This is a genomic window from Bradyrhizobium sp. NP1 (assembly GCF_030378205.1).
Taxonomy (GTDB): domain Bacteria; phylum Pseudomonadota; class Alphaproteobacteria; order Rhizobiales; family Xanthobacteraceae; genus Bradyrhizobium.
Genome location: NZ_CP127385.1, coordinates 1,503,115 through 1,613,149 on the forward strand (window position 1 = coordinate 1,503,115; position 110,035 = coordinate 1,613,149).

General features: G+C 65.4%; 113 protein-coding genes and 1 riboswitch (2 of these 114 running past the window's edge). Of the genes, 45 read left to right on the forward strand and 68 right to left on the reverse strand.

Annotated elements, in window-relative coordinates:
- Positions 1-1,198 carry the 5' portion of a chaperonin GroEL gene (groL, locus tag QOU61_RS07135; RefSeq protein WP_289657412.1) on the reverse strand. Its footprint begins 440 nt before the window's first position, so the window shows 1,198 of its 1,638 coding nt (coding positions 1-1,198); its start codon is at positions 1,196-1,198; the stop codon falls past the left edge of the window.
- Positions 1,199-1,382: 184 nt separating this feature from the next.
- The gene (locus QOU61_RS07140; RefSeq protein ID WP_289657413.1) at positions 1,383-1,679 is read right to left on the reverse strand and encodes a co-chaperone GroES; all 297 of its coding nucleotides are present in this window, start codon (positions 1,677-1,679) and stop codon (positions 1,383-1,385) included.
- A 306-nt stretch (positions 1,680-1,985) separates the two neighbouring features.
- Between QOU61_RS07140 and QOU61_RS07145 the strand changes: the two genes are divergently transcribed.
- On the forward strand, positions 1,986-2,504 hold the full coding sequence (locus QOU61_RS07145; protein ID WP_289657414.1) for a hypothetical protein: 519 nt from the start codon (positions 1,986-1,988) through the stop codon (positions 2,502-2,504).
- Between the two features lie 102 nt (positions 2,505-2,606).
- Here QOU61_RS07145 and QOU61_RS07150 read toward each other — a convergent pair whose 3' ends face one another.
- Positions 2,607-3,374: a protein phosphatase CheZ gene (locus QOU61_RS07150; protein WP_289657415.1), complete on the reverse strand. Its 768-nt coding sequence runs from the start codon at positions 3,372-3,374 to the stop codon at positions 2,607-2,609.
- A 312-nt stretch (positions 3,375-3,686) separates the two neighbouring features.
- Between QOU61_RS07150 and QOU61_RS07155 the strand changes: the two genes are divergently transcribed.
- Positions 3,687-4,469 carry a L,D-transpeptidase gene (locus tag QOU61_RS07155; RefSeq protein WP_289657416.1) on the forward strand — a complete coding sequence of 261 codons (783 nt, stop codon included), beginning with the start codon at positions 3,687-3,689 and terminating at the stop codon, positions 4,467-4,469.
- A 73-nt stretch (positions 4,470-4,542) separates the two neighbouring features.
- Here QOU61_RS07155 and QOU61_RS07160 read toward each other — a convergent pair whose 3' ends face one another.
- The 6 genes from QOU61_RS07160 to QOU61_RS07185 form a co-directional block, all read right to left on the reverse strand.
- Positions 4,543-5,409, reverse strand: a complete 867-nt coding sequence (locus QOU61_RS07160) for a DUF2076 domain-containing protein (RefSeq protein ID WP_289657417.1) — start codon at positions 5,407-5,409, stop codon at positions 4,543-4,545.
- A 134-nt stretch (positions 5,410-5,543) separates the two neighbouring features.
- Complete coding sequence (locus tag QOU61_RS07165) at positions 5,544-6,407, reverse strand: ChbG/HpnK family deacetylase (protein WP_289657418.1); 864 nt, start codon at positions 6,405-6,407, stop codon at positions 5,544-5,546.
- Positions 6,404-7,450: a glycosyltransferase family 2 protein gene (locus QOU61_RS07170; RefSeq protein ID WP_289657419.1), complete on the reverse strand. Its 1,047-nt coding sequence runs from the start codon at positions 7,448-7,450 to the stop codon at positions 6,404-6,406. Before QOU61_RS07170 ends, QOU61_RS07165 begins: the two co-directional genes overlap by 4 nt.
- A gap of 78 nt (positions 7,451-7,528) precedes the next feature.
- Positions 7,529-8,506 carry an ATP phosphoribosyltransferase gene (hisG, locus tag QOU61_RS07175; protein WP_289657420.1) on the reverse strand — a complete coding sequence of 326 codons (978 nt, stop codon included), beginning with the start codon at positions 8,504-8,506 and terminating at the stop codon, positions 7,529-7,531.
- Complete coding sequence (locus tag QOU61_RS07180) at positions 8,503-9,660, reverse strand: ATP phosphoribosyltransferase regulatory subunit (RefSeq protein WP_289657421.1); 1,158 nt, start codon at positions 9,658-9,660, stop codon at positions 8,503-8,505. The genes hisG and QOU61_RS07180 overlap by 4 nt, the downstream gene beginning before the upstream one ends.
- A gap of 212 nt (positions 9,661-9,872) precedes the next feature.
- On the reverse strand, positions 9,873-10,625 hold the full coding sequence (locus QOU61_RS07185; RefSeq protein WP_289657422.1) for a 16S rRNA (uracil(1498)-N(3))-methyltransferase: 753 nt from the start codon (positions 10,623-10,625) through the stop codon (positions 9,873-9,875).
- 212 nt (positions 10,626-10,837) lie between these two features.
- Between QOU61_RS07185 and QOU61_RS07190 the strand changes: the two genes are divergently transcribed.
- Both QOU61_RS07190 and ubiA read left to right on the forward strand, forming a co-directional pair.
- Positions 10,838-11,548: a hypothetical protein gene (locus QOU61_RS07190; RefSeq protein ID WP_289661336.1), complete on the forward strand. Its 711-nt coding sequence runs from the start codon at positions 10,838-10,840 to the stop codon at positions 11,546-11,548.
- Complete coding sequence (gene ubiA / locus QOU61_RS07195; RefSeq protein ID WP_289657423.1) at positions 11,545-12,477, forward strand: 4-hydroxybenzoate octaprenyltransferase; 933 nt, start codon at positions 11,545-11,547, stop codon at positions 12,475-12,477. Before QOU61_RS07190 ends, ubiA begins: the two co-directional genes overlap by 4 nt.
- A 17-nt stretch (positions 12,478-12,494) precedes the next feature.
- Here ubiA and QOU61_RS07200 read toward each other — a convergent pair whose 3' ends face one another.
- Positions 12,495-13,019, reverse strand: coding sequence for a DUF6101 family protein (locus tag QOU61_RS07200; protein ID WP_289657424.1), 525 nt, complete (start codon positions 13,017-13,019; stop codon positions 12,495-12,497).
- Between the two features lie 274 nt (positions 13,020-13,293).
- Here QOU61_RS07200 and QOU61_RS07205 point away from each other — a divergent pair, with 274 nt between their 5' ends.
- The 6 genes from QOU61_RS07205 to lpxK are packed head-to-tail and all read left to right on the forward strand — an operon-like array spanning position 13,294 to position 18,846.
- Positions 13,294-14,694: a TldD/PmbA family protein gene (locus tag QOU61_RS07205; protein WP_289657425.1), complete on the forward strand. Its 1,401-nt coding sequence runs from the start codon at positions 13,294-13,296 to the stop codon at positions 14,692-14,694.
- The gene (locus tag QOU61_RS07210; protein ID WP_289657426.1) at positions 14,681-15,490 is read left to right on the forward strand and encodes a 3'(2'),5'-bisphosphate nucleotidase CysQ; all 810 of its coding nucleotides are present in this window, start codon (positions 14,681-14,683) and stop codon (positions 15,488-15,490) included. The genes QOU61_RS07205 and QOU61_RS07210 overlap by 14 nt, the downstream gene beginning before the upstream one ends.
- A 55-nt stretch (positions 15,491-15,545) precedes the next feature.
- Positions 15,546-15,794, forward strand: a complete 249-nt coding sequence (locus tag QOU61_RS07215) for a DUF4170 domain-containing protein (RefSeq protein WP_289657427.1) — start codon at positions 15,546-15,548, stop codon at positions 15,792-15,794.
- Positions 15,791-16,528, forward strand: a complete 738-nt coding sequence (locus QOU61_RS07220; RefSeq protein ID WP_289657428.1) for a lysophospholipid acyltransferase family protein — start codon at positions 15,791-15,793, stop codon at positions 16,526-16,528. The genes QOU61_RS07215 and QOU61_RS07220 overlap by 4 nt, the downstream gene beginning before the upstream one ends.
- On the forward strand, positions 16,521-17,825 hold the full coding sequence (locus QOU61_RS07225) for a 3-deoxy-D-manno-octulosonic acid transferase (RefSeq protein ID WP_289657429.1): 1,305 nt from the start codon (positions 16,521-16,523) through the stop codon (positions 17,823-17,825). The genes QOU61_RS07220 and QOU61_RS07225 overlap by 8 nt, the downstream gene beginning before the upstream one ends.
- Positions 17,818-18,846, forward strand: coding sequence for a tetraacyldisaccharide 4'-kinase (lpxK, locus tag QOU61_RS07230; RefSeq protein ID WP_289657430.1), 1,029 nt, complete (start codon positions 17,818-17,820; stop codon positions 18,844-18,846). The genes QOU61_RS07225 and lpxK overlap by 8 nt, the downstream gene beginning before the upstream one ends.
- Before the next feature lie 17 nt (positions 18,847-18,863).
- Here lpxK and QOU61_RS07235 read toward each other — a convergent pair whose 3' ends face one another.
- Complete coding sequence (locus QOU61_RS07235; protein ID WP_289657431.1) at positions 18,864-19,091, reverse strand: DUF2093 domain-containing protein; 228 nt, start codon at positions 19,089-19,091, stop codon at positions 18,864-18,866.
- A gap of 206 nt (positions 19,092-19,297) precedes the next feature.
- Between QOU61_RS07235 and QOU61_RS07240 the strand changes: the two genes are divergently transcribed.
- The gene (locus QOU61_RS07240; protein ID WP_289657432.1) at positions 19,298-20,128 is read left to right on the forward strand and encodes a dienelactone hydrolase family protein; all 831 of its coding nucleotides are present in this window, start codon (positions 19,298-19,300) and stop codon (positions 20,126-20,128) included.
- A gap of 58 nt (positions 20,129-20,186) precedes the next feature.
- Here the strand turns inward: QOU61_RS07240 and xseA are convergent, their stop codons facing one another.
- Complete coding sequence (gene xseA, locus QOU61_RS07245) at positions 20,187-21,833, reverse strand: exodeoxyribonuclease VII large subunit (protein WP_289657433.1); 1,647 nt, start codon at positions 21,831-21,833, stop codon at positions 20,187-20,189.
- Positions 21,834-22,025: 192 nt separating this feature from the next.
- Between xseA and purD the strand changes: the two genes are divergently transcribed.
- A complete protein-coding gene (purD, locus tag QOU61_RS07250; RefSeq protein ID WP_289661338.1) occupies positions 22,026-23,306 on the forward strand; it encodes a phosphoribosylamine--glycine ligase in 1,281 nt (426 codons plus the stop codon).
- 127 nt (positions 23,307-23,433) lie between these two features.
- Here the strand turns inward: purD and QOU61_RS07255 are convergent, their stop codons facing one another.
- Positions 23,434-24,666, reverse strand: coding sequence for an acyl-CoA dehydrogenase family protein (locus QOU61_RS07255; RefSeq protein WP_289657434.1), 1,233 nt, complete (start codon positions 24,664-24,666; stop codon positions 23,434-23,436).
- Between the two features lie 96 nt (positions 24,667-24,762).
- Here QOU61_RS07255 and QOU61_RS07260 point away from each other — a divergent pair, with 96 nt between their 5' ends.
- Positions 24,763-25,668 (forward strand): alpha/beta fold hydrolase, encoded by a 906-nt coding sequence (locus tag QOU61_RS07260; RefSeq protein WP_289657435.1) that lies wholly within the window; start codon positions 24,763-24,765, stop codon positions 25,666-25,668.
- A 143-nt stretch (positions 25,669-25,811) separates the two neighbouring features.
- Here QOU61_RS07260 and QOU61_RS07265 read toward each other — a convergent pair whose 3' ends face one another.
- Positions 25,812-26,258 carry a nucleoside deaminase gene (locus tag QOU61_RS07265; protein ID WP_289657436.1) on the reverse strand — a complete coding sequence of 149 codons (447 nt, stop codon included), beginning with the start codon at positions 26,256-26,258 and terminating at the stop codon, positions 25,812-25,814.
- A 128-nt stretch (positions 26,259-26,386) separates the two neighbouring features.
- Between QOU61_RS07265 and QOU61_RS07270 the strand changes: the two genes are divergently transcribed.
- Positions 26,387-28,435 (forward strand): pseudouridine synthase, encoded by a 2,049-nt coding sequence (locus QOU61_RS07270; RefSeq protein WP_289657437.1) that lies wholly within the window; start codon positions 26,387-26,389, stop codon positions 28,433-28,435.
- Positions 28,436-28,441: 6 nt separating this feature from the next.
- The gene (gene rsmD / locus QOU61_RS07275) at positions 28,442-28,996 is read left to right on the forward strand and encodes a 16S rRNA (guanine(966)-N(2))-methyltransferase RsmD (protein ID WP_289657438.1); all 555 of its coding nucleotides are present in this window, start codon (positions 28,442-28,444) and stop codon (positions 28,994-28,996) included.
- A gap of 168 nt (positions 28,997-29,164) precedes the next feature.
- On the opposite strand, the gene mutL is transcribed toward rsmD, so the two are convergent.
- On the reverse strand, positions 29,165-30,976 hold the full coding sequence (mutL, locus tag QOU61_RS07280; protein WP_289657439.1) for a DNA mismatch repair endonuclease MutL: 1,812 nt from the start codon (positions 30,974-30,976) through the stop codon (positions 29,165-29,167).
- Between the two features lie 241 nt (positions 30,977-31,217).
- Between mutL and QOU61_RS07285 the strand changes: the two genes are divergently transcribed.
- Complete coding sequence (locus QOU61_RS07285; protein WP_289657440.1) at positions 31,218-31,529, forward strand: ribbon-helix-helix domain-containing protein; 312 nt, start codon at positions 31,218-31,220, stop codon at positions 31,527-31,529.
- 78 nt (positions 31,530-31,607) lie between these two features.
- On the opposite strand, the gene QOU61_RS07290 is transcribed toward QOU61_RS07285, so the two are convergent.
- The 11 genes from QOU61_RS07290 to QOU61_RS07340 form a co-directional block, all read right to left on the reverse strand.
- Positions 31,608-33,176, reverse strand: a complete 1,569-nt coding sequence (locus tag QOU61_RS07290) for a GMC family oxidoreductase (RefSeq protein ID WP_289657441.1) — start codon at positions 33,174-33,176, stop codon at positions 31,608-31,610.
- Between the two features lie 30 nt (positions 33,177-33,206).
- Positions 33,207-33,755 (reverse strand): gluconate 2-dehydrogenase subunit 3 family protein, encoded by a 549-nt coding sequence (locus QOU61_RS07295; protein WP_289657442.1) that lies wholly within the window; start codon positions 33,753-33,755, stop codon positions 33,207-33,209.
- Positions 33,756-33,953: 198 nt separating this feature from the next.
- Positions 33,954-34,349: a VOC family protein gene (locus tag QOU61_RS07300; protein ID WP_289657443.1), complete on the reverse strand. Its 396-nt coding sequence runs from the start codon at positions 34,347-34,349 to the stop codon at positions 33,954-33,956.
- Positions 34,350-34,670, reverse strand: a complete 321-nt coding sequence (locus QOU61_RS07305; protein WP_502876939.1) for a c-type cytochrome — start codon at positions 34,668-34,670, stop codon at positions 34,350-34,352.
- Positions 34,671-34,863: 193 nt separating this feature from the next.
- Positions 34,864-35,283 (reverse strand): alternative ribosome rescue aminoacyl-tRNA hydrolase ArfB, encoded by a 420-nt coding sequence (gene arfB / locus QOU61_RS07310; protein ID WP_289657445.1) that lies wholly within the window; start codon positions 35,281-35,283, stop codon positions 34,864-34,866.
- Positions 35,284-35,352: 69 nt separating this feature from the next.
- The gene (locus QOU61_RS07315; protein WP_502876895.1) at positions 35,353-36,714 is read right to left on the reverse strand and encodes a M16 family metallopeptidase; all 1,362 of its coding nucleotides are present in this window, start codon (positions 36,712-36,714) and stop codon (positions 35,353-35,355) included.
- On the reverse strand, positions 36,711-38,096 hold the full coding sequence (locus QOU61_RS07320; protein WP_289657447.1) for a M16 family metallopeptidase: 1,386 nt from the start codon (positions 38,094-38,096) through the stop codon (positions 36,711-36,713). The genes QOU61_RS07315 and QOU61_RS07320 overlap by 4 nt, the downstream gene beginning before the upstream one ends.
- A gap of 102 nt (positions 38,097-38,198) precedes the next feature.
- Positions 38,199-38,909, reverse strand: coding sequence for a hypothetical protein (locus QOU61_RS07325; protein WP_289657448.1), 711 nt, complete (start codon positions 38,907-38,909; stop codon positions 38,199-38,201).
- A 74-nt stretch (positions 38,910-38,983) separates the two neighbouring features.
- Positions 38,984-39,502, reverse strand: a complete 519-nt coding sequence (gene lspA / locus QOU61_RS07330; protein WP_289657449.1) for a signal peptidase II — start codon at positions 39,500-39,502, stop codon at positions 38,984-38,986.
- A complete protein-coding gene (gene ileS, locus QOU61_RS07335; protein WP_289657450.1) occupies positions 39,475-42,474 on the reverse strand; it encodes an isoleucine--tRNA ligase in 3,000 nt (999 codons plus the stop codon). Before ileS ends, lspA begins: the two co-directional genes overlap by 28 nt.
- Positions 42,475-42,678: 204 nt before the next feature.
- Positions 42,679-43,659 carry a bifunctional riboflavin kinase/FAD synthetase gene (locus QOU61_RS07340; RefSeq protein ID WP_289657451.1) on the reverse strand — a complete coding sequence of 327 codons (981 nt, stop codon included), beginning with the start codon at positions 43,657-43,659 and terminating at the stop codon, positions 42,679-42,681.
- A gap of 254 nt (positions 43,660-43,913) precedes the next feature.
- Here QOU61_RS07340 and QOU61_RS07345 point away from each other — a divergent pair, with 254 nt between their 5' ends.
- Entirely contained in the window at positions 43,914-44,309 is a 396-nt protein-coding gene (locus QOU61_RS07345; protein WP_289657452.1) for a response regulator, read from the forward strand.
- A 29-nt stretch (positions 44,310-44,338) separates the two neighbouring features.
- Here QOU61_RS07345 and QOU61_RS07350 read toward each other — a convergent pair whose 3' ends face one another.
- The 9 genes from QOU61_RS07350 to pgsA form a co-directional block, all read right to left on the reverse strand.
- Positions 44,339-45,193: a TIGR01459 family HAD-type hydrolase gene (locus tag QOU61_RS07350; protein ID WP_289657453.1), complete on the reverse strand. Its 855-nt coding sequence runs from the start codon at positions 45,191-45,193 to the stop codon at positions 44,339-44,341.
- Between the two features lie 15 nt (positions 45,194-45,208).
- Positions 45,209-46,633, reverse strand: a complete 1,425-nt coding sequence (locus tag QOU61_RS07355) for an EAL domain-containing protein (protein WP_289657454.1) — start codon at positions 46,631-46,633, stop codon at positions 45,209-45,211.
- A 125-nt stretch (positions 46,634-46,758) separates the two neighbouring features.
- Positions 46,759-47,814, reverse strand: a complete 1,056-nt coding sequence (locus tag QOU61_RS07360; protein ID WP_289657455.1) for a YihY/virulence factor BrkB family protein — start codon at positions 47,812-47,814, stop codon at positions 46,759-46,761.
- Entirely contained in the window at positions 47,814-48,380 is a 567-nt protein-coding gene (locus tag QOU61_RS07365) for a phage holin family protein (RefSeq protein ID WP_289657456.1), read from the reverse strand. The genes QOU61_RS07360 and QOU61_RS07365 overlap by 1 nt, the downstream gene beginning before the upstream one ends.
- 78 nt (positions 48,381-48,458) lie before the next feature.
- The gene (gene aptA / locus QOU61_RS07370) at positions 48,459-49,808 is read right to left on the reverse strand and encodes an omega-aminotransferase AptA (protein ID WP_289657457.1); all 1,350 of its coding nucleotides are present in this window, start codon (positions 49,806-49,808) and stop codon (positions 48,459-48,461) included.
- Positions 49,809-49,896: 88 nt separating this feature from the next.
- Positions 49,897-50,883: a 50S ribosomal protein L3 N(5)-glutamine methyltransferase gene (gene prmB, locus QOU61_RS07375; protein WP_289657458.1), complete on the reverse strand. Its 987-nt coding sequence runs from the start codon at positions 50,881-50,883 to the stop codon at positions 49,897-49,899.
- Positions 50,883-51,350: a molybdenum cofactor biosynthesis protein MoaE gene (locus tag QOU61_RS07380; protein ID WP_289657459.1), complete on the reverse strand. Its 468-nt coding sequence runs from the start codon at positions 51,348-51,350 to the stop codon at positions 50,883-50,885. The genes prmB and QOU61_RS07380 overlap by 1 nt, the downstream gene beginning before the upstream one ends.
- Before the next feature lie 15 nt (positions 51,351-51,365).
- On the reverse strand, positions 51,366-51,617 hold the full coding sequence (gene moaD, locus QOU61_RS07385) for a molybdopterin converting factor subunit 1 (RefSeq protein WP_289657460.1): 252 nt from the start codon (positions 51,615-51,617) through the stop codon (positions 51,366-51,368).
- Positions 51,614-52,231: a CDP-diacylglycerol--glycerol-3-phosphate 3-phosphatidyltransferase gene (gene pgsA, locus QOU61_RS07390; RefSeq protein WP_289657461.1), complete on the reverse strand. Its 618-nt coding sequence runs from the start codon at positions 52,229-52,231 to the stop codon at positions 51,614-51,616. Before pgsA ends, moaD begins: the two co-directional genes overlap by 4 nt.
- 269 nt (positions 52,232-52,500) lie before the next feature.
- Between pgsA and QOU61_RS07395 the strand changes: the two genes are divergently transcribed.
- Entirely contained in the window at positions 52,501-52,974 is a 474-nt protein-coding gene (locus tag QOU61_RS07395; RefSeq protein ID WP_289657462.1) for a VOC family protein, read from the forward strand.
- A gap of 78 nt (positions 52,975-53,052) precedes the next feature.
- On the opposite strand, the gene QOU61_RS07400 is transcribed toward QOU61_RS07395, so the two are convergent.
- Together QOU61_RS07400 and uvrC are read right to left on the reverse strand one after the other, a co-directional pair.
- Complete coding sequence (locus QOU61_RS07400; RefSeq protein ID WP_289661340.1) at positions 53,053-58,509, reverse strand: trifunctional serine/threonine-protein kinase/ATP-binding protein/sensor histidine kinase; 5,457 nt, start codon at positions 58,507-58,509, stop codon at positions 53,053-53,055.
- 207 nt (positions 58,510-58,716) lie between these two features.
- Entirely contained in the window at positions 58,717-60,786 is a 2,070-nt protein-coding gene (gene uvrC / locus QOU61_RS07405; protein WP_289657463.1) for an excinuclease ABC subunit UvrC, read from the reverse strand.
- Positions 60,787-61,051: 265 nt separating this feature from the next.
- Here uvrC and QOU61_RS07410 point away from each other — a divergent pair, with 265 nt between their 5' ends.
- Positions 61,052-61,693, forward strand: coding sequence for an outer membrane protein (locus QOU61_RS07410; protein ID WP_289657464.1), 642 nt, complete (start codon positions 61,052-61,054; stop codon positions 61,691-61,693).
- A 188-nt stretch (positions 61,694-61,881) separates the two neighbouring features.
- Here QOU61_RS07410 and QOU61_RS07415 read toward each other — a convergent pair whose 3' ends face one another.
- The 4 genes from QOU61_RS07415 to QOU61_RS07430 form a co-directional block, all read right to left on the reverse strand.
- Positions 61,882-62,097: a cold-shock protein gene (locus QOU61_RS07415; RefSeq protein ID WP_066502379.1), complete on the reverse strand. Its 216-nt coding sequence runs from the start codon at positions 62,095-62,097 to the stop codon at positions 61,882-61,884.
- A gap of 248 nt (positions 62,098-62,345) precedes the next feature.
- Positions 62,346-63,206 (reverse strand): 23S rRNA (adenine(2030)-N(6))-methyltransferase RlmJ, encoded by an 861-nt coding sequence (locus QOU61_RS07420; protein WP_289657465.1) that lies wholly within the window; start codon positions 63,204-63,206, stop codon positions 62,346-62,348.
- A 107-nt stretch (positions 63,207-63,313) separates the two neighbouring features.
- Positions 63,314-64,048: a ribonuclease T2 family protein gene (locus tag QOU61_RS07425; protein ID WP_502876896.1), complete on the reverse strand. Its 735-nt coding sequence runs from the start codon at positions 64,046-64,048 to the stop codon at positions 63,314-63,316.
- A 117-nt stretch (positions 64,049-64,165) separates the two neighbouring features.
- Positions 64,166-64,630, reverse strand: a complete 465-nt coding sequence (locus QOU61_RS07430; RefSeq protein WP_289657466.1) for a hypothetical protein — start codon at positions 64,628-64,630, stop codon at positions 64,166-64,168.
- Between the two features lie 163 nt (positions 64,631-64,793).
- Between QOU61_RS07430 and QOU61_RS07435 the strand changes: the two genes are divergently transcribed.
- Positions 64,794-65,093 (forward strand): hypothetical protein, encoded by a 300-nt coding sequence (locus QOU61_RS07435; protein ID WP_289657467.1) that lies wholly within the window; start codon positions 64,794-64,796, stop codon positions 65,091-65,093.
- Positions 65,094-65,140: 47 nt separating this feature from the next.
- On the forward strand, positions 65,141-65,680 hold the full coding sequence (locus QOU61_RS07440) for a DUF3617 domain-containing protein (protein ID WP_289657468.1): 540 nt from the start codon (positions 65,141-65,143) through the stop codon (positions 65,678-65,680).
- Positions 65,681-65,803: 123 nt separating this feature from the next.
- Here QOU61_RS07440 and QOU61_RS07445 read toward each other — a convergent pair whose 3' ends face one another.
- Positions 65,804-67,150: an aminotransferase-like domain-containing protein gene (locus tag QOU61_RS07445; protein ID WP_289657469.1), complete on the reverse strand. Its 1,347-nt coding sequence runs from the start codon at positions 67,148-67,150 to the stop codon at positions 65,804-65,806.
- A gap of 180 nt (positions 67,151-67,330) precedes the next feature.
- Here QOU61_RS07445 and QOU61_RS07450 point away from each other — a divergent pair, with 180 nt between their 5' ends.
- On the forward strand, positions 67,331-68,191 hold the full coding sequence (locus QOU61_RS07450; RefSeq protein ID WP_289657470.1) for a DMT family transporter: 861 nt from the start codon (positions 67,331-67,333) through the stop codon (positions 68,189-68,191).
- Positions 68,192-68,197: 6 nt separating this feature from the next.
- Here QOU61_RS07450 and QOU61_RS07455 read toward each other — a convergent pair whose 3' ends face one another.
- From QOU61_RS07455 to QOU61_RS07465, 3 genes are read right to left on the reverse strand one after another with little or no spacing between them, the layout of a single operon-like run.
- On the reverse strand, positions 68,198-69,586 hold the full coding sequence (locus QOU61_RS07455) for an ATP-binding protein (RefSeq protein WP_289657471.1): 1,389 nt from the start codon (positions 69,584-69,586) through the stop codon (positions 68,198-68,200).
- Between the two features lie 25 nt (positions 69,587-69,611).
- Positions 69,612-70,340: a response regulator transcription factor gene (locus QOU61_RS07460; protein ID WP_289657472.1), complete on the reverse strand. Its 729-nt coding sequence runs from the start codon at positions 70,338-70,340 to the stop codon at positions 69,612-69,614.
- A complete protein-coding gene (locus QOU61_RS07465; RefSeq protein ID WP_289657473.1) occupies positions 70,337-70,891 on the reverse strand; it encodes a MarR family winged helix-turn-helix transcriptional regulator in 555 nt (184 codons plus the stop codon). The genes QOU61_RS07460 and QOU61_RS07465 overlap by 4 nt, the downstream gene beginning before the upstream one ends.
- Positions 70,892-71,216: 325 nt before the next feature.
- Between QOU61_RS07465 and QOU61_RS07470 the strand changes: the two genes are divergently transcribed.
- The 4 genes from QOU61_RS07470 to QOU61_RS07485 all read left to right on the forward strand — a co-directional run bounded on the left by QOU61_RS07470 (position 71,217) and on the right by QOU61_RS07485 (position 75,023).
- Positions 71,217-72,296 (forward strand): branched-chain amino acid aminotransferase, encoded by a 1,080-nt coding sequence (locus QOU61_RS07470; protein ID WP_289661344.1) that lies wholly within the window; start codon positions 71,217-71,219, stop codon positions 72,294-72,296.
- A gap of 274 nt (positions 72,297-72,570) precedes the next feature.
- Complete coding sequence (gene hisS, locus QOU61_RS07475; protein ID WP_289657474.1) at positions 72,571-74,193, forward strand: histidine--tRNA ligase; 1,623 nt, start codon at positions 72,571-72,573, stop codon at positions 74,191-74,193.
- 175 nt (positions 74,194-74,368) lie between these two features.
- Positions 74,369-74,581, forward strand: coding sequence for a tautomerase family protein (locus QOU61_RS07480; RefSeq protein WP_289657475.1), 213 nt, complete (start codon positions 74,369-74,371; stop codon positions 74,579-74,581).
- 46 nt (positions 74,582-74,627) lie between these two features.
- Positions 74,628-75,023: a thioesterase family protein gene (locus tag QOU61_RS07485; protein WP_289657476.1), complete on the forward strand. Its 396-nt coding sequence runs from the start codon at positions 74,628-74,630 to the stop codon at positions 75,021-75,023.
- A gap of 31 nt (positions 75,024-75,054) precedes the next feature.
- On the opposite strand, the gene proC is transcribed toward QOU61_RS07485, so the two are convergent.
- The 3 genes from proC to QOU61_RS07500 form a co-directional block, all read right to left on the reverse strand.
- Positions 75,055-75,819: a pyrroline-5-carboxylate reductase gene (gene proC, locus QOU61_RS07490; protein WP_502876940.1), complete on the reverse strand. Its 765-nt coding sequence runs from the start codon at positions 75,817-75,819 to the stop codon at positions 75,055-75,057.
- Positions 75,820-76,091: 272 nt separating this feature from the next.
- Complete coding sequence (locus QOU61_RS07495) at positions 76,092-76,592, reverse strand: type III secretion system chaperone family protein (protein ID WP_289657477.1); 501 nt, start codon at positions 76,590-76,592, stop codon at positions 76,092-76,094.
- A gap of 204 nt (positions 76,593-76,796) precedes the next feature.
- Complete coding sequence (locus QOU61_RS07500) at positions 76,797-77,144, reverse strand: hypothetical protein (RefSeq protein ID WP_289657478.1); 348 nt, start codon at positions 77,142-77,144, stop codon at positions 76,797-76,799.
- A 9-nt stretch (positions 77,145-77,153) separates the two neighbouring features.
- Positions 77,154-77,312: riboswitch (FMN riboswitch) on the forward strand.
- A 78-nt stretch (positions 77,313-77,390) separates the two neighbouring features.
- On the opposite strand from QOU61_RS07500, the gene QOU61_RS07505 reads away from it, so the two are divergent.
- The 9 genes from QOU61_RS07505 to QOU61_RS07545 all read left to right on the forward strand — a co-directional run bounded on the left by QOU61_RS07505 (position 77,391) and on the right by QOU61_RS07545 (position 86,550).
- A complete protein-coding gene (locus QOU61_RS07505; RefSeq protein ID WP_502876897.1) occupies positions 77,391-77,954 on the forward strand; it encodes a 6,7-dimethyl-8-ribityllumazine synthase in 564 nt (187 codons plus the stop codon).
- Between the two features lie 126 nt (positions 77,955-78,080).
- On the forward strand, positions 78,081-79,274 hold the full coding sequence (locus QOU61_RS07510) for an MHYT domain-containing protein (protein ID WP_289657479.1): 1,194 nt from the start codon (positions 78,081-78,083) through the stop codon (positions 79,272-79,274).
- Between the two features lie 187 nt (positions 79,275-79,461).
- Entirely contained in the window at positions 79,462-80,325 is an 864-nt protein-coding gene (locus tag QOU61_RS07515) for an FAD binding domain-containing protein (RefSeq protein ID WP_289657480.1), read from the forward strand.
- Between the two features lie 12 nt (positions 80,326-80,337).
- Positions 80,338-80,838, forward strand: a complete 501-nt coding sequence (locus tag QOU61_RS07520; protein ID WP_289657481.1) for a (2Fe-2S)-binding protein — start codon at positions 80,338-80,340, stop codon at positions 80,836-80,838.
- Complete coding sequence (locus QOU61_RS07525; protein WP_289657482.1) at positions 80,835-83,261, forward strand: aerobic carbon-monoxide dehydrogenase large subunit; 2,427 nt, start codon at positions 80,835-80,837, stop codon at positions 83,259-83,261. Before QOU61_RS07520 ends, QOU61_RS07525 begins: the two co-directional genes overlap by 4 nt.
- Positions 83,258-84,130: an AAA family ATPase gene (locus QOU61_RS07530; protein ID WP_289657483.1), complete on the forward strand. Its 873-nt coding sequence runs from the start codon at positions 83,258-83,260 to the stop codon at positions 84,128-84,130. Before QOU61_RS07525 ends, QOU61_RS07530 begins: the two co-directional genes overlap by 4 nt.
- Positions 84,127-85,335 carry a vWA domain-containing protein gene (locus tag QOU61_RS07535; RefSeq protein ID WP_289657484.1) on the forward strand — a complete coding sequence of 403 codons (1,209 nt, stop codon included), beginning with the start codon at positions 84,127-84,129 and terminating at the stop codon, positions 85,333-85,335. The genes QOU61_RS07530 and QOU61_RS07535 overlap by 4 nt, the downstream gene beginning before the upstream one ends.
- Positions 85,336-85,339: 4 nt before the next feature.
- Positions 85,340-86,167, forward strand: coding sequence for an XdhC family protein (locus tag QOU61_RS07540; RefSeq protein ID WP_289657485.1), 828 nt, complete (start codon positions 85,340-85,342; stop codon positions 86,165-86,167).
- Between the two features lie 161 nt (positions 86,168-86,328).
- Positions 86,329-86,550, forward strand: coding sequence for a hypothetical protein (locus QOU61_RS07545; RefSeq protein ID WP_289657486.1), 222 nt, complete (start codon positions 86,329-86,331; stop codon positions 86,548-86,550).
- Between the two features lie 17 nt (positions 86,551-86,567).
- Here the strand turns inward: QOU61_RS07545 and QOU61_RS07550 are convergent, their stop codons facing one another.
- The 7 genes from QOU61_RS07550 to QOU61_RS07580 all read right to left on the reverse strand — a co-directional run bounded on the left by QOU61_RS07550 (position 86,568) and on the right by QOU61_RS07580 (position 92,924).
- A complete protein-coding gene (locus tag QOU61_RS07550) occupies positions 86,568-87,521 on the reverse strand; it encodes a ribose-phosphate pyrophosphokinase (RefSeq protein ID WP_289661349.1) in 954 nt (317 codons plus the stop codon).
- A gap of 167 nt (positions 87,522-87,688) precedes the next feature.
- A complete protein-coding gene (locus QOU61_RS07555; RefSeq protein WP_289657487.1) occupies positions 87,689-88,309 on the reverse strand; it encodes a hypothetical protein in 621 nt (206 codons plus the stop codon).
- A 117-nt stretch (positions 88,310-88,426) separates the two neighbouring features.
- Positions 88,427-89,359: a MerR family transcriptional regulator gene (locus QOU61_RS07560; protein WP_289657488.1), complete on the reverse strand. Its 933-nt coding sequence runs from the start codon at positions 89,357-89,359 to the stop codon at positions 88,427-88,429.
- A gap of 70 nt (positions 89,360-89,429) precedes the next feature.
- On the reverse strand, positions 89,430-90,197 hold the full coding sequence (gene pgeF / locus QOU61_RS07565; protein ID WP_289657489.1) for a peptidoglycan editing factor PgeF: 768 nt from the start codon (positions 90,195-90,197) through the stop codon (positions 89,430-89,432).
- Positions 90,194-91,327: a class I SAM-dependent methyltransferase gene (locus tag QOU61_RS07570; protein WP_289657490.1), complete on the reverse strand. Its 1,134-nt coding sequence runs from the start codon at positions 91,325-91,327 to the stop codon at positions 90,194-90,196. The genes pgeF and QOU61_RS07570 overlap by 4 nt, the downstream gene beginning before the upstream one ends.
- Positions 91,324-92,178: a prolipoprotein diacylglyceryl transferase gene (gene lgt, locus QOU61_RS07575; protein WP_289657491.1), complete on the reverse strand. Its 855-nt coding sequence runs from the start codon at positions 92,176-92,178 to the stop codon at positions 91,324-91,326. The genes QOU61_RS07570 and lgt overlap by 4 nt, the downstream gene beginning before the upstream one ends.
- Before the next feature lie 11 nt (positions 92,179-92,189).
- Positions 92,190-92,924, reverse strand: coding sequence for a dienelactone hydrolase family protein (locus QOU61_RS07580; RefSeq protein ID WP_289657492.1), 735 nt, complete (start codon positions 92,922-92,924; stop codon positions 92,190-92,192).
- 182 nt (positions 92,925-93,106) lie between these two features.
- Here QOU61_RS07580 and QOU61_RS07585 point away from each other — a divergent pair, with 182 nt between their 5' ends.
- The 5 genes from QOU61_RS07585 (at position 93,107) to ychF (ending at position 96,909) form a co-directional block, all read left to right on the forward strand.
- Entirely contained in the window at positions 93,107-93,385 is a 279-nt protein-coding gene (locus QOU61_RS07585) for an accessory factor UbiK family protein (protein WP_289657493.1), read from the forward strand.
- A gap of 6 nt (positions 93,386-93,391) precedes the next feature.
- Positions 93,392-94,084, forward strand: a complete 693-nt coding sequence (locus tag QOU61_RS07590) for a YdeI/OmpD-associated family protein (protein ID WP_289657494.1) — start codon at positions 93,392-93,394, stop codon at positions 94,082-94,084.
- A 184-nt stretch (positions 94,085-94,268) separates the two neighbouring features.
- A complete protein-coding gene (locus QOU61_RS07595; RefSeq protein WP_289657495.1) occupies positions 94,269-95,030 on the forward strand; it encodes a 50S ribosomal protein L25/general stress protein Ctc in 762 nt (253 codons plus the stop codon).
- Between the two features lie 42 nt (positions 95,031-95,072).
- Positions 95,073-95,678, forward strand: coding sequence for an aminoacyl-tRNA hydrolase (gene pth, locus QOU61_RS07600; RefSeq protein WP_289657496.1), 606 nt, complete (start codon positions 95,073-95,075; stop codon positions 95,676-95,678).
- A gap of 133 nt (positions 95,679-95,811) precedes the next feature.
- Entirely contained in the window at positions 95,812-96,909 is a 1,098-nt protein-coding gene (ychF, locus tag QOU61_RS07605; RefSeq protein ID WP_289657497.1) for a redox-regulated ATPase YchF, read from the forward strand.
- A gap of 56 nt (positions 96,910-96,965) precedes the next feature.
- Here ychF and QOU61_RS07610 read toward each other — a convergent pair whose 3' ends face one another.
- Positions 96,966-97,259 carry a DUF4282 domain-containing protein gene (locus QOU61_RS07610; RefSeq protein ID WP_289657498.1) on the reverse strand — a complete coding sequence of 98 codons (294 nt, stop codon included), beginning with the start codon at positions 97,257-97,259 and terminating at the stop codon, positions 96,966-96,968.
- Between the two features lie 118 nt (positions 97,260-97,377).
- On the opposite strand from QOU61_RS07610, the gene QOU61_RS07615 reads away from it, so the two are divergent.
- The 3 genes from QOU61_RS07615 to QOU61_RS07625 all read left to right on the forward strand — a co-directional run bounded on the left by QOU61_RS07615 (position 97,378) and on the right by QOU61_RS07625 (position 98,783).
- Positions 97,378-97,830, forward strand: a complete 453-nt coding sequence (locus tag QOU61_RS07615; protein ID WP_289661352.1) for a MaoC family dehydratase — start codon at positions 97,378-97,380, stop codon at positions 97,828-97,830.
- Positions 97,831-97,985: 155 nt separating this feature from the next.
- The gene (locus tag QOU61_RS07620; RefSeq protein WP_289657499.1) at positions 97,986-98,465 is read left to right on the forward strand and encodes a MaoC family dehydratase; all 480 of its coding nucleotides are present in this window, start codon (positions 97,986-97,988) and stop codon (positions 98,463-98,465) included.
- Between the two features lie 174 nt (positions 98,466-98,639).
- Positions 98,640-98,783, forward strand: coding sequence for a hypothetical protein (locus tag QOU61_RS07625; RefSeq protein ID WP_289657500.1), 144 nt, complete (start codon positions 98,640-98,642; stop codon positions 98,781-98,783).
- A gap of 53 nt (positions 98,784-98,836) precedes the next feature.
- On the opposite strand, the gene QOU61_RS07630 is transcribed toward QOU61_RS07625, so the two are convergent.
- From QOU61_RS07630 to QOU61_RS07655, 6 genes are all read right to left on the reverse strand, one after another.
- Positions 98,837-98,977, reverse strand: coding sequence for a hypothetical protein (locus tag QOU61_RS07630; RefSeq protein ID WP_289657501.1), 141 nt, complete (start codon positions 98,975-98,977; stop codon positions 98,837-98,839).
- A gap of 276 nt (positions 98,978-99,253) precedes the next feature.
- Positions 99,254-99,667, reverse strand: coding sequence for a hypothetical protein (locus QOU61_RS07635; protein ID WP_289657502.1), 414 nt, complete (start codon positions 99,665-99,667; stop codon positions 99,254-99,256).
- Positions 99,668-99,812: 145 nt separating this feature from the next.
- Positions 99,813-100,700, reverse strand: coding sequence for a hypothetical protein (locus QOU61_RS07640; RefSeq protein ID WP_502876898.1), 888 nt, complete (start codon positions 100,698-100,700; stop codon positions 99,813-99,815).
- 200 nt (positions 100,701-100,900) lie between these two features.
- On the reverse strand, positions 100,901-101,341 hold the full coding sequence (locus QOU61_RS07645) for a nuclear transport factor 2 family protein (RefSeq protein ID WP_289657503.1): 441 nt from the start codon (positions 101,339-101,341) through the stop codon (positions 100,901-100,903).
- A 176-nt stretch (positions 101,342-101,517) separates the two neighbouring features.
- Positions 101,518-101,784 (reverse strand): hypothetical protein, encoded by a 267-nt coding sequence (locus tag QOU61_RS07650; protein WP_289657504.1) that lies wholly within the window; start codon positions 101,782-101,784, stop codon positions 101,518-101,520.
- 128 nt (positions 101,785-101,912) lie between these two features.
- A complete protein-coding gene (locus tag QOU61_RS07655; RefSeq protein WP_289657505.1) occupies positions 101,913-102,359 on the reverse strand; it encodes a nuclear transport factor 2 family protein in 447 nt (148 codons plus the stop codon).
- A gap of 301 nt (positions 102,360-102,660) precedes the next feature.
- On the opposite strand from QOU61_RS07655, the gene QOU61_RS07660 reads away from it, so the two are divergent.
- Together QOU61_RS07660 and QOU61_RS07665 are read left to right on the forward strand one after the other, a co-directional pair.
- On the forward strand, positions 102,661-102,798 hold the full coding sequence (locus QOU61_RS07660; RefSeq protein WP_289657506.1) for a hypothetical protein: 138 nt from the start codon (positions 102,661-102,663) through the stop codon (positions 102,796-102,798).
- Between the two features lie 197 nt (positions 102,799-102,995).
- Entirely contained in the window at positions 102,996-103,238 is a 243-nt protein-coding gene (locus tag QOU61_RS07665) for a hypothetical protein (RefSeq protein ID WP_289657507.1), read from the forward strand.
- Between the two features lie 142 nt (positions 103,239-103,380).
- On the opposite strand, the gene QOU61_RS07670 is transcribed toward QOU61_RS07665, so the two are convergent.
- The 6 genes from QOU61_RS07670 to QOU61_RS07695 form a co-directional block, all read right to left on the reverse strand.
- Positions 103,381-103,797 (reverse strand): pyridoxamine 5'-phosphate oxidase family protein, encoded by a 417-nt coding sequence (locus QOU61_RS07670; RefSeq protein ID WP_289657508.1) that lies wholly within the window; start codon positions 103,795-103,797, stop codon positions 103,381-103,383.
- Between the two features lie 38 nt (positions 103,798-103,835).
- Positions 103,836-104,651 (reverse strand): hypothetical protein, encoded by an 816-nt coding sequence (locus tag QOU61_RS07675; RefSeq protein WP_289657509.1) that lies wholly within the window; start codon positions 104,649-104,651, stop codon positions 103,836-103,838.
- Positions 104,652-105,023: 372 nt separating this feature from the next.
- Positions 105,024-106,172, reverse strand: a complete 1,149-nt coding sequence (locus QOU61_RS07680) for a DGQHR domain-containing protein (protein WP_289657510.1) — start codon at positions 106,170-106,172, stop codon at positions 105,024-105,026.
- Positions 106,165-106,707 carry a hypothetical protein gene (locus tag QOU61_RS07685; protein WP_289657511.1) on the reverse strand — a complete coding sequence of 181 codons (543 nt, stop codon included), beginning with the start codon at positions 106,705-106,707 and terminating at the stop codon, positions 106,165-106,167. Before QOU61_RS07685 ends, QOU61_RS07680 begins: the two co-directional genes overlap by 8 nt.
- 69 nt (positions 106,708-106,776) lie before the next feature.
- The gene (locus QOU61_RS07690; RefSeq protein WP_289657512.1) at positions 106,777-109,077 is read right to left on the reverse strand and encodes a DGQHR domain-containing protein; all 2,301 of its coding nucleotides are present in this window, start codon (positions 109,075-109,077) and stop codon (positions 106,777-106,779) included.
- A gap of 167 nt (positions 109,078-109,244) precedes the next feature.
- Positions 109,245-110,035: the 3' portion of a DNA adenine methylase gene (locus QOU61_RS07695; protein ID WP_289657513.1), read on the reverse strand. 16 nt of this gene lie beyond the right edge of the window; 791 of the gene's 807 nt are visible here — the last part of the coding sequence; the start codon falls outside the window, past its right edge — the gene reads right to left on this strand; the stop codon is at positions 109,245-109,247.

Consider the following 110,035-nt stretch of genomic DNA (forward strand, 5'->3'; position numbering starts at 1 on the left):
GCGCGTCCTCGACGCGGTCCTTCTTCTCCTTGACCTCGACCTCGGTCGCGCCGCCGACGCGGATCACCGCGACGCCGCCGGCGAGCTTGGCCAGCCGCTCCTGCAGCTTCTCGCGATCGTAGTCGGAGGTGGTCTCCTCGATCTGCGCCTTGATCTGGGCGACGCGGGCCTCGATGTCCTTCTTCTTGCCGGCGCCGTTGACGATCGTGGTGTTCTCCTTGTCGATCACCACCTTGCGGGCGCGGCCGAGCATGTTCAGCGTGACGCCTTCGAGCTTCATGCCGAGCTCGTCGGAGATCAGCTGGCCGCCGGTCAGGATCGCGATGTCCTCGAGCATGGCCTTGCGGCGATCGCCGAAGCCCGGCGCCTTGACGGCGGCGACCTTCAGGCCGCCGCGCAGGCGGTTGACGACCAGCGTCGCCAGCGCCTCGCCCTCGACGTCCTCGGCGATGATGACGAGCGGACGGCCCGACTGCACCACCGCTTCCAGCACCGGCAGCATGGCCTGCAGGCCGGAGAGCTTCTTCTCGTGCAGGAGCACGTAGGCGTCCTCGAGCTCGGCGGTCATCTTCTCGGCATTGGTAACGAAGTAGGGCGACAGGTAGCCGCGGTCGAACTTCATGCCTTCGACGATGTCGACTTCCGTCTCCAGCGACTTGTTCTCCTCGACGGTGATGACGCCCTCGTTGCCGACCTTCTGCATCGCCTGCGCGATCATCTTGCCGATCGCAGTGTCGCCGTTGGCCGAGATGGTGCCGACCTGGGCGACTTCCGAGGAGGAGGCGACCGGCTTGGCGCGCTTCTCGATGTCCTTGACCACGGCGGCGACCGCGATGTTGATGCCGCGCTTGAGATCCATCGGGTTCATGCCGGCCGCGACCGACTTGCCGCCCTCGCGCACGATCGCCTGGGCCAGCACGGTCGCCGTGGTGGTGCCGTCACCGGCGGTGTCGTTGGTCTTGGAAGCGACCTCGCGCAGCATCTGCGCGCCCATGTTCTCGAATTTGTCCTCGAGCTCGATCTCCTTGGCGACGGTGACGCCGTCCTTGGTGATGCGCGGAGCGCCGAAGCTCTTCTCGATGACGACATTGCGGCCCTTGGGGCCGAGCGTGACCTTCACGGCGTTGGCGAGAATGTCGACGCCGCGCAGCATGCGGTCGCGCGCGTCGCCGGCAAATTTTACTTCCTTGGCAGCCATTAATTTTACTCCTCGAATAGCTGGTCGGTGAGGGGATTGGGTTTTTCGTCATTGCCGGGCGAAAGCGCGAAGCTCGTCCTCGCGCAGGCGGCCCGGCAATCCATCCTCGTTGAGGGAGTGATGGATGCCCGGATCAGGTCCGGGCATGACAATAGAGAGTGCGGAGAGATATCAGTGCTGCGGCTTAGGCCAGCACGCCCATGATGTCGGACTCCTTCATGATCAGGAGTTCCTCGCCGTCGATCTTGACCTCGGTGCCCGACCATTTGCCGAACAGCACGCGGTCGCCGACCTTGAGATCGATCGGGATCAGCTTGCCGGTCTCGTCGCGGCCGCCGGGGCCGACTGCGGTGATTTCGCCCTGCGACGGCTTTTCCTTGACCGTGTCGGGGATGATGATGCCGCCCTTGGTCTTCTCTTCGGCATCGAGGCGCTTGACCACGACGCGGTCATGCAGCGGACGAAATCTGGTTTTAGCCATGACGTTTCCCTTTTGGAGACTCAGTTGTCAGATCGGTTGGGCTCGCGGTCCGTACCGGCGCCGGCCCGGGCCGAAATGGTTCGCGTTTAGCAATCGCAGTCTGGGAGTGCTAATGTGCGCGCTCGAAATATGGCCTGGCGCCGATCCTGTCAAGGAAGGAAGGGGTTAAGGGCTTGGTGAGGGCGATATAGGATGCTCTGGGAAACCAAATCGGAGCGGCGGCGTAATTTACCCGACGTCATTGCTCCGACAACAGTTTTGCGCTTGGCTGCGGGACGGGTGCGGCCACTTTGCTCGGGGGATAGCATGGTCAGTTCATTTCGTGTGCGGGCGATCGCCAATTGGGGGGTCGTCGGAGCGCTCACGATATTCCTGGGAGCATGCTCCAGCTTCAGCGGCTTCAGCTTCTCGCCGTCTTCGCCCGCGCCTGCACCGGAGCCGGGCGTCGCGCCGGAGATGCCCGCCACCATCCGCTCCGACGAGATCGTCGGGCGCTGGGGGCTTGCCTCGTACCAGAACCCCGCCGACCGGGCTCGCACCGAGAAGGCCGCGCTTGCGCAGTGCAAGCAGCCTTACGTGATCGGGGCCGGCCAGTCCGGCGGCGTGATCATGCACCTGGCCGACCAGGCCACGCCGCAGGAACTGCGCCTGAAGGGCTCGCCGGGCGGCAAGAACTTTATCGGCCCGTCGGGGCCGGCCGGCGGCGAGCAGGACCGTGAGATCGTCTCCTTCGACGGCCGCGTGCTGGTCACCCGCTTCGTCGACAAGGATGCCGCGACGCGCTACGGCAACATGGTCTATGTGCGCTGCGGGCCGCGCGCATAGGTTCAAGAGAACCCTTGGTGCCACATCGCCCCGGAATGACGGACCAAAACAGAAACGCCGGCCCTAAAGGCCGGCGTTTTCGTTTTCGAAATTTGAGACGACTCAGTTGAACAGGGCGTCGATGTCGTCCTGCGAGGCGTGACCGACGTCGCCGTCGAGCTTCGGTCCGTTCAACAGCCGCGCGTCGCCTTCGCGGGTGTCGACGATCGGCGGCGCATGCGCCTTGATCGCGTCGACGCCGCCCCAGATCTCCATCATGGCGTTGATGTGCCGCTCGATGAACTTCATCGTGTTCATCACCTTGCTGATGCGCTGGCCGGTCAGGTCCTGGAAATTGCAGGCCTCGAAGATCGAAACCACGCGCTCCTGGATTTCCTCGCTGAGCAGCTTCTGCTGATCGAAGGAGATGCTCTTGGAGAGGGCGGTGGCGGCCTGGTCGATCGACTCGGTGGCTTCGAGGATCTGTTGCGTGGCCTGTTCGGTGCCGCCGACGACCGCGCCGAGCTCGCCGTTGACCTTGGCCATCTCCTGGCCGTCGAAGCTCTTGCCATGCAGCACCGCGATCTCGCGCTTGGTGCGGCTGATCGCGTCGTGAATCAGGTCGAGCTCGACCTTGAGCTTCTCGCACTGCTCGATCTGCGCGCGATAGGTGTCAAGCAGCGCCTGGGTCTCGGCTTCGCGCACGACCGGCGCAGCTGCTGGCGAGGGCGCGGCGGCGCTGCCGGGATGCGCCATCTGGGCGCGGATGGCGCGCAGCTCGGCCATGATCGCGTGGTGCATTGAACCGGCATCGCCATTGTCGATTTCGGGCGTCGGCACCTCGCCGACAAAGGCTTCTTCGATACGAAAACGTTTGCGATGCACTGGCATGAATTCTTCCTCCCACCCTCGCGACGCAAAGTCTTAGACCAGCGCGATTTAACATCCCGTTTCCGTGCGGAACTGCCGGCGGGCGGGCGCGGGCGGGGCGCATAGAAGCGGTTAACCATGCCGCTTTCGCCTTCACCGAAAATAAACGCTGTCCGCGAAATCCCGCGGGTGTTGACGACGTGGTGAATCGAAACGCCCGTTTCGTTTACCAAACCGATGCGGTTTTGATCTTTTATTCACCGCGTGCAGGGCACGCATGAGCCGCGCCCGGGCGCACGAACAGAGTAAGACGAAACAGTACAGAGTACGTCGATGTTCAAGAAAATGTCCCTGGCGCTCGCCGGCGCCTGCTTCCTCGGCGCGGGATTGGACCCGGCCGCAGCCTTCGACGCGGCGGTGCCGCGCGAGCCCACCGTGATCTACGCCCGTCAGCCCGCACAGCCCGCGCCGGTGCGCACGGCATCGAACATGGGCGGCGGCTTCATCGAATTCCTGTTCGGCGACGGGCCTGGGCAGGCGCCTGCCTATCAGCAGCAGCCGGTCTATCAGCAGCAGCCCGCCTATGGCGCGCCGCTGCTGCTGCCGGCGGACCCGCAGCAGCAGAGCATGATCGACCGGCAGCAAGCGATCGATCCGGCGCAGCGGCCGTTCGACCCGAGATACGAGAAGCAGCTCGTCGACTATTCCGGTCACGAGCGCGCCGGCACCATCGTGGTCGATACGCCGAACAAGTTCCTCTATCTGGTGCAGGGTGACGGCAAGGCCTTGCGCTACGGCATCGGCGTCGGACGGCCCGGCTTCACCTGGTCGGGTGTCAAGGCGATCTCCGCCAAGCGCGAATGGCCGGACTGGACGCCGCCGGCTGAAATGCTGGCGCGCCGGCCGGACCTGCCGCGCCACATGGAGGGCGGCCCGCAAAATCCGCTCGGCGCACGCGCGATGTATCTCGGCTCCTCGCTCTACCGCATCCACGGCTCCAACGAGCCCTGGACCATCGGCACCAACGTCTCGTCGGGCTGCATCCGGATGCGCAACGAGGATGTCATCGACCTTTACGGACGCGTCGGCGTCGGCACCAGGGTCATCGTCATCTGATCGCTGCTTTCGCCGCATCAAGCAAAACGGCCGCCTCAAAAGGCGGCCGTCATGCTTTCAGGAACGTGTGTTGTCAGGCGTAGTCGCTGCCGCCGTCGTCACTGTCGAATCCGTCGCCGTCATCGTCGTCGTAATCGTGGTCGGTGTCGGCGGTGTCGAACAGGCCGCTGCGCTGGTCGGCATCAGAGTTCGCGTCGCGCTGGCCCGAGCGGCCGACGTCGTCGATCCCGGCGTCATGCGCCAGCGTGCTGCCGGACTGATCGCTCCAGGGGGTCGATGAGCTCGCGCCGACCCGGCCGGCATCGGCCACGCCCAAATGCGAACCGCCCATCATCGAGCGGATGCCGTTGAGCAGCAGCGAGCCGCCGACCATGCCGGCCGCCGCCGCGGCCGCGGTCCCCAGGAACGAGCCGCCGCCGCCTAACGGCGGCTGCGGGCCGCCATAGCCTTGACCATAGGAGCCTTGACCGTAGGAGCCTTGGCCATAGGCGCCCTGGCCATACTGACCTTGGCCGGGACCCTGACCTTGGCCGTACTGGCCCTGGTCGTAGGGTCCGCCCGCCTGCGACTGCTGCAGCACCTGGCCTGAGTTCCACACCGGGCGGTTTTGCGCCGGCGGCGGAACGTTCGGCACGGAGCCCTTCGACTGGTTGGTCCCGAAGATCGTATCGCGCATCGAATCGAGGAAGCCGCCAGGCTGGCCTTGCTGCGGCGCCTGCGTCTGTTGCAGCGCCTGTTCCAGTTCCTCGATCCTCTGGTTGGCGCGCCTGAGCGCCTCGTCCTGCAACAGTGCGGTCTGCACCAGCGCATAGGCCGCATTCGGCGCTTTTCTCAGGCCTTGCGCGACCGCATTGGCCGCATCCGGATCGCGTGGCGCATCCTCCAGCCTTGCAAGCCGGTCGAAGAGATCGTCAACCAATTGGCGTTCCTGCGGTGTCATGGCGGTTCTCCTCCTGCTCCGTTGCCGAAGTTCGCGAAGCGCGGAAGGAATCTAAGGCGGTTTCGCCACACAGGTAGTGCGGACAGGATTAAATTTTCAGCATGCGGCAAAGAACCGCCGTTTCCTGAACGAATTCAGGCCAATGTAACATTGTTCGCGGCTAGCAGCCGAGCAAAGTCGTCGCTTGCGAGATAGGCGTGCTCGACCTCCCGCACACTCGTGAGTGGGTCGAGGCTGACGAGGATATCGTCGACGAAACCGGGATGGCACATCACGACGCCCCGCTCGGGCAGGCCGTCGAGGAAGGAGCGCATCAGCGCGCCATAGTCCACCTTGCGCGAGTAGTCATAGGCGCCGGCAAAGGCTGGGTTGCAGGCAACGCCGGCACGTGCGGCGCGGCGACGAAATTGCGTGCTGAGATAGTCGAGGAACAACGCCTTGGGCGAAGTGAGCCGCTTGCCGAGCGGCTGGTTGCGGCGGGCCTGCCGCACCCAGGCCTGCGGCGCCTTCTCCTTCACCGCCATCAGAAATCCGTCACGGACCTGCGGATAGAGCTGCGCATGCTGGTGGCCGTCGACGAAATCGGGTGCGCGTCCGAACAGGTCGCGGAAGGCGGCGATCTGCCTTGCGATCTCGGCCGCGATGATTTCGGGATCGAGCCGGTGCAGCTGCCCGGCACGCAATAGTTTTGGAAAGGGCGGGAACATGCCGCCCGCGAGCGGACGAAAATGCATGGTCAGCGGCTGGAACGGCGCCGTCAGCGTCGCATGCAATCCGATCGCGCAGCGCGGGCTTTTTGCCGAGGACGCCAGCAGCGCCGCAGCCTCGTCGCGGCCGATGGCCGGGCCCACCACCATCACCGAGGTGGCGTTGAGACGGCCGCGCTCGATCAGGTCGCGAATGGCGCGGTTGACGCCGGGGCTGATGCCGTAATCGTCGGCGCACAGCCAGATGCGTGCTGGCGGGGCCGGGGGCGCGGACGGCGCGGCGTGGTTCATTCCGCCGCGGTCCGTTCTTCCGCGCCTTCCGCCTGTTCGGTCACGGCGCGCTTCTCGCGATGCTCGGCCACGAAATAGATCGGGCGCGCCTTCAGCTCCGAGAGGATCTTGCCGATATATTCGCCGACGATGCCGATCATGATGAGCTGCACGCCGCCGATCGTCATCAGGCCGACGACCAGCGACGGATAGCCGGGAACCTGCTTTCCTGTCGTGAAGACTTCCCAGAGAATGGACAGGCCGAACAGGAAGGCGCCGCCGGCGAGCACGACGCCGAGCAGGCTCGCGAAGCGCAGCGGCGCCACCGAGAACGAGGTCAGACCCTCGATCGAAAGTCCGAGCAGCCGCGTCGCGTTGAAGGTGGTCGCGCCATGCGCGCGCGGCGCCGGTTCGTAGTCGACGCGGATCTGGCGGAAGCCGATCCAGCTCGCGAGCCCCTTGAAGAAGCGGTTGCGCTCGGGAAGCTGCCGCAGCGCCGCCGCGGCACGCGGCGACAGCAGGCGGAAATCGCCGGCATCTTCCGGAATCTTCTGGCGCGCGCCCCAGTTGATCAGCGCGTAGAAGCCGCGCACCGCGAGCCGCCGCAGGAACGGTTCATTGTCGCGATGCGCCTTGGCGGTGTAGACGACGTCGTAGCCGTCATCGATCCAGTGGCCGACGAGCTGCTCGACGAGCGCGGGCGGATGCTGGCCGTCGCCGTCCATGAACAGCACCGCGCCGCGGCGGGCGTGGTCGAGCCCCGCCATCAGCGCCGCCTCCTTGCCGAAATTGCGCGAGAGCGAGACCACCTGGATGTCGAGCCCGTCGGCCGCGAGGCCCTGGGCGATCGACAGCGTTGCGTCGGTAGAGCCGTCATCGACATAGACGACCTCGCAGGCGAGCCGGTAGCGCTGGCGCAGCGTCCTGGCGAGATCGCTGATCCGCTGATGCAGCGCCGCAAGCCCCGCCGCCTCGTTGTAGACGGGGACGACGACCGACAGCCCGGCGGACGCGGCATTGGCCGCGGTCGTCGTCAGAGCGGAAACGTCGCTTCCCAGCATCATCGATCAGGTTCCTAACCGGTCCCAGAACAGCATATGTTACTCGTCGCTAGCTGTCGCTAGGATGAACGGCGGCGCATTTCACTGCCCCAGGAATGCCTCGAGCCGCGCGAACAGCGGATTTTCCCGGTCCAGCACGTAGTCCAGCGAAGCCACCGAAACCGTGTCGGCGCCGTGGTCGCGCAGGAAGCTGCCGAGGGCGTAGAGCTGCGACGGCGGGCAGTGCAGCGTAAGCATGCCGGAGGAGGTCGGGCCGCCGAACGGCGCCACCACGCCGAAGCGGCTATGCGCTTCGGCCAGCAGTGCGTCGTTGCAGCCGGCGAAGCGAGTGCGGACTTCCTTGTACTTGCTGGCGCGGGCGCGCGCCGCGATGTGGTCGAGGATGACGCGCGCGGTCTCGCGCGCCGCGTCCGACCAGTCGGCCTCGCGCGAGGCCACGAGGTTGGCCTGGCTCTTCAGGATCACGCCGTCGTCGAGCACCTTCAGCCCGTTGGCGGCAAGCGTGGCGCCGGTCGTGGTGATGTCGACGATCAGCTCGGCCGTGCCGGTCGCAGGCGCGCCCTCGGTCGCGCCCGCGCTCTCGACGATGCGGTAGTCGATCACGCCGTGGGAGGCGAAGAAGCTGCGCGTCAGGTTGATGTATTTGGTCGCGACCCGCATGCGGCGGTTATGCTGCTCGCGGAAGCCGGCGGCGACATCGTCGAGGTCGGCCATCGTGCGCACGTCGATCCAGGCTTGCGGCACTGCCACGACGACATTGGCGCTGCCAAAGCCGAGGCTGTCGATCAGCAGCACGCGCCTGTCGGCATCCGCAATGCTCTCGCGCAACAGATCCTCGCCGGTGACGCCGAGATGGACGGCGCCGCGCGCGAGTTGTGAGGCGATCTCGCTCGCCGAGAGGTAGGCGATCTCGACATTGTCGAGCCCCGCGATGGTGCCGCGATATTCGCGTGCGCCGCGCGGCTTCGCCAGCGCAAGGCCGGCGCGGGTGAAGAACGCTTCTGCATTCTCCTGCAGGCGCCCCTTGGAGGGGACGGCCAGAACGAACGGCGTGCTCATGACGCGCTCCCTCGCTTGCGGCCGATCTCGGTCAGGGCCTCGACCCAGACCGAGAAGCCGACGGCGGGGATCGGCGTGGCCGAGCCGAGCTGGGTCATCAGCCCGTCATAGCGGCCGCCGGCGACCAGCGGCTCGGTGCCGTTGCCGCGGCCATGCAGCTCGAATTCGAAGCCGGTGTAGTAGTCGAGCCCGCGGCCGAAGGCGGTGGAGAAGCGCGTGTTGCGCACCTCGACGCCGCGCGCGGCCATGAAGCCGATCCGGCTTTCCAGCTCGTCGATAGCGGCGGTGATGTTGAGGTTTGCGTCGGTGGCGAGCGCGCGCAGTTGGGCGACCGCCTCGTCGGGGTCGCCGGCAATCGAAAGGAAGCGCTTGATGACGGCGCGCGCATCGCGCGGCAGCGCGCCGGCCTTCAGCGTCGACTGTTCGAGGAAGCGGTCGGCGATCTCGTCGACGGTGCGGCCGCCGACATTGGTCGCACCCGCAATCGACATCAGATCGGTAACCAGCGCCAGCGCCGCCTTGCGGTCGCTTCCGGCGAGCGCTGCGAGCACGCCCTCATATTCGTTGCCGCCGGGGGTGGTCGAGAGCGTCAGCCGCTCGATGTCGTCGATCAGGCTGACCTTGCGGTTGAAATCCTTGATCAGCCGGCGCCGCCACACCGGATAGAGCCCGAGCGCATCGATCAGGGTGTTGAACAGCGCGACGTCGCCGGTGCGGATCTCGACGTCGGTGACGCCGAAGGCGCTGGTCGCTTCGAGCGCCAGTGCCAGCATTTCCGCGTCCGCGGCGGCGCGGTCCTGGCGGCCGAAGGATTCGATGCCGGCCTGCAGGAATTCGCTCGGCCGTCCGCCGCGATAGCGGAACACCGGCCCAACGTAGCTGAAGCCCGCGGGCTCGCCGGCGCGCCCGGAGGCGAGATAATCCCGCGCCACGGGAATGGTGAGGTCGGGCCGCAGGCACAGTTCCTCGCCGGTCGCGTCGGTCGTCAGATACAGGCTCTTGCGGATATCCTCGCCCGACAGGTCCAGGAACGGCTCGGCGGGCTGGATGATCGCGGGTTCCGCGCGGGCGTAGCCAGCCTGCGCGAACGACAGCAGCAGGGTATCCGCCCAAGCGGCGGTTCCGGTCCCGTTAACGGCTGTCGTCGGCGTCATTTTGGGTCCAAATCCCCCGAAAACGGGGGGCAAGAGCGGATTTGGCGCTGCCCTTAGCACGGCTCAAGGCGCGTTTCGACAGGGATCGGGCAAGTCGCTTAATGATTGGCACGACTGAGTGCGTTAACGATTTGGTGGGCGTTCGGCCGGCTTGAGTTCCGTCATGGCCAGGACAAGGCCGGGCATGACGAGCTTCGCGCATCAGGCGCTGGCTAGCTCGGGTTGCGCCAGTCGCCCAGCGCCGCCTGCACCAGGGCCAGCGCTGCGACCGCTGCGGTATCGGCGCGCAGGATGCGCGGCCCGAGCGAAAGGATAAGAAGACGCGGCTGCCGCCTCAGGAGCGCGCGCTCCTCCTCGGCAAAGCCGCCTTCGGGCCCGATCAGGACGTCGATGCCCTGGCCGGCCGCAGCAATACCCCGAAGCGCCTCGAGCGGATCGGCGACGTCGGCGGCCTCGTCGCAGAACACCAGCAGGCGGTTGCCGTCGCGTTCGTTCATGAACCTTTCGAGCGGCATCGGCTCGGTCACCGCGGCCAGCGAGAGGATGCCGCATTGCTCGGCCGCCTCGACCGCGTTGGCGCGCATCCGCTCGCCGTTGACCCGCGACACCTGCGTGAAGCGGGTGATGACCGGCTGCAGGCGCGACGCGCCCATTTCCACGGCCTTCTGCACCATGTAATCGAGCCGGGCGTGCTTGAGCGGCGCGAACACATAGGCGAGATCGGGCAGGCGGTCCTGCCCGCGCTCGAACGCGTCGATCACCAGCGTCTCGGGCCGCTTGCGTCCCCTGATCGCGGCGCGCCATTCGCCGTCGCGGCCGTTGAAGACGCGGATCGCATCGCCCTCGGCAAGCCGCAGCACGTTGCCGAGATAATTGCTCTGTTCACGTTCGAGCAAGACCACTTCGCCCATGCGCAAGGGCGCATCGACGAACAGGCGGGGCGCGCGGAAATCAAGCTGGGGCATGGCGGATTCCGATACTTCCGCGCCTGTTTAGCCTAAAGGTTGAGAATCCGGCGCAATTATTGATCAATGGCTGCGGCGGCGCGCCGCGCTGTTGCCCAATTCGCCGGGTTGTTAACCCGCGGCGGGAATCGTAAAACATCCCCAATCGGAATCGCGCTTTCCCTGGGTGGAAGCCATGAGGTGCCGTTGGACCTCGCCGGAGAACTGACTTGATCATTCATCGCCTGATCGTGCCGCTGACCGCAGCCATCGTTGTCGCCTGTACCGGGGCGGCAAGCGCGCAAGGCGCGTTTCCCGCGCCATTGCCGGGGCAGGCCGCGCCGCAGGGCGGATTTCCCGCGCCACTGCCCAGCCAGGCGGGCCGCCCGCCGGCCAGCGACCCGGCCTTCCCGCCGGTCAATGGCGGGGCACCGCAGGCTTCGATCGGCGCGCCGGCGGCGGCCTCGCCGTTCCCGAGCGCTGGTGCCGCCCCGCTCGCCGCAGCGCCTTCCGGGCCGCCTGCGGGCGGAGGGCCGCCCGATGCCTGCATGAAGGGGTTCATGCCGCTGCGTGAAGAGGCCGAAAAGCGCGGCAAGATGATCAAGGCTGCGAGCGACCGACACGCGCCGCCGGCGGAAGCCTGCAAGCTGCTCGGAAACTTCTCCCAGTCCGAAGTCAAGATGATCAAATTTATCGAGGCCAATGCGAGCAAATGCGGTATCCCCGCGCAGGTCGCCGATCAGATGAAGGCCGGCCACAAGAACACCGAGGCGATGCAGAAGAAGGTGTGTGACATCGCGCAGCAGGCGGCCACGCGCGGACCTGCGGGCCCGAGCCTCAGCGAGGTGCTGGGCTCCTCGGCCTCGGTGCCGGAGGCCACGCCCAACGTGCGCAAGGGCGGCTCGACCTTCGATACGCTCAACGGCAACGTCCTGTCGCGATGAGTGGCGCGGCGACCCGCGTTGCCGATGCGACCGGCAACTGGGTCGATACCGTTGCGCCGCCATGGACGCGGCCCTATCTGCGGCTGTGCCGTCTCGACCGTCCGATCGGCTCCTGGCTGTTGCTGATGCCGTGCTGGTGGTCGGTCACGCTCGCCAGCGGGATAGCCGGCGACGTCAGCCACCTCGCGCTCGACATCGCGCTGTTCTTCGTTGGCGCGTTCGCGATGCGCGGGGCCGGGTGCACCTGGAACGACATCACCGACCGCAAGCTCGACGCCATGGTCGAGCGTACGCGCTCGCGGCCGATTCCCGCAGGGCAAGTCAGCGTGGCGCAGGCATTCACTTTCCTTGTCCTGCAGGCGCTGGTCGGGCTTGCCGTGCTGCTGCAGTTCAACCGTTTCGCCGTCTTCACCGGGATCGCGTCGCTCGCCATCGTCGCGATCTATCCGTTCATGAAGCGGATCACCTGGTGGCCGCAGATCGTGCTCGGGCTCGCCTTCTCCTGGGGCGCGCCGATGGGCTTTGCCGTGGTGTTCGGCAGCCTCGATTGGACCGCGGTCGTGCTCTATGCGGGCTCGATCTGCTGGGTGATCGCCTATGACACCATCTATGCCCATCAGGACATCGAGGATGACGCGCTGGTCGGCATCAAGTCGACGGCGCGGCTGTTCGCCGACCGCACGCGCGTGGCCCTGATGCTGTTCTATGCGCTTGCGGTTGTCTTGATCGGGACGTCGCTGTGGCTTGGCGGCACAGGGTTTGCCGCGTGGCTCGGCCTTGCTGCCTTCGCGGTGCATCTGGCCTGGCAGGTGCGCCGTTTCGAGCTCGGCAACGGCCGGCTCAGCCTGAAAATCTTCTGGTCCAACCGCGATGCCGGGCTGTTGTTGTTCGCGGGGCTGCTGGTCGATGCGGTGATACGCGCGGCTTAGCTCCGCACGATCCTGCGCTAATCCCGCGCGATGATCTCGCGCTCGCCGTGATGGACCGCGGTTTCCTTGTTCGCATCGCCGGCGCGCCGCCGGGTTAGGAATTTCGGCCGCCGTGCGCGGATCGCATTGCGGCGGCGCCGCCGCGGCGCAGGCTCGCGGGTCCCGCTGTCCCTGATCTGCGGCAGCGCGAAGATATCGCTCCACGTCTGCCAGGCGGTCGCGATCTCCGTTTCGTCCGCACTCACACAGAGGGGGATCGTCAGCGAGGGATCGCGATGGACCAGCACCAGCATCTGCGCGTCCTCGACGCCGCGCAGCGCGATGCCCTTGAAATCGCTGACGCGAACGTTGACGGCCATCTGCATGCCGCGCACGGCGCGGCGCAGCACGATGCGTTCGCGATGAAGCTCGATCTGGCGCACATTGCCGTCGGCACGGCTGTCATGCGCGTTGAAGCTGACGGGCAAAGAAAGAGGGTCGAGCCGCAATATGCGGCCCGACCCGGCGGGATTGACCCCGCTCGTTTGTGTTTGACGCCTCACGGCTTGTCTCCCCGCCGGGATTATGTTCCCCGGTCGATGCGTGGACCTTAGCCGAGCTCTCGCCGGTTTCCGCTTAAAAAGCCTGGTTAACCCGGCCTCACCGGCGCACATGATTGACAAGACCTTGGCGCGCATGATTGACGGGACCTTGCGGGGAAGCCGAAAATCCGGGCGATCAGGCGCCCGAAAACGCTTGAAGTCCGCGTGAATCGGGCACATCTGGAGGGCTCGCCGGCGCTCGTTCCGCTCGTCCTCAAGGCCAGGAAATTCATTCGTGATCTCTTCACCATCAAGCCGATCTCCGCTTTCGACGAAATCCGTCAACGCCGACCTGTTCGATCAATCCGCGCTGTCGGCGCTGGCCGAGCGCCTGGTCGAGGCGGCAAGGCGCGCAGGCGCCGATGCGGCCGACGCGGTCGCAGTCCGCGGCGTCTCGCACGGCGTCGAGGTGCGCGACGGCCGGGTCGAGGAATCCGAGCGCTCCGAGGGCGACGATGTCGGCTTGCGGGTTCTGGTGGGCAAGCGCCAGGCCGTGGTCTCGACCAATGACGTCAGCGGCGACGGCGTGGCGCGGCTTGCCGAGCGCGCGGTCGCGATGGCGCGCGTCGCGCCCGACGACAAATTTGTCGGTCTTGCCGACCCGGCGCTGCTGGCGCGCGACTTCCCCGACCTCGATCTGCTCGACCCCGACATCCCCTCGACCGCCGAGCTCGAGCGCCGCGCGGTCGAAGCCGAAGCGGCAGCGCTTGCGGTCAACGGCGTTGCCAAGTCGGGCGGCGCCTCGGCATCCGCCGGGATCGGCGGCATGGTTCTCGTCACCAGCGGCGGCTTTCACGGCGCGTACCTGCGTTCGAGCCAGGGCATCTCGACGACCGCGATCTCGGGCGAAGGCACCGCCATGGAGCGCGATTACGACTACACATCGGCGCTGCATGCCGCCGACCTCGATTCGCCCGCCAAGGTCGGCCGCACGGCCGGCGAGCGCGCGGTCGCCCGCGCCAATCCGCGCAAGGTCGAGACCTGCAAGGTGCCTGTTGTCTACGATCCGCGCGTGGCGGGATCGCTGGTCGGCCACCTCGTCGGCGCCATCAACGGCGCCTCGATCGCGCGCAAGACCAGCTTCCTGAAGGATCGCCTCGGCCAGCAGCTCTTTTCCAAGACCATCCGCATCATCGACGATCCCTTGCGCGTGCGCGGGCTGCGCTCGCAGTCGTTCGACGCCGAGGGCGTCAAGGTGAAACGGACTGCGCTCATCGATGGCGGCGTGCTCACGACCTGGCTGCTCGACAGCGCGACCGCGCGTGAGCTCGGCATGGCGACGACGGGTCATGCGCATCGCGGCGTGTCCTCCTCGCCGTCGCCCGGGCCCTACAATCTGCATCTCGAGCCGGGCGAGGCGAGCCCGGAGGAATTGATCGCCGACATCAAGCAGGGTTTCTACGTCACCGACCTGATCGGCTCCGGCGTCAACGGCGTCACCGGCGATTACAGCCGCGGCGCCTCCGGATTCTGGATCGAGAACGGCAGGATCACCTATCCGGTCAGCGAGGTGACCATCGCCGGTCATCTGCTCGACATGTTCAAGTCGCTGGTTCCGGCCAGCGATCTCGAGTTTCGCTACGGCGTCAACGCGCCGACGCTGCGCATCGAAGGACTGACCCTTGGCGGACGCTGAGGTCGACGCCGCATACCACGCGCGCGACGCCGCGCTGCTCAGCGACACGGTGCGCGAAGCCGGCAGCCTGGCGCTGTCGCTGTTCCGCACCGAGCTGAAGAACTGGATCAAGGGGGCTTCCTCGCCGGTATCGGAAGCCGACATCGCGGTGAACGACCTGCTCGAAAGCAGGCTGCGCGCGGCGACGCCGGATTACGGCTGGCTCTCGGAGGAAAGCGCCGACGACGAGACGCGGCTATCCAGGCAATGGGTCTGGATCGTCGATCCGATCGACGGCACGCGCGGCTATCTCGCCGGCCGCGAGGACTGGTGCGTGAGCGCGGCGCTGGTCAAGAACGGCGCGCCGGTGCTGGCGGCGGTATTCGCGCCGGCATCCGGCGAATTCTTCTTTGCCGCGCGCGGGCAGGGCGCCACCCTCAACGGCGCAGCCATTCGCGCAACCGGCGGAACAAATCTGGATTTCCCCCGCATCGCCGGCCCGAAGCCGCTGGTCGAGCGGCTCAAGGCCTCGCCCGGCGAGATCAGCCTGCATCCGCGAATCGCCTCGCTGGCGCTGCGGCTGTGCCGGGTCGCGCAGGGCACCCTCGATGCCGCCTTTGCCGGCGGACAAAGTCGCGACTGGGACCTTGCGGCGGCGAATTTGATCGTGCAGGAAGCGGATGGTAGAATGACCGCACTGTCCGGCGATGCGATCGTCTACAATCGTCGGGAAGTGGCGCACGGGGTGCTGGTGGCAGCGGGACGCGATCGTCATGCGAGCATTGTCTCGCAGTTTCGCGGCCGTCCAACGTCCTGACTGCGCCGTTCGACGTCGCGCTTGCCGGGCATCTCTCCTCTAGGAAAACACGACAATGCCAGACAGTGCCCCGCAGCAACTGCTTCATCTCGTCATTGGCGGCGAGCTGATCGACCTGAAGCACAATATCTTCAAGGACCTCGACAAGGTCGACATCGTGGGCGTGTATCCGAACTACGCAACCGCCTACGTGGCCTGGAAGGCCAGGGCGCAGCAGACCGTCGACAACGCGCAGATGCGCTATTTCATCGTCCACCTCCACCGCCTGCTGGATCCGGGCGAAGACGCCAAGCACGACCATTGAAGAAGCTGCTTCGCAATACGCTGCGCAGCCGGTGGTTTCAGCGCGCTGTGGGTTTCCTCGCGGCCGAGTTCCTGCGGCTCGTCTGGCTGACCAACCGCTTCACCTACGAGCCGGCGGACGTCTACGCGCAGGTCGAGCCGCGCATGCCCGCGATCTTCGCGTTCTGGCACGGCCAGCACCTGATGACGCCGTTCATCAAGACCAAGGCGAGCTACCGCGCCAAGGTCCTGATCTCGATGCACCGCGACGGCGAATTCAACGCGATCGCGGCCGAGCGGCTCGGCATCGAGACCATCCGCGGTTCCGGCGACCACGGCTCGGCATTTCACCGCAAGGGCGGCGTGGCGGCCTTCAAGGAGATGGTGCGCGCGCTTGCGGACAACTATAACGTTGCCCTGACCGCCGACGTGCCGAAGCGTTCGCAGGTCGCGGGACTCGGCATCATCATGCTGGCAAGAGAATCCGGACGGCCGATCATGCCTTTTGCGATGGCGACCAGCCGTTTCGTCCGGCTCAAGAACTGGGACCGCACCACCATCAACCTGCCGTTCGGTCGCGGCGCATTGGTGGGCATCGAGGAAATCGTCGTGCCGCCGGACGCAGACGCCGCCACCATGGAAACGCTGCGCCAGCGGCTGGAAGCGACGCTGAACGAGGCGACACGCCGCGCCTATGCGAAAGTGGGCCGCCCCGACGCCATCCCCGAGGGCAGCCATGAGGGCAGCCATGGCTAACCCGCTGCCGATGACGCTGCGCGTCTATCGCAAGCTGAGTTTTGCGATGGTGCCGCTCGCGCCCGCGCTGATCAAGCGGCGGCTGAGGCTCGGCAAGGAGGACCCCGCGCGCATCGACGAGCGGCGCGGCCTGAGCCGCGACGTGCGGCCGGCCGGACCGCTGGTCTGGATCCACGGCGCCAGCGTCGGTGAGGTGCTGGCGGCGGCCGCCCTGATCGAGAAGCTGCGCGAGCTCAATCTGCGCATCCTCGTCACCTCGGGCACCGTGACCTCGGCGGCGATCGTCGCAAAGCGCTTTCCGCCCGACGTCATCCACCAATACGTTCCTTACGACTCGCCGCGCTTCGTCGCGCGCTTTCTCGATCACTGGCGCCCGTCGCTGGCGCTGTTCATCGAGTCCGACCTGTGGCCGAACCTGATCCTCGCGGGCGCCGCGCGCCGGCTGCCGATGGTGCTGATCAACGGGCGGATGTCGCACCGCTCGTTCCCGCGCTGGCGCCGGGTCTCCGGCACGATCTCGGCCCTGCTCGACAAGTTCGACATTTGCCTGGCGCAATCGCGGGCCGACGCCGACCGCTTCTCGGCGCTCGGCGCCCACAATGTGGTGACGACAGGCAATCTGAAGCTCGACGTGCCGGCACCGCCCGCCGATGCCGCCAAGCTCGACTGGCTGATGTCGATGACGCGCGGCCGTCCGGTCATCGTCGCGGCCTCGACCCATCCCGGCGAGGAGGAAATGCTGGTCGAGGCGCATCGCGCCCTGTCCGGATTCTTCCCGTCGCTGTTGACCGTGATCGTGCCGCGCCATCCCGACCGCGGCGTTGCGATCGCGCGGATGATCGCGGCAAGCGGGCTGAGGCCTGCCTTGCGCTCGCGGGAGGAATTGCCCGTCGCGACGACCGACATCTATGTCGCTGATACGATGGGTGAGCTCGGCCTGTTCTATCGGCTGGCGCCCATCGTGTTCATGGGCGGATCGCTGGTCGCGCATGGCGGACAGAACCCGATCGAGGCGGTCAAGCTCGGCGCTGCGATCGTTCACGGTCCGCATGTCTTCAATTTCTCGGATGTCTATGAGGCGCTCGACGGCGCCAGGGGCGCGAGGCGCGCCGAGAGCCTGGAAGCGCTGGTCAAGCAGCTCGGCCAGCTCATGTCCGATCCCGCCGCGCGCGAGAACCAGGTGCGTGCCTCGACGCGCGTGGTCGAAGAGCTCGGCGGCGCGCTCGAGCGGACGCTTGCGGCGCTCGAGCCGTATCTTCTGCAGTTGCGGCTCGAAATGGGAGCCGCCAATGCGTGAGCCGGCCTTCTGGTACCGGCCACCATCGCTGACGTCGCATCTGCTGTCGCCGCTGGCTGCGCTCTATGGCGCAGTCGCCGCGCGCCGGCTCGCGGGCAGCGGGTTCGACGCCGGCGTTCCCGTATTCTGCGTCGGCAATTATCACCTCGGCGGTGCCGGCAAGACGCCGACCGTGCGCGCGCTCGCCGACCTCCTGCGCGATCTCGGCGAGACGCCGGTCGTGCTGAGCCGCGGCTATGGTGGGAGGTTGCGCGGACCGGTCATGGTCGACCGGATCAGGCACATCGCGGGCGACGTCGGCGACGAGCCGCTGATGCTGGCGCAGACGCTTGCCGTAGTGGTCGCGCATGACCGTATCGCGGGTGTTGCGCTGGCGCGTTCACAAGGCGCGAGCGTGATCCTGATGGATGACGGCTTCCAGAATCCGGCGCTCGCCAAGGACGCCGCGCTGATCGTGATCGACGGCCGGCGCGGGCTCGGCAATGCCGGCGTGTTTCCGGCCGGCCCGTTGCGCGCGCCGCTTGCCCCGCAGCTCGCGCGCACCGACGCGCTGGTCGTGATCGGCGACGGCGCGGCGGCGGAGCCGATAGCGATCGCAATCGGCGCGCAGGGCAAGCCGGTGCTGCGGGCGCATCTCGAACCCGATGCGGCGTCGGTGGCGCAACTCGCCGGCCAGCGCGTGCTCGCCTTTGCCGGCATCGGCGATCCCGGCCGTTTCTTCCGGACGCTGCGGGCGGCGGGTGTCGACGTGGCGAGACAGCGCGCCTTCGCCGATCACCATCCATTTTCCAAGGCGGAGATCGAGGCGCTGCTGGCGGAAGCCGCGCGGGATTCGCTGACGCTCGTGACGACGGAGAAGGATCTGGCGCGGCTGGCCGCGGCTTCGGCGCCGCCGGCCTGGGCGCGCGAGGTCGTGGCGTTCAAGGTCGCGCTGGCGTTCGACGATGCGGCGGCTTTGCGGAAATTCGTCACGGAGCGGCTTTTCAGCGCGCGGGAGAGGAAGTTTCAAGCCGGCCGTTAGCCAACCTGCGCGGCCGTTCAGCCCTGCGTCTTCAGCGCGCCGGGAAAATGCCGCTGCAGCACGGCGCTCGGCAGCGCATAGGCCTCTTGCAGATCGACGCTCCAGTATTTCAGCTCGTCGAGCGGAATCCGGACATCGGTCACGGCACAGCGCACATAGGTTCCCGGCGAGATCACGCGGAAATCGCCGTCGAGATACTGCACCTGCGCTTCGCCATTGCCTGAGGGGCCGAACTTGTTCAGCACGGTTTGAGAGCTCCGAGATGGGCCACCGGCAAGATGAACGCCGGCTGAATTTGAAAATGATTTGTATCATACATAGGTCGTGCTGTCCGCCGGCGAAACCCACCGATTTGTGATGTTTTCGTGCCCGACCTGCGTGTTAGCGTCATGGCTGATCAGCCGAAACATGATCGTCTAGATCGACCAGCCTCCCTTCGGCCGGACATCCAATGCGCCTGTCAGTCCTTGCCTTTCTGACGCTCATGGCCGCGGCATCGGCCGCAGATGCCGCCTCCCTGCCGGGCCCGCACCAGGTCGATATTCCGCAAGGCAACGTGACGCTGCATGCGCAGCTCTTCAAGCCCGACGGCGACGGCCCGTTTCCAACCGTGATCGCGCTGCATGGCTGCGGCGGGCTCGCCAACCATTCCGAGCCGGTGCTGCCGCGCTACCGCGACTGGGCCGAGCAGCTCCTGAAGGCCGGCAATGCCGTGCTCCTGCCGGACAGTTACGGCTCGCGCGAGCTCGGCCCGCAATGCCGTGTCCGCGAGCACAAGATCAGCGTCCGGCGCGACCGCGTGGCGGACATCCTGGCGTCGCGGCAATGGCTGATGCAGCAGCCCTGGGTGGCGCATGACCGCATCAGCCTGCTCGGCTGGGCCAATGGCGCCAGCGCGCTGCTCTGGGCGGTGCGGCCGCAGCTCATCCACAGCGAAGGCCCCGACTTCCGCGCTGCGATCGCCTTCTATCCGAATTGCCGTATCTCAGCAGGGCTCGGCTGGAGCGCGCGAATCCCGACCCTGCTCCTGATCGGCGCCAAGGACGACGTCTCCTCGCCGCCGGCCTGCCGGCAGATGATCGACGGCGCCCACGGCCGCAGCGCGCTGGCGCGCATCGTGGTCTACCCCGGCGCCTATCACGATTTCGATCGCCTCAACCTGCCGCTGCACGCTGTCAACGGCAATGCGGACGCGGAGGGCCCGGACCGCGGCCATCTCGGCAGCGATCCGGAGGCGCGCGCCGATTCGCAAAAGCTGGTCGCGGAATGGCTGAAGCGCTGAGCTTCTTATCCCCCCACAAGGGGAAGGGATAAGGCAATCGCGATGCGGTCAACGGCATCTAGAACAAGCTGCCCTGATCGACGGGCTTTGCCACCCGCTTGAGTGCGGGCTTGGCTTCGCGCGCGGCGGATTGCGTCTCGCGCGGCTTCGTCTCTGGTGGCTTGGTCTCTTGCGGCGATGCCGGCACGGCTGTCCGCTCGCCATCGGCGGTCGCCGCAACGCGCCCGTCGGAAAATTCGAGGTCGAGCCGCGCGCCGGGCGCGACACCGGAAGCCGCACGCACGGCATGGCCCTGCGCGTCGCGCACCAGCGCAAAGCCGCGCGCCAGCACGCCACGGTAGGACAGGGCGCCCAGCAACTGGCCGCTATGGGTGACGCGCGCCTCGAGCCGCTGCAGCGTGGTCAAAAGCGCCCGCCGCGCGCGCTCGGCCAGGCGGAGGGCGCGTTCGCGGTCGCGCGCGATGATCTGGCGCTGCGCCTGCGCGTTGGCCAGTTTCGAGGCCTTGAAGCGGACCGCAAGTCCATCGAAGCGCTCGCGACGGTGGCGCACGAGCGCACGCGCGCAGTGCGACAGCCGCTCGCCCGAAATCGTCAGATGATGCCGCGCCTGCGCGACCTGGCCGTGCAGCACGCGAAGCGTCAGCCGGCTGCCTGCCGCCGCGAAGCGGCGGAAATGCGCGTGGGTGTTGGCCCTGAGACTCCGCGGCAGCCCGGCAGCGGCTGCATCGAGCCGTTGCGTGGGGATCGCGAGCAGGTCGCTCGCCGCGGGCAGCGCGCGCACCGCGGCGCGCAGCTCGTTGCGCCGGCCCTCCTGGCCGCGCTGCCAGCACACCATGACCCGGCGGGCAAGCGTTGCGACTTCGGCGGTCAGCTCGCTGCGCACCGGCACGGCCATCTCGGCGGCCGCGGTCGGCGTCGGCGCCCGCTTGTCGGCAGCAAAGTCGATCAGCGTGATATCTGTCTCGTGACCGACGGCGGAGATCAGCGGGATCATGCTTTCGGCCGCCGCGCGCACCACGATCTCCTCGTTGAACGACCAGAGGTCCTCCAGCGAGCCGCCGCCGCGCGCCACGATCAACAAGTCGGGCCGCGGAATCCGTCCGCCCACGGAGAGCGCGTTGAAGCCGCGGATCGCGCCTGCCACCTGCTCGGCCGAGCCGTCGCCCTGCACCTTGACCGGCCAGACCAGCACCCGGCGCGGAAAACGGTCCTCCAGCCGATGCAGGATGTCGCGGATGACGGCGCCCGTCGGCGAGGTGACCACCCCGATCACCTCCGGCAGGAAGGGCAGCAACTGCTTGCGGCCGGCGTCGAACAGGCCCTCGGCGGCGAGCTTCTTCTTGCGCTCTTCCATCAGCGCCATCAGCGCGCCGACGCCTGCGGGCTCCAGCGTCTCGATCACGATCTGGTACTTGGACGAGTTCGGATAGGTCGTGAGCTTGCCGGTCGCGATGACCTCGAGCCCTTCCTGCGGCTTGAAGCGCATGCGGGCGTGGGCGAACTTCCAGATCACCGCCTCGATCTTGGCGTTCTCGTCCTTCAGCGCGAAATAGCAGTGGCCGGAGGAATGCGGCCCGCGGAAGCCGGAGATTTCGCCGCGCACGCGGACATGGCCGAAGCGATCCTCCACCGTCCGCTTGAGCGCGGAGGAGAGTTCCGAGACGGTGAATTCGGGCGCGTTGATCAGGTTTTCCGCAGGCGGCATCGCGATTCGGCCTCAGGGACGAACGCCCAAGCTAGGGATTTTTGACCGCTCCCGCCACCCCGCCGGGGCCCGTAAAGGGCGCAAATCGCTGGCCAATCGGGCTTAGTCAACATATCCACATGGGCATCTGGCGGTTGTGCCATCATGCCCGCGCCGTGCTACACCCGCGCGCAAGATGGTTCCGGCTCGATCATGAACATTCTCCTGCTTGGTTCCGGCGGTCGCGAGCACGCGCTGGCGTGGAAGATCGCCGCTTCGCCCCTGCTGACGAAGCTCTGGTGCGCGCCCGGCAATGCCGGCATTGCGCGCGAGGCCGAGTGCGTGGCGCTCGATGTCGGAAACCATGCGGCGGTGATCGACTTCTGCAAGGCCAACGCGGTCGATCTCGTGGTGGTCGGACCGGAGACGCCGCTCGCCGCCGGCATCGTCGACGATCTTGCGGCCGCCGGTATCAAGGCGTTCGGGCCGGCCAAAAAGGCCGCGCAGCTCGAGGGCTCCAAGGGCTTCACGAAGGACCTCTGCAGCGAGTTCAACATTCCGACCGGCGCCTATCGCCGTTTCGACAACGCAAAGGACGCGTTGGCCTACGTCCGCGCGCAAGGTGCGCCCATCGTGGTCAAGGCCGACGGGCTCGCCGCCGGCAAGGGCGTCGTCGTGGCCATGACGCTGAAGCAGGCTGAAGACGCGGTTGCCATGATGTTCGAGGGCGCATTCGGAGCCGCCGGCGCGGAGGTCGTGATCGAGGAATTCTTGTCGGGTCGCGAGATCAGCTTCTTCGCGCTTTGCGACGGCGAGACCGCGATTGCGCTGGCCTCCGCGCAGGACCACAAGCGCGTGTTCGACCATGACGAGGGCCCGAACACCGGCGGCATGGGCGCCTATTCGCCGACGCCGTTCGTGACGCCTGAAGTCCACGACCAGATCATGGCGCGGATCATCCTGCCGACGGTCGCCGGGATGAAGGCGCGCGGCACGCCGTTCCAGGGCGTGCTCTATGCCGGCGTGATGCTGACGGCCCAGGGGCCAAAGCTGTTCGAATACAATGTCCGTTTCGGCGATCCCGAGTGCCAGGTGCTGATGCTGCGGATGATGTCCGACATCGTGCCGGCGTTTCTCGCCGCCTGCGACGGGCAGTTGAAGAATTTCGACCTGCGCTGGTATCCCGACGCGGCGGTCACGGTGGTGATGGCGGCGAAGGGTTATCCCGGTGACTACAGGAAGGGCAGCCGCATCGAGGGGCTGGACGAGGCCGCCAAGGTCGATGGCGTCGAGATCTTCCACGCCGGCACGGCGGCGAAGGACGGCGCGATCCTGGCCAATGGCGGCCGCGTGCTCAATGTCTGCGCGCTCGGCAGGACCGTGACGGAAGCGCAGGCGCGCGCCTACCAGGCGGTCGACCGCATCGAATGGCCTGATGGTTTCTGCCGCCGCGACATCGCCTGGCAGGCGGTCGAGGCGGAGAAGGGCCGCTAGCTGGACCCGCCCCGTCATTCCGCACGACGCGCGATGCGCGTCGATCCGGAATCTCAAGATTGTTCATGCGGCTTCTCATCGAGATTCCGGGTTCGCGCTGCCGCGCGCCCCGGAATGACACGCGAGACTAAAGCAAATCGCCGCCCGCCGCGGACGCCGTGGTGCCGTGCTCGCGGAACGCCTTGATCACGTTGCGTCCGACCCTCCACAGATGCACCTCGTCCGGGCCGTCGACCAGCCGCTGCGAGCGCACCTGCGTGTACCATTGCGCGAGCGGCGTATCCTGGCTGAAGCCGAGCGCGCCGTGGAGCTGGATCGCGGTGTCGATCACCTTGTGCACCATGTGCGCGAGATAGACCTTGGCGATCGAGTTCTCCTGCCGCAGGTCCAAGCCCTTTTCCGCCTTGTAGGCAATGTGCAGCAGCATCAGCCGGCCGATATAGAGCTGGCTGGCGCATTCCGCGAGCATGAACTGCACGGCCTGGCGATCGGCGAGCAGCGTGCCGAAGGTCGAGCGTTTGGTGACGTGGGCGGCGGCCATGTCGAGCGCGCGCTGGGCTTTTGCGATGTTGTGCATGCCGTGGCGCAACCGGCCATAGGCGAGGCGGTGCTGGCCCATGTTGAAGCCGTTGCCCTCGCCGCCAAGCAAATTGTCGGCCGGCACCTTCAGATCCCTGATCTCGATCTCGGAATGGCCACCATGGATCTGGTCGTAATAGGGACCCTCGATCGCCATGTTCTTGATGTTGCGCTTGATGTTATAGCCGGGGTTCGGCAGCTCGACGATGAAGGTGGAATACTGCCTGTGGCGCGGCGCATTCGGATCGGTCTTGGCCATCACGAGCGCCATGTCCGCGACGCTCGCGGAAGAGGAAAACCACTTCTCGCCGTTGAGGATGTAGTTCTCGTTGCCGTCCTTCACCGCCGTGGTCTGCATGCCGGTGGCGTCCGCGCCCGAGGCCTTCTCCGTCATCGAGAAGCAGATGCGCTTCTCGCCGTTCAGCAGCGGCTTGAGGAATTTCTCCTTCTGGTGGTCGGTGCCATGCGCGAGGATCGTCATGATCGAGGCGTCGTCGGGCCCCTGCGTGTTCATCGACAGCGCGCCGAGCATGCTTTCGCCGAGTTCCATCTGCACCAGGGCGTTCGCCAAGGGCCCCAGGCCCATGCCGCCATATTCCTTCGGCACGAACGGGCACCACAACCCCTGCGCGCGCGCCTTGCTGCGGAGCTTGCCGAGCACCTCGTCGAACGGCTTTGTCTCGAGCTCCTTTTCGGCCGGGATGCATTCGTCATGCACCCATTTGCGGACCTTCTCGCGGATCGCCCTGGCTTCAGCCGGGATTTCGAAATCGATCGACATGGCGTTTCCTCACCTGGCGGTTCTTGATGGTCTTGGCGCGCCCGATGGCATATATCTTCGAGGGAAACGAGCGGCAACACAAACAAAGTTTGACGCATGCCCGATCTCGCCGATCTCTTTCCCGGCTATGCTGCCGAATGGATCAACACCTCCGCGGGCCGGATCTTCGCCCGCGTCGGCGGCAAGGGGCCGCCGCTGCTGCTGCTGCACGGCTTCTCCGAGACGCATGTGATGTGGCACCGCGTGGCACCTGAGCTTGCCGACCGCTTCACGCTCGTGATCGCCGATCTGCCCGGCTACGGCTGGTCCGACATGCCCGACAGCGACGAAAACCACACGCCCTACACCAAGCGCGCGATGGCGCGGACCATGGTGGAGGTGATGGAGCGGCTGGGCCATGTGCAATTCGCGCTCGCCGGCCACGACCGCGGCGGCCGCGTTTCCTATCGGCTCGCGCTCGACCATCCCGGCCGGCTCTCGAAGCTCGCGGTGCTCGATATCCTGCCGACCTATAATTACTGGGAGCGCATCAATCGTGTCTATGCGCTCAAGATCTATCATTGGACCTTCCTGGCGCAGCCGCATCCGCTGCCGGAGACGCTGATCACCGGCAGCCCCGATTTCTTCCTGCGCTTCAAGATGGCGAGCCAGACCAAGGCCAAAAATCTCGACGCGATCGATCCGCGCGCGCTCGAACACTATCTCGCGCCGTTCCGTGATCCCTCCCGCGTGCATGCGATGTGCGAGGACTACCGCGCCGGCGCCTATGCCGACTACGAGATCGACAAGGCGGACCTCGAGGCGGGCAGGAAGATCACGATCCCGATGCTGGCGCTGTGGGGCGATGCGGGGATAGCGCGCGCCGCGGCCACGCCGCTCGACACCTGGCAGCAATGGGCGACGAACGTCACGGGCTCGCCGGTCGATTCCGGCCACTTCCTGACCGAGGAAAATCCGCAAGTGACGGCGAGGCTGCTGAAGGAATTTTTTCTGGCGGGGTAGAGGCCGGCGATCGCAGCAAACTCAAACTGTCATACCCCGCGAAAGCGGGGTATCCAGTACGCCGAGATATCTCCGTCCAGTCACGACCGTCTCTGGAAGACTGGATCATCCGCTTTCGCGAATGATGACAGCGGATGGCCGGTCTACCGCCGCGCCTTGAAAAAGTCCTTCAGCAGGCCGGCCGCGCGCCCTTCGCCGACCGCGGAATAGACCTCCGGCACATGGTGGCAGGTCGGCTGCGCGAAGAAGCGCACGCCGGATTCGACTGCGCCGCCTTTCGGATCGGCCGCGCCGTAATAGAGCCGGCGGACGCGGGCGAAGGAAATCGCGCCCGCGCACATCGTGCAGGGCTCCAGCGTGACGTAGAGGTCGCAATCAATCAGCCGCTCGCTGCCGATCCGTTCGGCGGCCTGGCGGAGCGCCAGCATTTCGGCATGCGCGGTCGGGTCGCGGTCGGTGAGCGTCCGGTTCCCGGCGGTCGCGATCACGGCGTTGTCGCGCACGATGACGCATCCGATCGGCACTTCGCCGGAATTTCCAGCCTTTTCGGCCGCCTCCAGCGCCAAATCCATGAAAGAAGGGGCGTTCATGCCTCGTATTATCAGGATAAGTCTGCTACTGGAAAAGCCTTCAGCAAAAGTCGATACCGGTTTTGCGAAAGCGCGGCCCGATCCGGAGCGCGCATGGTTGCCCTAATTGACCCCCAGTGAGCCCTTTCATGCCCCGCGACGACGACAAGAACAACGATTCCCCGCGCGGCAGACGCGATCGGCCGTCCGGCGGCGGCAAGGGCCGCTCCGGCCGCCCCCGCGGCCCTGACAAGAAGTTCGCCAAGCGGGGCTTTGGCGGCAAGGACTTCGATCGCGAAGGCGGTGGCGCCAAGCGCAGCTTTGCCAAAACTGAGGGTCGTCCGCCGCGCCGTCGCGACGACGCCGATGTCCCGCGCCGCGACTATGGCGACGATCGCCGGCCCGCGCGCTTCAATCGAGACCGCGACGAGCGTCCGCGTAGCGGGCGGCCATCTGCCGATCGCCCACCGCGCGATGCCGGCGAGAAACGCCCGTTCAAGCCGCGCGGCGAGCGCCCGAACTATGATCGTGACGACCGTGGGTCGCGGGATGCGCGTCCAGCCGGCCGCTTCCAGGACCGCAAATTCGGCGAGAAGCGTCCCTTTGCGCCGCGCAGCGAGGGTTTTCGCGGCAACAGTGACCGCCCGCGGAAGGATTTCCGTGACCGAGACGGCGATCGGGGCAGGGATCGCAAGAGCGACTCCTGGGATCGCAAGAGCGACGCGGGCGACCGCAAGCGCGACGCAGGCGACCGCAAGGGCGGCGCTTGGGACCGCAGGGGCGGTGCTGGCGACCGCAAGAGCGGCGCTGGGGACCGCAAGAGCGGCGCTGGCGACCGCAAGCGCGGCGTTGGGGATCGTGGCGACTTCAAGCCCTGGCGCGACCGCGACGAGCGACCGCGCGACGACCGCCGCGGCAGGGACGAGCGGCCGCATCGGTCGCGGCCGGGCGAGGACCGTCCCAAATTCGATCGACCCCGGTGGAAGCGACAGGACGACGACAAGCGCCACGAGGGCCGCGGCGACTGGCACGAGCATCCGCGCAGCGAGGGGCGGAGCCGCGACCGGTTTGCCGATCGCCCGCGCCGCGACAATGAGGATGACAGCAAGGTTTTCGCCAAGCGCCCCGCCTTCGGCGGCCGCGGCGCCTACCGCGAGCGCAAGCCTGACTTCGACCGGCGCCGTCCGCGCGAGGACGAGGTCAAGCCGAAGAAATCGGGTGAGCGGATCGCCAAGGTGCTGGCGCGCGCCGGGCTGGCCTCGCGCCGTGATGCGGAAGAGATGGTCGTGCAGGGTCGCGTCACCGTCAACGGCCGCGTGATCAACTCGCCCGCGCTCGATATCACCGCCAACGACGTGGTTGCGGTCGACGGCAAGCCGTTGCCGGCGCGCGAGCGGACGCGACTGTTTCTCTATCACAAGCCGCGCGGGTTGATGACGACGCATGCTGACCCCGAGGGGCGGCCGACGGTGTTCGATAATTTGCCGGAAGGCTTGCCGCGGCTGATCAGCGTCGGCCGCCTCGACTTCAACACCGAGGGCCTGCTGCTGCTCACCAATGACGGAGGTCTCGCCCGCACGCTCGAACTGCCCGACACGGGCTGGCTGCGCCGCTATCGCGTGCGCGCCCATGGCGAGGTGACGCAGGCGCAGCTCGACCAGCTCAAGGACGGCATCGAGGTCGACGGTGTCAAATACGGTTCGATCGACGCCACGCTGGAACGCGACCAGGGCAGCAATGTCTGGCTGGTGTTCGCGATCCGCGAAGGCAAGAACCGCGAGGTGCGCAACGTGATGGCGCATCTCGGCCTCGAGGTGAACCGCCTGATCCGCATCTCCTACGGCCCGTTTCAGCTCGGCGAGATCGCCGAAGGCGAGGTCGAGGAGGTCAAGACGCGGGTGCTGCGTGAGCAGTTGGGTGACAAGATCGCAAAACTCGCGGGAGCGGATTTCGGCGCGCCCGCGCCGCATGACGGCGAGAGTGCGGACGCGGAAGTGTCCGGCGGCGGGAAGCCGTTCAAGCCGGCAGGCAAGAGCGCGCTGATTGCCGATCGGAAAGGCCGCCGCGTGCTGGTGCAGCGCACCGGCAGTGAGGAATCCCGCGAGCGCAACGAGCTCGAGGCGAGCGGCTACGGGCCGCCGCGCCGCCCGAAGCGCGGCTATCACGGCAAGCGCGATTTCAAGCCGCGGGACGAGTAGGGCTGGATGCGTGTCGTCGCCGGACGATTGAGGGGACGAAGCCTGGCTTCGCCGGCATCGCGCGATATCCGTCCGACCGCGGATCGCCTGCGCGAGTCCGTCTTCAACATCCTGATGCATGCCTATGAGAATCCGGTTCAGGACGCGCGCGTGCTCGACCTGTTCGCCGGCACCGGTGCGCTCGGCATCGAGGCGGTCTCGCGCGGCGCGGCGTTTGCGCTGTTCGTCGACAATGGGGCCGAGGCGCGCGCGCTGTTGCGCAACAATGTCGAGGCGCTGGGGCTTGGCGGCGTAACCAAGGTGTATCGCCGCGACGCGACCGACCTTGGACCTGCCCATCCGGTTCCGCCGTTCTCGCTGGTGTTTCTCGATCCGCCCTACGGCAAGGGGCTTGCGGAGAAGGCGCTGGCCTCGCTGCGAGACGGCGGCTGGTTGACGGAAGGCGCGCTCCTCGTGGTGGAAGAGGCAAAGGCCGCTTCGTTCAAGCCGCCGGATGGTTTCGAGGAACTGGACCGGCGCGCCTATGACGACACGGAGTTTGTGTTTTTGCGGAGCCTATGAAGGCTCTGTCTTTTCCCTCCCCCTTGTGGGGAGGGTGGCGCGTGGCGAGCATGGCGAACAACGCGTCAGGTGGGGGTAAGATCAGCGGCAACATGTCGATGGAGCCCCCACCCCGGTCCTCGCTTCGCTCGGACCGACCCTCCCCACGCTTTGCGGGGGAGGGATAACTCACCTTCGCCCGAACAGTCTCTCGATGTCCGACAGCTTCAGTTCGACATAGGTCGGCCGGCCGTGGTTGCACTGGCCGGAATTCGGCGTCGCCTCCATCTCGCGGAGCAGCGCGTTCATCTCTTCCGGCTTGAGGCGGCGACCGGCGCGCACCGAGCCGTGGCAGGCCATGGTCGCCGCGACATGCATCAATCGCCGTTCGAGCGGCAGCGCCTCGTCCCATTCCGCCATGTGCTCGGCAAGGTCGCGCAAGAGCGCACCGGCGTCGGTCTTGCCGAGCAGCGACGGTGTCTCGCGCACCGCGACAGCACCGGGGCCGAAGGATTCGATGGCGAGCCCGAACGAGGCGAGTTCCTCTGATCGTGCGAGCAGCCGCTCCACGGTCGCCTCGTCCATCTCGACGATCTCGGGGATCAGCAGGATCTGCCGCTGCACGCCGTTTTTGGCGAGCGAGGCCTTCAGCCGTTCATAGACGATGCGCTCATGGGCGGCATGCTGGTCGACCACGATCAGTCCGTCGCGGGTCTGCGACACGATATAGGTCTCGTGGATCTGTGTCCGTGCCGCGCCGAGCGGACGGTCGATCAGGTCGGCGGACGCTTGCGTTTCGAAGCGCACGTCGGCGGTGGGCGCGCCGACATCGAAGGCGGCCTGGTCCTGTTCGGCAAACGCCGGCGCCGCCGCGCCGCCGAATGCGGGCATCGGGTTCACGGGATAGGACGGCGAGCGCCGCCAGTCCCAGTTGCCGGGACCCGGTGTGATCGCGGGCCGGAAAGCGGCAATCGCGCCGCCGGCGTCGTTGGCCGCGGTGCGGCGGCCTTCGCGCGCAAGACCCTCCTTCAGCGCATGCACGATCAGCGCGCGCACCAGACCGGCATTGCGGAAGCGCACCTCGGTCTTCGCCGGATGCACGTTGGCGTCGACCTCGCGCGCATCGAGCGTGACGAACAGCGCCACGACCGGATGGCGGTCGCGCGGCAGATAGTCGGAATACGCCGCGCGCACTGCGCCGAGGATCAGCTTGTCGCGCACCGGGCGGCCATTGACGAACAGATATTGTCCGAGCGCGTTGGCGCGGGTCAGCGCCGGCGCGGCGGCGAAGCCTTCGACCACGATGCCGTCGCGCATCGCCCGCACCTCGATCGCATGGCTGCGAAAATCGCTTCCCAGGATATCACCGAGCCGCGTCAGCCGGCCGGCGGCGCCGGGCAGCGCCGCGGCCCAGGTCACCGGCGCGCGCTCTTCGCCGGCGAGGGTAAAGGCCACGTCGGGGCGCGCCATCGCGAGGCGCCGCACCACCTCGCGGATCGCTTCCGCCTCGGTGCGGTCGGTCTTCAGGAATTTCAGCCGCGCTGGCGTCGCGTAAAAGAGATCGCTGACCTCGACGCGGGTGCCCAGCGAGAGTGCGGCGGGCATCACGCCCGACTTCGTGCCGCCCTCGACCGCGAGCGACCAGGCGTGCGGCTCGCCGGCATGGCGCGTGGTGATGGAGAGCTTTGCGACCGCGCCGATCGAGGGCAGCGCCTCGCCGCGGAATCCGAGCGTCTTGATCTGCAGCAGATCCTCGTCATCGAGCTTGGAGGTCGCGTGGCGCTCGACCGCGAGCGCGAGATCGGTCGCGCTCATGCCGGAGCCGTCGTCGGTGATGGCGATGCGCCGCCGGCCGCCGCCGTCGGTGAAGATGTCGATCCGGCTTGCGCCGGCGTCGATTGCGTTCTCGACCAGTTCCTTGACTACGCTCGCCGGACGTTCGACCACCTCGCCGGCGGCGATGCGGTTGACGACCTGCTCTGGGAGTTGGCGGACGGGCATGGGTTTCGATAAGGATTCGCGTCGATCGTCACATTGTAGGCGGCATGGCGGCAAATGCATGCCCTGCGGGCGGGCGACGATTTCCCGTCGCGTGCGCGGGGAGCCTATCACATTGATGCGATTGGCATTCGATGTTCGCCCCGCAAGGGGGCACCTGGAAGGCCGCGTCGTCCACAGGATTGTGGGGCTGTCGGTGCGGGTATATGGTTTGGAAAAACTACAAAACGACCGGGAGGAAGCCATGTGCCAGCTCTTCGCGCACCAGCCGCAGCGCGACTATGAATCGCAGACGCGATCCCTGCGCATCGGCGGCCACTGCACCTCGATCCGCCTCGAAATGTCGTTCTGGGACACGCTGGAGGAGATCGCGGCCAAGGAGAAGATGAGTCTCGGCAAGTTCCTCACCTCGCTGCACAACGAGGTGCTCGATCATCATGGCGAGGTCAGGAATTTCGCGTCGCTTCTGCGCTGCTCCTGTCTGATCTACCGTTCGAGGGGTGCGGCGACGATCCCGGAGTTCCGCGAGCCGGCGATCCTCGACGCCGCCGAGTAAGGCGGCGGCCGCGGCGGCTTTTCGGCGCGACCGACGAAACGGCCCTTTCCCGGCGGGAGAGGGCCGCTGGTTTTCTCCTCAGATCTCCTTTTTCTGCATCGCGCCGGCGATGGTGTCGGCCTGCCGGATCGCGAGCGCGACGATGGTCAGCGTCGGGTTGCAGGCGGCGCCGCTGGTGAACTGGCTGCCGTCGGACACGAACAGGTTCTTGACGTCGTGGGTCTGGCCAAACTTGTTCACCACGCCGTCCCTGGCCTTCTCGCTCATCCGGTTGGTGCCGAGATTGTGGGTGCTCGGATAGGGCGGTGTCGGGTAGGTCACGGTCGCGCCAACGGCTTCATAGACCGCGGCGCCCTGCCTGTAGGCATGGGCGCGCATCGCGACGTCGTTCGGATGGTCGTCAAAATGCACGCTGGCGACCGACAGCCCGAACTTGTCCTTGACCTTCGGGTCGAGCGTGACGCGGTTGGTTTCCTGCGCCATGTCCTCGCCGACCAGCCACATCCCGGCCATGCGCGGATAGCCGTCGATGGCGCTGGTGAACGAGCGGCCCCAGGCGCCGGGGTTGAGGAACGCGGCCATGAAGGGCAGGCCGAGCGACAGCGTCTCCATCTCGTAGCCGCCGACGAAGCCGCGCTTCGGATCGTTCGCCGACTCGTCGCGAATGATCCCGGCCATGGTGGTGCCGCGATACATGTGCACGGATTTCTCGAACACCGCATAGACGCTGCCGGTCATGTGCCGCATGTAGTTGCGGCCGACCTGGCCGGACGAGTTGGCAAGCCCGTCGGGGAACATGTTCGAGGCGCTGTTGAGCAGCAGGCGCGGGCTCTCGATCGAATTGCCGGCAACCGCGACCACGCGCGCCTTCTGCCGCTGCGTCGCGCCGCTCCCGTCCGCATAGACGACGCCCGTGACCTTTCCGCTCGCATCGTGTTCGATCTTGAGCGCCATGCTGTCGGGACGAACCTCGAGATTGCCGGTCGCTTCGCCCTTGGGGATCTCGGTGTAGAGCGTCGACCATTTCGCGCCGGACTTGCAGCCCTGGAAGCAGAACCCGATCTGCAGGCAGGAGCCGCGGCCGTCGCGGGGCTCGCTGTTGATCGCCATGTTGCCGGTATGCACGGTCTTGTAGCCGAGCTTCTTCGCGCCGGCCTCGAGCACCCGGAAATTGTTGTTGCCGGGCAGGCCCGGAATGCCGTTGGTCCGGGTAACGCCCATCTTGTTCTCGGCCTTGGCGTACCAGGGCTCCATCTCGGCGAGCGTGACCGGCCAGTCCAGCAGGTTGGCGCCGGTGATGTTGCCGTAGATGCTTTTGGTCTTGAACTCGTGCTCGTTGAAGCGCAGCGAGGCGCCGGCCCAATGCGTCGTCGAGCCGCCGACCGCCTTCACGATCCAGGCCGGCAGGTTGGGAAAATCCCTGGCGACGCGCCAGCTCCCCGACGTGGTGCGCTCATCCTTCCAGGCGAGCTGGAGGAAGCTTTCCCATTCGTCATTGATGAAATCCTGGTTCTCGATGCGGGGGCCTGCTTCAAGGACGACAACCTTGATGCCCTTTTGCGCGAGCTCATTGCCGAGCGTTCCGCCGCCGGCGCCGGAGCCGACGATCACGACCACGCTACTGTCATTCAGATCGAATTTTGCCATGGTGATTCCTCCTGAGCGGGCCGTCGTGCTTCACGCTTTCGGCAGCCAGTCGATGTCGGCGAAGCCGCGGTTGATGTAGCCGCCATGTTCGGCCGAGGAGCCCTCGTAGCCGAACTTCGGCCAGACCTCTTTCTGGTTGTAGAGTGAGGCGATCAGGTCGCTGCGCAGCTTCTGGAAGAACTCGCCTTGCTCGATCGCCTGCAACAGCGCCACGCGGTCGGTCTCCCATGGCACCTCGGCATAGGCGACCTTGTGGCGGTCGCGCGCGTTCTGGTCGAGACGGCTGACGCCATCCGTGAGCAGCGCCTTGACGGCGGGATCCTTCGCGGCCTTCTCGTCCCACGGCTTGATCGCTGTGATGTAGTAGCTGTCGGCGAGAGAATCGTGCGGATAGATGTCGCGAGCGATCTTGACCAGCGTCTTCATCGTCGCGGGTGTCAGCGTCGTGGCGTCGTCGGCCCAGGCGTCCGTGATGCTGAGGCCCGTGCTGGTCGCTACCGCCGCGACCGGCACCGCGGTTGCCGCACCTTTGAGAAAGACGCGGCGATCATATCTGCTTCTGCGATCGACTTCTCTCATGGGAATTTCCTCCGTTTGAATTCTTGTTGATGCTGGCTAGTGTGGCGGCTCTGAGGTTCCTTTCAGTTTCGCCGCAACCTCTTCAAAGGAACGTCAGAGCCAAAGCCACACTAGAATCTTATATTTGCTAGTGTCCCTTTGGTTCTGACATTCGCAAACGTGGCTCCGAAAAATGAGGCGAATGTCAGAACCGGGACACTAGCCGAAGCGACCACCTTTCTGGATCACCTCGATCTTGTAGCCGTCGGGATCGGTCACGAAGAAGAAGCGCGCCAGCGTCGCGCCGTCGTGCTTGAAGTCGCGCAAGGGTCCAGGTGACAGCTTCTCCCGCTCGAAACGGGCGCGCTCGGCCTCGACATCGTCGACCACGACGGCGAGATGGCCATAGCCGTCGCCGAGCGCGTAGGGCTCCTTGCGATCGAAATTGACGGTCAGCTCGACCTCGAATGGCGAGGACGGATGGCGCAGATAGATCAGCGCGAAGTCCGCGAATTTCAGGCGGTCCGCCACCTCCAGCCCGAAGGCGCGCGCGTAGAAGTCGAGCGATCGCGCCTCATCGAGCACGCGGATCATGGAATGAACGGGCTTTGCCATTCAGTTCAGCTCCTTCAGATAGGCGATGATGGCGGTGCGGATTTCGGGCTTCGCCTGCCGGTACGCCATGACGGCACCGGGGATGACGTCCTGCGGGTTGGCGAGCCAGGCATCGAGCCTGGACTCGTCCCAAGCGAAATCCGCCGTCGCAAAGCCGCTCGAGTAGTGAAAGCCTTCGGCCTTGCCGGCGGGCCGGCCCACGATGCGAAACAGCGACGGCCCCTGCCGGGCGGCGTCGGACGTGTTCGTGGTGTGACAGGTCGCGCATTGCTGCTTGAACAGCGTGGCGCCGTCGACCGGGCGCGCGGCCGGCAGCGGCATCTGGGCGGCGGCCATCGTCGCAACCAGCACGGCGCCGCAAAATGTCGGCCCAAATGCCTGTGTCGCGCGCAGCTTGGTCATGTGCATCACCGTTGGCGAGCACAAAGCTTAGGTTGCGCCGGATGGGCGGTGGTAGTAGCGGGCTGTTTCGTCAGAACAAATGGCGCCCGCGGTCGTGTCGGCAGGTGTGGCGCTAGTCGTCGAAGCGGCGCGACTGGCGGCCCGCCTTGACGTCGCTGCGCCGCTTCTTGCCCTCCAGGCGCCGCTGTTTCGAGCCAAAGGTCGGCCGTGTCGGCCGCCGCGGGGTGGGGCGCACCATCGCCTCGCGCAGCAGGCCCGTCAGGCGATCGATGGCGTCGGCGCGGTTGCGTTCCTGGGTCCGGAAGCGCTGGGCGTGGATCACGATCACGCCATCCTTGGTCATGCGCTGGCCGGCGAGCGTGGCCAGCCGCGCTGCGGCATCCTCCGGCAGCGCGATCCTCTTCGTGTCGAAACGAAGCTGCGCTGCGGTAGCGAGCTTGTTGACGTTCTGCCCGCCGGGGCCGGAGGCGCGGATGAAGACGATCTCGATGTCGTTTTCGTCGATGGCAAGGTCGCGGGCAATCCGCAGCATGGCGTCACCGGAGAAGGGAATCGGTGACGCACGATAGCGGTTTTGCGGCGATCCTGCTGTGGCGCCGCGTCAGTTCGCCGTGGCCGGGGCCGCGGCCGGCTGGGCGGCTGCCTGCGGGGCACGGCCCACGATGACGGTCAAAAGGCCCTGGCCCCACAGCCGCTTGGCGGCCTTTTTGGCATCATCCAGCGTCACGGCGTCGACGATCGCGTTGCGCTTCTCGATATAATCGATTGGCAGCCGGTCGAGCTGGTACTGCAGCAGGCCCGAGGCGAGCTTGGAGGAGGTGTCGAGCGCCAGCATCTGCGAGCCCTTCAGGTAGGACTTGGCTTCGTCCAGTTCCTGCTGGGTCGGGCCGTCCTCGGCGATGCGGCGCACTTCCTTTTCGACCGCATCCATGGTGTCGCCGGCGCGGTCAGCCCGCGTGCCGGTGTTGCCGATGAACAGCGCCGAATGGTCCATCCACAGCAGCGCCTCATAGACCGAATAGGCGAGGCCGCGCTTCTCGCGCACTTCGCGGTAGAGCCGCGACGACAGGCCGCCGCCGCCGAGGATGTGGTTGACCACATAGGCGGCCATGAAATTCGGATCGTGGCGCAGGAAGCCGGGGCCGCCGAAGGTGATCACGGTCTGCGGCACGTCGAGCGGCACGAAGGCGCGCTGCGGCGGCTTGGTCGCGACGACGTCGGGGACCGGCGTCAGGCTGGCTTTCGCCGGCAGGCCGCCAAAGGTCTGATCGAGCAGCTTGCCGAGGGTCGCCGGATCGACGTCGCCGACGACCGCGACCTTCAGCGTATCCTTGGCCAGCACGCGGCGGACGTAGTCGCGCATGTCGTCGACGGTGATGGTCGGAACGCTCTCCAGCGTGCCGTTGGCCGGCCGCCCGTAGGGATGGTCGCCGAACGCCACTTCGAGGAATTTGCGGCCCGCCAGCGCATTCGGATTGGTGGTGTCGCGGCGCAAGCCAGCGAGCACCTGGGCGCGGATGCGCTCGACATCGGTCGCCTCGAAATGCGGCGAGGTCAGCGACATGCGGAGCAGGTCGAACGCCTCGTCCTTGTTGTCACGCAGCATCCGCAGCGAGCCGCGGAAATAGTCGCGCGTGACGTTGAAGCTGAGCTCGATGGCACGGCGGTCGAGCCGCTCGTGAAACGTCTTGGAGTCGAGATCGCCCGAGCCTTCGTCGAGCAGGTCGGCGACGAGATTGCCGACGCCGGGCTTGGCCGCAGGGTCCTGCGTGGCGCCGCCCGCGAAGGCGTATTCCATCGCGATCAGCGGCACGGTCGCATCCTGCACGAACCACGCCTCGATGCCGCCGGGCGAGATCAGGTGCTGGATCTTGGTCGCGGCGTGCGAGGGCGCCGCCGACAATAGCGCCACGAGGCCGGTGGCAAGTGTCAGCGTGCGGGCGAAAGCCGGAAGTTGGATCACGAACGCTTCTCCTCGCGCTTGGCCGCATTGTCCTTGATGAGATAGCCGGTCACCGAACGCTTTTTGTCGAGCCATTTCGCGGCCGCGGCGCGCACCTGCTCCGCGGTCACGGCGCGGATTCGCTCCGGCCAGCTCCTGATATCCTCGATGCTGAGCCCGGTGGTCATTGCTCCGCCGTACCAGCGCGCCAGCGTCGCCTGGTTGTCCTGGGCATAGATCGCCTCCGCGATGAGCTGGGTCTTGACCCGCTCCAGGTCTTCGGCGCGAACCGTGTTTTGCGCGAGCTCGGCGATCACGCTGTCGATCACCTGCTCGACCTGCGGGAAATCGACGCCGGGCTTCGGCGCGACCGAGATCGTGAATTGCGTTGGATCGAGCGAGGTGCCCTGATAGGAGGCGCCGGCATTGACCGCGAGCGGCCGGTCGACCACGAGCGCGCGGTAAAGATAGGCGTTGCTGCCGCTTCCCATCAGTTGCGCGAGCACGTCGAGCGCCGCACTTTCACCGGCGGCCGCGGTTGCCGCGGACGGCACCAGATAGATGCGCTTCACCGCGGGCTGCTCGACCTGGGGATCGGCCAGCGTCACCGTGCGCGGCGCCACCGGCGCGGGCTCCTGCGGACGAAGGCGGCGGGGCGGAATCGCGGGCTGCGCCGCCACAGGGCCGAACGTCTTCTCCACCATCGGGCGGATATCGGCGGCCTCGACGTCGCCGGCGATCACCAGGATCGCGTTGTTGGGCGCGTAGAAGCGGCGGTAGAAGGCGAGCGCGTCCTCGCGATCGAGCTTCTCGATCTCGTGGTGCCAGCCGATCACCGGCCGGCCATAGGGGTGGTTGAGGTAGAGCGCGGCCATGATCTGCTCGTTCAGCCGCGCTTCCGGATTGTTGGCGACGCGCATGTTGTATTCCTCGAGCACGACGTCGCGCTCGGGCAGCACGTTCTCGTCCTTGAGGATCAACCCGGTCATGCGGTCGGCCTCGAACTCCATCATCTTGCCGAGCTGGTCGCGCGGCACGCGCTGGAAGTAGCCGGTGTAGTCGGTCGAGGTGAAGGCGTTCTCGTTGCCGCCGACCTTGAGCACGGTCTGCGAGAATTCTCCCGCCGGGTGCCTGGCCGTGCCCTTGAACATCAGGTGCTCGAGGAAGTGCGCGAGGCCGGACTTGCCGGGCGTCTCGTCGGCCGAGCCGACCTTGTACCAGATCATCTGCGTCACCACGGGGGTGCGGTGGTCCGGGATCACGACGACCTGGAGGCCGTTTGCGAGCGTGAAGCTCGCGGGGGGCGCCGCGGTGACCGCGGTCTGGGCAAGCGCGCCGCCCGGAGCAAGGACGAGCGCGCAAACGAGGGCGAAGCCTGTGGCGGCAAAGCGGTGTGAGGGCATCAGGACCTGTTCAAAGGCGCGCAAGGCGCGTTCGGGATCGAGCGCGGCATCCTACACCGCGCCCCACGCGAGCGTCGTCACGAACCGGCGAGATTGGCTTAACTAATCGCCATATTTGCCGGCGGCCGGATTGTATTCCTTGTTCAGCGATTCCTTCGGGCCGGTGCCGTAGGCGAAGTTCGGCGACGGGGTCTGGTAGCCCGGAGGCGGCTGGATCAGGGAGTCGCGGGTCGGCTCGCCCTTGAACGGGGCAGTCTCGGCCTTGTTGCCGCCGAACAGCTTGGAGAACTTGCCGTCGAAGCCGAGCTGCGACGGGCTCAGCACCGGGCTGTTGGAGACACCGGGCTGGACGGGGTCATTGCTCGTGCGGGCCGGTGCGTCGGTGCGGCCGGCATTCAGCTCGGTCGGGGTAAGGATGCGGCTCGCCTCGATCGGATCGGGCTTTGACTTCTTGCGCGCGGCAATCGCGGCCTTGCGGCGCGCTTCGTCGGGGTCCTTGGGCCAGTTCGGCGCCTTGATCTCGGCCGCGGAGGCGGGCGGCGGGAGGTCAATCTTGGGCGGCACCACCAGCGGCGAGCGCTCACGGTAATCGATGCCGCGGTTCTCCATGTTGGTGCCGCCAATGCCGGACATGATGCCTTCGATGATCTTTTCCTCGAAGGTCTTGTCGTCGTCTTCGTCGTCCTGGGCGCGTGCGGCGCCGGCGGCCATCAGAAGGCCGATGCCGAGTGCGACCGCCGATAGCTTCAGTGCGCGCGTCAGCGCCGCTGCCGGCTTCCGCACCTTAAAACCGTCATTGTCGGTCTTGCGCATCGCTGTACCTGTCCAAATTCCGGCGGGATTGCCACGCGAGCAATGGTCCGCTTTGGGCGTCCTATCGGCCGGGATCAGGGCGCTTTTGCGGCTATTCCAAAGAATGAATCATACAGGAGAGCCGCTACCCCAGCAACAATCGCCGCGTCCGCGAGGTTAAACACGTACCAATTGAAGGTATTTTGGCCGATCTGCAGGTGAAAAAGTGCGAAATCGACCACCGCGCCATAGGCGAGGCGGTCGATGGCGTTGCCGATCGCGCCTCCGATGATCATGCCGAGCGCGATCGTTGCCAGCAGGGTGCGCGAGCGCGCCATCCAGATCGCGAGTGCGACGATCGCGACCGCCTTGACTGCCATCAGCGCGAGCTGGGCGAACTGGCCGTCATTCTGCAGCCAGCCGAAGCTGATCCCGATATTCCAGGCCAGCACCAGGTCGAAGAACGGCGTCACCGCCACGCTGCCGCGATGGCCGAGGTCGAATACGTGGAGCAGGTACAGCTTGGAAGCCTGATCCACGACCAGCGTCAGGATGGCCGTGATCACCCCTGCGCGGAGCGGCGAGGTCACACCGTCACCCCCAGCGCCTTCCATTCGCGCAGCGCCTGCGCGTCGCGCGGCGACACGTCGGGATACTCCTTGTCCTCACCCACCGTCGGCAGGATCTTCCAGGAGCGCGCGCATTTGGTGCCAACCGCCTTCTCGACCACGACGGCGACGCCGGGCACGCTGTCCAGGCGGAAGGCGTCGGCCGGCGCCTCGCCCTCGCGCACCTCATAGTTCGAGGTGATGCAGACTTCCGCGAGGTCGACATCGAACAGCGTGGCCAGGACATCCCGGTCGGAAACGTAGATCGCGGGCGAGGCCTCGAGCGAGGAGCCGATGCGTTTGGCGGCGCGCTCGATCTCCAGCGCACCGGTGACGACGCGGCGGACGTCGCGGATCACCTCCCATTTCGAGGCGAGCCGCTCGTCGCGGAATTTCTCAAATCCTTCCGGAAACAATTCGAGGTGCACCGACGGAAGCGAGGCGGGCCTGTAGAGCTGCCAGGCCTCCTCGCAGGTGAAGCTCAGGATCGGCGCGAGCCATTTCAGGACCGCGTCGCAGATGATGTCGATCACGGTCAGCGCCGCCTTGCGCGCGATCGAGGAGGGCGGGTCGCAGTACAGCGTGTCCTTGCGGATGTCGAAATAGAACGCCGACAGCTCGGTGTTCATGAAGGCGGAGAGGCTCGCCACCACGGTCTTGTAGTCGAACTCGGCATAGGCGCGGCGGACGATGGCGGCCTGTTCGGCCAGCTCGTGCAGCATCAATCGCTCGAGCTCCGGCATCTCGGCATGCGCGATCGTGTCGTCCGCCTTGAAGTGATGCAGCGTGCCGAGCATCCAGCGGATCGAGTTGCGCAGCTTGCGGTAGGTCTCGACCGTGTTCTTGAGGATTTCCGGCCCGATGCGCTGGTCGTCGGTGTAGTCGCAAGCTGCGACCCACAGGCGCAGGATGTCGGCGCCGGACTGCTTGATGACCGCCTGCGGCTCGATCGTGTTGCCGAGCGACTTCGACATCTTGCGGCCGTGCTCGTCCTGCGTGAAGCCGTGGGTCAGCACGATGTCGTAAGGCGCGCGTCCGCGCGTGCCGCAGCTCTCGAGCAGCGAGGAATGAAACCAGCCGCGGTGCTGGTCCGATCCTTCCAGATACATCACGGTGTCGGCGCCGCCGTCGATCTCGCGCCGGATGCCGGCCAGCCCCGGGAAATGCACGGGATCTTCCAGCACGAAGGCATGCGTCGAGCCGGAATCGAACCAGACGTCGAGGATGTCGTCGACCTTCTTCCAATCCTCACTGGCGCGCGAGGCGAGGAAACGCGCGCGCGCGCCTTCGGCATACCAGGCGTCGGCGCCCTCCTGCTCGAAGGCGTCCGCGATGCGCTTGTTGACTGCCTCGTCCTTGAGGATTTCCGCGGAGCCGTCGCCCTTCTCGCGCACGAACACGGCGATCGGCACGCCCCAGGCGCGCTGGCGCGAGATCACCCAGTCGGGCCGCGCCTCGATCATGCCGGTGATGCGGTTCTGCCCCGAAGGCGGCACCCATTGCGTCACGGCAATCGCGTGCAGCGCGCGGGCGCGCAGCGTGTCGCCACTCTTCGTCTTGCCGTGGTCCGCGATGTCCTTGTCCATCGCGATGAACCATTGCGGCGTGTTGCGGAAGATCACGGGCTTCTTGGAGCGCCAGGAGTGCGGATATTGATGCTTGAGCCGGCCGCGCGCCAGCAGCATGCCGGCGTCGACCAGCGCCTTGATCACGGCCTCGTTGGCATCGCCCTTTTCGCCCTTGTCGTTGATCACGCGCTTTCCGGTGAAGCCCGGCGCATGATCGGTGAAGGCGCCGTTCTCGTCGACGGTGTAGGGGATGGCGGTCGAGATGCCGCGCGCTTCCAGCTCGCGCGCATTGGCCATCCAGACGTCGAAGTCCTCGCGGCCGTGGCCGGGTGCGGTGTGCACGAAGCCGGTGCCGGTGTCTTCAGTGACATGGTCGCCGGCCAGCAGCGGCACCGTGAACTGATAGCCGCCGCCAACCCCTTTGAGCGGATGCGCGCACTCGACCGCATCCAGCGTGTCGGCCGGGATATCGCGCACCTTCTCGTAGGCCGTAACGCGCGCCTGCTTGAACACGCTGTCGGCGAGCGCGTCGGCCAGGATCAGGAGATCGCCCGATTTCGCCCAGTTGTCGGCGGGCGCATCGGTGACCTTGTAAAGGCCGTAGGCGATCTTCGGCGAGAAGGAGATCGCGCGGTTGCCGGGCAGCGTCCACGGCGTGGTGGTCCAGATCACCACGGAAGCCTGCGCCAGCGCGCCATGCGCCGGCGAGGTGACGGGGAACTTCACCCACACGGTGTCGGAGGTGTAGTCCTCGTATTCGACCTCGGCTTCCGCGAGCGCGGTCTTCTCGACCACGCTCCACATCACCGGCTTGGAGCCGCGATAGAGCGTGCCGTTGGCGGCGAACTTCATCAATTCGCGCGCGATCTGCGCTTCCGCGGGGTAGCTCATGGTGGCGTAGGGATGATCCCAGTCGCCGATCACGCCCAGCCGCTTGAATTCCTCGCGCTGCACGTTGAGCCAGTGCGTCGCATAGGCGCGGCATTCGCGGCGGAACGCCACCATCGCGGTGGAGTCGCGGAAATCGGGCTTCTGCTTGCCCTTGGAGCGATAGTTCTCTTCCTCGACCTTCCATTCAATCGGCAGGCCGTGGCAGTCCCAGCCCGGCACGTAGTTGGAATCGAAGCCCAGCATCTGCTGGCTCTTGGTCACGAGATCCTTCAGGATCTTGTTCAGGGCCGTGCCGATGTGGATGTTGCCGTTGGCATAGGGCGGGCCGTCATGCAGGACAAATTTGGTGCGGCCCTTGGCCTTTTCGCGCAGCCGGCGATAGAGGTCGATGTCGTTCCAGCGCTTGAGGATTTCCGGTTCGCGCTGCGGCAGGCCGGCGCGCATCGGAAACTCCGTCTGCGGCAGGAACAGGGTCTTGGAATAGTCGTTGGCTTCGGATTTCTGGGGCTTGTCGGACATGGGACTCTGGCGTGGCTCGGAAAGGGGCGCGAAAGGGCGATCAATCGCGAAAAAGGGCTGACAATCCCGGTCTTGCGCCAAGCCCTTTGCAAGGCTCAGGCGGAAGCCGGGCCGCTAATCCCTATGATGCGCCGCGCAAACATGGGCTCTCCATAGCAGGGGGAACGCAAATCGCAAAGCCCGCCGGCCGGCCTGCACGGCAAATCAGCCGATCTCGCCCAGTTTCGGGAACGCATCGGGGGCTGCCAAAAGCTGGGCACGGGCCTTTGCGCTGTCGTCGTCCATCTGGCGCACCAGCGCATCGACGCCGCCGAACTTCAACTCCTCGCGGATGAAGCCGATGAAGGCGACGTCGAGCGTTTCGCCATAGAGGTCGCCCTTGAAGTCGAACAGGAAGACCTCGAGCAGCGGCGCGCCATTGTCGAAGGTCGGCCGGCGGCCGAAGCTCGCGACGCCATCGATCCACGCGCGCGACTTGCCGTCGCCGCGACCGACCCGCACCGCATAGATGCCGTGCTTCAGCCCGCAATTGCCGTCGAGGCGGATGTTGGCCGTGGGATAGCCGAGGTCGCGGCCGCGCTTCTCGCCATGGATCACCTCGCCGGACACGAACCAGGGCCCGCCGAGCATTCGCGTCGCCTCGCCGATTTCGCCCTCGGCAAGCGCCATGCGGATCGCGCTGGAAGAGACCGGCCGCTCGTCGATATCGACATGGGGCTGCACATCGACCTCGATGCCGAGCCGCGGCGCCTCGCTGACGAGCAGGCTTGGCGAGCCAACCCGGCCCTTGCCGAAATGGAAATCGTAACCGACGGCGATGCCGGACACGCCGAGCCGCTCGATCAGGTCGTGGTAAATGAAATCCTGCGCGCTGGTGCCGGCGCGACCCTTGTCGAAGGTCATGACCACAGCGCCGGCGAGGCCGGTGCCGGCGAGCAGCCGCAGCTTGGCGCGTTCGTCGGTGAGCCGGAACTGGGGGGTATTGGGGCTGAAAAACCGCCGCGGATGCGGCTCGAAGGTCAGCGCCAGCGCCGGCCGGCCATGCGTCCGTCCCATTTCCATGGCGGCAGCGATTACCGCCCGATGCCCGAGATGAACGCCGTCGAAATTGCCCATGGCCACCACCGCGCCGCGGGGGATCGCGGTCTTCGGGGTATTGTCGCGGATGATGGTGAAAGCGGGCATGTTCTGGTCTTCGGACGTGGTCTGGAGGGATCGGAACCGGACGGCGGGCGACCGTGACGCGACGCGGCGGGGCAAGTCAAGCGTGGGGAAATCGATGATTTTGGCCGTGTTTTTACGGTTTCGCGCCCTGACCGGTTAACGCGCTGTTTAAGGGCTGATGCTACTGCTTGCCTCCGGATTGCGGGGCACGAAGGGCTTCGCAGGCCGCCCGTGCCAGTGAGGCGCTAGCTATCGTTTTTGGGGGGAGTCAAGAAATGGCGGTTGATTTGTCGATGCCGGTCCTGGTGGTGGACGACTACAGCACCATGATCCGCATCATCAGAAATCTTCTGAAACAGCTTGGCTTCGAGAACATCGATGACGCTAACGACGGCTCGGCGGCGCTGAACAAGATGCGCGGCAAGAAATACGGCCTGGTGATCTCCGACTGGAACATGGAGCCGATGACCGGCTACGACCTGCTCAAGGAAGTGCGGGCCGATCCCAACCTCGCCACCACGCCCTTCATCATGATCACGGCGGAGTCCAAGACCGAGAACGTGATCGCGGCAAAGAAGGCCGGCGTGAACAACTACATCGTCAAGCCGTTCAACGCGGCGACGCTCAAGAGCAAGATCGAGGCGGTTTTCCCCGACATGGCGAGCGCGTAAGGCGCAGCCAACAGTCGAGATCTCCACGCCTACCAGCGCAGCTCACGGATCAGCGCCTTCGGCGGATGGCCGAACAGCTCCTTCACGGAAGCGGGATCGAGCTGATCGATCCCTTCGAATTCCTCCGAGTGGATGCCGCGCGTCACGAACAGGCAGTCGATTCCGAAACCATGGGCGCCGGCAAGGTCGGTGCGCACGGAATCGCCGATCGCGAGCACGCGCTTGAGGTCGACCGCGCGGCCCCGGCGCCTCGCGGCCAGCACCATGGCTTCCTCGTAGATCGGCCGGTGCGGTTTGCCGTAGAAGATTACCGGTCCGCCAAGTTCGCGATAGAGCTCGGCAATCGCGCCCGCGCAGTAGATCAGGCGGTCGCCGCGTTCCACCACGATGTCGGGATTGGCGCAGATCAGCGTGAGATTTCGCTCGTGCGCCTGCATCATCATGCCGCGATAGTCTTCCGCCGACTCGGTCTCGTCGCCGTAGAGGCCGGTGCAGACGATGTAGTCGGCCTCCGGCAGCGGCGCGAGCACCGGATCGAGGCCGCGATAGATCGAGCTGTCGCGTTCGGGGCCGAGCCAGAACAACTTGCGGCCCGGATGCTCGGCCACATAATGGCGTGTCAGATCGCCTGATGAGACGATGGCGTCGTAGGTGTCGTCGGCGACGCCGAGCTTCTGCAATTGCCGCTGCACGGAATCCGCCGGTCGCGGCGCATTGGTGATGAGGATCACCGTGCCGCCGCGGCTGCGGAAAGTATGCAGCGCCTCGCAGGCCTCGGGGAAGGATTCGAGCCCGTTGTGGACCACGCCCCAGATGTCGGACAACACGACATCGACGCCCTCTACCAGCTCGCGCAGCCGCTCGATAAAATGCAACGCCGTCATGGAACAGTCGGCCGCTTAGCCGGGGCCGGCGAGGCGGCGGGCCAGCGCGGCATTGCCGCTCGCCCGTGCCGCGACCTCGATGGCCTGGGGTTCGGCTGTGGCGCTCTTGGCGCCGGTTTCCGCAGGCTCCTGCGTCGGGCCGCCGTTGCCCGGAGCCGCGCCCTCGGGGCGCAGCGGCCGCGGCGGCGCAAACAGAAAGCCCTGACCAAACCGCACGTCATAGTCGAGCAGGTCGACCACCGCGCGCTCGCCCTCGATGCGTTCCGCGATCAGGTCGATGCCGAAGCGGCCGAGCAGGTCGGAGAGGTCGGATGGATGGATGTCGGACGCCGAAACCTGTCTCGGATCGAGCAGCAGCGCTGCCGGCACCTTGATATAGCGCACGCCGCGGTCGGCGAGCTCGCGCGGCTCGAACCTCAGATCGGTGACATGGTCGATCGAGAAGCGGTAGCCGCGCTGGGCGAGCGCAGCGAGATGTTCCGATTCGGTGGGCCCAAGATTGCGGAAGGTGGCCTGCTTGAATTCCAGCACGAAGGAGGGCGCCAGCGCGCGGTTGGCCTCGAGGAAATCCAGGCATTGCGAGAAGGTCGTGCTGTTGCCCAGCGTTGCTGCGGCGACGTTGCAGAACACGCCGACGTCCTTGTTGCGCACCATCAGCCGGCGCAGCACCTGCACGCAGCGCAGCATCACCATGTGGTCGATGCGCCCGATCAGGCCCGCGGCCTCCGCCGTGCCGATGAATTCCTCGGCCGAAATCACCTGGTCGCGTTCGTCGCGCAGCCGGGTCACCGCCTCGTAGAAGCGGACCTTGCGTTGCGGCAGCGTCACCATCGGCTGCAGGTAGATGTCGATGCGGCTCTCCTCGACGGCGCTGCGCACCGAGGCGAGGAACTGGCTGTTGCGGCCGGCCGGTTCGGCCACAACCGCCTTGGGCGCCGGCGCGCTCGCGGCCTTGCTGGCGGCGGGGGCCGCCATCGCCGGTTCGCCCTCCGGTTTCGCGGCTGTCAGCTCGGCCTGCGAGAGGTTGCCGGCCGTCGTCGTCAGCATCTCCTCATGGGCGGCGACCGAAGCGGCAAGTTGCTTGACCAGCCCCCCGAGCTCGTTGATCTCGCCCGCCACCGCCTGGATGCGGTCGGTGCCAGCCGAATTGGCCGAGGCCACCCGTCCCTCGAGCGCGGCGAGGCGCCGGCCGAATTCGGCCATCTGGCGGGCCAGGTCGGCGGTGCCGCGGGAGAGGTCCGCGATCTGGGTGCCGACATCGGTGCGGTCACGCAGCCGCATCGACACGACATTATAGAGGATCAGGAAGGTCAGCGCGGTCAGCGCCACGATAGCGGATTCCGGGCCGCTGATCCCGGCTACCGAATAGAGGATCAGGCCAAGCGACGCCGCCACCAGCACCATGCAGATTGCGATGAAGATCGTGGAAATACGGATCATGATCGGCGACGCTCCCCCAGAGCGGCCGCGATCCTAGCACTAATGTTGATTCGCATGACCAGTCTTTCTTTTGCACGCTCGTGGAGCGGACCGGAACCGGCGGGCTCGCGGCGTCCGTCGCCGTCTCACGCGGCCTGGGCTCGCGCAGTCCGGGCGTCGGGCAGGGTGTGACGCTCGATCTCCGAGTTGAGCTCCGCCCCGAACAGCAAGATGATGGCCGACATCCACATCCACATCATCAGGCCGATGGCGGCGCCGAGGGATCCGTAGGTCGCGTCGTAGTCGCCGAAATTCGACAGGTACCAGGACAACAGCGCTGACCCGCCGATCCAGAGCAGGGCCGCGCTCACCGCGCCGACGCTCAGCCATTGCCGTCGGGTGGGCTTGCGGCTCGGTCCGAACCGGTACAGCAGCCCAAGCCCGACCAGGAGGACGATGAACAGAAGCGGCCAGCGGCCCAGGCTGACGATCAGCTGGCTCTCGGGCTCGAGCCCAAGCCGGTCGAGCAGCAGCGGGAAGGCGATCACCGCGCTCACCATCAACAGCATCGCGACGATGGCGCCGATCGTGAAGGCGAGCGACACCAGGTTCAATCGGATGAAGCTGCGTTGTTCGCGTGCCTCATAGGCCACGTTGATGGCGTCGATGATGGCCTTCACGCCGGCATTGGCGCTCCAGATCGCGAACATCAGGCCGAACAGGAAGGTGATGCCGAGCGAGGCGCTGCCCTTCGCAAGCACGCGGGCGACCTGATCCTGCACGATCGCGAACGAGCCTTCCGGCAGCATCAGCGCCAGCGTGTGCAGATTGTCTGAGATCGTCGAGGGATCGGCAAACAGTGCATAGGAGGAGACGAGCGCAGTGACGGCGGGAAAGATCGCGAGCAGGCCGTAGAAGACGACACCGGCCGCGGTCGCCAGCAGGCGGTCTCCGCTCATCCGTTCAAGGCTTCGTTGAAGGATATCCTTCCAGACCGGCCAGGAAATCCGCCGGAGGCGCGTGGCGACGACCGGATGGTTGCCGGGCTCAGCGGCCGGGATATTGGTTCCGCTGCTAGCGGCAGGCAAGGCGGCGACGGACGCCGCCGGGGCACGAAAATAGCGCTGCAGGCTCAGGATCAGGATGGCGGTTGTGGCGACCAGAAGCAGGTCGCCTGCCGGCCCGGATCGCGGGGCCGCCATCACCGGTCGATCCGCGGCGGTCGCCGTCGCATCATCAGGAGGCCGACCAGCGTTGCCGCGGCGATCACGGGCACCGCCAGGGTGCCGCGGCCGCGCGCGGCCCTGCGCCGGCGCGTTTCCGGACTGAGCGGTGGCGAGGGTGTCACCGGGATGCCGGACGCCGTATCACGCGACGCGTCCTCGGATCGAAGTGGATTCGCCGTGACCGCGGCGGCAAGGCGTGTCGCCAGTGTCGCAACGCGCCGTCGCGGCCGTCTCAGGCTGACCAGCGCGAAGGCGGCGCAGAGCGCGGCAAGCAACAGCAACGATCCGCCGACCGCGCCGAATGCCCAGAACATTCCGTAGGTGATCTCGACCCACCGGAACAGCGCCGTCGCGCCGACAAAAAAGGCGGCAATGGCAAAGCTTGCCGCCACGACCAGCAACCCGGCTGCGACAGCATATCCGGTCAGCGCCGACGTCGCCTGGTCTGTTCGATCCTGCAGGTAGGCGCGAGCCGCCCGCCTGATCTGATTGAGCTTGAGCGAGAGCCCGACCCGCAACAGATCGCCCGGTGGCGCCAGCATGCCGGATTTCCTCCACCACGGATGCGGCATGCATCCGCGGTGGATGAACGTGGCGTGGTTTGGAATGTTCCGCGCGGCTTACGCGACCGCGCGGATCACCTTGCCGACCTTGTCGACGATCTCGCCGATCTGGTCTTCGCTGACGATCAGCGGCGGGGTCAGCGCCAGCGTATCGCCGGCGATCCGCACCATCAGGTCGTGGTCGTGGAAGCCCGAGACCATCGCGTCATAGCCGCGCTTGCCGACAAGATCCGGGCCGCGCGGCGCGAGGTCGATGCCGGCGGTCAGCCCGATGGTGCGGATGTCGACCACGTTGGGCTGGCCCTTCAGCGTCATCACCGCGTCGGCGAATTTCGGCTCCAGCGCCCGCGCCCGCTCGAACAGCTTTTCGTCGCGATAGATGTCCAGTGTGGCGAGCCCCGCGGCGCAGGCGAGCGGATGGGCCGAATAGGTGTAGCCGTGGGTCAGCTCGACCGCGTATTCGGGGCCGTTCATGAAGGCATCATGGATGGTGTCGCGCACGATCACGCCGCCCATGGGGGCTGCGCCATTGGTGACGCCCTTGGCGAAGGTGATCATGTCGGGCAGCACGCCATAGCGCTCCGCGGCGAAGGCATAGCCGAGCCGGCCATAGCCGGTGATGACCTCGTCGAAGATCAGGAGGATGCCGTGCTTCTGCGTGATCTCGCGCAGCCGCTTCAGGTAGCCCTTGGGCGGCGGCAGCACGCCGGTCGATCCCGCCATCGGCTCGACCATCACGGCGGCGATGGTGTTGGCGCCGTGCAGGTTGACGAGACGCTCGAGCTCGTCGGCGAAATGCGCGCCATATTCCGGCTCGCCCTTGGTGAAGGCCTGCTTCTCGCGGTCATAGGTCGTGGGCAGGTGATCGACGCCGGTCAGCAGCGCACCAAACATCTTGCGGTTGTTGACGATGCCGCCGACCGCGGTGCCGCCAAAGCCGACGCCGTGATAGCCGCGCTCGCGGCCGAGCAGGCGGATGCGCGAACCCTGACCCTTGAGCTGGTGAAAAGCGAGCGCGATCTTCAGCGCGGTGTCGGCCGCTTCCGATCCGGAATTGCAGAAGAAGACGTGATCGAGGCCATCGGGCGCGAGCTCGGCGATGCGGCTGGCCAGCTCGAAGGCCTGCGGGATGCCGTATTGGAACGGCGGCGCGTAGTCGAGCTCTGCCGCCTGCTTGGCGATCGCCTGTGCGATCTGGCTGCGGCCGTGGCCGGCATTGCAGCACCACATGCCGGCGGCGGCGTCGATGATCTTGCGGCCGTCGACGGTGATGTAATGCATGTCCTTGGAGCCGGCGAGCAGTCGCGGCTGCTTCTTGAAGGCCCGGTTCGCGGTGAACGGCATCCAGTGCGCCGCAAGGTCGTTCGGCACGTTGACGGGGTTGGGGCGAAGGCTCTTGTCTAGCATGGCGGCCTCTTCGACATCTGCTGAAAGGACTGGCTCGCGCGGAGGCTACCAGTTTCGACGCGCGACGGGAACGCACGCCCCCGCGATATTATGACCGCCCGCCCGCAATGTCGTTTTCGCCGATCCAGAACACTTCGCCCTGGGAATCCTCGGTGTCGAGCCACAGCAGCGGCAAATCGGGGCGGGCGGCGTCGAGCTGCTCGCGGCCGCGCCCGATCTCGCATAGCAACCCGCCGCCGGGCGCGAGATGGCTTGCCGCCTCGTCCAGGATGCGCCTGACGATATCAAGCCCGTCGGCGCCGCCGTCGAAGGCCAGCTTCGGCTCGGCGCGGCATTCGCGGGGCAGGCTTGCCATGCCGTCGGCATCGACATAGGGCGGGTTGGAGATGATCAGGTCGTAGCGTTTGTCGGAAAGAGGCGCGAAGAGATCGCCGCGATGCAGCATGATGCGGTCGCCAAGACCGTGATCGGCGACGTTGCGGGCGGCGACGTCGAGCGCGTCGGCGGAAATGTCGACCGCGTCGATCCGCGCATTGGGAAAATGCCGGCTCGCGAGCACCGCAAGGCAGCCCGAGCCGGTGCAGAGGTCAAGCACGCTTTCGATTTGCTCCGGGTCCTCGATCAGCGAGGCGTCCTCTCCGGAGAAATGCGAAGCCAGCAGTTCGCCGATGAAGGAGCGTGGCACGATCACGCGCTCGTCGACATAGAAGGCAAGCCCGCGCATATAGATCTTGTTGACCAGATAGGCTGCGGGCTTGCGGGTCGCGATGCGGCGCTCGACCAGGTCGAGGATGGTCTTGCCTTCGGCCGCGGTGACACGCGCGGCGGCAAAGCCCTCGAACTGGTCGGGGTGCAGATGCAGCGCCTCGCAGACCAGGAACGCCGCTTCGGCGACGGGATCGGTGGTGCCGTGGGCGAACACGAGCTTTGCCGCAACGAAGCGGCTCACCGCATAGCGGACGTAGTCGAGCAGCGTGACGAGTTCGCCGCGTCCGGGCCGGGCCACGGCGATGCCGCGGCGGGACGCGCGCGCGGCCTTGCCTTTGCTGGCGGTGGTCCCGGCGCGCCTGGCCATCAGGGCTTGGTCCAGCGCTCAGCCGCCGCATCGTCATGGGCGCGGGCTTCGACCCACTGCGCTCCCGCCGCGCTCTCCTCGCGCTTCCAGAACGGCGCACTGGTCTTCAGGTAATCCATCAGGAATTCGGCGGCCTCGAACGCGGCCTGGCGGTGCGAGGATGCGGTGACCACCAGCACGATGTTCTCGCCGGGCCGGATGCGACCGAAGCGGTGGATCACCGTGACGCCGTCGAGCGGCCAGCGCCCGATCGCCTCCTCGACATGGCGGCGGATCTCCGCTTCCGCCATTTCGGGATAATGCTCGAGCACGAGGGCAGCGATCTGGCGGCCATCGTCGCTGCCGCGGCAGATGCCGGAAAAGCTCACGACCGCGCCGATATCGGTGCGACCCTCGCTCAGCTTCGCGATTTCGCGCGCGGTGTCGAAATCGTCCTGCTGGATGCGGATGGTGAGGGGGATGGGCATCGCGAGCCGCGAGGACTACCCGCCGGTCATCGGCGGGAAGAACGCGATCTCGCGCGCGCCCGAGATCGCGGCGTCGGACCTGACATGGGCATGGTCGATAGCGGCGCGAATCACCCGCGGCGTCTCGAACGCATGGGCATAGGACTCGCCGCGCTGCGTCAGCCACGCCATCAGTTCTTCCACCGTGCGCACGCTCGCCGGCGGCTCGATGGTTTCTTCCGCCTTGCCGACGCGCTCGCGCACCCAGGCGAAATACTTCACCTTCATCCTTCGTCCTCCTTGGTGAGGTGATGGATGCCGGCGCGGAAATAGTCGTAGCCGGTATAGATCGTGAAGATCGCGGATGCCCACAGCAGCAGCAGGCCGATCTGCGTCACCACGGGAACCACCAGGTCGCCGGCCTCGCCGGCGAGCAGGAAGCCGATTGCCACCAGCTGGATCGTGGTCTTCCATTTCGCGAGCTTGGTCACGGGCACGCTGACGCGCAGCGCGGCGAGATATTCGCGCAGGCCCGATACCAGGATCTCGCGGCACAGGATCACGATGGCTGCCCACAGCGACCAGCCATGGATGATGCCGTCGGCGGCCAGCATGAGCAGGCAGGAGGCGACCAGGAGCTTGTCGGCGATCGGATCGAGCATCCGGCCGAACGCCGATTGTTGGTTCCAGATCCGCGCATAGTAGCCGTCGAGATAGTCGGTGACCCCGGCGGCGATGAAGACCGCGACCGCAACCCAGCGCAGCCACAAGGGGCCGTCCATGATCGACTGCACATAGATGCAACCGACCACGACCGGGATGGCCGCGATCCTGGCGTAGGTCAGCATATTGGGGATGGACAGCGAGCTTTTCGCCGTTCCGGGTGTCGTGGCGATGTTCATTCCGTCTTACCAATACCGCTGGCGCGCGAAGGTCAACCGTGGGGCTTACACGATCCGCTGGAAAGGGTGCAAATTGACGCGAAACCCCTTCACGCCCGCCGAAAACCGCGATCCAGGGGCCTCCGGCCGGACCGCGATTCCAGGGACCGGATCGAGCGCGCCGCCCCGTTTTATACGCCGGGCGCGGCGACTTGAATGTCCGATGTCACATCGTTGACGCATATCTCCAATTCTGTTTGGGCCGGTCGTTAATGTTAAGGGAAAGCGCCATGCACGCCCCGGATCGTCGTCCCGCGGTCTCCTCGGCCCTCAGTTACTGCGATCCCAAGGGCGCGCTGCGCTGGCTCGAGCAGGCATTCGGGCTGGAACCGTATATGGTCATCCTCGACGCCGACAGCAATCTGGCTCATTCCGAAATGCGGTTCGGCGACGGCGTCGTCATGATCGGCAGCGAATGGTCGGAAAACCACAGGAGCCCGGCGTCGCTGCAGGGTAAAAACACCCAGACCGTGCATCTGCACCTTTCACCCGAGATGGGCGAGATCGACGCGCATTGCGCGCGGGCACGCCAGGCCGGCGCCCGCATCCTGCGCGAGCCCGAAACCCAGTTCTACGGCGACCGCGTCTACTCCGCGGTCGATCCCGAGGGGCACATCTGGACCTTCGGCCAGACGGTCAAGGCGATGACGTCGGAAGAATGGGACAAGGCGTCGGGGCTGAAGACGCTCAGTCGGTTGCCATAGGCCGCACCGGTTTTGCACCGACCAGGCTGGGCGTGCTTGGACGCGCCGCCGCTTCCTTCGACCGCTTTCGTGCGCGGCTCACGATACCGTTTCTGCGTCCACCGGCAGGGTGAACTGAAACGTGGCACCGCGGGGCGCGTTTGCCGTGGCCCACAGCCTGCCACCATGGGCTTCCATGATCGAACGGCAGATCGAAAGTCCCATTCCCATGCCGCTGGATTTGGTGGTGAAGAAGGCGTTGAACAGCCGGTCAACATTCTCGGCGGCGATCCCGACGCCGCAATCCGCCACACTGACGAGCGCTTGACCTGCTTCGTCCTGGCCTGATCGGACCACCAGCTCGCGCGGCCGATCCGTCACGGATTGCATGGCTTCAATGCCATTCATCACCAGGTTGATGATCACCTGCTGCAGTTGGACCCGGTCGCCAAGCACCCTGGGTAGAGCGGGCGCCAGCTCCATTCGCAGGGATACCCGATAGCTGATCAACTCACGCCGCATCAGCGCGATGGACTCCCTGACGACGTCGTTGACGTCGAGCGGCGCCGTCTCGATATCGGTCTTGTTCGCGAGCGCCCGGACGCGCCGGATCACCTCGCTCGCGCGATTGCCTTCCTTGATAATCCAGCCCACCGCGCTGCGCGCTTCGTCCAGGTTGGGCGTGCCGCCATTGAGCCAGCTCAGGCAGGCCGTCCCGGCACTGACGACGGCGGCGAGCGGCTGGTTCACTTCATGGGCGATGGAAGCTGTCAGTTCGCCCAGCGTCGTCACGCGCGTTACGCGCGCGAGCTCCATCTGGGCATCGAGCAGGCGCTGTTCGCTGGCGCGCAGCTTCTCTTCCGCGCGCTTGCGGTCGGTCATGTCGATGACGAAGGAAACCCCTTCGTCCGGTTTCGACTCGAAAAGCGCGCGGGCGACCAGAACCGGCACACGGCTGCCATCCTTGCGAAGGTACTCCTTTTCACGCGGTTGAAGGGTTCCGGCCGCCTTCAGCTCTGTGATGGCCTGTTCGTCGGCGTCGCGCCATTCGGCCGGCGTCAGTTCTGTCCATCGCAGCCGACCCGAGACGAGATCTTCCCGGACATGTCCGACGATGTCGAGAAAAGCCTGGTTCGCATCGACGATCCGGCCATGAACATCCCAGATCACGACCCCGATGATGTTGGAGTCAACGAGGCGGCGGATCCTGGCCTCCCGCTCATGGAGATCGCTGTACAGACGGGCGTTCTCCAGCGAGATCGCCGCTTGAGATGCCAGCAATTCCAGCACCGAGATCCGGGAGGACGTGAAGACGTGCGATGCCAAATTGTTCTCGAGATAGAGCACCCCGATCAGCTTGGCCTGTTTCACCAGGGGCAGGCAGAGCACCGACCGTGCATGCTTCTGGAGGATGTACTCGTCCGCCGGGAATGGATTATGCGCCGAGGCGTCATCAAGGATCACGCTTTGCCGCGTCCGAATCACGGTGTGAAGCACGGACTCGGGAAGCTCGGCTGGTGAGGCGTCGGTCTGGCGCAGCCTGACCTCAATCTGGCCGCGGCCGGTCGTCGCTTCCGCCGCGACCCGTGGCTCGTCGCCCGGGAACAGGATGAGCAGGCCCCGCTCGGCGCCGGCATGCTCGATCGCGATCCGCAGCAGCGTCTTGATGAGCTCACCAAGGACGATCTCGCCGGACACTGCCTGGGCGGCCTTGAGCACCGTGCCGACATCCAGCCGTTCGACGGACGTTCCGATCGTGCTCGTTGGAGCGGGCGCCAGCTCGTCCTTGCGGAGCTGCGGATGGATCTCATCGAGCTGCCGCACCTTGCCATCGGCTCCCCACCGCAGGTAGCCGTACCGGGCGTTTCGCAGGTAGAGATGCGCTATTTCATCGAAGCCGCGGGACGCGTAGAAGCGCGCAGCAAGTTCGTAGGCGAGCGCCTCGTTTTGGACGAAGCCATTGACGCGGGCAGAGCGGATGCCCTGTTGATAGAGCCGCATGGCATCGAGGTCACGGCCTTCCAGCCGGGCGATCTCGGCTGCGACCAGCGCGGCGCGGTTTTCGAAGTTCTCCGGGCATTGCTCGGCCCAGATCCCGAGTTGCCGGTGATGGGCGGACAGCGCTGCGAAATGCGCGTCCCGCTGGTCGGAGGAGGTGTCACAAACCGCGGCATGCGACAAAGCGCTGTAGAAGCGAAGATCGGCGACCTGGCAAATATACCCCGACGGCGTATGCCGTTGCGCCCTCGTTGACGCCTCGATGGCCGAGGCGTAGTCGCCGGCATGAAAGTGCGCCTGCACCCTCCGCATCCAGTACAGCCAATCGGCAAGCGCCGCGTTCGGGTTTCCGGCGAGCCGGGCGTCGCCGAACTCGTCTTCGTCGAAGGAGCCGAATTTCCGCGTCAAGCCGCGCAGCGTCCGGACGAGCTCGAGGTGCGATCGGATGATCGAAACGACGTTTACCAGCTGCGCCTTCTGCGCAAAAGCGAGGCCACGCTCGATCTCGCCCTGCACCTCGCTGAGCGGCTCTCCCGATGCGAGAAGATTCTCGATCAGATACAAGCCGCCGTACAAAGCCACAAAAACCAGATCGCCGATCTTGTTCGCGACTTCGAACCCGCGCTGCAGCAGATCACGTGCGGCCCGGACATGCTGGGTATATGGGATCAGGTAATGCGCGAACAGCAAATAGGTCCGGGCCTGGAAACGCTTCAACCCGCGTCGTTCGAGCAGCTCGCATCCGACCTTGCCGAAGCGGGATCCGGCCTTGTAATCGCCGAACCGGTCACCCGCGATGAAGCCAAGCCTCACATAGATGTCGCATGAACCGTCGCTGTTACCACGCTCGAGGCTGAGGTTCGCCGCCCAGCATATGGCGAGGGCGTGAAAATTTGCTTCCATAAGCGTGAGTGCAGCCGGCGCAACCTTCGTCAAGACGTCGATCGTCGCGAGGGATGCTGGATCAGTCATCAAGGGCAGCTCAAGCATATCCTCGATCGAGCGGCTGCCGAGCTGCGACCAGATCCGATCGTATTCACGTCGCACATCCCCGTCTGTCGGGTGCGGCGACCATTCGATACCCAGATGCCGGAGATAATCGAGCCCGACGGCAATGGCGCGGCTGCTCTGAGCGAGAGTCGTGTACAGATCAATGTGCAGGCAGGCGACCGCAGCGCGTTCCACCGTATTTGCGGCGTGGGTGGAAAGCCCTTTCAACCGCTCTTCCGCGGCGGCCATCGCGCCGGTGACAAACTCGCATTCGGCCCGGAGCAGCTCCAGCTCGAAGGCCAACTTGTGGCGGCGCTCCCAGGCGTCTTCCGGCAGCAGCGTCGCGCCGGTGACCAGATATGTCAGCGCCGAGGCGTAGGCGGTAGACGCCTTGGCGCGCTTGCCCGCGAGCAGATTGAACTGGGCCAGCTGCTCGCGCTCGTCTCCGGAGGTGATCAACGACACGCCGCGGTCGAGCTGACTAACGATGTCGAAGATTGCCTCCTCCCGCTTCTCGGGAGGGATGTGTGCCGCGAGCCGCCTCCCGATCTGAAGGTGCGCCTCGCCGCGCAGTTGCTCCGGGATCAACGAATAGGCCGCTTCCTGAACGCGATCGTGGGCGAACCGGTAGGCGCCCCCCAGGCGCTCGACCAATTCCTGTTGCACGGCCGGCCACAGCGCCGCGTCAACCCCTTCCTGCGACCTGTCGAGGACGATCGAGAGCCTCGCGATCTCGGCGCTGTTTCCGAGGCAGGCCAGGAGCCGCAACGCATTCTGCGTGTCCGCCGGCAGGCGGGTGAGCTTCCCGACCATCAGGCCCACGACGTTGTCGGTGTAACCCTTGGCGTGAATGCGGTCGAGATCCCACGACCAGCGCGCGGCACCGTGGTCGAAGACCAGCATTCCCTCTTCGGCGAGCGAAGAGGCGAACTGAATGGCGAAGAACGGATTTCCGCCCGTCTTCTCGCGCACCAGTTGCGCGAGCGACGCCGCGCGCTCCGGCTCGCAGCGAAGCGCATCCGCGATCAGCTGCCCGAGATGCTCCTGGGCGAGCGGCGCCAGCGTGATCTCCGCCACCTTGGCGCCGGCGTTCTTCACGGCATCGAGCCTTTGCCTCAGCGGATGGAGGGCATCGACTTCGTTGTTGCGATATGCGCCGATCAGCATGAAGTGCTGCAGATCCGACCGGGTCAGGAGATCCTCGATCAGGTCGAGCGTCGCCGCGTCGAGCCATTGAAGATCGTCGAGGAAGAGCGCCAGCGGATGTTCCGGCCGGGCGAAAACGCCGATGAACCGCCGAAACACCAGCTGGAAACGTCGCTGCGCGTCCTGCGGCGGAAGCTCAGGGACGGGCGGCTGGTCACCGATGATGAGCTTCAGCTCAGGGACGAGGTCGACCATGAGCCGGCCATTGGGACCCAGGGCCTCCAGAAGTGTTTCGCGCCACCTCGCCAACCTGGCCTCGCTCTTGCCGAGAAGGGGCCGCACCAGGCTCTGAAACGCCTGGACCAGTGTCGAATACGGGATGTCGCGCTTGTATTGGTCGAACTTGCCCGCGGCGAACAGGCCGCGCGGCGGCACCAGCGCCTTGTGCAGCTCGTGGACGACGGCGGACTTGCCGATGCCGGAATATCCGGACACGAGCACAAGCTCGGTGGCGCCGCTCGCCACCACCCGGTCGAAGGAAGCGAGCAACGCGGCGATCTCGCGCTCACGGCCGTAGAGCTTCTCCGGGATCAGCAGCCGGTCCGAGTGGTCGCGCAAGCCGGGCGGAAATGGCTTGATGCGGCCGCTGGCCTCCCACTCCGTCAGACAGCGCCGCAGATCGGCCTCGACGCCGGCAGCGGTTTGATAGCGTTCCTCGGCGGTCTTGGCGAGCAGCTTGGTCACGATCGCCGAGAGCGGGTCCGGTATGCCCGCGACGCGCTCATTGGGCGGCACCGGTTGCCGCGCGACATGGCAGTGCACCCACTCCATCGGATCGGCGGCGGTGAAAGGAAGTTGCCCCGTCAGCATTTCGTAGAGGGTGACACCCAGAGCATAGAGATCGCTCCGGTAGTCCACGGAGCGGTTCATCCTGCCGGTCTGTTCCGGCGCCATGTAGGCGAGCGTTCCCGCGATCACCTCCGGCGGGGCAGGGGCCTGGCGCTCGCGCGGCAGACGCGAGGCAATGCCGAATCCCGTCAGCCACACGCCGCCGCCTGTCGCGTCCATGAGGATATTTGCCGGCTTGATGTCTTTATGGATCACGCCGCGCTCATGCATTCGGCGGAGCGCTCCCGCGAGCGGGATCGCGATGCGCAGGAATTGCAAGCACTCGAGGGGGCGGCCAAGCAGTCGATCGAGCGTCACACCGCCGGGATCCTCAAGCACCAGCGTCAAGCGGTCGTCGTAGCGCGTCAGCGCGACCGGCCGCGCCGCCCAGTCCGCGTCGAGTTCGCGCTTGAGCGCGTATTCGTGTTCAAGTCGCTCAACGCAACCGGGAGACGTTTCTTCCGTGGCAACAAGCAGGATCGGGGGCAAGCCGTTGCCGCAGCCCCGGTAGAGAGCGATGTCTCCCTCCCGCAGCGGCGAAAATACGTAGCTGGAGAGTTCCTTCACGAGGGCCTCCCGCCAGGAGGACTGCTTTCGTATATCGATTAGGTTACGTTTGCTGTCGCTCGTCAATCCGGAAACAGGCGCCGATCATATCACGACCGGTTGCCCATTAAGGCTGAATGTTGACGAGAGGGACACCAGGCACGAGCACCGGGTGGAAGGTGAGTCCGCGCCCTGCTAGTTCGGCTGCGGGTGGAAGAACTCGAAAATCTTGCGGGCGCTTTCGGCGCTGACGCCGGGCACCTTGCCGAGATCGGCGATCGAGGCGCGCTCGATTTCCTTCAGCGTGCCGAAATGGTGCAGCAGCGCGCGCTTGCGCGATGGGCCGATGCCGGGGATTTCCTGCAGGCCCGCTTCGCGGATGTCCTTCTTGCGCAGCTTGCGATGCGAACCGATGACGAAGCGGTGCGCCTCGTCGCGCAGCCGCTGGATGAAATAGAGCACGGGATCGCGCGGCTCGAGCTTGATCGCCTCGCGGCCCGGGATGAACAGCGTCTCGCGGCCGGCGTCGCGGTCCGGTCCCTTGGCGACCGCGAGCAGCGAGACCTGCGGGAGTCCGAGCCCGTCGAGGATTTCCTTCGCGGCGCTCAACTGCCCGCGGCCGCCGTCGATGATGACGAGGTCGGGCCATTGCGGAAATGAATCATCATCCGCCTTCGGAGGGGATGCCTCGCCCTCCGCGGGTTTCAACAGTCGCTTGAAGCGCCGCTGCAGCACCTCGCGCATCATGGCGTAGTCGTCGCCGGGCGTCAGCCCTTCGGACTTGATGTTGAACTTGCGGTACTGGTTCTTGATGAAGCCGTCGGGGCCCGCCACGATCATGGCGCCGACGGCGTTGGTGCCCTGGATATGGCTGTTGTCGTAGACCTCGATGCGCTTCGGCGCATCCGGCAGCACCAGCGTCGTGGCGAGCGCCTGCAACAGGCGGCCCTGGGTCGCGGTATCCGCGAGCTTGCGGCCCAAAGCCTCGCGCGCATTGGTCAGTGCGTGCGCGACCAGCTCCTTCTTCTCGCCGCGCTTGGGTGTGGACACCTCGACCTTGTGGCCGGCCTTGACCGACAGCGCATCCGCAAGCAGCTCGGCTTCCTCGATTCCGTGCGACAGCAGGATCAGTTTCGGCGGCGGCTTGTCGTCGTAGAACTGCGCCAGGAACGACGACAGCACCTCTTCCGGCGTGAAGGATTTCTCCGCGCGCGGGAAATAGGCGCGGTTGCCCCAGTTCTGCCCGGTGCGGAAGAAGAACACCTCGACGCAGGAATAGCCGCCCTCCTGGTGGATGGCGAACACGTCGGCTTCCTCCACGGTGCGCGGATTGATGCCCTGCTGCGACTGGATCGCCGAGAGCGCTGCGAGGCGGTCGCGATAGAGCGCGGCGGTCTCGAATTCGAGATCGCCGGAGGCCTTCTCCATCTCGGCCGCCAGCTCCTGCTTCACGAGGTCGCTGCGGCCGGACAGGAAGTCGGTCGCCTCGCGCACCAGCTCGGTATAGCCGCGAAAGTCGATCTCCTGCGTGCAGGGGCCGGAGCAGCGGCGGATCTGGTAGAGCAGACAGGGCCTGCTGCGGCTTTCGAAAAACGAATCGGTGCAGGAGCGGATCAGGAACGCGCGCTGCAGCGCCGTGATGGTGCGGTTGACCGCGCCGGCGGACGCAAACGGGCCGAAATAGCGCCCGGGCCGCGTCTGCGCGCCGCGGTGCTTGAGGATCTGCGGCGCCCAGTGATCGCCAGTGATCAGGATATAGGGGAACGACTTGTCGTCGCGCAGCTGCACGTTGAAGCGCGGCCGCAGCTGCTTGATCAGGTTGGCCTCGAGCAGCAGCGCCTCGGTCTCGGTGGTGGTCGAGACGATTTCGACCGCGACGGTGGCGGCGATCATGCGCAGGATGCGCGCCGGCTGCGGCGCGTTCACCCGCGCGTAGGACGAAAGCCGCTTTTTGACGTTCTTGGCCTTGCCGACATAGAGCACGTCGTTCGCCGCGTTCAGCATGCGGTAGACGCCGGGCGAGGTCGGCGCCAGCCGCACGGCGTTCTCGATCGCGGCGTGTCCAGCCGCGAGCGGGCCCTCGGCGACCGCCTCCAACGGCTCCTCCACGGGATCGGGCAGCCGTGCCTCGTCGTCCTCTTCCGCAGCGGCGGTCGCGGGATCGATGTCGCCGGCCGGGGCATCGGCCGCCATTTCCGGTTCGGAACCGCGTCCTGCCTTCCGCGGGCCGGGGGCCTTCGGCTGATCGGGAGAATCGTGAGCCATGGCGCGAATTTAGGTGCTTGCACGGTGCGTCGCCAGCGACCGGATCGCCTCGATTTCGGCGCGAAAACGCCGCGCGGCGGCCCGCTGGTAACGCGTCCTTAAGACTGATGAGCGGGCGGTAACCGCCCTTAACAAGCCTTTAACTTAAAACTCTCGATAAATCTTCCCACGAAAAACTGGAATTCCGTAACCATGCGGTTCGCGAGCGGCCGATCGGCCGCCCTCGCGCAACCCGCGGCTTGCGGTGCGTTGCGTGGAGAGTGCGATGGCAAGGTTCGTCTCGAGGGGTGTCTTGAGGATTGCCTTGGGTGCGGGCGTGCTGGCGGGTTGGGCCGCCTCGGCCGATGCGGCCGATTTCAACTACGGGCAGCGCGCGCCCTATACCGTGAACCAGCCGCTCAACATGTACAGCTGGGCCGGCCCCTATCTCGGCGGCAATCTCGGCTATGCCTGGGGCACGGTCGACAACAGCCCGGCCAAGCCGTCCGGCTTCGTGATCGGCGCGCAAGGAGGCTACAACTGGCAGAACGGTCCGTGGGTGTTCGGCGTCGAGGGCGACATCCAGGCGACCGGCGCCGACGACACCTTCGCGCCCTGGAAGTTCTCCAACCCGTGGTTCGGCACGGTGCGCGGCCGCGCCGGCTACGCCTTCAACAACATCCTGTTCTACGGCACCGCCGGCCTCGCCTTCGGTGAGTTGCGCGGGCAGACCTTCGGGTTTTCGGAGTCCCATGTCACCGCCGGCTGGACCGGCGGCGTCGGCGCCGAGTTTGGCCTGAACCAGAACTGGAGCGCGAAGATCGAATATCTCTATGTCGATCTCTCGGAGAGCCAGTTCGTCGTCACCGGCGTGCAGAACGGTTATCGCTTCGGCGTGGTGCGCGCCGGCGTGAACTATCACTTCTGATCCAAGGAAGAAAAGTACGACCACACCCTCTCCCGGCCGCGACGCGGCCGGGATTTTTCTAAAGCGCGATGACTCAAATTCTCGCGCCTTAGCTGTTTGGTCCGGCACGATGCCTTCGGCGCAAAACGCGCGTCAGTCGCGGGAAACCCGGTATCCACTCTTTTGCATCATGCCGCAGCGCACCCCTCTCAGGAAGACACGACGAGATTGACCGCCTTGGGGCCCTTGCCCTTCTTGTCCGGTTCGACCTCGAACGTGATGCGCTGTCCTTCGGTCAGGTCCTTCAGTCCCGCCCGCTCCACGGCGGTGATGTGAACGAACACGTCACGGCCGCCATCATCAGGCTTGATGAAGCCGTAGCCGCGTTCTCCATTGAAGAACTTGACCGTTCCAGTCATGGCCATCGGGAAACTCCTCCCCCGCATTGCTCCGCCGCGACACGTAACCGCGCCACGGCCAGACCGGACATTCACTGCCGGAAAGCTTGGCCACCTTGAGCGGATCGGTTCACGTCCCGATTCGCCTGGATCTTTGTTTGGCCTTCATCACTCCGCCGCAACCATTCGCGGAAGCGGAACGTAAAGCCAGTCACAGCGGCAGCATAATACGGTTCGTCGCAAATTGACTACGGCTTTTCGTGGTTTAGTGCCGCCTAAGGTGTGGGCACTTCGAGCCGGTAGCGAGCAGCGCCACCCTGACCGAGCGGCTTCTGCAGTTCGGGCAGGATGGTCTTCAACTCGCCTTGCAGCGTCCAGGGCGGATTGACCACGAGCAGACCGGTGGAAGCGAGCGCCGTGCCGGCACCTTGCGGCGCGACGCTGAACTCGAGTCGCAGGCATTTTCCGTCACCCGGAACGCTGGCTGTGACCTCGGCGACGCGCCGCGCCAGCGCATCCGTCGCGCGGCGGCTCTTGGCCGGATACCAGAGCAGGTAGACGCCGGTCGGCCATTTCGCGAAAGCCGCGGCGAAGCCCTCGGCCATGCGTTCGAACTCGTCCTTGGCCTCGAAAGGCGGGTCGATCAGCACGAGGCCGCGCCGCTCCTTCGGCGGCACGAAGGCGGGCAGCGCAGTCCAGCCGTCGAGGTCGACGATGCGCGCCTGCGCGTCGCGGCGCAGCGCCTCGATCAGGTGCTTGCGCGCGGTCGGTTCGATCTCGCAGGCGGTGAGGTGATCCTGCGGGCGCAGCAGCGCGCGGGCGATCAGCGGCGAGCCGGGATAGGCGGCAAGCGCGGCTTGCGGGTTGAAGGCCCTGACGATGTCGAGATAGGGCTTGATCACGGCCAGCGCGGAATCGGAAAAGCGCGCCTGCATGATCCGTGCAATGCCGGTCAGCCACTCGCCGCTGCGCCGCGCCTCCTCGCCGGTGAGGTCGTAACGACCTGCGCCGGCGTGGGTGTCGATGACGCGGAATGCGGCAGGCTTCTGCTGCAGATGGATCAGGATGCGCACCAGCACGACGTGCTTGATGACGTCGGCGAAGCTGCCGGCATGGAAGGCGTGACGGTAGTTCATGAGACAGCAGTTAGCACGTCATGGCGAACGCAGCGAAGCAATCCATCTTGCCACGGAAGTATGGATTGCCTGCCGCTGGCATTGCTCGCAATGACGGGAAACGAAGCCTAGCCGCCGCGGATCGGCGGCATCGTCACCTGGTCGCGGCGGCAGGCGCGGCGGTCGATCTCCTCGCAGGCGCGGAACTGCAGCTCCTTGCTGAGGCAGATGCGCACTTCCGAGAGCCGCGAGCGATTGCAGGTCACCGAGATCGCCGTGGGCGAGAGCCCCGGATTGACCTTGATGAAGGCATCCTCGATCTCCGAGGGCGCCACCGTCTTCGGCTCGGACAATTGCAGGAAGTCCTCGGGGATCTTCACGGCGGCGCGCGCCTTGCGGACGGCTTCGAAATAACCGCGCTCGCCGAGCCCCGAGCAGGTGCCGTGCTTGTCCCATTCGTTGTAGATCAGGCCCGGCGCCGGCATCAAATCGAGCATCGACACCATGATGTTGCGGGCAAGCCGCGGCGAGGGCTGCTGGCAATATTCGGGAAAACCGCGCTCATATTGCGGCCACAGGCCATGGACCACGAAGGAGAACGGCCGCCCGCCGCATTGCGCCTGTGATCGCCCGCCATTGCCGCGCTCCGCCGCCTCCTCGCAGAAGGAGGGCGACCAGGACAGCGACAGCACGTAGAAATCGAACTCGCCGGGCGCGTTCTGCCGCCGATCCTGTGCGGCTGCCGGCGACGTGCCGCCGGCTGCCAGGACAGCGAGGACCAAGACAGCGAGGATCAGGACGATGGGGGTGATGGCAAAGCAGGTCAAAGACCGCGAAACTGTCCGCGCAACCAAACCAAACATGACGGCGCCTCTCGACTAAATGATCGGAAACCTAGCAGGCGACCGGAACATTTCAAGAACAAAAATGCATGCGTTGCAGCAACCGCTGCAAGCATCGACATCAACGGTGGTAAAGAATCAGGGGCGGGCGGACCGGCAGGCCGGGTTATAGGCCCAGTCGCGGTCGAGCCCGGTCACGCACCACTCGACCCCCTGGTCGTAGCCGGCAAACCCGCCATCCTCGATGATCGAGTAGTAGATGCCGTGCACCTTGCCGTCATTGAGCGTGACCTGTCCGGCGCAGTAGCGGCGCGGGATGTTGTCGGACTGCCAGGGCCGGAACGCGATTTCGTGAATATTGCTGTAAGCCGCGATCTTGAGGGAGGAATTCCAGAAGGAGCTTTCCTTTTCCCAGAACTGGGTGGTGATGGTGCCCATGGCCCTCTCGCAGGGCGCGACACGGCCTTCATAATTCGGGCCGGTCAGGCCGAAATTGAGCTCCAGCGGATTGGCCGCCTGCGCGGTCTGGCTCGCGGCGAGCAGGCCGAGGCCGAACACGGCGCCGAGGGCGGTTTTCTTCACGGCGAAAGCGAGGTCGCGCATCGACAATCCGAGCAATGATCCGGTCAGCGGACCGTGCCGTGAAGCGATGGCGGGGTCAAGTGCAGCGCGGCAACACTCGCCGTCACTCTGCAGTCCAGCCGCGGGGCGGCCTTTTTTTGCCCTTCGATGGGCCCTAAGATGCGCCGCAAAACAGGAGTCGCGAATGAGACTGATTGGGGCTTTGAGCCTGGCTGTCGCCTGCGGGGTGTTGGCCGCGGCGCCGGCGCGAGCCGACTTGTTCAACTGGGTGCCGCCCGTCAAGGGCAACGACACCGGTGGCATCATCGCCTACGAGCTCGCGACCCAGGTGGATGCGCGCCAGATCGCAGCCGACCATTGCGCGCGCTACGGCAAGGTGGCGAAGTTCCTCGCCATCGATGCGCAATATGGCGGCTATATCTCCTTCTCCTGCCGCTGGGTGCCCTACGGCGCCGACGAAAGGCCGTTGCGCACGCGCTACTGAGGGCGACCTCCGAACGCATCCACCACAACAAGACGGGAGCGCGCGCCATGCCGCGGCAACTTTCTTTGTTTTGTCTATCGCTCGGCGCGGCGTGCTGCGCCCTGATCGGCGCGTCCGTGGCGCGCGGCGACGAGATGCCGGTGCGCAAGGCGGGCCTCTGGGAGATGAAGATCGTCAAGGTCGGTTCGCAGTCGCCCGACATGACGATGCAGCACTGCACCGACGAGACCACCGACAAGGACATGACCAACGCGGTCTCGCCGCTTGCCAAGCAGGTCTGCTCCAAGCAGGAGGTCAGGAAGACCGCAACCGGCTATGTCAGCGATTCCGTCTGCAGCGTCGGCGGCCTGTCGATGACGTCGCATGCCGAGATCACGGGCGACTTCAGCTCCGCCTACACCGTGAAGACCTCCTCGCATATCGACCGCGCGGGCTCGCAGCAGGACAATTTGACCACGATCGAGGCGAAATGGCTCGGCGCCTGCAAGCCCGACCAGAAGCCGGGCGACGTGGTGATGCCGGGCGGCTTCAAGATCAACGTCAAGGACGCCGAGAAGCTGAAGAACCTGCTGCCGAAATCGAACTAGTGTGCCGATTCCGAAGTTCGCATCATTATGCGGCATACCCGTTTGCGAACTTCGGAATCAAAGGACGCTAGCAACTTATTGATCGAGTGTGGCTCTGGTTCGGAAGTCCGGCCGTGACCGATGTCATCGGAGTGATCGGCCGAGAATCCGCAGCGCCTGCGCGTTCGTCTGCGCCACGTTGAAGCGCATCAGATCGGTGGCCGACTGCGTGACGCTGAAGGCGTTGCCCGGGGCGAGCACGACCCGTTCGCGGAGCGCGGCTTTGGCAACCTCGGCCGCGTCCCGCCCGTCAGGCAGGCGACACCAGAGATAGAAACCGCCGCGCGGCAGCGTCCACGGGCGGACGCCGAGCCCTTCGAGCTGGCCGATGATCTCGCGGCGCCGCTTCGCCAGCCGGCTGCGCAGGCCGCTCAGGTGCTTGCGGTAGCTGCCATCGCTGAGCGTGCCGAAGACGAGCTCGGCCGCAACCGGGCTCGGCCCGCCGAAATTCGTCGCCACCTGGAGATCGACGAGGCCCTCGATCCAGTCCGGCCGGGCGACGATGTAGCCGCAGCGTATCGAGGCCGAAAGCGTCTTGGAGAAGCTGCCGATCCGGATCACGCGGGACAGTCCGTCGAGCGCGGCGAGCCGCGGGGAGGGCTCCGGCTCGAAGTCGGCGAAGATCTCGTCCTCGATGATGGTGAGGTCGTGGGCTGCCGCCGCGGTCAGGATGCGGTGGGCGGTCTGGGGCGCGAGCGTCGCGCCGGTCGGATTGTGGAGGGCCGCGTTGGTCACGTACAGCCGCGGGCGGTGGGCCGCGAGCGCCGCGTTGAAGAGCGCGATGTCCGGGCCGGTCGGCGTGTAGGGAACGCTGACGATCTTCGCCCGGTGGGCTCGCAGCAGTGCCTGGAAGTTGAAGTAGCAGGGGTCGTCGACCAGCACGGTGTCGCCCGGATTGAGCAGGAAGCGGCAGAGCAGGTCGATCGCCCGCGTGCCCGACGTGGTCAGGAGGATCTGGTCGGCCCCCGCCTCGATCCCCTCGGCGGCGAACTGGCGGACCAGCAGCCGGCGCAGCGCCAGCGATCCGCGCGTGACGCCGTAGTCGGCGAGCACGGCGTCGTCGGCTTTGGCCAGCGCGCGGATCGCCCGCCGGATCGCAGCGATGGGCATCCAGGCGGACGGCAGCCAGCCACACCCGGGTCGCAGCATCTCGGGTCCGCCATCGAGCGACTGCCGCGACACCCAGAGCGGATCGATCGCGCGGTCGAGCTTTGGCTCGACCTCGGTCAGCGCGAGCGGCGACGGGGCACCGGCGACATAGAAGCCGGAGCCGGGACGAGAGCGGATCAGGCCCTCCGCCGCGAGGCGATCATAGGCCTCCACGACGGTCGACGGCGAAACCTGCCTGTCGCGGGCGAACTTGCGGATCGAGGGCAGCTTCTCGCCGGCCGCCAGCGTGCGGCTCGCGATGCGCCGGCGGATCGCGGCCATGACCTGCTCCGTCCGTGTCGCAGTCGCATCGCGCGCCGCAGTGACGCTGGCTGTGGCCTCACCACTTGCCAACTGTATTGCTCCCGTAGCCCATACTGTTCGGTCGTACCGTATTGGTGTGTCGCTGTTGTCGCAAGCCCGGCTGCGCTATCGCCGGCAGGCAACGCGACGGAGAGCATCATGCAGCGCACGACGGACGGCTGGGGCAGCGGCCTCCTCGGCGTCGTCATCTTCAGCGGCTCGCTGCCGGCGACCCGGGTTGCGGTCGGCGGCTTCACCCCGCTGTTCTTGACCTCGGCCCGCGCGGTTATCGCGGCCCTGCTCGGCGCAGCCCTGCTGGTCGTGCTCCGCCAGGCGCGCCCGGAGCGGGGCGATCTCGTCCCGCTCGCGGTGGTGGCGCTCGGCGTGGTGATCGGCTTCCCGCTGCTGACGGCGCTCGCGCTCCAGCACATCACCTCCGCGCGATCGATCGTGTTCATCGGGCTGCTGCCGCTCGCGACCGCGATCTTCGGCGTCGTCAGGGGCGGCGAGCGGCCGAAACCGGCGTTCTGGCTGTTCTCCGTCGGCGGCGCCGCCCTGGTCGTCGGCTTCGCACTCGCCAACAACGGCCGCGCGTCGCTGGCCGGCGACCTGCTGATGGTCGCCGCGATCCTGGTCTGCGGTCTCGGCTATGCGGAGGGAGCGCGCCTCGCGCGCCAGCTCGGCGGCTGGCAGGTGATCTCCTGGGCGCTCGTGCTCGCGCTTCCGCTCATGGCAGCACTCGCGCTTGCGACGCTGCCGGATGGCTGGAGCGGGATCGGCAGCCCGGCCTGGCTCGGGCTCGCCTATGTCTCGGTCTTCAGCATGCTGGTCGGCTTCGTGTTCTGGTACCGGGGACTGGCGATCGGCGGCATCGCCGGGGTCGGCCAGCTCCAGTTGCTGCAGCCGTTCTTCGGGCTGGCGCTTGCGGGGCTGCTGCTCGGCGAACCGGTTGCCTGGACGATGATCGCGGTGACCGGGCTGGTCGTCCTCTGCGTGGCCGGCGCGAGGCGCTTCGCCTGATCGATGCTACACCGGCACGCGCACGATGGCGCGCAGGCCGCCCATCGGGCTGTCGCCCAGCATGATGTCGCCGCCATGGGAGCGCGCGATGTCGCGCGCGATCGCAAGGCCAAGGCCCGTGCCGCCCTCGTCCTGGTTGCGCGCGTCGTCGAGCCGCAGGAACGGCTTGAATACCTCCTCGCGCATCTCGGGCGGAATGCCGGGGCCATCGTCGTCGACCGTGACGGAGAGGTAGCGGTGGTCGCGGTGGCCGGTGATGGCGATCCTGTCGCCGTGCCGCGCGGCGTTGGAGACGAGATTGGCGAGGCAGCGCTTGAACGCCGCCGGCTTCACGGTGACGACGGGCAGTCCCGTGAACGAGACGGTCGCGGCGTGGCCGTTGCGCTCGGCGTCGCCGCGCAGCTCTTCCAGCGCCGCCGTCATGTCGGTCGGCTGCGCGTGCTCGCCGGCGTCGCCGCGGGCGAAGGCGAGGTAGTCCTCCAGCATCATCGACATCTCGTCGACGTCCTTGCGCATGCCCTCGACCTCGGGGCTGTCGCCGATCAGCTCGAGCTCGAGCTTGAAGCGGGTCAGAATGGTGCGCAGGTCGTGGCTGACGCCGGCGAGCATCGCGGTGCGCTGCTCGATCGAGCGCTCGATGCGTCCCTTCATCTCGAGGAAGGCCTGTGCCGCGCGCCGTACCTCGCGCGCGCCGCGCGGGCGGAAGTTCGGCGCCTCGCGGCCTTTGCCGAAACTTTCGGCCGCGTCCGCGAGCCGCAGGATCGGCTTGATCTGGTTGCGCAGGAACAGCACCGCGACGAACAGCAGGATGGTCGAGGTGCCGACCATCCAGAACAGGAAGATCTCCGAGTTCGAGGCGTAGGCGGCGCTGCGCTGGGCGAAGATCCGCATCACGGCGTCGTCGAGCTGGATGCGGATTTCGACGAGGCTGGAGCGGCCGACGGTGTCGATCCAGAACGGACGCCCGATCTGGCGGCCGAGCTGCACCGATAGGGTCTGGTCGAGCAGCGAGAAGAACGGCTTCGGCCCCGGCGGCGGCATGTCGCCGACGGGCAGGAAATCGACCACGAGGCCAAGCCGCTGCTGCGCGATGCGGCGCAGCTGCGTGCGGTCCTTGTCCTGCGGATAGGCCTTGTAGACGTCGATCAGCGCGGCGATGTCCTGCACCACGGCGGCCGACAGGTGCCGCGTCACCGTGTTCCAGTGCCGCTCCATGAACACGAAGGCGACCACCGACTGCAGGATCACCATCGGCACGATCATGATCAGCAGCGCGCGGGCATAGAGCCCGGTCGGCATCCAGCTCTTGAAGGCGTTGCCCATCCAGCCGTTGGCCGCCGAGACGCGGTCGGCGGCGGTTCGGATCAGCGCAAGACCGGTATCGATGGTCGTCATTGGCGTCTGGCCGTCGGCAAGGAATTCAGGGTGAGGCGACGAGGCGGTAGCCGATGCCGCGCACCGCCTGCAGGAACAGCGGATTGGCGGGATCGCGCTCGATCTTGCGCCGCAGCCGGTTGATCTGCACGTCGACGGCGCGCTCGTTCACGCTGCCATTGCCGGTCAGCGCCGCGCGCGGCACGGTGTCGCCGGGCCGCGCCGCCAGGATGCGCAGCATCTCGCGCTCGCGGTCGGTGAGGTGGATGGTCTCGTCGCCCTTGCGCAGCTCGCCGCGGTCGAGATGGAAGACATAAGGCCCGAACGCGATCTGCTCGACGGCTGTGACCTGCGGCGGCGAGGTGCGTCTGAGGATGTTGTTGATCCGCAGCGCCAGCTCGCGCGGCTCGAACGGCTTTGCGACATAATCGTCGGCGCCGATCTGCAGGCCCTCGATGCGGGCTTCGGCTTCATGGCGCGCCGTCAGCATCACGATCGGCACCGAGGACTGGGTGCGGATGAAGCGCGCCAGGTCGAAGCCGGTTTCGCCCGGCATCATCACGTCGAGGATCAACAGATCGAAATGCAGGCCGTTCAGCTTGGCGCGCGCGTCGCTCGCGCTCATCGCCGTGGTGACGCGATAGCCTTCCGCTACCAGAAAGCGGGACAGCAGGTCGCGGATGCGGCGGTCGTCGTCGACAAGCAGCAGGTGCGGGGCGTCGTCGGCCGGTTGCAGCGGCGTCCGCTCGGCGGTGGCAGCCTGGGGCACGCTCATTCCTTCTTGCTTGCTGTGCCGGCGCCCAAGATCGTCTCCAGCACCTTGTCGGGATCGTCGCGATCGATCATCGCGCGCAGGAAGCGGCGGACGGTTTCGGCCCCCTCGGGCGGAATGTCGCCGAGCGCGCGGTTGATCCGGGTGGTCTGCAACCCCGCGAGCTTGGCGACCAGCGCTTCGCCCCGCGGCGTGGCGTAAAGAAGGCGCTGCCGGCGGTCGTTGTTGCCGGTCTTCTGCACGATGTAGCCCTCGTCGAGCAGCTGCTTGAGTACGCGGCCGAGCGACTGTTTGGTGATCCGCAGCACGTCGAGCAGGTCGGCGACCTTGAGTCCCGGATAGCGGTAGACGAAATGTAGCACCCGGTGGTGGGCGCGGCCGAAGCCGAACGCCTCGAGCTCATGGTCGGGATCGCCGACGAAATCGCGGTAGGCGAAGAACAACAACTCGATGATATCCCAGCGCAAATCCGCCTCCCTCAAGGTCGGCGCACGGCTGTCGGCGAGCCGAGAATCAGGGCTCAACGCCGGAGCCGAGAAATTTATGTCAGTCATGTTGACATATCTTGGGTTCAATGTTACAAAACCATCCAGCAGGACGAAATTTTAGATCGTTTCGCCCGAGACGATGTTTCAAGAGGCTTAAGACAGCCAAACGAGGCGACGGCTACGAATTGATCTACCGTGCGATTGTCGAGCGGCATTTCGACGAACATACTGGACTTCCGCACCCCGCAAAAGCATGTCCTGAACGGCATCCTGGCGACGGAAACCGGCCACGCGGCCGGTGGTGGCGAAGTCCAGACCTAGTAAGCCAGCAGGCCTGGAGAAACAGGCCGGCGCCAGAAGCTGCGCCGGTTCCCACAGCGGAAACAAGTCAATGAGTTTGAAATTCGAAATCCAGCCCACAACGAATCCGACGTCCGAGAAGGAGCGCGCGGCAAAACTCGTGGACCCGGGCTTCGGCCGGATTTTCACCGATCACATGGCTGTGGTCCGCTACAATCCGGCCAAGGGCTGGCATGGCGCGCGCATCGAATCCCGCGCGAATTTCCCGCTCGATCCCGCCCTTGCCGTCCTGCATTACGCGCAGGAGATTTTCGAAGGCCTCAAGGCCTACAGGCGCGCCGACGGCGGCGTGAACCTGTTCCGCCCCGACGCCAATGCGAGGCGATTCTGGAATTCGGCCGAGCGCATGGCGATGGCGCCGCTGCCCGAGGCCGTGTTCATCGAAGCCGTCGAACAGCTCGTGCGCATCGACCGCGCCTGGATACCGGGCGGCGAGGGCAGCCTCTACCTGCGGCCCTTCATGATCGCGAGCGAGGTCTTCCTCGGGGTGAAGCCATCGGCGGAATACATCTTCGCCGTCATCGCCTCGCCGGTCGGCTCCTATTTCAAGGGCGGGCCTGCGCCGGTGTCGATCTGGGTGTCGGAGAACTACACGCGCGCCGCGATCGGCGGCACCGGCGCGGTCAAGTGCGGCGGCAATTACGCGGCGAGCCTGCGCGCGCAGGCCGAGGCCATCAATCACGGCTGCGATCAGGTCGTTTTCCTCGACGCAGTCGAGCGCCGCTACATCGAGGAACTCGGCGGCATGAACATCTTCTTCGCGTTCGACGACGGTTCGCTGCTGACGCCGCCGCTCGGCACGATCCTGCCGGGCATCACCCGCGATTCGATCATCGCGCTGGCCAAGGATTACGGCACGCGCGTGCGCGAGGAGGTCTACACGATCGATCAGTGGCGCACTGACGCCGCCAGCGGAAAGCTGAAGGAGGCCTTCGCCTGCGGCACGGCCGCCGTCATCTCGCCGATCGGCAAGGTGTGCTCGGGGAGCGGCGATTTTCTCATCAGCGGCGGCGCCGCCGGCCCCGTTGCCATGGGGCTGCGCAAGAAGCTAGTCGACATCCAGTACGGCCGCGAGCCCGACCCGCACAACTGGATCAGAAACGTCGTGTGACCCGCGGCGGAATGATTCCGCTGCTCTCGCGACAGGGGCTGCTTTTCCCCTCTCCCCCTGTGGGAGAGGGTGCCCGAACGAAGTGAGGGCGGGTGAGGGGTTTCTCTCCGCGGACACAGACCCCTCATCCGTCGCGGACTTCGTCCGCGCCACCTTCTCCCACAGGGGGAGAAGGGAAGTGAGCATTGCGGCGCGGCGCTACGGCTGCTAACTCGGCATCGCTTATGTTGTAAGTCAACATTATTGTTGACGTACGAACCTGACAACGAGCGACATGTCCGAAAAACCGAAAAAACCGCAAAAGCTGAAGGCGCGCCTGCCGCGCGGGCTGGAGGATCGCGGGCCCGCCGCGATCCGCGCCACGCGCCAGATGGTGGAGAAGATCCGCGCCGTCTACGAGCGCTACGGCTTCGAGCCGGTGGAGACGCCGGCGTTCGAATACACCGATGCGCTGGGCAAATTCCTGCCCGACCAGGATCGCCCCAACGAGGGCGTGTTCTCGTTCCAGGACGACGACGAGCAGTGGATTTCGCTGCGCTACGACCTCACCGCGCCGCTCGCGCGCTACGTGGCGGAGAATTTCGACACGCTGCCAAAACCCTATCGCAGCTATCGCTTCGGCTACGTGTTCCGCAACGAGAAGCCGGGCCCGGGCCGCTTCCGCCAGTTCATGCAGTTCGACGCCGACACGGTGGGCTCCGGCTCGCCGGCGGCGGACGCCGAGATCTGCATGATGGCGGCCGACACCATGGAGGCGCTCGGCATTTCCCGCGGCGCCTATGTCGTGAAGGTCAACAACCGCAAGGTGCTCGACGGCGTGATGGAGAGCATCGGGCTCGCGGGCGATGCCAACGCGGGGCGGCGGCTTACCGTGCTGCGCGCAATCGACAAGCTTGATCGCCTCGGCGTGCAGGGCGTGCGCGAATTGCTCGGCGATGGCCGCAAGGATGACAGCGGCGATTTCACCAAGGGCGCGGGGCTGAATGCCGCGCAGATCGGGAAGATCGAAGCCTTCGTGAATGCGCGCGCCGCGGTGCAGTCGCCGACCTTCGCCTATGGCGGCGATCCCGATCTGCTCAAGCGCGTTGCCGGCGATCCCGACCAGAAGGCGCGCGAGTATGACACCGCGCGCAAGATCGCGGACTGGCTGCGCGGCAGCTTTGCCGATTCGAAGCTGGCGCTCGAAGGGCTCGACGAACTCGTGGAGATCGCGCGGCTGGTCGATGCCGCGGGTTACGACGGCAAGGTGATCGTCGATCCCTCCGTCGTGCGCGGGCTCGAATATTACACCGGCCCGGTCTACGAGGTCGAACTGCTGCTCGACACCAAGGACGAGAAGGGCCGCCCCGTGCGGTTCGGCTCGGTCGGCGGCGGCGGCCGCTATGATGGTCTCGTCTCGCGCTTCCGCGGCGAGGTGGTGCCTGCAACCGGCTTCTCGATCGGCGTGTCGCGGCTGCAGGCGGCGCTGACGCTGCTGGGCCAGCTCGACACGCGGGTGGAATTCGGACCCGTCGTCGTCACCGTGTTCGACCGCGATCGCCTCGCCGATTACCAGGCGATGGTCGCGACCTTGCGCAACGCTCCTCTTGATCCGGCAAAGCCGGATGGTCCTCGCATCCGTGCCGAGCTCTATCTCGGCAACCCCAAGAACATGGGCAACCAGCTCAAATATGCCGACCGGCGCAACGCTCCCTGCGTGATCATCCAGGGCTCGGACGAGAAGGCGCGCGGCGAGGTGCAGATCAAGGATCTGATCGAGGGCGCCAAGGCCGCCGCTGCGATCGCCTCCAACCAGGAATGGCGCGAGACGCGGCCGGCGCAGTTCTCCTGCAAGGAGAGCGAGATCGTCGCGCGCGTGCGCGAGGTGTTGGCGCGCCATGACGTGAAATGGGACTAGTCCACATGGCGAGGAGGCGCAGGCAGGATGCCGCCAGCGCATGACTTGGCGGTTGCGCCGCCTCGAACCATGAGGACAATAAGACATCCTTCGAGACGCGGCCTGGCGGCCGCTCCTTAAGGATGACGACAGCGATTGTGGCGGCTGCGCCGTATGAACACAAAGGGAGAAAACGATGCCTGAGATCACCGTGAGCATGGCCATCGGCCGCACCGACGAGCAGAAGGCCGGCATGATGCGCGACATCACCCAGGCGCTGGTGACGAATCTCGGCGTCGATGCCAACGACGTGGTGATCCAGATCAACGAGGCGCCGCTCGCCCACAAGATGAAGGGTGGCAAGACGTTTGTGGAACGCCGCGCCGCGGCCGCCGCCGCGAAGAAGTGAGGCGGTCTACCCCCTCCGACACGGGGAGAGGGTAAGAAAGAGTGCCATGGACGCGCGCAATCACATCAGGATCGGCATCAGCGCCGAGCGCTTCCTGGTCGTGCCGCCGGAGCGCACGGTCGGGCATTTCCTCGCCGGCATGCCGATGGTCTATGCGACGCCGATGATGATCCTGGAAATGGAGATGGCGGCGTGCGATGCGCTCGTCGGCCATCTCGAGCCGGGCTGGATCACGGTCGGCACCGAGGTCGATGTCCGCCATCTCGCGGCCTCGCCGGTCGGCGCCACCATCCGCACCACTGCAAGGGTGATCGAGGTGGTGCGCCGCGTGATCCGCTTCGAGGTCGAGGCCTTCGATGGCGAGCGCAGGATCGGCGCGGGCCGCCATGGCCGCGGGCTCGTCAATACGGATCAATTCCAGAAGCGGTTCGGGGCGGGCTGACGATATCAGCCCGGCAATGACGATCGCGCAACTACTTCGCCAGCTCCTTCGAGCGCCGCGTTGCGGCGGCGATCGCGCGGATCATCAGCGGTTGCAGGCCGCCCTCTCCCATCAGCACCTCCAGCGCCGCGGCCGTGGTGCCGCCCGGCGAGGTCACATTCTGCCGCAGCGTCGCCGCGTCGAGGTCGGAGCGGTGCAGGAGCTCGCCTGATCCGGCGACCGTCTCGCGCGCCAGCTTCATTGCGAGCGCCTCCGGCAGGCCGGCTTCGACGCCGGCGCGCGCCAGCTCCTCCGCAAGCAGGAAGATATAGGCAGGTCCCGAGCCGGAGACCGCCGTCACCGCGTCCATCAGGCTCTCGTCCTCCACCCATTCGACCGAGCCGGTGGCCGAGAGCAGCGCGTCGGCGGTGGCCCGCTGCGCCGGCGTAACGGCTTTCGCTGCAACGGCGACCGTGATGCCGCGCCCGATCGAGGCCGGCGTGTTCGGCATCGCGCGCACCACCGTGTCGCCGAACGTCGTGGCGAGTGAAGCGATGGTGGTGCCGGCCATGATCGAGACCACCAGCGTCTTTGCGGTCGTGAACGGCTTCAGCTTCGCACCGGCCTCGCGGAAGGATTGCGGCTTCACCGCGACGACCAGCGTCTCGATCGCGCCCGCCGCTTGGGGCGTCGGATTGAGCCGCACGCCCTTGGCTGCGAGCGCCGCAATTTCAGAGGAGGGCTGCGGCTCGATCACGACGACGCGTCCGGCGTCGAGGCCCTGCGCCAGCCAGCCGGCCAACATCGCCCCGCCCATCTTGCCGGCGCCGGCGAGCGCGATCGTGCCTTTGATGTCTTGCAGCGCCTTGTTGTTGCTCAAAGTGATCACCACGAACACTGCTGTCGTCCCCGCCTGGTGCGCAATTGCGCACGGGAGCGGGGACCCATAACCACAGGCGGTTCTAGTGAAGCGCAGACCGGGCGACAAGCATTTAACTGTCATGGCCGGGCTTGACCCGGCCATCCATCCCCCTTGAGGGCTTTGATCGATGGATGCGCGGGTCAAGCCCGCGCATGACGAGACTTCGCCTACGCCTCGCCCTCGGTCTCGAACATCGCCGCCGCCATCGCCTCCGGCGCGGACTTGCCGGCCCAGACCACGAATTGCAGCGCCGGATAATAGCGCTCGCAGGCCTGGACCGCGGCCAGCAGCATGCTCTCGCATTGCGCGGTCGAGGCGCTGGCGCCGCCGGGCAGCACCAGGGCCTGGCGGTGCATGATCATGCCGGTGTGGGTCCAGATGTCGAAATGCCCGATCCACAATTGCTCGTTGATCGCGGCGATCACCCGCTGCACCTCGGCAAGTCGCGCGGGCGGAATCTTCATGTCGAAGGCGCAGGCCAGATGCAGCGCCTCGATCTCGCTCATCCAGGTGAAGGAGAGCTGGTAGTCGGTCCATTCGCCCTTGGCGACGATCGTGACCTCGTCCTCGCCGGAGCGCTCGAACGCCCAATTGTTGTCGGTGGCGACGTCCTCGACCACCGCGAGCGGATTGTTCCGGGAATCAATAACGCCTTCGAGCAAGGACATGCCTCTCGACCTCTGACTTTCGCAAACTTTATTGATACGCAACGCAGCGGCTCCGGCGCGCGCACCCTCGCGCGTGGTGCCGGCTGCAATCCCGCGGGGATGGTCCGGGCTTGCGCGATCAAGTGATGTGATTTGCGGAATCCGCGCAACGCTGCCTTGAGTCCGTCCACAGCGAAAGGCCCGCTCGTCCACAACTCATCGCCGTCACTCCAGAACAAACCGGAATCGGATTCGGGAAGGCCCGCCACAATCGTTAATTTCTTTGCCGGCGCCGCGGGGCGGGGCGCTCCGGACTCGCTCGACGGCATTGCCGGCATGCCGTTTGCCCATGGCTGGTGCCGCCGATCTGAAGTTCCTGCAGCGGGCGCGCAGATTCACGTCAGGAGCTTCAGATCGAGAAAGCGGCACCAGAATCATGGGTTTGCTGGCGCCCTCCAGCTTTCCGCAGTTGGTGTACGAGATCGCAGCACGTGCATCACGAACTTCGGAAAGCGGGCGCCAGGCCCCTTGCTGCGCTGCCGCCGAGGCGTCATAATTCGTATGGCTGTCCATGTCGGGCAGCCATGTTCTCAGGGCGGGGTGAAAGTCCCCACCGGCGGTAAGGACCTGCACAACACCAGGCCCAAGCCCGCGAGCGCCTTCTTCGGCAGCGAGGAAGGGTCAGCAGATTCGGTGTGAATCCGAAGCCGACGGTGACAGTCCGGATGAAAGAGAACGGTCACGGTGGTTCCACGCGCTTTTGCGCGGGGTGTCGTCGTTCCGTGTGCCCTGATTCTGGTCCTTAAACCGAGGAAAGCCATGAATCAGATGTTGCAAGAAGCTGAAGCTCCCATCACCAACGCCACGCCCGAGCCGCCTGATCGTTCGCCGGCGCCCGCGCATCCGCGCTTCGCCAAGCCGCAGCGCATCGCCTTCGTGCAGGCCTCCTGGCATCGCGAGGTGGTCGAGGAGGCGCGGATCGCCTTCCTGAAGGAGATCGAGGCGCGGCACATCGCCCGCGACCGGGTCGACCTGTTCGAGGTGCCGGGTTCGTTCGAGATCCCGCTGCATGCGCAGCTGCTCGCCAAGACGCGCCGCTACACCGCGATCGTCGCCGCCGGGCTGATCGTCGACGGCGGCATCTATCGCCACGAGTTCGTTGCCGACACCGTGATCAAGGCGTTGATGGACGTGCAGCTCCGCACCGAGGTGCCGGTGTTCTCGGCGGTGCTGACGCCGCAGCAGTTCCACGAGACCGCGGCGCATTTCGACTTCTTCCGCAAGCATTTTGCGATCAAGGGCGTCGAGGTGGCGGAGGCCTGTGCCACGACGCTGCACAGCCTGGAGCGGCTGCGCGGCCAGGTTGCGGCCGGGATCGTGTGATGTGTGGTGGTGGCGGGCGCGGCTAACGCCCGCCACATTTCGGCTGATTGTCTTTCCTGCCGCCGCGCCTGTACATTCGGCGGCGGGAGGAGGCGCGTCCGTGGCGACGGAGGCGCCGAGACGGTCATGTTCTTAGGACACGATCCCTATCTCGTCGCGCTCTCTGTGGTGATCGCGATCCTGGGTGGGTACACGGGCTTCGGCCTTGCCGCGCGGATTCGCGGCAAGCCGGATGCTTCGCGTCGGCTGCTGCTGGCGGGGGCCGCGATCTTCCTCGCGGTCGGCATCTGGACCATGCATTTCGTCGGCATGCTGGCGGCGCCGCTGCCGCCCGACACGGTCTATCTCGTGCTGCCGACCATTGCGTCGTTCCTGATCTGCGTGCTGGTCGTCGGCATCTCGCTGTTCTTCGTCAGCGTCGGCGAGCCGTCGCTCTTGCGGGTGATGTCGTCGGCGGTGCTGCTCGGGCTCGGCATCGTCAGCATGCATTATGTCGGCATGCACGGGCTCTCCGGCCCGTTCGCCATGACGCATGATCCGGCCATGGTCGTGCTCGCGGTCGCGATCGCGATTGCCGCGGCCTATGGCGGGCTGCGTGCCTTTCTGGCGCGCTGGGGCGGCGTTCAGCTGGTGCTGAGCGCGGTCGCCTTCGGTATCGCCGTGTCGGGCATGCACTACACCGCCATGCTTGGGGTGCGCCTGGTGCCATCAGCGGACGGCCTGCATCATCATGCCGGGGGACTGGCCGCCTCGCCGCAGATCCTGTCGCTGGTGGTGACGCTGCTGTGCTTCGTCATTGCGGCCGGCTTCCTGCTGTCGCTGGTGCCGGACCCGCGCAGGCGGGCTGCGGCCGGCGACGCGGTCGCGGTCATGGCGGCGGATACGGCGCTGCCTGAAGCGAGCGCGGCGCCGATCAGCCCGCGGCTGCGGCCTGGACCGCTCGGCGGCCTCGGCCAGCCGCCACCCCGCGCGCCGGTGTCGCGATTGCCGGTCGAGGGCGCCGACGGCACCCATTTCATCGATGCCGCCGACGTCCGCAGCGTCCGCGCCGATGCGCACTATACGCGGGTGCATGACGGCACCCGCGAGCGGATGTGTCCGTGGTCGATCTCGGAGGTCGAAGCCCAGCTCGACCCCGGCCAGTTCGTCCGCGTCCACCGCAGCCACATCGTGGCGATCCCGCATGTCAGCCTGGTGCGCAAGGAGGGGGACGGCGCGGTGATCGAGCTCGACGGCCCCGCGCCGCATCGTGTGCCGGTGAGCCGCGCCAAGATCGCCGAGGTCAAGGCCCGGCTCGGTTTGGCGCGCCGGCACGCCTGATCCAGCGAGAAGTATTAGGTCGTCAAGGCTGACGCAATTCGTGCGTGACCCGCCGCATTTCGTGCGAAATCCCCGACCTCGTGCCGGAGCCAACTCCGTCGCCTTGCGCGGGCTCCTTCTCAGGACCAGCGTCGCCGCCAACGTCCATGCCCCGCAACGGGCGTCAAAGGACGACGGGGAGGAGACGATGATTCCTGGGCCGTTCAGCTATCACCGCCCGGCGACGGTCGCCGACGCGGTCAAACTGCTCGCCGGTTTCGGCGATGAGGGCCGGGCGCTCGCCGGCGGCCACAGCCTGGTGCCGATGATGAAGCTGCGGCTGGCTTCGCCCGCGCATCTGATCGACCTGCACGGGATCGCCGCGCTGAAAGGCATCCGCCGCGACGGCGGCGCGGTCGTGATCGGCGCCATGACCACCCAGCATGAGCTGCTTGCGTCCGGCGAGATCGCGCAGTCGCTGCCGATCCTGCACGAGGCGGCGCTGCTGATCGCCGATCCGCAGGTGCGCTACCGCGGCACGATCGGGGGCAACGTCGCCAACGGCGACCCTGGCAACGACATGCCGGCGCTGATGCTGACGCTCGGCGCGCGCTATCGTCTCGAAGGCCCCGGTGGGGAGCGCGAGGTGATGGCCTCCGAATTCTACCAGGGGGCCTATTTCACCGCGCTGGAGCCGGGCGAGATCCTTACCTCGATCTCGATTCCCGTACCGGCGGCCGGCCACGGCTACGCCTACGAGAAACTCAAGCGCAAGGTCGGCGATTACGCGACGGCGGCGGCCGCGGTGGTGCTGACGATGGCGGCCGGCAAGGTCGCGGCTTGCGCGATCGGGCTGACCAACCTGTCCGAGACGCCGCTGCTCGCAAGCGATGCCGCCAGGGCCGTGATCGGCACCAGCCTCGATACGGCGTCACTGAAAAACGCGGCCGCTGCCGCCGCGGCGATCATGTCGCCGGCGTCGGATGCGCGCGGTCCGGTCGAATACCGCAAGCATGTCGGCGGCATCATGGTGATGCGGGCGCTGCAGCGCGCCGCCAGCCGCGCCGCTTGAGGGGAGGAAAGCATGGCAAAGTCTCACGTGACCATGAAGGTCAACGGCGCCGAGGTCGAAGGTCTCGTCGAGCCCCGCACCTTGCTGGTGCATTTCATCCGCGAGAATTTGCAGATGACCGGCACCCATATCGGCTGCGAGACCACCCATTGCGGTGCCTGCACGGTCGACATCGACGGCATGTCGGTGAAGTCCTGCACCATGTTCGCAGTCCAGGCCGATGGCTCGGAGATCACCACCATCGAGGGCATGGCCAATGCCGACGGCTCGCTTTCGGCGCTGCAGGAGGGCTTCCGCATGATGCACGGGCTGCAATGCGGCTTCTGCACGCCCGGCATGATCATGCGTGCGCATCGGCTGCTGCTGGAAAACCCATCGCCGACCGAGGCCGAAATCCGGATGGGCATTTCCGGCAACCTCTGCCGCTGCACCGGCTACCAGAACATCGTCAAGGCGATCCAGTACGCCGCCGCCAAGATCAACGGCGTGGAATTCAGGGAGGCCGCGGAATGAACGACATGACTCCCACGCGGGAACAACGCACCGCAGCCCTCGAAGGCATGGGCTGCAAGCGCAAGCGCGTCGAGGATATCCGCTTCACGCAAGGCAGGGGCAGCTATGTCGACGACCTCAAGCTGCCGGGCATGCTGCACGGCGACTTCGTCCGCTCGCCGCATGCGCATGCGCGCGTCAAGTCGATCAATTCGGAGGAGGCGCTGAAAGTGCCGGGCGTGCTCGCGGTGATCACCGCCGAGACGCTGAAGACCGTCAACCTCGCCTGGATGCCGACGCTGGCCGGCGACGTGCAGATGGTGCTCGCCGACGGCAAGGTGCTGTTCCAGGGCCAGGAGGTCGCCTTCGTGGTCGCGACCGACCGCTACGCCGCCGATGACGGCATCAACAAGGTGACGGTCGAGTACGAGCCGCTGCCGCCGCTGATCGATCCGTTCAAGTCGATGGCGCCGGATGCGCCGGTGCTGCGCGAGGACCTCGCCGGCAAGACATCAGGCGCGCACGGGCCGCGCAAGCACCACAACCATATCTTCGAGTGGACCGTCGGCGACAAGGACCTGACCGACGCGGCGTTCAAGAAGGCCGAGGTCACGATCAAGGAGCTGATCTCCTATCATCGCACCCATCCCTCGCCGCTGGAAACCTGCCAGTGCGTCTGCTCCTTCGACAAGATCAAGGGCGAGCTGACGATCTGGGGTACCTTTCAGGCGCCGCACGTGATCCGTACCGTCGTGTCGCTGATCGCAAAGCTCCCGGAGCAGAAGATCCACGTGATCTCGCCCGACATCGGCGGCGGCTTCGGCAACAAGGTCGGCGCCTATCCCGGTTATATCTGTGCCGCCGTTGCCTCGATCGTCACCGGCAAGCCGGTGAAATGGGTCGAGGACCGCATCGAGAACCTCACCGCGACCTCGTTCGCGCGCGACTATCACATGACGGCCGAGATCGCCGCGACCAAAGACGGCAAGGTGACGGGCCTGCGCGTCCATGTGCTCGCCGATCACGGCGCGTTCGACGCCTGCGCCGATCCGTCGAAATGGCCGGCCGGCTTCTTCAACATTGTGACCGGCTCCTATGATTTCCCGGTCGCCCACCTCTCGGTCGACGGCGTCTACACCAACAAGGCGCCGGGCGGGGTCGCCTATCGCTGCTCGTTCCGCGTCACCGAGGCGGCCTATTGCATCGAACGGGCGATGGATGTCCTCGCGCAGAAACTGAACATGGACCCGGCCGAGCTGCGGCTGAAGAATTTCATCAAGCCGGAGCAGTTCCCCTATCACTCGGCGCTGGGGTGGGAATACGATTCCGGCAACTATCACACCGCCATGCGCAAGATGATGGAGGCGACGGACTATGCCGCGCTCCGCAAGGAGCAGGCGGACAGGCGCGCCGCCTTCAAGCGCGGCGAGACGCGGGAGATCATGGGGCTCGGCGTCTCCTTCTTCACCGAGATCGTCGGCGCCGGGCCGTCGAAGAACTGCGACATCCTCGGCATTGCGATGTTCGATTCCTGCGAGATCCGCATGCATCCGACCGGCGCCGGCATCGCGCGGATGGGTACCAAGAGCCAGGGCCAGGGCCATGAGACCACCTGGGCCCAGATCATCGCCACCGAGATCGGCATTCCCGCCGACAACATCATGGTGGAGGAGGGCAATACCGATACCGCGCCTTACGGGCTCGGCACCTACGGCTCGCGCTCGACGCCGGTAGCCGGTGCCGCGATCGCGATGGCGGCGCGCAAGATCAAGGCCAAGGCGCAGATGATCGCGGCCTACAAGCTCGAAGTGCACGAGGACGATCTCGAGTGGGACATCGACGGCTTCCGCGTCAAGGGCCTGCCCGAGAAGGTCATGTCGATGAAGGATATCTGCTGGGCGGCCTATAATTCGGTGCCGCCGGGCATGGAGCCCGGACTGGAGGCGGTGAGCTATTACGATCCGCCCAACATGACCTATCCGTTCGGCGCCTATCTCTGCGTGATGGACATCGACGTCGATACCGGCGTCTCCAAGGTCCGCCGCTTCTATGCGCTGGACGACTGCGGCACGCGCATCAACCCGATGATCATCGAGGGCCAGGTGCATGGCGGGCTGACCGAAGCCTTCGCGATCGCGATGGGCCAGGAGATCCGCTACGACGACGACGGCAATGTGGTGACCGGCTCGTTCATGGACTTCTTCATGCCGACCGCCGTTGAAACCCCGCACTGGGAGACCGATTTCACCGTCACCCCTTCGCCGCACCATCCGATCGGCGCCAAGGGCGTCGGCGAAAGCCCGAATGTCGGCGGCGTGCCGGCGTTCTCCAACGCCGTCAATGACGCGTTCTCGTTCTTAGGCGCAACGCATATCCAGATGCCGCACGACTACTGGCGCAACTGGGCGGCGGCGAAACAGCTCGGAGTGTTTGCTCAGGCATGAAAAATCGCGACGAGATCGCGCAAGGCCTGGCGGATTGCGGCTACATCGCCGACACCGAGCTTGCGACCGCGATCGCGCTGATGCAGCTCCTGAAGCGTCCGCTGCTGCTCGAGGGCGAGGCGGGCGTCGGCAAGACCGAGGTCGCCAAGGCGCTCGCCTGCGTGCACGGGACCGAGCTGATCCGCCTGCAATGCTATGAGGGGCTCGACCAGTCGTCCGCGCTCTACGAATGGAACTACCAGCGGCAGCTGCTCGCGATCCAGGCCCATCGCGGCGATGGCGCGAGCGCGATCGAGGATCAGATCTTCTCGGAGAAATACCTCCTGGAGCGGCCGCTGCTCGCGGCGATTCGCCGCGAACGGCCGCCGGTGCTGCTGATCGACGAGATCGACCGCGCCGACGACGAGTTCGAGGCTTTTCTGCTCGAGCTCTTGTCCGATTTCCAGGTTTCGATCCCGGAGCTCGGCACCATCAGGGCGACCACGATCCCGCATGTGGTGCTGACCTCGAACAACACGCGCGAGCTGTCCGATGCGCTGCGCCGCCGCTGCCTCTATCACTATGTCGGCTATCCCGACGTCGAGCGCGAGGCGCGCATCATCCTGGCGCGGATCGACGGCACCTCGGCTTCGCTGTCGCTGCAGATCGCGCGGATGGTCGAGGGCATCCGCAAGGAGGAATTGCGCAAGGTGCCGGGCGTCGCCGAGACGCTGGACTGGGCCGCCGCGCTGGTCGGTCTTGATGTGCGCGACCTGCATGATGCGCCCGAGGCCGTGCACGAGACGCTGATGTGCCTGCTCAAGACGCAGGAGGATCGCGTGCGCCTGACACGCGAGGTAGCGGCGCGGATATTGGGGAAGGTCGCATGAGCTGTTGCGGTCCCGGACCGGACTTTGAGGAGATCGACGCGGTCTCGCGCCTCGTCGCCGGCCGGCTCGCGGCGTTCCTGCGCACGCTGCGCGACAACGGGTTTCTGGTGGGATTGGCGGAAGACCGCGACGCCGCGGCGCTGATGGCGGCGGGCTATGCGGCAAGACCGTCGCTGCTGCGCTCCGCGTTCAAGCACCTCGTCTCGGCGCGCAAGCCGGACTGGGACAAGTTCGACGGGCTGTTCGACGCCTTCTGGCTTGGCAAGCGCGTGCGATCACGATCGATGATTGCGGGCTCGGCGACGTCAGCGAACAATCCGTCGCTGAAAAGCCTGCAGGAGGCCAGCGAAAGAGGTGAAGGCGATCGCTCCGTGACGGACCAGGTTCCTTCCGCCGACGACGCGCCGCCGGCGCGGGGCGGCGAGGGACGCATGGAAGGCGCCTCGCGCGCGGAGAATCTCGCCGAGGTCGATTTTCGCAAGCTCGCCGATCCCGATCAGGTCGCGCAAGCCCATGAGGCGGCCGCCCGGCTCGCCAAGGTCATGCGCACGCGGCTGACGCGCCGCGACCTGGCGCGGCGCCGCGGCCACCGGCTCGATCTGAGACGGACGATCCACAAGAATATCAGCCATGGCGGCGTGCCGATTGTGCTGGCGAAACGCCAGCGCAAGGACAAGCCGCTCCGGCTCGTCGTGCTGCTCGACGCGTCCGGCTCGATGAGCATGTACACGAGCGTATTCCTCCGTTTCATCCATGGCGTGCTCGATGAATTCCGCGAGGCCGAGGCATTCTTGTTCCACACGCGGCTTGCGCACGTCTCCGGCGCGATGAAGGAGAGGGATGCGGCCCGCGCGCTCGACCGGCTCTCGATCCTGGCGCAGGGCGCCGGCGGCGGCACACGGATCGGCGAGAGCCTGCAAACCTTCAACCGCCATCATGCGGCGCGCGTGATCCATTCGCGAAGCTGCGTCATGATCGTCTCCGACGGTTACGAGACCGGCGACGCGGCGCTGCTCGGGCGGGAAATGGCGGCGCTCGCAAAGCGCTGCCGCCGCATCGTCTGGCTCAACCCGATGATGGGCTGGCAAGGCTATGCGCCGGAAGCGAGGGGCATCAAGGCCGCGCTGCCCCATGTCGATCTCTACGCGCCGGCGCATACGCTGAAAAGCCTGGCGGCGCTCGAACCCTATCTGGCGAGGCTCTAGAAAAATGAGCGCGCATGTCGAGGTGATGGACCTGGTCGCGCAGATGAAGGCTGCGGAAGAAGCCTTTGTGCTCGCGACCGTCGTGCGCACGGTGTCGGTGACCGCGGCGAAGGCCGGTGCGAAAGCAATCATCCGCCCCGACGGCCGCATCGTCGCGGGCTGGATCGGCGGCGGCTGCGCCAAGGGCGCGGTGTTGAAGGCGGCGCGCGAGGCGCTGGCCGACGGCGAGCCGCGCATGGTCTCTGTGCGGCCGGAAGACTTGTTGGCCGAGCTTGGCGTCAGGCCGGGCGAGACGCGGGAAGGCGTGCGGTTCGCGTCCAACCTGTGTCCGAGCAAGGGCACCATGGACATCTTCGTCGAGCCGGTGCTGCCGCATCCCTCGCTCGTGATTCTCGGGGCGAGCCCGGTCGCGGTCTCGCTGGCCGCCCAGGCACGCACCCTCGGCTATCACGTGACGCTGGCGGCGCCCGCCGTCGATCTGGTGTCGCCGCCGGAAGCCGACCTGCTGCTGCCTTCCTTTGCGCTTGGCGAGTTGTATCAGGCGCGGCGCTTCGTCGTGGTGTCGACGCAGGGCAAGGGTGACGAGGCGGCGCTGAAATCGGCGCTTTCGGTTGCGGCCGACTATCACGCCTTCGTCGGCAGCCGGCGCAAGATGGCGGCGCTGCGCGAAAGGCTGGTCGCCGAGGGCATCGACGCGGCGGCGATCGACCGCGTCAAGGCGCCGGCCGGGCTCGATCTCGGTGCCATCACACCGGAAGAGATCGCGATGTCGATCCTTGCGGAAATCACGGTCGAACGCCGGCGCGGCCAGCGCGAAAGCCGGCGCGCGTAGCGCCGAATCGGGGCTGGCAGCCCCGATGTGTGGCCGAAACGCATCATCCAGACTTCGACTAACGGGCGACGCGCGGCGGTCTTTTTTCCGCCCCGACAACAACAAACGGCTCAACAAAATCTTAAACGACAGCGCGATGATAGTAAGGGGGAGCGACGTCTATGTTGGCAGGTCAAAGTGCCGTCTACGAGCCCGAAGAGCTGTCGCTTCTGGGGCAGGTTCTGGATGAGGCGGTGCGAGCGTTGCCGGCGAGCCTGCGGACGGCTCGTCATCGTACGGAGATCGCGCGGAACATCCTGGCCTGTGCCGCGACGGGCGAGCGAGACCCGGTCGAACTCGAGCTGGCCGGTCTGATCAATTTGAAGGTCACGGCCGCGGCGTAACAGCCGCTGGGCCCGCCTCAATCGAACAGGCTGGAGACCGACTCTTCGGCGGCGGTGCGGCCGATTGCATCCGCAATCAGCGTCGCGATCGAGAGCGTGCGGATGTTCGGCGATTTGATCACGGCCTCGGTCGGCTGGATCGAGTCGGTGATCACGAGCTCCTTGAGCTTGGAAGCCGTGATGCGCGCCGCGGCGCCGCCCGAAAGCACGCCATGGGTGATGTAGGCGTAGACCTCCTTGGCGCCGTTGGCGAGCAGCGCGTCGGCTGCATTCACCAGCGTGCCGCCGGAATCGACGATATCGTCGACCAGGATGCAGGTATGGCCCGAGACCTCGCCGATCACGTTCATGACCTCGGACTCGCCGGGCCGCTCGCGGCGCTTGTCGATGATGGCGAGCGGGGTGTTGATGCGCTTGGCAAGGCCGCGGGCGCGCACCACGCCGCCGACGTCGGGCGACACCACCATGACGTTGGAGAGGTCGAACTTCTCGCGGATGTCGCGCACCATCACCGGCGAGGCGTAGAGATTGTCGGTCGGGATGTCGAAGAAGCCCTGGATCTGACCGGCATGCAGGTCGAGCGTCATGACGCGGTCGGCGCCGGCATGGGTGATCAGGTTGGCGACCAGCTTGGCCGAAATCGGGGTGCGGGAACCCGATTTGCGGTCCTGCCGCGCATAGCCGAAATAAGGCACCACTGCCGTGATGCGGCGCGCCGAGGCGCGGCGCAGCGCGTCCGTGATGATCAGCAGCTCCATCAGATGGTCGTTGGCCGGGTAGGACGTCGACTGCAGGATGAACACGTCGGAGCCGCGGACGTTCTCCTGGATTTCGACGAAGATTTCCATGTCGGCGAAGCGCCGCACCACCGCTTTCGTCAGCGGCAGGCCGAGCCCATCGGCGATCGCCTGCGCCAGCGCGGGGTTGGAATTACCGGCGACCAGCTTGATGGCGCCGTTCTTGGCCGACATCGAGGCCTCCCCCCGTGTCTTGCTGGAGACGACGTTCAGCATATCGGGTTTTCCCTGGAACCGGCTACCTAACGAGCGAGGAAATATCAGGCCGGTCCGGACGCGGCAACCCGTCACGCCGCTTTTTCCTGCGTAAAAAACCTGAGTCTGGACAGGTATTTGGCGACTTATTGGCTGGCGAAGCCCAGCGCGGCCGTGGCGGACGTCGTCGCGTCGGCCGGCGCGGCGCTGGCGACCGCCGCCCCACGCAGATTCGGCGCCGGGGCGGATGGCGCAGCATCCGGTGTTCCATTGATCATTCCGGAGAGCCCGCTGAGGCCCGCCTGCGCGATCTTGCGCAGCACGAGATCGTCGGCCGCCGACCACGGGTCGCGGCCGGCCTTGCCGCCGGGTTCCTCACCCGAAAGCCGCAGCGCGCGCTGCTGGTCGCGGTCGTAGACGTCCCATACCCAGGCGATCATGGTCTTGCCGCGCACGACCTGCGCCGAGAGATAGCTGCGGATGCGATAGGCGGGCGCGCTCTCGCGGGAGACGATGGCGAGGCTGCGCAGCTTGCTCTCGCTGTCGAGCACGCTGACCATGCGGTCGAACACCTGCTGCGGCGGACCGTCGATGGATTCGAAGGCGATGGTCGGACCATCGCCGCCGGCCATCGCGAACGAGTTGTTGGCCGCGCCGCTGCCGGCGCAGCCGCCGAGCGCGCAGGCCGACAGCAGGACAGCCGCGGCAAAGCACGCGCGCGCCGCCTTCCGGCCGAACCGGGTCCCAATGATTGACGCGTCCCTCATTGGGTTCTGCGATATCGTTAAAATGCATTAACGTCTAGGGCACTGTCATGGGCTCGCGGGCAGGTCGACCGTTCCGGTTAATGTGCCGTTTGAGGACAGTGGCGACGAATCCGCTGCTCAATCAGCGAGATGATGCCTCATCGCATCGACGATCCAGGTCCATTCGCGATTAGGGCTCGATTGTGGCGACTGGCCTTTCATGATCGCGACCAGCTCCCAATAGCGGGCGGCGCGCGGGTCGTGCTGGGCATATTTGGTCCGCAGCCAGTTCCTGAATTCGAGGTCGGGCTTGCGGCCCATCAATCGGGCCGAGGTTTCCAGCCATTCCCGGGCGAGCACATGGCCGGTCTCCGATGTCGGGGTAAGGCCGCGATCGATCGCCTCCTTCGCGCGCGCCACCATCGCGTCGCTCGCTGCCTGGCAGGCCTCGGGATCGAAGGCGTCGCGATCCCAGGTGTCGTGCGTATTGGCGCGCATGTTTGCGACAAAGCCGGGATCGTTGAGGATCTCCGCAAGCTCGATCCAGGCGTCGCATTGCTCCGGCGTCGGCTCGTCGGGCAGTTCGGGCACGCTTGCCTCGATCATCTGGCGCACCCATTTGGGGTCGACCTTGGTGCCGTCGGACACCTTCTCGAAGAACCGTTCGACAATGTTGCGCCGTTCGGCGCGGGACAGCGTGGTCATGGTCCAATATCTCCGCAAGTCGGCTTCGCTGGGTTGTCGTGAACGAAGCACCGCCCGCAGCACCGCTGCGACGCGCCGCTGCGCCGCGATGTCGGTCTCGAGCGCTTCGAGACGAAGCCGCAATGCCTCCTTGAGGGAGAGTTCCCGTGCAAGGACGTCGCGGATCGCATCGAGCCCGAGGCCGGCCTCGCGCAGGCAGCGGATCAGGTCGAGGCGCACCAGTTCGCTGTCGGTGAAGACGCGATAGCCGCTCTCCGTCCGGCCGGCCGGCGGCAGCAGGCCGGCGTCGGCGTAGAAACGCAGCCGCCTGACCGAGATGCCGGAAAGCCGCGACGCTTCGCCGATGCTGTAGGTTCGTTGCTTCATGGAGAGGTTGTGCGGCCTCCACCAACTGGAGAGTCAAGCGGCCCGCGCGCGCGACCGCGGTCCGCTGAACCTACGCTTCCCAGGCGATGGCGTGGACATGCCGGCCGTAGTCCGGCTCCTTGCGGTGAACCGAGCGGCGATAGCTGAAGAAGCGCTCGTCGGCATAGGTGTCGATACCGATGTCGTCGATGACAAGCACCCCGGCATTCTCCAGCCGCATCCGGATGAAGCCGGCAAGGTCGAACATCGCGTGGCCTTCGCGCTCGCCGGGGATGAAGAAGCTCGCGTTGCCGGCGTCGGCGGCGATGAAGCGTTCGACGAACTCGCCGCCGACCTCATAGCTCGTCTGGCGGATCAGCGGACCGATCGCGACGACGGTGCCGCTGCGATCGGCGCCGAGCTTTTCCATCGCCGCGATGGTGGATTCGATGACGCCGGTCAGCGCACCTTTCCAGCCGGCATGGGCGGCACCGATCACGCGCGCATTCGGATCGACGAACAATATGGGCCCGCAATCGGCCGCGGTAACACCGATCGCAAGCCCGCTCTCGCGGGTGACGATGGCGTCGGCCTTCGGCCGCGCCGCGCCGTCCCACGGGCCGGTTGCGATCACCGCGTCGGGCGAGTGGACCTGATGCACGCCGAGCAGGCGCTCGGGTGCAACGCCCATGCGCCCCGCCATGCGCCGGCGGTTTTCCACGACCCTGGCGGTCTCGTCGTTGGAGCCGAGGCCGCCGTTGAGCGTGGCGTAGACGCCCTCGGACACCCCGCCGTCGCGGGTGAAGAAGCCGTGACGCAGGCCCGGGATCGCGGCAAGCAGCGGCGAGTTCAGCATCATCCGGGCAGATCCCCTCCGTCCTCGGCCGGCTTCTCCTCATTGAAGCCGGCAAGCATGGTCAGGCGCGGTTCGGATACCGCCATCACCTTGAACATCGAGCCCATGCCGCCGCGGCCGGTATCGGTCAGCCGTTTCAGCGCCACCGCGATGTCCTCGGAGACCTCGGGTGTCGCCTTGGCCATCAGCGTCGCGGCACGGGTCTCGATCCCGATCCGCTTCAGGAAGTCGCCTTGCGTCACCGGACCGTGCACCCGCGCGCCGAGATCCTCCGCGGCGCGCGACAGCGCCTGGAAGTCGACATGCGCGGTGACGTCGGCCTGGCCCGGCGCCTTCAACGGGTCGGTGAAGCTGTGGCGGGCGATCGCCTGAAAGGTGTCGCCGGCATCGCTGCGCAGATGGCCGTAATCGATGACCAGCGCGGCGCCGTCCTGCTCGCGCACGCGCGTGGCGATCTTCATCATCTCGGCGTCGGGGCGCCATTCGAACACGGCGCCGGCCGGGGCGGCGCGCACCAGCGGCGGCAGCAGCACGTCGAAGCGCGGGATCGGGTCCGCGGCAGCGGAGAACTTCAGCGCGCCGTTCTCATCAAGCTCGATCACCCGCTCGTGCCAGCCGGTTTCCCGCCGCACCACCTGGTGGATCGGCAGCACGTCGAAATATTCATTGGCGAGGATGACGCTCGGGCCCTCCGGCAAATCGTCGATCGATTCGTGCCAGGCGATGTTGCGCACGCCCGACAGCGTCGCGCGCTGCCTTTCGCGCAGCACGGGATTGATCTCGACCATGTGGATGGTGAGCGACTGGTAGAGCGGCGGCAGCACGCGCAGCGCCCGCAGCGCATCCGCCATCATGGTGCCGTGGCCGGGGCCAAGCTCGACCAGCCGCAGCACCGGCGGCGAGTCCATCGCCTTCCATACCGAGGCGGCCCACAGCCCGAGCAGCTCGCCGAACATCTGGCTCACTTCCGGCGCGGTGGTGAAGTCGCCCTCGCGCCCGAGCGGATCGCGCGACACGTAATAGCCGTGCTGCGGGTGCATCAGGCAGAGTTCCATGTATCGCCATACCGGCATCGGCCCGGACGACTTGATCAGCTTCTTGATCTCGGATTGCAGCGGCGAAGCTTCGGTCACGATTTGCCTTGAAGGGAATGATCTGCTGGAGCCGGCGCGCCCTTGCGCCAGCTCGATAAAATAATGATCACGCCGACAATAACCATCGGCACCGACAACAGCATCCCCATGGTCAAACCGCCCCATAGGAAGCCGAGCTGCGGATCGGGCTCGCGAAAATGCTCGCCGAGGATGCGCGTCAGGCCATAGATCGCGATGAAGCTGCCGAGGATCAGCCCCGGCCGCTTCAGTGCGCCGAAGCGGATCATCACGGCGAGCACCGTGAACAGCAGGATGCCTTCGAGGCCCGCTTCATAAAGCTGGCTCGGATGGCGCGGCAGCGGCCCGCCGCTGGGGAAGATCATCGCCCAGGGCAGGCTTGGGTCGGCCGGCCGTCCCCACAATTCGCCGTTGATGAAATTGGCGAGCCTGCCCAGGAACAATCCAATCGGGCCGACCGCGGTGGTGATGTCGCCGAGCGAGAGGATCGGCAGCTTGTTGACGCGGCAGAACAGGATCACGGCGGCGACGCAGCCGAGGAAGCCGCCATGGAACGACATGCCACCCTTCCACAGCTCGAAGATCTCGGCCGGATGCTTGATGAAGAAGTCGAGATTATAGAACAGCACATAGCCGGTGCGGCCGCCGACGATGATGCCGATCGTCACCCAGAGGATGAAGTCATCCAATTGCACGAGCGAAATCGGAGCCGGCCCGCCCCACAGCTTCTCGTTCTTGAGCAGCGAGCGCGCATAGATCCAGCCGAGCACGATGCCGCCGATATAGGCGAGCGCGTACCAGCGGATCGCAAGCGGCCCGATCGCGATCGCGATCGGATCGAAGGTGGGAAAGGCGATCAGGAGAGGAAGCATCGGGCCTTTCGCTATGCCGAGAGATTGCGGCGATAGAGCGAAAGCAGCCGCTCCCAGTGCCGCTCGGCGGCGTCGCGGTCATAGACCGGCCGCTTCGGGAAGGCAAAGCCGTGATGGGTGCCCGGATAGATCTCGACCTCGTTGTTCGATCCCTTCATGCCGGCCCTGACCTGCTCGATGATCTCGGGCGGTGCGTAGATGTCGGTCTCGGCGCAGGCAAAATAGAGCTCGGCCTTGGTCCTGCCGGCGGCGAGATGCGGGCTGTCGGACTGGTCGGTGGCGAGATGCGTGCCGTAGATCGAGGCGGCCGCCCTGACCCGATCGGGAAAATGCGTGGCGGCGTTGACGGCGTAGCGTCCGCTCATGCAGTAACCGACGGCACCGACGATTCTGGTGTTGGCGGCCTTTTGTCCCTCCGCGTAGGCGAGCAGCGCCTTGGTATCCTCCATCACGAGCGGGATGCTGATGGAGTGCATCAGCTCGAACATCCGCTTGCGCTCCGGGCTCTCCGGATCGGGATTGATCGGACCGAGCTCCATGACGCCGGCGCGGTAGTAGAGATTCGGCAGCATCACGTAATAGCCTGACGTGGCCAGCCGGCGCGCCATGTCGCGCAGCTCCTCGCGGATCGCCGGCGCATCCATGTAGAACAGGATGACGGGGAACGGTCCCCCGCGTTCGGGGTGGGTGATGAAAGTGGTGATGTGGCCGTCCCTGGTCGGAATCTCGATCTGCTGGTCAATCATGGCGGGCCGCTTTGTCGTTGCCGGGTTTTTTTGCTTCGCGCGTTCATACGATTGCAAGGAAACCGCAGCATGACAAGGCAACTTACCGTGGTCGCGCCATGCCGGCGGGGCTTGAACCCTGTCCGCGCAATTGCCATCCTTTGGCAACCCGCTTTATCAGTCGCACCGGAGAGATTTTTGCCATGACTCAGACCAGCAACCGGTTTTTCGACGAGATCGGCCGCCTGATGAACGACGCCGCCGGCGCCGCGCAGGGCGTCAAGCGCGAGGTCGACACGGTGCTGCGCAACCAGGCCGAACGCATCCTGCGCGATCTCGACATCGTCAAGCGTGAGGAGTTCGAGGCCGTCAAGGAGATGGCGCGGCTGGCGCGCGAGGAGAATGAGACGCTGAAGGCGCGGATCGCCGTGCTCGAAGGCAAGCTTGGAATCTCGGCCAGCGCTCCGAACGCCGGCAGCTGAAGTCGGATGGCTGACAAGCGCTCGCGCGCCGGTGGCAGTGCCACGCGAGATTTGCCGGTCAAGGCGTTCGCCTCGCAGGCCGCGTGGGACGCCTGGCTGACGGCGCATGCGGCGGATTCCAGCGGGCTTTGGCTCAAGCTCGGCAAAAAGTCAGCTGGCATCGCCAGCGTGTCGCGCGCTGAAGCGATCGACACGGCGCTGTGCCACGGCTGGATCGACGGGCAGCTTGATGGTTTCGACGAGGATTACTGGCTGATCCGCTTCACGCCGCGCAGGCCGGCCAGCATCTGGTCGGCGAAGAACCGCGCCCGCGCGCTTGAGCTGGAAAAGCTCGGGCGCCTGCGCGCGTCCGGCCTGCGCGAGATCGAGCGCGCCAGGAAGGACGGGCGATGGGATGCCGCCTATGCGCCACAAAGCGTGGCCGAGGTGCCGGATGACCTTGCCGCCGCGCTGGCGAAGAACCGCAAGGCCGGCGCGTTCTTTCAGACGCTGAGCCGCGCCAACCGCTACGCCATTCTGCATCGCACCCACACGGCCAAAAAGCCCGAGACCCGCGCTGCGCGGATCGCGAAATTCGTCGCGATGCTGGCGAAGGGCGAGACGATCCATCCGCAGAAGGCCGGAGCCTCGGACAAGCCGGCGCGGGTCGTCGCAAAGGCCGCCCAAAAATCCGCGAGGCGGCCGGCCGCGAAGGCCTAGCGCGGCCGCGCCACGCGTACCTCCCGGGGGCAGAAAAATCCCGGTCTTTCCTTGTCATTTCCGCGCTTTGCGGCTAAAAGCCCGCCACGTCCGCGGCCCCCGCACCCCTGGAGGCTTGCTGCGGCGTTAGCGAGATGGGCCGCGGATCGCGGCCTTTAGCTTTTAAAAACAAGGACTTAAGACAATGGCGACCGTCAGGGAATTGAAGGCGACCGCGCGTCCGTCAGTCGGCAAGGGGGCCGCACGGGCAGAGCGTCGCGCCGGGAGAGTGCCCGGAGTGATCTATGGCAACAACCAGCCCCCGCTGCCGATCTCGGTCGATGATCGCGAACTGCGCCAGCGCATCCTCGCCGGCCGGTTCCTGACCACCCTGTTCGACATCGAGCTCGAGGGCAAGAAGCACCGCGTGATTCCGCGCGACTTCCACCTCGACCCGGTGAAGGATTTCCCTGTTCATGTCGATTTCATGCGGCTCGGCGAAGGCGCGACCATCCGCGTCAGCGTGCCGCTGCATGTGCAGAAGGCGGAAGCTTCGCCTGGCGTGAAGCGCGGCGGTACCGTCAACATCGTCACCCACACCATCGAGCTGGAATGCTCGGTCGACAACATCCCGCAATATATCGAAGCCGATGTCTCGGGGCTCGAGATCAGCTATTCGCTGCATCTGTCCGACATCACGCTGCCGGCGGGCGTGAAGCCGCTGGCGCGCGAGGACATCACGCTGGTGACCATCGTGCCGCCGTCGGGCTACGCCGAAGAGCAGAAGGCGGCTGCGGCCGCTGCGGCAGGCGCAGCCGGCGCTGCGGCTGCGCCCGGTGCGGCCGCCCCTGCAGCGGGTGCTGCGGCTCCGGCCGCGGGCGCCCCCGCAGCCGGTGCTCCGGCAGCTGGCGCTGCGGCTCCGGCAGCCGGCGCGAAGGCGCCCGCTGGTGGCGACAAGAAGAAGTAAGACGCTTCTCAACGTCACCGTTAGCCCGCGGGATGCCGCGTCATGCTGCTCTTTGTTGGCCTCGGCAATCCCGGCGCGAAATATGCGCGCAACCGGCACAATATCGGCTTCATGGCCGTGGACGAGATCGCGCGGCGTCATGGTTTTTCACCATGGCGCCGCCGCTTTCAGGGCGAGGCCGCCGAAGGCGTGCTCGAGCATGAGAAAGTGATCCTGCTCAAGCCCACGACGTACATGAACGACTCCGGTCGGGCCGTGCAGGAGGCCGCGAACTTCTTCAAGCTCGCCGCCTCTGAGGTTACCGTGTTCCAGGACGAGCTCGAGCTGCCGCCCGCCAAGGTTCGGGTCAAGGTCGGCGGCGGCATCGCCGGGCACAACGGCCTGCGCTCGATCTCCTCGCATATCGGCAACGATTACCGCCGGGTGCGGCTCGGGATCGGTCACCCCGGCGTCAAGGAGCTGGTGCACGCCTACGTGCTCGCCGACTTCGCAAAGGACGACGGGCCGTGGGTCACCGCGCTCTGCGAGGCGGTCGCCGACAGCGCCGGTCAGCTCGCAACAGGGCGCGACTCGACGTTCCAGAACAAGGTGCATCTGGCGATGCAGGCCAAGGGATTTTTCGAGACGGACAACGACGGCAGCGAATAATTCTGCTCGCCATCGCCGGACTTGATCCGGCGATCCAGCTCTTCAAAGGGATGGATGCCCGGGTCAAGCCCGGGCATGACGAGGTAATCCACTGACTCGCAGCGTCATCGCGCGAAGGATCGGACAAGACACGATGGGATTCAAATGCGGTATCGTCGGCCTGCCCAATGTCGGCAAGTCGACGCTGTTCAACGCGCTGACGGAGACGGCGGCGGCCCAGGCTGCGAACTACCCGTTCTGCACCATCGAGCCCAATGTCGGCGAGGTCGCGGTGCCCGACCCGCGGCTGGAGAAGCTCGCGGCGATCGCCAAGTCGGCGCAGATCATCCCGACCCGGCTCACCTTCGTCGATATCGCAGGTCTGGTGCGCGGCGCCTCCAAGGGCGAGGGCCTCGGCAACCAGTTCCTCGCCAATATCCGCGAGGTTGACGCCATCGCCCATGTCGTGCGCTGCTTCGAGGACAGCGACATCACCCATGTCGAGGGCAAGATCGCGCCGGTAGCCGACATCGAGACCATCGAGACCGAGCTGATGCTCGCCGACCTCGACAGCCTGGAAAAGCGCGTCGACAACCTCGCCAAGAAGGCCAAGGGCAACGACAAGGACGCCAAGGAGCAGCTCGATCTCGTCAACCGCTCGCTGGTGCTGTTGCGCGACGGCAAGCCGGCGCGGCTGCTGGAGCGCAAGCCGGAGGAAGAGCGCGCCTTTGCCATGCTCGGCCTTCTGACCTCGAAACCCGTGCTCTATGTCTGCAATGTCGAGGAGGCCTCCGCCAAGGACGGCAACAATTTCTCGAAAGCGGTGTTCGAGCGTGCCAGGGAAGAGGGCGCCGTCGCGGTCGTGATCTCCGCCAAGATCGAATCCGAGATCGCGACCCTGTCGCGCGAGGAGCGCGCCGAGTTTCTGGAGACGCTGGGGCTTGCCGAGGCCGGCCTCGACCGGCTGATCCGCGCCGGCTACCAGCTCCTCGACCTCATCACCTATTTCACGGTGGGACCCAAGGAGGCGCGCGCCTGGACCATCCATCGCGGCACCAGGGCGCCGGCCGCCGCCGGCGTCATCCACACCGACTTCGAGAAGGGTTTCATCCGCGCCGAGACCATTGCCTATGACGATTACGTCACGCTCGGCGGCGAGGCCGGCGCCCGCGATGCCGGCAAGCTGCGCCTCGAAGGCAAGGACTATGTCGTCGCCGATGGCGACGTGATGCATTTCAGGTTCAATACCTAGGGATCGCGGCTTGCTTCGTCATGGCCGGGGCAGCCCGGCCATGACGGTTGCAGTGGCTACCGCACGCCGCCCTGGTCGCGGATCGCGCCGAGATGCTCGTTGATACGGAATACGATCAGGATGAATTCGGCGACGATGCGCGAGAACACGATGCCGACCACGACGCTCGCGATCGAGGACAGCAGCACCAGGAAACCGCCGAACGGGCTGATCGCCATCGCCGCCAGCCCGGAGAAGATGCCCGACAGCCCGAACAGGCAGATCAGCGCGATGACCAGCCAGTAGAACGTCTTGATGATGGTGGGCGTGATAAAGCGGTCCCACTGAAACAGGTCCTGAAATTCAAACATCTTTTCCCCCGGGGCGAGTCGAACGGCCAATGGTAGCATGAGGCATGCGGACCGCGCGGGTTGAGATTGCTGCAAAGTGCGGCCACAATCGGGCTTCCTTACCCCCTATCCTCATCCCATGACGCTGACTTACGAAGATTTCCCGCCCGGCCGCCTCGGCACCTTTGGACCGCGTCACGTCTCGCGCGAGGAGATCCTCGCCTTTGCCGCCGAATTCGATCCGCAGCCGATGCATCTCGACGAGGAGGCCGCCCGGCATTCGATGCTGCGGGGGCTCGCAGGCTCCGGCTGGCATCTGGCCTCGCTGATGATGCGGATGATGTTCGACGGCTTCATCGGCCGCGCCGCCTCGCTCGGCTCGCCGGGGGTCAGCGAGCTGCGCTGGCTCGCGCCGCTGCGCCCGGGCGACGACGTGATGCTCGAAGTCGATGTGCTGGAGGCGCGGGTGTCGAGCAGCCGCCCCGAGAGGGGCATCGTCACCATCAAGGCGGTGGCGCGCAACGCGGCCGGCGAGGCGCTGTGCGAGATGGTCTCGCCGCTGATGATCGGGCGACGGGATGGCAGCTCCTAGTGCCGCCGATTTGGAATTCCTGCAGCGGCAAACTCGATCAGGAACTCCAAATCGAAAGCGGCACTGGAACAATACGGATTCTGGTACCCTTTGCTTTCCGAAGTTCGTGCAAGTGGGTGCTGCGAGGGAGAACGAACTTCGGAAAGCGGGTACAGGTGCGCTTCTTTGAGCAAATGGAAGTCGGGCAGCGGCGCGAGCTCGGCTCCTACACCTTCACCGCTGCGGCGATCAAGAAATTCGCGGCCCAATTCGACCCGCAGCGCTTTCACCTCGACGAGGAAGAAGGCCGCAAGTCGCTGTTCGGCGGGCTTGCCGCTTCCGGCTGGCACGTCGGCTCGGTCTGCATGAAGCTTTTGGTCGCGGATGCGCAGCGGCAGGCCGCGGAGGCTGCGGCGCGCGGCGAAAAGGTCGCCGTGTGGGGCCCGTCGCCGGGCTTTCGCGACCTGCGCTGGCTCAAGCCCGTGCTCGCGGGCGACACCATCAGCTTCGCGAGCGAAATCGAATCCAAGCGCACATCGGATTCTCGCCCCGAATGGGGCATCATCCAGGCCCGCAACACCGGCACCAACCAGCGCGGCGAGCTGGCGTTCTCGCTGCTCGCCACCGCCTTCGTGCCGCGGCTGAACAAGGCGTGAGGCGTTCGCGCCCCTCGCGTATGCCTTGCGCGTCCATCGCCCGCGAACATGGTTAGCGAACGGTTCGCGCGCCGCGACGGCTGACGATCCGCGGAACGCTTCTTGCGCTAACGCATTTTGAACCTGTCCCTGTCATATCGACACAGGGAAGAAGAATTCTGACGGGGATGGATCATGGCGGACCGCCGCGGCCTCAAATTGGTGGGCTTTATCTTCGCAACCGTGACGCTCGCGGTGATGTCGACGACCGCGATGGTGGTCAAGGGCTATGCCGACGGCTCCTATTCGCTGGAAGTCGCCTCGCTCGAGCCCCGATAAGTCAGGCTTCGCTAACCATACGAACTGATTGGTGCCTGCGGCCTGAGGCGCACTCAGCGGCTGTACAGCAGCGCGAGCGCGACGACCGCCAGGAGCAGCAGCCCGACAAACCGGATCATGAGGATGCCCACCCGGTGCGGCGAGCTGGCGCGCAGCGGGATCGGGTCGGTGTTGTCGGGTCGAATGCTTTCCATGAATTGTATCCCCAGAGCATCGCGCGGGTTGGCCGCCCGATCTCGGGGCATGATGCGGAAAAGCCGGTTGTCGGCTCTTTCCGATAAGATCATGCCCCATCAAAAACCACGCGATGACATCGCGATATGAAGTCATCGCGGTTTGGTCGCGCCGCCGCGGCGCAAAGTTCAAGCGGATTGACGGCTTTTTTACCGCGCACGATCGGTCTCAAGCGAGAACCGCCGCGCTTCCCGGCGCGGGAAGGCGGCGGCTCTCGAATCAGTCGAGATGCGGATCTAGCTGTGGCGCAGCCCGTCGGCCGCGCGTTTCCACTGCGAAACGTTGTCGGCGATCATGCGGGTCGATTTCATTGCAGCCTGGCTGAGCTGGGCATAGCCGGAAATCTCGCGCTGGACGCGCTGGCCTTCCGCATGCAGCAGGTCGCGCAGGCTCTCGAGTTCGCCGATCAGCTTCTCGATTTCGGCAAGCGAGGTACCGGCAACACGCTGGATCAATGAATTCACGCTGTTTACTGTCGCTTCGTGGTTGGAGTCGAGCGCCTCGGAACTGGCAACCACTGCCGGCCGGCGCAGATATGCGATGTCATTGCGCACGAAATCCCGGATGCCGTCTTCGACCTCCGAGACCGCGGCGAGATTGTCGTCGACTTCAGTTTCGTCAAGTTGTTCTGAACGATTGATCGCGTTCATCTGCTAATCCCCTGTTCGCGTGTGAACCGAGCGCGGAAGTCCCCCGCACGACGAAGGTAGGCGAGTGCTATGAGAGACTGCCGATTTTGACCGCATCGCGGCCAATATGCGGCATTGCTGGATCATTCCCCAGACAGGAGTGGGATCACCAGGTCCGCTTGAAACCGGCCGTGAGGCTCTTGCTGGTCGCGCCCTGCGGCGTTTCGCCGATCGTGCCGGACACGCTGACGCCGTCGAACAGCTGCTGCTCGGCGCCGATTCGGCGCAGCCACCGGTCGTCGGCCGACGACAGCGCCTGGCCGGCGATGATGCTGGTGCCGGTATTGCCGATGCTCAGCCTGGCGGACTGGTCGGTCTGGTAGTTCCGCGACGGATGCGGCGCGATGCCCGGCAGCGGCACCAGGCCCTGCTGGATCAGATTGTAGCCGTTCTGCAGGGTCAGCGAATACTGCTCGTCGAGCGGCAGCGACTTGCTCAAGGAGGTGCCGAACCTGCTCTGCTCCTGCGATGGATCGAGTCGTGCTTCCACCGCGGTCTTGTCCCACAGCGGCCCGGCGCCGGGCGCGGTGACCGCGGCCCAGGCGGAGCCGGCGGATTGCGGCAGGTTGCCGCCATTGGCGGTCTTTTCGGCGAGCAGCTCGGACATGGTGGCGGGCGCGCGGACCACGGTCATGTCGGCGCCGATCCGCGTGTCCCAGAATGGCGAGATCGATTGCTTGACCGAGACCGCGGTGCCGCCGACCCGGTCCTTGGCGGACCAGGTCGCATCACCGCCGTCGGCGCGTCGCGGGGCGCCGCCTTTCGGCCCGGAATAAGCGAGCGTGGAAGCATCGACATTGAGCTGGCTCCAGTCGAGCTTGTCGACATCGATGCCGCTCATGTCGACATCCTGGCTTGGGCTGGCCTCGGCCTCCGCGGCCGGCGCCTCGGCGCCGTCTTCCTCTTCCGCCGACTGCGCCAGCGCCGGCAGGCCGGAGGCCACAATCAGGCTCGCCACCAGCAGCAGCGCGCGGCAGCCCGAAGCTTTCGGCAATGTCACGATTTCCCCACAGCCAGATTCGCGGGGCATTTATAGCGGCAAGGCGATGACGCGGCGATTCACGCCCGCGTCATCGCAAGGAGCCAACGGGCCGGCGCCGCCGGGCGCGAGTATCGCGCCCAGACGGTCCCCCGCGCCGCCCGCTGGCGAGGTGATCCGGCGGGGCTGGAAGCCGGATCGCCTCGTGACCAGGATCAGGCGACCGTGGAGATCCGCGGCAGGTGGATGTGCCGGCCGAGCGCCTGCTCGACGAGGTCGAAGGTGTCGACCAGCACGCGGATGCTCGCGAGCTTGCCGGCCTTGAACTGCGCGAAATGCGCGACCCGCAGCGAGATCGGCTTGTTGGAATCGAGCAGGGTCAGCGAGTAGCGCAGCATCGAGGCCGCCGAGTCGACGCCGAGCATGATGGTCTCGCGGTCGAAGCGGTGGACGCGGATGTTGTCGGCGATCTGCCTGATCACCTCGAGCACCGCGGACTTGCCATGGCGCGCGCCGAGAAAGGGAAACATGTCGATCGGACCGTAGATCGCCCACTCGACGTCGTCGTCGAGCAGGGCGGCAAGGTCCTCATGCTGGCGTTCGTTGATCGCGCGATGCAACGCGCGCGAAAAACGCCAGAGGCTATGCTCTGTCATTTGTCTCTTTCCAGAAATGGCTTGCTAAAGCAGCAATCAGCCGTCACGGGCCCGAAAGGCGCCCGGCGCGGTTGCTGCACTCATCATTTGAGCGTCGAAATAGAGGATGTTCGCCGGAAATCAATGCGCATTTCTGCATTGCACAAATGCGCGCGTTTTCGCGTTTTGCGTGACGTTCAGGGCTCGCGGCGGCGGATCGGCTCGCGTTCGATGGCGATGGCGCTGTCGCGGAACGCAAGCAGGCCGAACAGGATGGCGCCGCCGAGGCCGCCGATGACGGCTCCCACCGGCATGAAGGTGAAGAACACCAGCATGCCGCTATAGCCTTCAAAACTCGAGGTTTTGAAGATTTCGACCCAGGCAAGCCCGGCCCCGATCCCGAGCGCGGCGCCGCCCAGTGCGCCCAGAACAAGGCCCAGCACGACGAGCAACGCGATCTTCATGGAGTGCAACGCCTGTCGTTGTCCGGAAAGTGGCAGGTAGTGGGTCGCCGCACACCGCCGTCCGGTTCAAAACAAGGCTTGCGTCCAAACAGCGGGCATGACGCTTCATGCGTCAGCCCTCGAAAGCGTCAGATCTCGCCCGGCTTGATCGCGAGCGCCGCCGCGACGTCGCGCTCCAGGAGCTGCTGCACCAGCTCGAAAGAGTCCAGCACCTCGCGGATCTCGCTGATCTTTCCGTCGTGGAGCGTGTAGAAGGCGGCGAGGTCGAACTGCACGATGCGGTCGTTCTTGCGCTTGCGGAAGAACAGGCGGATCAGGGCCGCGACCTTGTCGCCCTCGGCGACCAGGTGCGTGATCTCGTGGCGCATCTCCGAATAGCGCGTGCCGATCGTCTGCCACATCGCGCGCAGCGCGGCCTTGCCCTTGTGGCTGCCCATGTGGGGCAGCACGTCGACCGGCGCGTTGGCGATGAAGGTCACGTCTTCGTTGCACCAGTTCAGGGCACCTTCGATATCGCCGGAATAGAAGGTGTCGAGGAAATTCAGGATGCGTTGCCGGTTGAGGGCTTCCGCCATTTCGTTTCTTCTCCGCCATTGGGCACGAGTCGGGCCGATCGCATTGTGAACGGAATTGCATAACGATCAATTTGCGCCGCAACGGGCGCGTCATGTTGCGTGTAGTCGGCGTTTTGCAATTAGTGGCTGTAGTTGGCTCTGACCAGCCGGCCGGACGCCCGCGCCACGGGGCTTTGGCGGCGATACCGCCAAGGCGCTGGCCTCGATCAGGGCGAAGACGCTGATTCTCACCGGCACGAAGGACCTGCTCAACCCGGAGATCGAGCCGGTCGCGACGGCAAACAATATCCCCAACGTGAAGATGCTGACGATCTCGCCGGGCACGGTGACGGGCCACGCCTCGGCCGGCGGCTTCTTTCCCGCTGACGTCGATTTCCTCAACCGCGAAGTCCGCGCCTTCCTCGATGATGTGGGCGGGGGCGGAAAGAAGCCGAAATAGGAGCAGAGGCGCCCCTTCCATCATACCCCGCGAAAGCGGGGTATCCAGTACGCCGCGGCTTTTCGATTGCATTCTGTACGCCTCTGAATACTGGATCGCCCGGTCAAGCCGGGCGATGACCGTGCCGCGGAGGGTGAGGGGAACTGTAGCCCGTCGCCGGATGTTATCGATGCGAATCCGGTTCGGAGATCTGCATCATGAAAACCGCACTCGCCATTCTCGCCGTCGCAACGCTTGCGTTGGCCTCGACCTCGTCCGCCGACGCCAAGGGCTGCATCAAGGGCGCCGTGGTCGGCGGCGTCGCCGGCCATTATGCCGGCCATCACGGCATGCTGGGCGCCGCCGCCGGCTGCGTTTATGGCCGCCATCGCGCCCACGAGCAGCAAAGGCAGCAACAGCAGCCGCAGCAGAGCCAGGCGAACGGGCAGGGCAAGCTGTGAGGCGGTAACGCTCTCCGCGTCATTGCGAGTTACAGCGCGACGAAGCAATCCGCTCATCGCCGCGATTTCGGCCGGGCCATCTGCCTCGCTCCGTCATGGCCGGGCTTGACCCGGCCATCCACGCCTCATCGTTACTCGCGCTTTACGCAAGCGCCATTTCCTCGATGCGCGGTGGCGCGCAGGAAAAATCACTGAAGCGCAGCCAGCGCGGCTGTATCCGCACATAGGCGATGTCAGGCCATTGCGCGCGCTCGGGGCCGTCGGGCCAGGCCGCGAAATAGGCCTGCTTGCAGGCGTCGAGATCAGGGCCCGTCGGCACGTCGGCGAGACCCTCGATCTGCACGGTCTGCTCGTTGTCCCAGCCGATCACCAGCGCGACGCGCGGATCGGCGGCGAGGTTCTTGTATTTGCGCGAGGTCGAGAGCGTATCGAAGATGATGTCGAGCGCATCGGTCACGGCATAGCCGACCACCGCCGATTGCGGCGCGCCAGCATGCACGGTGCTGACGACCGCGAGGCGGTGGGCACTGAGGAAGGGGAGGATCTCTCTGGGTGTCATCTCAAAGCTGAGCTTCGATCGATGGCGTGCGTGGCGGATCAGCCTTGCGGGGCAACCTTGCGGGTCCTGAGATCGATGATGAATTTCGCTTTCTTCTCGTTGCCCTCGGGCACGTAGGCGTCGCCCTTGGCGAGCGTGCCGAAGGTCTCCTTCGGCTTGGGGAAGCCCTTGCCGCAGGCGGTCTTGACGGTGTCGGCATCGGCATAGCTGGCGTCGAACGCCACGGTTTCCTTGCGCGGCCCGGCGGCGAGTTTCGACAGCTCGAAATAGTGCGGCGGCTTCTTCCTGCAGGTCACGACATTGGCGCCGGCGGCGCCGGTGGAATCAACGGCCCGCAGCAGGATGTTCGGCTTGATGCTGATGCCCTTGCCATAGTCCCGCGCGAACGACATCTGCGCCACGCCGCCTTCGAGATAGCCCTGGCCCATATGGCCCATCAGGCAGATCAGCGAGTCCTCGCGCTCGTTGCGCGGCACGGTGAGGCAGTCATTGATCCGCGAGCCCGGCTGGAAGCCGACGAAGCTGTATTTGCCCGCAACCTGCTCGAACACGACGGCTCCGCCGTCGTCGGTGGCCCGCGACTCGCAGGCGCTCTCATAGTTGACGACGAGCAGCGGATTGCCCGAGCCTGCGAACCGCCCGCTGTGGCGATCCCCCAGAAGCTTGACGTCGCAGCCGCGCTTTCCCGCGCCGGGATAACCTTTCGCATGCGCGCAGGTTTCGCCCTTGATGTTGGCGGCGTCGCAGAAGGTGGCGAGCAGGGTGCCGTCGGAGGCGTCCTGGGCGAGGGCGGGGGAGGCGGCGAGCGCGCCGCCGAGAGCCAGCGCGATGGCAATGAGGGTGGGGTTCGGCATGGAGCAGGACGTTCGATCAATCACGGGACACGCAGCCGCCGTGGCGGCGGCATCGTCCCTTAGTCGGCCGAGGGCGTCAACACGTTCGAACCCGGAGCGGACTGTTTCCTCAGAACGTCGTCTCCTCAATGCGCGGCGGCCCTGGCTGCGACGCGCGGATCGGCGATCAGGTTCTGATATTTGCGCGAGGTCGAGAGCGTGTCGAAGACGATGTCGAGCGCATCACGGCATAGCCGACCATCGCCGCCTGCGGCGCGCCGGCGTTGACCGTGCTGACGACGGCGAGGCGGTGCTGGCGCTGGAAGGCGAGGATGGAGGTAAGTGGCGAAAGAGAATCGCTCTTTCGAGCCGAATTTCGGTGCGACAAAAATGTCATGAATCGAGGTGGCTTTGCTCCATCAATACCCGATACAGTTTTGTCGAGCCGCTTGTGCCGGGAAGAAAGTTCTCAGGGTTAAAGTCATGCTCAGCAAGTTTGATCTTCTGAAAGATAGATGCAAATTGCTGCTTGCTAACCACTGTCGGTTCATTGGTGAAGTAAAGATAGACCGGTCGAAGAAAGCGCATAAACCCGTTGAACCCGTTGGTTCGATTGATGATGTTCCCCGAGCCGGTGTTTTTCCAAGCGTTCGGCCATCTGTCGCGAATGGCGGAAAAGTAATTCAGGACATTTGCGAGTATCTTCTCGTCTTGCTGTCGTTCAAAGAATGGACGAAAAATCCTCCTTTTTACTTCTTCTGGGCCTGACGGATCCCAAAAGCCAAAACGCTTGCCGATATCTCGATCCGCAAGTGCATCATCCGTAATATACGGGAGTAAGCCCTTCACCACGGTTGCCTGGGAGAGAGTTTCTCCAAATCGGCCATCGGTAGCTGATCCCAATCGCTTTATTTTTTCGAAGAACGGGCTCTCTTTCATTTCGTCAAGGGCTACCACGATCTCATGACAGGTTTTCTCGGAACTGCGGGCCTTCTGCAAAGAGAACAAGTCGTAGACCAAGCTCTTGTTCACTTTCGTTTGCGCAAGGTTCACGGTCGAAAAGATGTCGGCCTTCGTTGCGTCATCAGCTCCCACGAACACGGCAACATTAACCTGAAACTCTAGACCCTTGATGTTCTCGAATGCTTTCATCCGATGCTGCCCGTCTATAATGCTGGCGATGTCCTCGTATTCAATTCGGAAGTCGACCGTTTCGCTGTCCTGGTACCCCTGAAGCTTGAGCGTGCTATGGCCTGCTGCATCGGTATCAATGCTCGCACACTTTTCATCAACGGAAAGAACTATTGCTGTTGGAAATACTGCATCCAAAGTTTGAATGTAGCGCTCGATTGAGCGAACTCGTTTTAGATCCAGCTTTCGTTGAAAGCCTAGAAATTCCTTGTAACCCCCGGCATCTGCAATTCGGCGAAAGTCGAACTTGCAAATTTCGAGCAGTGCATACGCATCCACGGAGCCAGCAAAAAAGGTCCCTACGGGCTGGGTTACTCTCGTGACCGGAAATGAGAGAAAGCGATCAGTCATTTCCGATCTCTTTGCGGGCTCTAGCCATCAAGCTCCTTGCTTCAGACTCCGTTGTCTCATTTACTGAAGGAGGCTCCGCTTTCGATATCAAAAGGAGAAGCAAGTAAAGAATGATGCAGATTGCATAGCAGTAGTGGCTTAGCTTGACGACGGACTTGTTTTTTATCGTGGAGAATGTCGGATCGATGCCTCCCATCGCCACGATAAGAAGTCCGACAACTATTACTATCGCTGCAATGAGAATGCGGGATTTGTAGAAAGGAATGGTCCAGTTGAAGAACGAAAGCCACATCAGCGTTCCGAATAGAGAGAACGCGTACAAATAAAGTTGGCCGCCTGAAAAAGAGTCGTTGAATGTGGTCGTATACTCAAAAACGTCAGAGACGTTATTGACCACGTTATATCGAATGACCGCGACTATAAAAGGAAGAATGCCAAAGAAAACGACGACAACGACTTCAGCGAGAGCTTCAAGGTAAGGGGCCGCTCTTCCTTCAATGAATTCTTCTAGGGTCTCAATTGCTGAGCGCGACATTTGATACTTCATCCTTAGGAAATAAGGAGCTCGTGGTGGTAGCTAGGCGTCAGCCCATTTCTGCGCAATTTAGACAGCTTCGAGTAGCCGCTTTTCAAATTCGGCCTTTATCCACTCAAGAAAATCAAGATCGTCGCTCTTAAACGCGCGCTTGTGAGAGTGAGCTACGACACGCCGCAACTCATTTAGCCTATCCATCCAGCGCAAATTCTTTGCTTGTCCTTTTTCTCCCGGAAGGGGGATATTGAAGTACTTCTTGAACACCTCCCAGTTCTCTTGTTTTTCAATGATTTTCTTTTTGTCGATGAAATCGAGATAAGCTTCAATTTCTAGCTGTTTTTCCGGTTCGTCAGATTGTTGACGCTCGTATGCCTTCACTCGCATTTGCGGCGTGCCGATCTGATTCCAGTACTTGTCGCCATGCAACTTCTTGAAGTGGTCAAAGATTATGTCGGATACGCGGTTCTCGATGAAAGAGATTGTCTTCGTCGCAGCCTCAATTCTTTCGTTGTCCTTGGACGCGATGTGTTCAAGCAAGCCGTCCGGACAAAATGTGGGGTCGGCCTCGTGAATGATTTCGGAAAGTTCGTAGAAGTAGGTGGGCGGTCCACCAGAGCCATACTTGGTCCGTCCAAATCGTTCCCTGAACGAGCTATCGGGCTCGTCCCGGAGATACTCACCTAAGGGTCTCGCGAAGGGGAGAATGTTATCTACGATTTCGCTAGGCTCGGCGTTGCGAGCGTCAAAATTCTTCTTTTTGGACTCGGCATGTACAATCAGCGAGTTGAAGACCAAGAGTAGTGCTCTTAGTCCAACATTGGTGCTTAGATCACCCTCTCGGCCGAGGTCCCAACGACTCGGATTGGCAGATCGAATATTTTGCAAGAAGGAGCTGATCGTCGCTGAAGCACGCTTTACCGTCGCAAGATCGCTATCCCCTGTCAGTGGTCCGTCTACGAGGAGCTTGCGCTTTTGCGCGAGACTGCCGATGAGATGGGATCGAACGATTCCTCCTTTGAGCTCGGGCATGGTCAGGCACATTACGTCGTCACCCTGGATGCCCTGAGCAATAACTCTGCGGAAAAGCGGGCCTCCAACCTCCTCCGTGAGAGTCTGAACGATCCTCGCGGCCATCGCAGCCAATCGCTCTGTTGGATTCGTAGAGCCCCATTTTAAATCGGCGTCTAGTTCATCCAGCAAGGTCCGCGGAACGCTCTTTTGCTCATGATTGATTGTAACAAAGAGATTTGCTTCTTCTTCCCGCTTGAGCCCTTCAAATGCGATCACGGCGATGTTCTGCTTGGAGAACTTCGGATCGATCACCGAATATCCATACAGCCTATGCTGTCCGTCGACGATCCAGGCTGATTTATATCTTTCAGGAAGGTGTAGGTCACCAAATTGTACATCGTTGTTGGCGTCACCGCCCTTGCGGTCAAATGGTCGTCGTTCATCGAAGTTTATCAGGATATTGGTGGGGAAGAATCCTCCAGACTTCAGGTAATCGCCAATCGAACGGAGGCGTGCACGCTTTACCATTCGTTGGTAGGTTGGGAGCGCAAGGGGGTCAGCTAAGGTTCTATGATTCACGAAGCAGATCTTGAGGAGCTGTTCTGCCGTCGAAACAAAAGAGTAGAACACTTTGCCTCCGAGCTTTCCTCTGATTGCAGGTACCTTGGAATCCCGCATCTCGGGAATTTTCTGTCCTCCCAAATATTCGGCTAGAAACTGATATTTCGTGGCTCGCCCTAAATGCTCAGCAAGCTGGGAGAAGTAGTCCAGTTCTCGCTCTGTCATAACGTGAATGTTCTCGGAGTCCGCTTTGCTCCTGTCGGGTTTGCTCCAAAGCACTTTGTCCGTGAAATAGAACCAAAGAATCTTTGGTTTGAATTCGCGCCCATAATGCGCACGTATCGCGTTGGCGAAGGCCTTCTTTAGGCCGATCGTTTCTGCCAAATCTTTGCTCAAGGAGCGGGGCTTGTATTCGTCGCAACATTTGCATTCGCCAATGACGACTGTCTCACCATCTTTGCAGAAGATATCGATTTGTTTTTCGTGAAGAGAGCCATCAGAGCCACGATATTGGATAGTAAAGTCGTGCCCCCTATTTAGATCATCGTATCCCATGCGATAGAATAAGCGCCAAACAAGGTCCTCAAATTGTCGATCAAGTGGCTTCCGCTTCTTGAGTCGGACTTGTCGCTTGAGAACCTTCTCCACCTCCCAGCCTTGGTTGAGGTACGGTGTCTCACCTCCTGCGGGAACCTTGAAATAGGAGTAATCGTCACGTCGACGTTTGAATTCGGCGTGCTTCTCTCCTTCTGTCGAGACCAAGGGCGCAAGAGGTGGACGAGATGGTGAAGTAGCCAATGAAGTTTCCCCTATCAGTCCGCTCTTGGAGGCGGATGATCCCAACTATCGCCCAGTCATGCAGCTAAAATGATATCGTTCAATCAGAGCGTTAGCAACCTTGACTGTTCAACCTGCGCCAAATTGCCTAGGTTGTTGGTAAGGGGCATGAGCGCAGCCAAGCGAGCCTAATTCGATACGAGCAATTCCGTGGTGGTGCCTCGTGCGGCGCGATCACCTGAGATGATTGAAGCGCGATTGACAACCTTAATTGATCCGACATCGGCGTATAGTTCGCGGACAGATGCATGATCTGCGTTTGAAAGAAGAAACTTCGCGCCTCGCGCGCTTGCTCTTAATAGAGCGGCGCGTAAGCGTTGTTGATCTTCCCAGGAGAAGAGCACCTCATTGTATTTGATAAAGCCATTCATGTTATGGCGGACGGTATACGGCGGATCTGCGTAAATAAGATCGCCGCTCTTGGCCTCATCGATGACAGTTTCAAAATCGCAGCAGACCAGCTTTGCTTTCTGCAAAATCTTGGATACTGCTTTAAAGTCATCGGTCCCCAAGATGACGTTCGATTTTGTGCCTTTTGGAACGTTGAATTTTCCTTCTAGGTTTACCCTGTAGAGGCCATTCCAGCAGGTTCGATTTAGGTAAAGAAAGCGAGCTGCTCGAGCAGCGGTTGAGCGTGGCCTGAACTCATCGCGGGCTTTATAGTAGTGTGCCTTTGAGTGGCTTCGAGCGTGCTGTCTCAGATGTCGTAAGACTTTTGCGTGCTCATCTCTCAAAGCAACGTACGTGGCTATCAACTCTGAATTTAAATCGGATAGCATTGCATCATTTGGCTGAAGCCAAAAAAAGATGCTACCGCTTCCAAGGAAAGGTTCGATGTATCGTCCCGAAAACCGAGGGACTTCGAATTCAGTATTGTTCGTCAGCCAACGTTTTCCGCCGGCCCACTTCAAAAAAGGCA

What these genes read in the sequence shown, in the direction of transcription:
- hisS (WP_289657474.1), top strand. Translation starts at nt 72,571, where the DNA reads ATGTCCGAAAAACCGAAAAAACCGCAAAAGCTGAAGGCGCGCCTGCCG.
- QOU61_RS07580 (WP_289657492.1), bottom strand. Translation starts at nt 92,924, where the DNA reads ATGATTGACCAGCAGATCGAGATTCCGACCAGGGACGGCCACATCACC.
- QOU61_RS07300 (WP_289657443.1), bottom strand. Translation starts at nt 34,349, where the DNA reads ATGGCAAAGCCCGTTCATTCCATGATCCGCGTGCTCGATGAGGCGCGA.
- QOU61_RS07495 (WP_289657477.1), bottom strand. Translation starts at nt 76,592, where the DNA reads ATGTCCTTGCTCGAAGGCGTTATTGATTCCCGGAACAATCCGCTCGCG.
- QOU61_RS07420 (WP_289657465.1), bottom strand. Translation starts at nt 63,206, where the DNA reads ATGAACTACCGTCACGCCTTCCATGCCGGCAGCTTCGCCGACGTCATC.
- ychF (WP_289657497.1), top strand. Translation starts at nt 95,812, where the DNA reads ATGGGATTCAAATGCGGTATCGTCGGCCTGCCCAATGTCGGCAAGTCG.
- QOU61_RS07165 (WP_289657418.1), bottom strand. Translation starts at nt 6,407, where the DNA reads ATGAACCACGCCGCGCCGTCCGCGCCCCCGGCCCCGCCAGCACGCATC.
- QOU61_RS07415 (WP_066502379.1), bottom strand. Translation starts at nt 62,097, where the DNA reads ATGGCCATGACTGGAACGGTCAAGTTCTTCAATGGAGAACGCGGCTAC.
- purD (WP_289661338.1), top strand. Translation starts at nt 22,026, where the DNA reads ATGAACATTCTCCTGCTTGGTTCCGGCGGTCGCGAGCACGCGCTGGCG.
- QOU61_RS07340 (WP_289657451.1), bottom strand. Translation starts at nt 43,659, where the DNA reads ATGCCCGCTTTCACCATCATCCGCGACAATACCCCGAAGACCGCGATC.
- QOU61_RS07150 (WP_289657415.1), bottom strand. Translation starts at nt 3,374, where the DNA reads ATGCCAGTGCATCGCAAACGTTTTCGTATCGAAGAAGCCTTTGTCGGC.
- QOU61_RS07380 (WP_289657459.1), bottom strand. Translation starts at nt 51,350, where the DNA reads ATGCCCATCCCCCTCACCATCCGCATCCAGCAGGACGATTTCGACACC.
- lgt (WP_289657491.1), bottom strand. Translation starts at nt 92,178, where the DNA reads ATGCTTCCTCTCCTGATCGCCTTTCCCACCTTCGATCCGATCGCGATC.
- QOU61_RS07440 (WP_289657468.1), top strand. Translation starts at nt 65,141, where the DNA reads ATGCCGCGGCAACTTTCTTTGTTTTGTCTATCGCTCGGCGCGGCGTGC.
- QOU61_RS07665 (WP_289657507.1), top strand. Translation starts at nt 102,996, where the DNA reads ATGAAAACCGCACTCGCCATTCTCGCCGTCGCAACGCTTGCGTTGGCC.
- QOU61_RS07395 (WP_289657462.1), top strand. Translation starts at nt 52,501, where the DNA reads ATGCACGCCCCGGATCGTCGTCCCGCGGTCTCCTCGGCCCTCAGTTAC.
- QOU61_RS07625 (WP_289657500.1), top strand. Translation starts at nt 98,640, where the DNA reads ATGGCGGACCGCCGCGGCCTCAAATTGGTGGGCTTTATCTTCGCAACC.
- QOU61_RS07170 (WP_289657419.1), bottom strand. Translation starts at nt 7,450, where the DNA reads ATGATGCTGGGAAGCGACGTTTCCGCTCTGACGACGACCGCGGCCAAT.
- QOU61_RS07425 (WP_502876896.1), bottom strand. Translation starts at nt 64,048, where the DNA reads ATGTTTGGTTTGGTTGCGCGGACAGTTTCGCGGTCTTTGACCTGCTTT.
- QOU61_RS07530 (WP_289657483.1), top strand. Translation starts at nt 83,258, where the DNA reads ATGAAAAATCGCGACGAGATCGCGCAAGGCCTGGCGGATTGCGGCTAC.
- lpxK (WP_289657430.1), top strand. Translation starts at nt 17,818, where the DNA reads ATGCGTGAGCCGGCCTTCTGGTACCGGCCACCATCGCTGACGTCGCAT.
- QOU61_RS07255 (WP_289657434.1), bottom strand. Translation starts at nt 24,666, where the DNA reads ATGTCGATCGATTTCGAAATCCCGGCTGAAGCCAGGGCGATCCGCGAG.
- QOU61_RS07555 (WP_289657487.1), bottom strand. Translation starts at nt 88,309, where the DNA reads ATGAGGGACGCGTCAATCATTGGGACCCGGTTCGGCCGGAAGGCGGCG.
- QOU61_RS07215 (WP_289657427.1), top strand. Translation starts at nt 15,546, where the DNA reads ATGCCAGACAGTGCCCCGCAGCAACTGCTTCATCTCGTCATTGGCGGC.
- QOU61_RS07510 (WP_289657479.1), top strand. Translation starts at nt 78,081, where the DNA reads ATGTTCTTAGGACACGATCCCTATCTCGTCGCGCTCTCTGTGGTGATC.
- QOU61_RS07160 (WP_289657417.1), bottom strand. Translation starts at nt 5,409, where the DNA reads ATGACACCGCAGGAACGCCAATTGGTTGACGATCTCTTCGACCGGCTT.
- QOU61_RS07325 (WP_289657448.1), bottom strand. Translation starts at nt 38,909, where the DNA reads ATGCGCAAGACCGACAATGACGGTTTTAAGGTGCGGAAGCCGGCAGCG.
- QOU61_RS07460 (WP_289657472.1), bottom strand. Translation starts at nt 70,340, where the DNA reads ATGAGCGTGCCCCAGGCTGCCACCGCCGAGCGGACGCCGCTGCAACCG.
- QOU61_RS07520 (WP_289657481.1), top strand. Translation starts at nt 80,338, where the DNA reads ATGGCAAAGTCTCACGTGACCATGAAGGTCAACGGCGCCGAGGTCGAA.
- QOU61_RS07675 (WP_289657509.1), bottom strand. Translation starts at nt 104,651, where the DNA reads ATGCCGAACCCCACCCTCATTGCCATCGCGCTGGCTCTCGGCGGCGCG.
- QOU61_RS07270 (WP_289657437.1), top strand. Translation starts at nt 26,387, where the DNA reads ATGCCCCGCGACGACGACAAGAACAACGATTCCCCGCGCGGCAGACGC.
- mutL (WP_289657439.1), bottom strand. Translation starts at nt 30,976, where the DNA reads ATGCCCGTCCGCCAACTCCCAGAGCAGGTCGTCAACCGCATCGCCGCC.
- QOU61_RS07660 (WP_289657506.1), top strand. Translation starts at nt 102,661, where the DNA reads ATGCTGACGATCTCGCCGGGCACGGTGACGGGCCACGCCTCGGCCGGC.
- QOU61_RS07535 (WP_289657484.1), top strand. Translation starts at nt 84,127, where the DNA reads ATGAGCTGTTGCGGTCCCGGACCGGACTTTGAGGAGATCGACGCGGTC.
- QOU61_RS07540 (WP_289657485.1), top strand. Translation starts at nt 85,340, where the DNA reads ATGAGCGCGCATGTCGAGGTGATGGACCTGGTCGCGCAGATGAAGGCT.
- QOU61_RS07350 (WP_289657453.1), bottom strand. Translation starts at nt 45,193, where the DNA reads ATGACGGCGTTGCATTTTATCGAGCGGCTGCGCGAGCTGGTAGAGGGC.
- QOU61_RS07680 (WP_289657510.1), bottom strand. Translation starts at nt 106,172, where the DNA reads ATGACTGATCGCTTTCTCTCATTTCCGGTCACGAGAGTAACCCAGCCC.
- QOU61_RS07180 (WP_289657421.1), bottom strand. Translation starts at nt 9,660, where the DNA reads ATGACGCCGACGACAGCCGTTAACGGGACCGGAACCGCCGCTTGGGCG.
- QOU61_RS07355 (WP_289657454.1), bottom strand. Translation starts at nt 46,633, where the DNA reads ATGATCCGTATTTCCACGATCTTCATCGCAATCTGCATGGTGCTGGTG.
- QOU61_RS07550 (WP_289661349.1), bottom strand. Translation starts at nt 87,521, where the DNA reads ATGTCGGCCAAGAACGGCGCCATCAAGCTGGTCGCCGGTAATTCCAAC.
- QOU61_RS07185 (WP_289657422.1), bottom strand. Translation starts at nt 10,625, where the DNA reads ATGCCCCAGCTTGATTTCCGCGCGCCCCGCCTGTTCGTCGATGCGCCC.
- pth (WP_289657496.1), top strand. Translation starts at nt 95,073, where the DNA reads ATGCTGCTCTTTGTTGGCCTCGGCAATCCCGGCGCGAAATATGCGCGC.
- QOU61_RS07140 (WP_289657413.1), bottom strand. Translation starts at nt 1,679, where the DNA reads ATGGCTAAAACCAGATTTCGTCCGCTGCATGACCGCGTCGTGGTCAAG.
- QOU61_RS07265 (WP_289657436.1), bottom strand. Translation starts at nt 26,258, where the DNA reads ATGAACGCCCCTTCTTTCATGGATTTGGCGCTGGAGGCGGCCGAAAAG.
- QOU61_RS07595 (WP_289657495.1), top strand. Translation starts at nt 94,269, where the DNA reads ATGGCGACCGTCAGGGAATTGAAGGCGACCGCGCGTCCGTCAGTCGGC.
- QOU61_RS07485 (WP_289657476.1), top strand. Translation starts at nt 74,628, where the DNA reads ATGGACGCGCGCAATCACATCAGGATCGGCATCAGCGCCGAGCGCTTC.
- QOU61_RS07360 (WP_289657455.1), bottom strand. Translation starts at nt 47,814, where the DNA reads ATGGCGGCCCCGCGATCCGGGCCGGCAGGCGACCTGCTTCTGGTCGCC.
- aptA (WP_289657457.1), bottom strand. Translation starts at nt 49,808, where the DNA reads ATGCTAGACAAGAGCCTTCGCCCCAACCCCGTCAACGTGCCGAACGAC.
- QOU61_RS07500 (WP_289657478.1), bottom strand. Translation starts at nt 77,144, where the DNA reads ATGGACAGCCATACGAATTATGACGCCTCGGCGGCAGCGCAGCAAGGG.
- QOU61_RS07240 (WP_289657432.1), top strand. Translation starts at nt 19,298, where the DNA reads ATGCGCCTGTCAGTCCTTGCCTTTCTGACGCTCATGGCCGCGGCATCG.
- QOU61_RS07465 (WP_289657473.1), bottom strand. Translation starts at nt 70,891, where the DNA reads ATGACTGACATAAATTTCTCGGCTCCGGCGTTGAGCCCTGATTCTCGG.
- proC (WP_502876940.1), bottom strand. Translation starts at nt 75,819, where the DNA reads ATGGGCGGGGCGATGTTGGCCGGCTGGCTGGCGCAGGGCCTCGACGCC.
- QOU61_RS07635 (WP_289657502.1), bottom strand. Translation starts at nt 99,667, where the DNA reads ATGAACGCGATCAATCGTTCAGAACAACTTGACGAAACTGAAGTCGAC.
- pgeF (WP_289657489.1), bottom strand. Translation starts at nt 90,197, where the DNA reads ATGATGCTGAACTCGCCGCTGCTTGCCGCGATCCCGGGCCTGCGTCAC.
- QOU61_RS07410 (WP_289657464.1), top strand. Translation starts at nt 61,052, where the DNA reads ATGGCAAGGTTCGTCTCGAGGGGTGTCTTGAGGATTGCCTTGGGTGCG.
- QOU61_RS07655 (WP_289657505.1), bottom strand. Translation starts at nt 102,359, where the DNA reads ATGGCGGAAGCCCTCAACCGGCAACGCATCCTGAATTTCCTCGACACC.
- QOU61_RS07685 (WP_289657511.1), bottom strand. Translation starts at nt 106,707, where the DNA reads ATGTCGCGCTCAGCAATTGAGACCCTAGAAGAATTCATTGAAGGAAGA.
- QOU61_RS07155 (WP_289657416.1), top strand. Translation starts at nt 3,687, where the DNA reads ATGTTCAAGAAAATGTCCCTGGCGCTCGCCGGCGCCTGCTTCCTCGGC.
- QOU61_RS07260 (WP_289657435.1), top strand. Translation starts at nt 24,763, where the DNA reads ATGCCCGATCTCGCCGATCTCTTTCCCGGCTATGCTGCCGAATGGATC.
- QOU61_RS07590 (WP_289657494.1), top strand. Translation starts at nt 93,392, where the DNA reads ATGGCTGACAAGCGCTCGCGCGCCGGTGGCAGTGCCACGCGAGATTTG.
- QOU61_RS07295 (WP_289657442.1), bottom strand. Translation starts at nt 33,755, where the DNA reads ATGAGAGAAGTCGATCGCAGAAGCAGATATGATCGCCGCGTCTTTCTC.
- QOU61_RS07445 (WP_289657469.1), bottom strand. Translation starts at nt 67,150, where the DNA reads ATGGCCGCGATCCGCCGGCGCATCGCGAGCCGCACGCTGGCGGCCGGC.
- QOU61_RS07430 (WP_289657466.1), bottom strand. Translation starts at nt 64,630, where the DNA reads ATGCGCGACCTCGCTTTCGCCGTGAAGAAAACCGCCCTCGGCGCCGTG.
- QOU61_RS07305 (WP_502876939.1), bottom strand. Translation starts at nt 34,670, where the DNA reads ATGCCGCTGCCGGCCGCGCGCCCGGTCGACGGCGCCACGCTGTTCAAG.
- QOU61_RS07615 (WP_289661352.1), top strand. Translation starts at nt 97,378, where the DNA reads ATGACGCTGACTTACGAAGATTTCCCGCCCGGCCGCCTCGGCACCTTT.
- QOU61_RS07365 (WP_289657456.1), bottom strand. Translation starts at nt 48,380, where the DNA reads ATGCTGGCGCCACCGGGCGATCTGTTGCGGGTCGGGCTCTCGCTCAAG.
- uvrC (WP_289657463.1), bottom strand. Translation starts at nt 60,786, where the DNA reads ATGGCTCACGATTCTCCCGATCAGCCGAAGGCCCCCGGCCCGCGGAAG.
- QOU61_RS07285 (WP_289657440.1), top strand. Translation starts at nt 31,218, where the DNA reads ATGTGCCAGCTCTTCGCGCACCAGCCGCAGCGCGACTATGAATCGCAG.
- lspA (WP_289657449.1), bottom strand. Translation starts at nt 39,502, where the DNA reads ATGGAAGGCGCTGGGGGTGACGGTGTGACCTCGCCGCTCCGCGCAGGG.
- QOU61_RS07225 (WP_289657429.1), top strand. Translation starts at nt 16,521, where the DNA reads ATGGCTAACCCGCTGCCGATGACGCTGCGCGTCTATCGCAAGCTGAGT.
- QOU61_RS07515 (WP_289657480.1), top strand. Translation starts at nt 79,462, where the DNA reads ATGATTCCTGGGCCGTTCAGCTATCACCGCCCGGCGACGGTCGCCGAC.
- pgsA (WP_289657461.1), bottom strand. Translation starts at nt 52,231, where the DNA reads ATGAACATCGCCACGACACCCGGAACGGCGAAAAGCTCGCTGTCCATC.
- rsmD (WP_289657438.1), top strand. Translation starts at nt 28,442, where the DNA reads ATGCGTGTCGTCGCCGGACGATTGAGGGGACGAAGCCTGGCTTCGCCG.
- moaD (WP_289657460.1), bottom strand. Translation starts at nt 51,617, where the DNA reads ATGAAGGTGAAGTATTTCGCCTGGGTGCGCGAGCGCGTCGGCAAGGCG.
- QOU61_RS07630 (WP_289657501.1), bottom strand. Translation starts at nt 98,977, where the DNA reads ATGGAAAGCATTCGACCCGACAACACCGACCCGATCCCGCTGCGCGCC.
- QOU61_RS07525 (WP_289657482.1), top strand. Translation starts at nt 80,835, where the DNA reads ATGAACGACATGACTCCCACGCGGGAACAACGCACCGCAGCCCTCGAA.
- QOU61_RS07435 (WP_289657467.1), top strand. Translation starts at nt 64,794, where the DNA reads ATGAGACTGATTGGGGCTTTGAGCCTGGCTGTCGCCTGCGGGGTGTTG.
- QOU61_RS07585 (WP_289657493.1), top strand. Translation starts at nt 93,107, where the DNA reads ATGACTCAGACCAGCAACCGGTTTTTCGACGAGATCGGCCGCCTGATG.
- QOU61_RS07650 (WP_289657504.1), bottom strand. Translation starts at nt 101,784, where the DNA reads ATGAAGATCGCGTTGCTCGTCGTGCTGGGCCTTGTTCTGGGCGCACTG.
- arfB (WP_289657445.1), bottom strand. Translation starts at nt 35,283, where the DNA reads ATGCTGCGGATTGCCCGCGACCTTGCCATCGACGAAAACGACATCGAG.
- QOU61_RS07320 (WP_289657447.1), bottom strand. Translation starts at nt 38,096, where the DNA reads ATGCCCTCACACCGCTTTGCCGCCACAGGCTTCGCCCTCGTTTGCGCG.
- QOU61_RS07455 (WP_289657471.1), bottom strand. Translation starts at nt 69,586, where the DNA reads ATGACGACCATCGATACCGGTCTTGCGCTGATCCGAACCGCCGCCGAC.
- QOU61_RS07505 (WP_502876897.1), top strand. Translation starts at nt 77,391, where the DNA reads ATGAATCAGATGTTGCAAGAAGCTGAAGCTCCCATCACCAACGCCACG.
- QOU61_RS07645 (WP_289657503.1), bottom strand. Translation starts at nt 101,341, where the DNA reads ATGACAGAGCATAGCCTCTGGCGTTTTTCGCGCGCGTTGCATCGCGCG.
- ileS (WP_289657450.1), bottom strand. Translation starts at nt 42,474, where the DNA reads ATGTCCGACAAGCCCCAGAAATCCGAAGCCAACGACTATTCCAAGACC.
- prmB (WP_289657458.1), bottom strand. Translation starts at nt 50,883, where the DNA reads ATGGCCAGGCGCGCCGGGACCACCGCCAGCAAAGGCAAGGCCGCGCGC.
- hisG (WP_289657420.1), bottom strand. Translation starts at nt 8,506, where the DNA reads ATGAGCACGCCGTTCGTTCTGGCCGTCCCCTCCAAGGGGCGCCTGCAG.
- ubiA (WP_289657423.1), top strand. Translation starts at nt 11,545, where the DNA reads ATGAGTGGCGCGGCGACCCGCGTTGCCGATGCGACCGGCAACTGGGTC.
- QOU61_RS07670 (WP_289657508.1), bottom strand. Translation starts at nt 103,797, where the DNA reads ATGACACCCAGAGAGATCCTCCCCTTCCTCAGTGCCCACCGCCTCGCG.
- QOU61_RS07290 (WP_289657441.1), bottom strand. Translation starts at nt 33,176, where the DNA reads ATGGCAAAATTCGATCTGAATGACAGTAGCGTGGTCGTGATCGTCGGC.
- QOU61_RS07610 (WP_289657498.1), bottom strand. Translation starts at nt 97,259, where the DNA reads ATGTTTGAATTTCAGGACCTGTTTCAGTGGGACCGCTTTATCACGCCC.
- QOU61_RS07560 (WP_289657488.1), bottom strand. Translation starts at nt 89,359, where the DNA reads ATGAAGCAACGAACCTACAGCATCGGCGAAGCGTCGCGGCTTTCCGGC.
- QOU61_RS07450 (WP_289657470.1), top strand. Translation starts at nt 67,331, where the DNA reads ATGCAGCGCACGACGGACGGCTGGGGCAGCGGCCTCCTCGGCGTCGTC.
- QOU61_RS07480 (WP_289657475.1), top strand. Translation starts at nt 74,369, where the DNA reads ATGCCTGAGATCACCGTGAGCATGGCCATCGGCCGCACCGACGAGCAG.
- QOU61_RS07145 (WP_289657414.1), top strand. Translation starts at nt 1,986, where the DNA reads ATGGTCAGTTCATTTCGTGTGCGGGCGATCGCCAATTGGGGGGTCGTC.
- QOU61_RS07345 (WP_289657452.1), top strand. Translation starts at nt 43,914, where the DNA reads ATGGCGGTTGATTTGTCGATGCCGGTCCTGGTGGTGGACGACTACAGC.
- QOU61_RS07545 (WP_289657486.1), top strand. Translation starts at nt 86,329, where the DNA reads ATGTTGGCAGGTCAAAGTGCCGTCTACGAGCCCGAAGAGCTGTCGCTT.
- xseA (WP_289657433.1), bottom strand. Translation starts at nt 21,833, where the DNA reads ATGCCGCCTGCGGAAAACCTGATCAACGCGCCCGAATTCACCGTCTCG.
- QOU61_RS07470 (WP_289661344.1), top strand. Translation starts at nt 71,217, where the DNA reads ATGAGTTTGAAATTCGAAATCCAGCCCACAACGAATCCGACGTCCGAG.